The 112,498-nt window shown below is 67.8% G+C and carries 100 protein-coding genes, 3 tRNA genes and 1 riboswitch (2 of these 104 only partly in view); of the genes, 55 read left to right on the forward strand and 48 right to left on the reverse strand.

Annotated elements, in window-relative coordinates:
* Nucleotides 1-440: the 5' portion of a 4-hydroxy-tetrahydrodipicolinate synthase gene (gene dapA / locus B5X82_RS17540; RefSeq protein WP_079649475.1), read on the reverse strand. It extends 436 nt beyond the left edge of the window; 440 of the gene's 876 nt are visible here — the first part of the coding sequence; its start codon is at nucleotides 438-440; its stop codon lies off the left edge, out of view.
* Between the two features lie 46 nt (nucleotides 441-486).
* Between dapA and B5X82_RS17545 the strand changes: the two genes are divergently transcribed.
* From B5X82_RS17545 to B5X82_RS17570, 6 genes are all read left to right on the forward strand, one after another.
* The gene (locus tag B5X82_RS17545) at nucleotides 487-2,535 is read left to right on the forward strand and encodes a lytic transglycosylase domain-containing protein (RefSeq protein WP_079649476.1); all 2,049 of its coding nucleotides are present in this window, start codon (nucleotides 487-489) and stop codon (nucleotides 2,533-2,535) included.
* 218 nt (nucleotides 2,536-2,753) lie between these two features.
* Nucleotides 2,754-4,199, forward strand: coding sequence for a circularly permuted type 2 ATP-grasp protein (locus tag B5X82_RS17550; RefSeq protein ID WP_079649477.1), 1,446 nt, complete (start codon nucleotides 2,754-2,756; stop codon nucleotides 4,197-4,199).
* Nucleotides 4,199-5,134, forward strand: coding sequence for an alpha-E domain-containing protein (locus B5X82_RS17555; protein WP_079649478.1), 936 nt, complete (start codon nucleotides 4,199-4,201; stop codon nucleotides 5,132-5,134). The genes B5X82_RS17550 and B5X82_RS17555 overlap by 1 nt, the downstream gene beginning before the upstream one ends.
* Before the next feature lies 1 nt (nucleotide 5,135).
* On the forward strand, nucleotides 5,136-5,963 hold the full coding sequence (locus B5X82_RS17560; protein ID WP_079649479.1) for a transglutaminase family protein: 828 nt from the start codon (nucleotides 5,136-5,138) through the stop codon (nucleotides 5,961-5,963).
* Nucleotides 5,964-6,037: 74 nt separating this feature from the next.
* A complete protein-coding gene (gene sppA, locus B5X82_RS17565; protein WP_079649480.1) occupies nucleotides 6,038-7,918 on the forward strand; it encodes a signal peptide peptidase SppA in 1,881 nt (626 codons plus the stop codon).
* A complete protein-coding gene (locus B5X82_RS17570; RefSeq protein WP_223811313.1) occupies nucleotides 7,903-8,445 on the forward strand; it encodes a GNAT family N-acetyltransferase in 543 nt (180 codons plus the stop codon). Before sppA ends, B5X82_RS17570 begins: the two co-directional genes overlap by 16 nt.
* An 8-nt stretch (nucleotides 8,446-8,453) precedes the next feature.
* Here B5X82_RS17570 and B5X82_RS17575 read toward each other — a convergent pair whose 3' ends face one another.
* Both B5X82_RS17575 and B5X82_RS17580 read right to left on the reverse strand, forming a co-directional pair.
* The gene (locus tag B5X82_RS17575) at nucleotides 8,454-9,098 is read right to left on the reverse strand and encodes a hypothetical protein (protein WP_235862718.1); all 645 of its coding nucleotides are present in this window, start codon (nucleotides 9,096-9,098) and stop codon (nucleotides 8,454-8,456) included.
* 114 nt (nucleotides 9,099-9,212) lie between these two features.
* The gene (locus B5X82_RS17580) at nucleotides 9,213-9,839 is read right to left on the reverse strand and encodes a trimeric intracellular cation channel family protein (protein ID WP_079649481.1); all 627 of its coding nucleotides are present in this window, start codon (nucleotides 9,837-9,839) and stop codon (nucleotides 9,213-9,215) included.
* 98 nt (nucleotides 9,840-9,937) lie between these two features.
* On the opposite strand from B5X82_RS17580, the gene B5X82_RS17585 reads away from it, so the two are divergent.
* The 5 genes from B5X82_RS17585 to B5X82_RS17605 all read left to right on the forward strand — a co-directional run bounded on the left by B5X82_RS17585 (nucleotide 9,938) and on the right by B5X82_RS17605 (nucleotide 16,002).
* Nucleotides 9,938-10,948 carry an arginine N-succinyltransferase gene (locus B5X82_RS17585; protein ID WP_079649482.1) on the forward strand — a complete coding sequence of 337 codons (1,011 nt, stop codon included), beginning with the start codon at nucleotides 9,938-9,940 and terminating at the stop codon, nucleotides 10,946-10,948.
* Nucleotides 10,945-12,219, forward strand: a complete 1,275-nt coding sequence (locus B5X82_RS17590) for an N-succinylarginine dihydrolase (RefSeq protein WP_079649483.1) — start codon at nucleotides 10,945-10,947, stop codon at nucleotides 12,217-12,219. Before B5X82_RS17585 ends, B5X82_RS17590 begins: the two co-directional genes overlap by 4 nt.
* A 69-nt stretch (nucleotides 12,220-12,288) precedes the next feature.
* On the forward strand, nucleotides 12,289-13,293 hold the full coding sequence (locus tag B5X82_RS17595) for an arginine N-succinyltransferase (protein ID WP_079649484.1): 1,005 nt from the start codon (nucleotides 12,289-12,291) through the stop codon (nucleotides 13,291-13,293).
* Nucleotides 13,290-14,693, forward strand: a complete 1,404-nt coding sequence (gene astD / locus B5X82_RS17600; protein ID WP_079649485.1) for a succinylglutamate-semialdehyde dehydrogenase — start codon at nucleotides 13,290-13,292, stop codon at nucleotides 14,691-14,693. The genes B5X82_RS17595 and astD overlap by 4 nt, the downstream gene beginning before the upstream one ends.
* A gap of 94 nt (nucleotides 14,694-14,787) precedes the next feature.
* The gene (locus B5X82_RS17605) at nucleotides 14,788-16,002 is read left to right on the forward strand and encodes a hydrolase (protein ID WP_079649486.1); all 1,215 of its coding nucleotides are present in this window, start codon (nucleotides 14,788-14,790) and stop codon (nucleotides 16,000-16,002) included.
* A gap of 257 nt (nucleotides 16,003-16,259) precedes the next feature.
* On the opposite strand, the gene B5X82_RS17610 is transcribed toward B5X82_RS17605, so the two are convergent.
* From B5X82_RS17610 to B5X82_RS17620, 3 genes are all read right to left on the reverse strand, one after another.
* The gene (locus B5X82_RS17610; RefSeq protein ID WP_079649487.1) at nucleotides 16,260-17,321 is read right to left on the reverse strand and encodes a phytase; all 1,062 of its coding nucleotides are present in this window, start codon (nucleotides 17,319-17,321) and stop codon (nucleotides 16,260-16,262) included.
* The gene (locus B5X82_RS17615; protein WP_079649488.1) at nucleotides 17,321-20,131 is read right to left on the reverse strand and encodes a TonB-dependent receptor; all 2,811 of its coding nucleotides are present in this window, start codon (nucleotides 20,129-20,131) and stop codon (nucleotides 17,321-17,323) included. The genes B5X82_RS17610 and B5X82_RS17615 overlap by 1 nt, the downstream gene beginning before the upstream one ends.
* Nucleotides 20,132-20,272: 141 nt before the next feature.
* A complete protein-coding gene (locus B5X82_RS17620) occupies nucleotides 20,273-21,607 on the reverse strand; it encodes a Xaa-Pro dipeptidase (RefSeq protein ID WP_079649489.1) in 1,335 nt (444 codons plus the stop codon).
* A gap of 135 nt (nucleotides 21,608-21,742) precedes the next feature.
* On the opposite strand from B5X82_RS17620, the gene B5X82_RS17625 reads away from it, so the two are divergent.
* Genes B5X82_RS17625 through B5X82_RS17635 form a run of 3 tightly spaced genes read left to right on the forward strand, consistent with a single transcriptional unit; the run spans nucleotide 21,743 to nucleotide 27,234 of the window.
* Complete coding sequence (locus B5X82_RS17625; RefSeq protein WP_079649490.1) at nucleotides 21,743-23,464, forward strand: tetratricopeptide repeat-containing sulfotransferase family protein; 1,722 nt, start codon at nucleotides 21,743-21,745, stop codon at nucleotides 23,462-23,464.
* Nucleotides 23,465-23,503: 39 nt separating this feature from the next.
* Nucleotides 23,504-25,918 (forward strand): TonB-dependent receptor, encoded by a 2,415-nt coding sequence (locus B5X82_RS17630; protein WP_079649491.1) that lies wholly within the window; start codon nucleotides 23,504-23,506, stop codon nucleotides 25,916-25,918.
* Nucleotides 25,915-27,234, forward strand: coding sequence for an amino acid permease (locus B5X82_RS17635; protein WP_079649492.1), 1,320 nt, complete (start codon nucleotides 25,915-25,917; stop codon nucleotides 27,232-27,234). Before B5X82_RS17630 ends, B5X82_RS17635 begins: the two co-directional genes overlap by 4 nt.
* Nucleotides 27,235-27,386: 152 nt before the next feature.
* Here B5X82_RS17635 and B5X82_RS17640 read toward each other — a convergent pair whose 3' ends face one another.
* Both B5X82_RS17640 and B5X82_RS17645 read right to left on the reverse strand, forming a co-directional pair.
* A complete protein-coding gene (locus B5X82_RS17640; RefSeq protein ID WP_079649493.1) occupies nucleotides 27,387-28,988 on the reverse strand; it encodes a phytoene desaturase family protein in 1,602 nt (533 codons plus the stop codon).
* Nucleotides 28,985-30,175: an aromatic ring-hydroxylating oxygenase subunit alpha gene (locus B5X82_RS17645; protein ID WP_079649494.1), complete on the reverse strand. Its 1,191-nt coding sequence runs from the start codon at nucleotides 30,173-30,175 to the stop codon at nucleotides 28,985-28,987. Before B5X82_RS17645 ends, B5X82_RS17640 begins: the two co-directional genes overlap by 4 nt.
* Before the next feature lie 190 nt (nucleotides 30,176-30,365).
* Between B5X82_RS17645 and B5X82_RS17650 the strand changes: the two genes are divergently transcribed.
* From B5X82_RS17650 to B5X82_RS17660, 3 genes are all read left to right on the forward strand, one after another.
* Nucleotides 30,366-31,997, forward strand: a complete 1,632-nt coding sequence (locus tag B5X82_RS17650; RefSeq protein ID WP_079649495.1) for an alpha-D-glucose phosphate-specific phosphoglucomutase — start codon at nucleotides 30,366-30,368, stop codon at nucleotides 31,995-31,997.
* Nucleotides 31,998-32,195: 198 nt separating this feature from the next.
* A complete protein-coding gene (locus tag B5X82_RS17655; protein WP_079649496.1) occupies nucleotides 32,196-34,295 on the forward strand; it encodes a TonB-dependent receptor domain-containing protein in 2,100 nt (699 codons plus the stop codon).
* A gap of 66 nt (nucleotides 34,296-34,361) precedes the next feature.
* Nucleotides 34,362-35,909 (forward strand): alkaline phosphatase D family protein, encoded by a 1,548-nt coding sequence (locus tag B5X82_RS17660; protein ID WP_079649594.1) that lies wholly within the window; start codon nucleotides 34,362-34,364, stop codon nucleotides 35,907-35,909.
* Here the strand turns inward: B5X82_RS17660 and B5X82_RS17665 are convergent.
* The 5 genes from B5X82_RS17665 to B5X82_RS17685 form a co-directional block, all read right to left on the reverse strand.
* Nucleotides 35,896-36,066, reverse strand: coding sequence for a DUF1289 domain-containing protein (locus B5X82_RS17665; RefSeq protein WP_079649497.1), 171 nt, complete (start codon nucleotides 36,064-36,066; stop codon nucleotides 35,896-35,898). The genes B5X82_RS17660 and B5X82_RS17665 overlap by 14 nt on opposite strands.
* Nucleotides 36,067-36,085: 19 nt before the next feature.
* On the reverse strand, nucleotides 36,086-38,143 hold the full coding sequence (locus B5X82_RS17670) for a protein-disulfide reductase DsbD family protein (RefSeq protein WP_079649498.1): 2,058 nt from the start codon (nucleotides 38,141-38,143) through the stop codon (nucleotides 36,086-36,088).
* A 41-nt stretch (nucleotides 38,144-38,184) separates the two neighbouring features.
* A complete protein-coding gene (gene gspN / locus B5X82_RS17675) occupies nucleotides 38,185-38,889 on the reverse strand; it encodes a type II secretion system protein N (RefSeq protein ID WP_079649499.1) in 705 nt (234 codons plus the stop codon).
* Between the two features lie 37 nt (nucleotides 38,890-38,926).
* Nucleotides 38,927-39,313: a DUF983 domain-containing protein gene (locus B5X82_RS17680; RefSeq protein ID WP_079649500.1), complete on the reverse strand. Its 387-nt coding sequence runs from the start codon at nucleotides 39,311-39,313 to the stop codon at nucleotides 38,927-38,929.
* 57 nt (nucleotides 39,314-39,370) lie between these two features.
* Nucleotides 39,371-39,444 (reverse strand) — tRNA-Gly (locus B5X82_RS17685).
* A 145-nt stretch (nucleotides 39,445-39,589) separates the two neighbouring features.
* Between B5X82_RS17685 and B5X82_RS17690 the strand changes: the two genes are divergently transcribed.
* Nucleotides 39,590-41,320 (forward strand): hypothetical protein, encoded by a 1,731-nt coding sequence (locus tag B5X82_RS17690; RefSeq protein WP_079649501.1) that lies wholly within the window; start codon nucleotides 39,590-39,592, stop codon nucleotides 41,318-41,320.
* 13 nt (nucleotides 41,321-41,333) lie between these two features.
* Here the strand turns inward: B5X82_RS17690 and B5X82_RS17695 are convergent.
* Together B5X82_RS17695 and B5X82_RS17700 are read right to left on the reverse strand one after the other, a co-directional pair.
* Nucleotides 41,334-41,410: transfer RNA gene (locus B5X82_RS17695), tRNA-Arg, on the reverse strand.
* 87 nt (nucleotides 41,411-41,497) lie between these two features.
* Nucleotides 41,498-42,262 (reverse strand): isocitrate lyase/PEP mutase family protein, encoded by a 765-nt coding sequence (locus B5X82_RS17700; RefSeq protein ID WP_079649502.1) that lies wholly within the window; start codon nucleotides 42,260-42,262, stop codon nucleotides 41,498-41,500.
* A gap of 77 nt (nucleotides 42,263-42,339) precedes the next feature.
* On the opposite strand from B5X82_RS17700, the gene B5X82_RS17705 reads away from it, so the two are divergent.
* On the forward strand, nucleotides 42,340-43,179 hold the full coding sequence (locus B5X82_RS17705) for a helix-turn-helix domain-containing protein (RefSeq protein ID WP_217699584.1): 840 nt from the start codon (nucleotides 42,340-42,342) through the stop codon (nucleotides 43,177-43,179).
* Here B5X82_RS17705 and B5X82_RS17710 read toward each other — a convergent pair.
* Nucleotides 43,151-44,344 (reverse strand): MFS transporter, encoded by a 1,194-nt coding sequence (locus B5X82_RS17710; protein ID WP_079649503.1) that lies wholly within the window; start codon nucleotides 44,342-44,344, stop codon nucleotides 43,151-43,153. The two genes, B5X82_RS17705 and B5X82_RS17710, sit on opposite strands and share 29 nt — an antisense overlap.
* A gap of 108 nt (nucleotides 44,345-44,452) precedes the next feature.
* On the opposite strand from B5X82_RS17710, the gene B5X82_RS17715 reads away from it, so the two are divergent.
* A complete protein-coding gene (locus B5X82_RS17715; protein ID WP_079649504.1) occupies nucleotides 44,453-45,358 on the forward strand; it encodes a LysR family transcriptional regulator in 906 nt (301 codons plus the stop codon).
* A gap of 58 nt (nucleotides 45,359-45,416) precedes the next feature.
* Nucleotides 45,417-45,827 carry a DUF2147 domain-containing protein gene (locus B5X82_RS17720; RefSeq protein ID WP_079649505.1) on the forward strand — a complete coding sequence of 137 codons (411 nt, stop codon included), beginning with the start codon at nucleotides 45,417-45,419 and terminating at the stop codon, nucleotides 45,825-45,827.
* 157 nt (nucleotides 45,828-45,984) lie between these two features.
* Here the strand turns inward: B5X82_RS17720 and B5X82_RS17725 are convergent, their stop codons facing one another.
* Genes B5X82_RS17725 through B5X82_RS17740 form a run of 4 tightly spaced genes read right to left on the reverse strand, consistent with a single transcriptional unit; the run spans nucleotide 45,985 to nucleotide 48,331 of the window.
* Nucleotides 45,985-46,455, reverse strand: a complete 471-nt coding sequence (locus tag B5X82_RS17725) for a DUF1178 family protein (RefSeq protein ID WP_079649506.1) — start codon at nucleotides 46,453-46,455, stop codon at nucleotides 45,985-45,987.
* Complete coding sequence (locus B5X82_RS17730; protein WP_079649507.1) at nucleotides 46,452-47,279, reverse strand: carbon-nitrogen hydrolase family protein; 828 nt, start codon at nucleotides 47,277-47,279, stop codon at nucleotides 46,452-46,454. The genes B5X82_RS17725 and B5X82_RS17730 overlap by 4 nt, the downstream gene beginning before the upstream one ends.
* A gap of 3 nt (nucleotides 47,280-47,282) precedes the next feature.
* Nucleotides 47,283-47,540 carry a glutaredoxin 3 gene (gene grxC, locus B5X82_RS17735; RefSeq protein WP_079649596.1) on the reverse strand — a complete coding sequence of 86 codons (258 nt, stop codon included), beginning with the start codon at nucleotides 47,538-47,540 and terminating at the stop codon, nucleotides 47,283-47,285.
* 50 nt (nucleotides 47,541-47,590) lie between these two features.
* Nucleotides 47,591-48,331, reverse strand: coding sequence for a ComF family protein (locus B5X82_RS17740; RefSeq protein ID WP_079649508.1), 741 nt, complete (start codon nucleotides 48,329-48,331; stop codon nucleotides 47,591-47,593).
* A gap of 68 nt (nucleotides 48,332-48,399) precedes the next feature.
* Between B5X82_RS17740 and B5X82_RS17745 the strand changes: the two genes are divergently transcribed.
* From B5X82_RS17745 to B5X82_RS17755, 3 genes are all read left to right on the forward strand, one after another.
* Complete coding sequence (locus B5X82_RS17745) at nucleotides 48,400-49,260, forward strand: class I SAM-dependent methyltransferase (protein WP_079649509.1); 861 nt, start codon at nucleotides 48,400-48,402, stop codon at nucleotides 49,258-49,260.
* A 331-nt stretch (nucleotides 49,261-49,591) separates the two neighbouring features.
* On the forward strand, nucleotides 49,592-51,133 hold the full coding sequence (locus tag B5X82_RS17750) for a 2-isopropylmalate synthase (protein ID WP_079649510.1): 1,542 nt from the start codon (nucleotides 49,592-49,594) through the stop codon (nucleotides 51,131-51,133).
* A 192-nt stretch (nucleotides 51,134-51,325) separates the two neighbouring features.
* Nucleotides 51,326-52,294, forward strand: a complete 969-nt coding sequence (locus tag B5X82_RS17755) for a DMT family transporter (RefSeq protein WP_079649511.1) — start codon at nucleotides 51,326-51,328, stop codon at nucleotides 52,292-52,294.
* Between the two features lie 102 nt (nucleotides 52,295-52,396).
* On the opposite strand, the gene B5X82_RS17760 is transcribed toward B5X82_RS17755, so the two are convergent.
* Entirely contained in the window at nucleotides 52,397-53,152 is a 756-nt protein-coding gene (locus B5X82_RS17760; RefSeq protein ID WP_079649512.1) for a molybdopterin-binding protein, read from the reverse strand.
* Nucleotides 53,149-53,991 carry a cytochrome b/b6 domain-containing protein gene (locus B5X82_RS17765; RefSeq protein WP_079649597.1) on the reverse strand — a complete coding sequence of 281 codons (843 nt, stop codon included), beginning with the start codon at nucleotides 53,989-53,991 and terminating at the stop codon, nucleotides 53,149-53,151. Before B5X82_RS17765 ends, B5X82_RS17760 begins: the two co-directional genes overlap by 4 nt.
* 131 nt (nucleotides 53,992-54,122) lie before the next feature.
* On the opposite strand from B5X82_RS17765, the gene B5X82_RS17770 reads away from it, so the two are divergent.
* Nucleotides 54,123-54,443, forward strand: a complete 321-nt coding sequence (locus tag B5X82_RS17770) for a PilZ domain-containing protein (protein ID WP_079649598.1) — start codon at nucleotides 54,123-54,125, stop codon at nucleotides 54,441-54,443.
* Between the two features lie 236 nt (nucleotides 54,444-54,679).
* Here the strand turns inward: B5X82_RS17770 and hrcA are convergent, their stop codons facing one another.
* Complete coding sequence (hrcA, locus tag B5X82_RS17775; protein WP_377266419.1) at nucleotides 54,680-55,708, reverse strand: heat-inducible transcriptional repressor HrcA; 1,029 nt, start codon at nucleotides 55,706-55,708, stop codon at nucleotides 54,680-54,682.
* Nucleotides 55,709-55,822: 114 nt separating this feature from the next.
* On the opposite strand from hrcA, the gene rph reads away from it, so the two are divergent.
* From rph to hemW, 3 genes are all read left to right on the forward strand, one after another.
* Nucleotides 55,823-56,539 carry a ribonuclease PH gene (gene rph / locus B5X82_RS17780; protein ID WP_079649513.1) on the forward strand — a complete coding sequence of 239 codons (717 nt, stop codon included), beginning with the start codon at nucleotides 55,823-55,825 and terminating at the stop codon, nucleotides 56,537-56,539.
* Nucleotides 56,536-57,165, forward strand: coding sequence for an RdgB/HAM1 family non-canonical purine NTP pyrophosphatase (rdgB, locus tag B5X82_RS17785; RefSeq protein ID WP_079649514.1), 630 nt, complete (start codon nucleotides 56,536-56,538; stop codon nucleotides 57,163-57,165). Before rph ends, rdgB begins: the two co-directional genes overlap by 4 nt.
* A gap of 91 nt (nucleotides 57,166-57,256) precedes the next feature.
* On the forward strand, nucleotides 57,257-58,531 hold the full coding sequence (gene hemW / locus B5X82_RS17790; RefSeq protein WP_235862720.1) for a radical SAM family heme chaperone HemW: 1,275 nt from the start codon (nucleotides 57,257-57,259) through the stop codon (nucleotides 58,529-58,531).
* 441 nt (nucleotides 58,532-58,972) lie between these two features.
* Here hemW and B5X82_RS17795 read toward each other — a convergent pair whose 3' ends face one another.
* On the reverse strand, nucleotides 58,973-60,157 hold the full coding sequence (locus B5X82_RS17795; protein WP_079649515.1) for a penicillin-binding protein activator: 1,185 nt from the start codon (nucleotides 60,155-60,157) through the stop codon (nucleotides 58,973-58,975).
* 12 nt (nucleotides 60,158-60,169) lie between these two features.
* On the opposite strand from B5X82_RS17795, the gene rsmI reads away from it, so the two are divergent.
* The 4 genes from rsmI (at nucleotide 60,170) to B5X82_RS17815 (ending at nucleotide 63,077) form a co-directional block, all read left to right on the forward strand.
* Nucleotides 60,170-61,051 carry a 16S rRNA (cytidine(1402)-2'-O)-methyltransferase gene (rsmI, locus tag B5X82_RS17800; protein WP_079649516.1) on the forward strand — a complete coding sequence of 294 codons (882 nt, stop codon included), beginning with the start codon at nucleotides 60,170-60,172 and terminating at the stop codon, nucleotides 61,049-61,051.
* Nucleotides 61,048-61,404 (forward strand): YraN family protein, encoded by a 357-nt coding sequence (locus B5X82_RS17805; protein ID WP_079649517.1) that lies wholly within the window; start codon nucleotides 61,048-61,050, stop codon nucleotides 61,402-61,404. Before rsmI ends, B5X82_RS17805 begins: the two co-directional genes overlap by 4 nt.
* A gap of 97 nt (nucleotides 61,405-61,501) precedes the next feature.
* Complete coding sequence (gene gshB / locus B5X82_RS17810) at nucleotides 61,502-62,449, forward strand: glutathione synthase (protein ID WP_079649518.1); 948 nt, start codon at nucleotides 61,502-61,504, stop codon at nucleotides 62,447-62,449.
* Between the two features lie 28 nt (nucleotides 62,450-62,477).
* Entirely contained in the window at nucleotides 62,478-63,077 is a 600-nt protein-coding gene (locus tag B5X82_RS17815; RefSeq protein ID WP_079649519.1) for a DedA family protein, read from the forward strand.
* A 15-nt stretch (nucleotides 63,078-63,092) separates the two neighbouring features.
* Here B5X82_RS17815 and B5X82_RS17820 read toward each other — a convergent pair whose 3' ends face one another.
* The 3 genes from B5X82_RS17820 to hisI all read right to left on the reverse strand — a co-directional run bounded on the left by B5X82_RS17820 (nucleotide 63,093) and on the right by hisI (nucleotide 64,509).
* The gene (locus tag B5X82_RS17820) at nucleotides 63,093-63,557 is read right to left on the reverse strand and encodes a DUF1465 family protein (protein ID WP_079649520.1); all 465 of its coding nucleotides are present in this window, start codon (nucleotides 63,555-63,557) and stop codon (nucleotides 63,093-63,095) included.
* A 64-nt stretch (nucleotides 63,558-63,621) separates the two neighbouring features.
* Nucleotides 63,622-64,032, reverse strand: a complete 411-nt coding sequence (locus B5X82_RS17825; protein ID WP_079649521.1) for a MerR family transcriptional regulator — start codon at nucleotides 64,030-64,032, stop codon at nucleotides 63,622-63,624.
* 108 nt (nucleotides 64,033-64,140) lie between these two features.
* On the reverse strand, nucleotides 64,141-64,509 hold the full coding sequence (hisI, locus tag B5X82_RS17830) for a phosphoribosyl-AMP cyclohydrolase (RefSeq protein WP_079649522.1): 369 nt from the start codon (nucleotides 64,507-64,509) through the stop codon (nucleotides 64,141-64,143).
* A gap of 146 nt (nucleotides 64,510-64,655) precedes the next feature.
* Here hisI and purF point away from each other — a divergent pair, with 146 nt between their 5' ends.
* Nucleotides 64,656-66,116, forward strand: coding sequence for an amidophosphoribosyltransferase (gene purF / locus B5X82_RS17835; protein ID WP_079649601.1), 1,461 nt, complete (start codon nucleotides 64,656-64,658; stop codon nucleotides 66,114-66,116).
* A gap of 22 nt (nucleotides 66,117-66,138) precedes the next feature.
* Nucleotides 66,139-66,849, forward strand: coding sequence for an SDR family NAD(P)-dependent oxidoreductase (locus B5X82_RS17840; protein ID WP_079649523.1), 711 nt, complete (start codon nucleotides 66,139-66,141; stop codon nucleotides 66,847-66,849).
* 248 nt (nucleotides 66,850-67,097) lie between these two features.
* On the opposite strand, the gene B5X82_RS17845 is transcribed toward B5X82_RS17840, so the two are convergent.
* From B5X82_RS17845 to folE, 3 genes are all read right to left on the reverse strand, one after another.
* Nucleotides 67,098-68,378 (reverse strand): SAM-dependent methyltransferase, encoded by a 1,281-nt coding sequence (locus tag B5X82_RS17845; RefSeq protein WP_079649524.1) that lies wholly within the window; start codon nucleotides 68,376-68,378, stop codon nucleotides 67,098-67,100.
* A 134-nt stretch (nucleotides 68,379-68,512) separates the two neighbouring features.
* Nucleotides 68,513-68,956 carry a hypothetical protein gene (locus B5X82_RS17850; protein WP_079649525.1) on the reverse strand — a complete coding sequence of 148 codons (444 nt, stop codon included), beginning with the start codon at nucleotides 68,954-68,956 and terminating at the stop codon, nucleotides 68,513-68,515.
* Nucleotides 68,957-68,979: 23 nt separating this feature from the next.
* The gene (folE, locus tag B5X82_RS17855) at nucleotides 68,980-69,600 is read right to left on the reverse strand and encodes a GTP cyclohydrolase I FolE (protein WP_079649526.1); all 621 of its coding nucleotides are present in this window, start codon (nucleotides 69,598-69,600) and stop codon (nucleotides 68,980-68,982) included.
* Between the two features lie 163 nt (nucleotides 69,601-69,763).
* Between folE and B5X82_RS17860 the strand changes: the two genes are divergently transcribed.
* Nucleotides 69,764-70,069, forward strand: a complete 306-nt coding sequence (locus B5X82_RS17860) for an alkylphosphonate utilization protein (RefSeq protein WP_079649527.1) — start codon at nucleotides 69,764-69,766, stop codon at nucleotides 70,067-70,069.
* A 32-nt stretch (nucleotides 70,070-70,101) separates the two neighbouring features.
* Here the strand turns inward: B5X82_RS17860 and B5X82_RS17865 are convergent, their stop codons facing one another.
* The 5 genes from B5X82_RS17865 to B5X82_RS17885 form a co-directional block, all read right to left on the reverse strand.
* Nucleotides 70,102-71,055, reverse strand: coding sequence for a homoserine O-succinyltransferase (locus B5X82_RS17865; protein ID WP_079649528.1), 954 nt, complete (start codon nucleotides 71,053-71,055; stop codon nucleotides 70,102-70,104).
* 38 nt (nucleotides 71,056-71,093) lie between these two features.
* Nucleotides 71,094-71,201: riboswitch (SAM-I-IV-variant riboswitch) on the reverse strand.
* A 45-nt stretch (nucleotides 71,202-71,246) separates the two neighbouring features.
* Entirely contained in the window at nucleotides 71,247-72,116 is an 870-nt protein-coding gene (locus tag B5X82_RS17870; RefSeq protein WP_079649529.1) for a metallophosphoesterase, read from the reverse strand.
* Nucleotides 72,117-72,245: 129 nt separating this feature from the next.
* Entirely contained in the window at nucleotides 72,246-74,069 is a 1,824-nt protein-coding gene (locus tag B5X82_RS17875; protein ID WP_079649530.1) for a cytochrome c3 family protein, read from the reverse strand.
* 10 nt (nucleotides 74,070-74,079) lie between these two features.
* A complete protein-coding gene (locus B5X82_RS17880; RefSeq protein WP_079649531.1) occupies nucleotides 74,080-74,958 on the reverse strand; it encodes a hypothetical protein in 879 nt (292 codons plus the stop codon).
* Nucleotides 74,958-77,411, reverse strand: coding sequence for a cyclic nucleotide-binding domain-containing protein (locus B5X82_RS17885; RefSeq protein WP_079649532.1), 2,454 nt, complete (start codon nucleotides 77,409-77,411; stop codon nucleotides 74,958-74,960). Before B5X82_RS17885 ends, B5X82_RS17880 begins: the two co-directional genes overlap by 1 nt.
* A gap of 193 nt (nucleotides 77,412-77,604) precedes the next feature.
* On the opposite strand from B5X82_RS17885, the gene B5X82_RS17890 reads away from it, so the two are divergent.
* Nucleotides 77,605-78,582: a tetratricopeptide repeat protein gene (locus B5X82_RS17890; protein WP_079649533.1), complete on the forward strand. Its 978-nt coding sequence runs from the start codon at nucleotides 77,605-77,607 to the stop codon at nucleotides 78,580-78,582.
* Between the two features lie 171 nt (nucleotides 78,583-78,753).
* Here B5X82_RS17890 and clpX read toward each other — a convergent pair whose 3' ends face one another.
* From clpX to gatC, 8 genes are all read right to left on the reverse strand, one after another.
* Nucleotides 78,754-80,025: an ATP-dependent Clp protease ATP-binding subunit ClpX gene (clpX, locus tag B5X82_RS17895; protein WP_047165695.1), complete on the reverse strand. Its 1,272-nt coding sequence runs from the start codon at nucleotides 80,023-80,025 to the stop codon at nucleotides 78,754-78,756.
* Between the two features lie 284 nt (nucleotides 80,026-80,309).
* Nucleotides 80,310-80,966 carry an ATP-dependent Clp protease proteolytic subunit gene (locus tag B5X82_RS17900; RefSeq protein ID WP_079649534.1) on the reverse strand — a complete coding sequence of 219 codons (657 nt, stop codon included), beginning with the start codon at nucleotides 80,964-80,966 and terminating at the stop codon, nucleotides 80,310-80,312.
* Nucleotides 80,967-81,215: 249 nt separating this feature from the next.
* Nucleotides 81,216-82,871, reverse strand: coding sequence for a trigger factor (tig, locus tag B5X82_RS17905; protein ID WP_079649535.1), 1,656 nt, complete (start codon nucleotides 82,869-82,871; stop codon nucleotides 81,216-81,218).
* Nucleotides 82,872-82,940: 69 nt separating this feature from the next.
* Nucleotides 82,941-83,025, reverse strand: a tRNA-Leu gene (locus B5X82_RS17910).
* Nucleotides 83,026-83,093: 68 nt separating this feature from the next.
* Nucleotides 83,094-86,234 (reverse strand): hypothetical protein, encoded by a 3,141-nt coding sequence (locus B5X82_RS17915; protein ID WP_079649536.1) that lies wholly within the window; start codon nucleotides 86,232-86,234, stop codon nucleotides 83,094-83,096.
* A 177-nt stretch (nucleotides 86,235-86,411) separates the two neighbouring features.
* Nucleotides 86,412-87,896: an Asp-tRNA(Asn)/Glu-tRNA(Gln) amidotransferase subunit GatB gene (gatB, locus tag B5X82_RS17920; protein WP_079649537.1), complete on the reverse strand. Its 1,485-nt coding sequence runs from the start codon at nucleotides 87,894-87,896 to the stop codon at nucleotides 86,412-86,414.
* A complete protein-coding gene (gene gatA / locus B5X82_RS17925; RefSeq protein ID WP_079649538.1) occupies nucleotides 87,893-89,380 on the reverse strand; it encodes an Asp-tRNA(Asn)/Glu-tRNA(Gln) amidotransferase subunit GatA in 1,488 nt (495 codons plus the stop codon). The genes gatB and gatA overlap by 4 nt, the downstream gene beginning before the upstream one ends.
* Nucleotides 89,380-89,667 (reverse strand): Asp-tRNA(Asn)/Glu-tRNA(Gln) amidotransferase subunit GatC, encoded by a 288-nt coding sequence (gene gatC, locus B5X82_RS17930; protein WP_029995304.1) that lies wholly within the window; start codon nucleotides 89,665-89,667, stop codon nucleotides 89,380-89,382. Before gatC ends, gatA begins: the two co-directional genes overlap by 1 nt.
* 261 nt (nucleotides 89,668-89,928) lie before the next feature.
* Between gatC and B5X82_RS17935 the strand changes: the two genes are divergently transcribed.
* The 4 genes from B5X82_RS17935 to B5X82_RS17950 are packed head-to-tail and all read left to right on the forward strand — an operon-like array spanning nucleotide 89,929 to nucleotide 93,721.
* Entirely contained in the window at nucleotides 89,929-91,044 is a 1,116-nt protein-coding gene (locus B5X82_RS17935) for a DUF3089 domain-containing protein (protein WP_079649539.1), read from the forward strand.
* Entirely contained in the window at nucleotides 91,041-91,496 is a 456-nt protein-coding gene (gene ruvX / locus B5X82_RS17940; protein WP_079649540.1) for a Holliday junction resolvase RuvX, read from the forward strand. Before B5X82_RS17935 ends, ruvX begins: the two co-directional genes overlap by 4 nt.
* Nucleotides 91,497-91,544: 48 nt before the next feature.
* Nucleotides 91,545-92,495 carry an aspartate carbamoyltransferase catalytic subunit gene (locus B5X82_RS17945; protein WP_079649541.1) on the forward strand — a complete coding sequence of 317 codons (951 nt, stop codon included), beginning with the start codon at nucleotides 91,545-91,547 and terminating at the stop codon, nucleotides 92,493-92,495.
* Nucleotides 92,492-93,721, forward strand: a complete 1,230-nt coding sequence (locus tag B5X82_RS17950; protein WP_079649542.1) for a dihydroorotase — start codon at nucleotides 92,492-92,494, stop codon at nucleotides 93,719-93,721. Before B5X82_RS17945 ends, B5X82_RS17950 begins: the two co-directional genes overlap by 4 nt.
* A gap of 2 nt (nucleotides 93,722-93,723) precedes the next feature.
* Here the strand turns inward: B5X82_RS17950 and B5X82_RS17955 are convergent, their stop codons facing one another.
* The gene (locus tag B5X82_RS17955) at nucleotides 93,724-94,917 is read right to left on the reverse strand and encodes an SPOR domain-containing protein (protein WP_079649543.1); all 1,194 of its coding nucleotides are present in this window, start codon (nucleotides 94,915-94,917) and stop codon (nucleotides 93,724-93,726) included.
* A gap of 173 nt (nucleotides 94,918-95,090) precedes the next feature.
* Here B5X82_RS17955 and B5X82_RS17960 point away from each other — a divergent pair, with 173 nt between their 5' ends.
* Together B5X82_RS17960 and B5X82_RS17965 are read left to right on the forward strand one after the other, a co-directional pair.
* Nucleotides 95,091-96,179, forward strand: a complete 1,089-nt coding sequence (locus tag B5X82_RS17960; RefSeq protein ID WP_079649544.1) for an SPOR domain-containing protein — start codon at nucleotides 95,091-95,093, stop codon at nucleotides 96,177-96,179.
* Nucleotides 96,180-96,254: 75 nt separating this feature from the next.
* The gene (locus tag B5X82_RS17965) at nucleotides 96,255-96,575 is read left to right on the forward strand and encodes a hypothetical protein (protein ID WP_223811310.1); all 321 of its coding nucleotides are present in this window, start codon (nucleotides 96,255-96,257) and stop codon (nucleotides 96,573-96,575) included.
* A 166-nt stretch (nucleotides 96,576-96,741) separates the two neighbouring features.
* Here the strand turns inward: B5X82_RS17965 and serB are convergent, their stop codons facing one another.
* Nucleotides 96,742-97,620, reverse strand: coding sequence for a phosphoserine phosphatase SerB (gene serB, locus B5X82_RS17970; protein ID WP_079649545.1), 879 nt, complete (start codon nucleotides 97,618-97,620; stop codon nucleotides 96,742-96,744).
* Between serB and miaA the strand changes: the two genes are divergently transcribed.
* From miaA to B5X82_RS18000, 6 genes are all read left to right on the forward strand, one after another.
* On the forward strand, nucleotides 97,613-98,557 hold the full coding sequence (gene miaA / locus B5X82_RS17975; protein ID WP_079649546.1) for a tRNA (adenosine(37)-N6)-dimethylallyltransferase MiaA: 945 nt from the start codon (nucleotides 97,613-97,615) through the stop codon (nucleotides 98,555-98,557). The two genes, serB and miaA, sit on opposite strands and share 8 nt — an antisense overlap.
* A 62-nt stretch (nucleotides 98,558-98,619) precedes the next feature.
* The gene (locus B5X82_RS17980; protein ID WP_079649547.1) at nucleotides 98,620-100,374 is read left to right on the forward strand and encodes an acetolactate synthase 3 large subunit; all 1,755 of its coding nucleotides are present in this window, start codon (nucleotides 98,620-98,622) and stop codon (nucleotides 100,372-100,374) included.
* Between the two features lie 40 nt (nucleotides 100,375-100,414).
* Entirely contained in the window at nucleotides 100,415-100,930 is a 516-nt protein-coding gene (ilvN, locus tag B5X82_RS17985; protein ID WP_079649548.1) for an acetolactate synthase small subunit, read from the forward strand.
* A gap of 123 nt (nucleotides 100,931-101,053) precedes the next feature.
* On the forward strand, nucleotides 101,054-102,073 hold the full coding sequence (gene ilvC / locus B5X82_RS17990) for a ketol-acid reductoisomerase (RefSeq protein WP_079649549.1): 1,020 nt from the start codon (nucleotides 101,054-101,056) through the stop codon (nucleotides 102,071-102,073).
* Nucleotides 102,074-102,173: 100 nt separating this feature from the next.
* Nucleotides 102,174-102,791: a YceI family protein gene (locus B5X82_RS17995; RefSeq protein WP_079649550.1), complete on the forward strand. Its 618-nt coding sequence runs from the start codon at nucleotides 102,174-102,176 to the stop codon at nucleotides 102,789-102,791.
* A 66-nt stretch (nucleotides 102,792-102,857) separates the two neighbouring features.
* Complete coding sequence (locus B5X82_RS18000; RefSeq protein ID WP_079649551.1) at nucleotides 102,858-103,880, forward strand: hypothetical protein; 1,023 nt, start codon at nucleotides 102,858-102,860, stop codon at nucleotides 103,878-103,880.
* A 10-nt stretch (nucleotides 103,881-103,890) separates the two neighbouring features.
* Here the strand turns inward: B5X82_RS18000 and B5X82_RS18005 are convergent, their stop codons facing one another.
* Nucleotides 103,891-104,298, reverse strand: a complete 408-nt coding sequence (locus B5X82_RS18005; protein WP_079649552.1) for a (deoxy)nucleoside triphosphate pyrophosphohydrolase — start codon at nucleotides 104,296-104,298, stop codon at nucleotides 103,891-103,893.
* A 102-nt stretch (nucleotides 104,299-104,400) separates the two neighbouring features.
* Here B5X82_RS18005 and B5X82_RS18010 point away from each other — a divergent pair, with 102 nt between their 5' ends.
* Together B5X82_RS18010 and B5X82_RS18015 are read left to right on the forward strand one after the other, a co-directional pair.
* The gene (locus B5X82_RS18010) at nucleotides 104,401-104,586 is read left to right on the forward strand and encodes a Flp family type IVb pilin (protein ID WP_079649553.1); all 186 of its coding nucleotides are present in this window, start codon (nucleotides 104,401-104,403) and stop codon (nucleotides 104,584-104,586) included.
* A 114-nt stretch (nucleotides 104,587-104,700) separates the two neighbouring features.
* A complete protein-coding gene (locus tag B5X82_RS18015) occupies nucleotides 104,701-104,868 on the forward strand; it encodes a Flp family type IVb pilin (protein WP_011951464.1) in 168 nt (55 codons plus the stop codon).
* Between the two features lie 118 nt (nucleotides 104,869-104,986).
* On the opposite strand, the gene B5X82_RS18020 is transcribed toward B5X82_RS18015, so the two are convergent.
* Nucleotides 104,987-106,426 carry a M48 family metalloprotease gene (locus B5X82_RS18020; RefSeq protein ID WP_079649554.1) on the reverse strand — a complete coding sequence of 480 codons (1,440 nt, stop codon included), beginning with the start codon at nucleotides 106,424-106,426 and terminating at the stop codon, nucleotides 104,987-104,989.
* A gap of 148 nt (nucleotides 106,427-106,574) precedes the next feature.
* Nucleotides 106,575-107,516: an acetyl-CoA carboxylase carboxyltransferase subunit alpha gene (locus B5X82_RS18025; protein WP_079649555.1), complete on the reverse strand. Its 942-nt coding sequence runs from the start codon at nucleotides 107,514-107,516 to the stop codon at nucleotides 106,575-106,577.
* Nucleotides 107,517-107,727: 211 nt separating this feature from the next.
* Here B5X82_RS18025 and B5X82_RS18030 point away from each other — a divergent pair, with 211 nt between their 5' ends.
* The 5 genes from B5X82_RS18030 to atpD all read left to right on the forward strand — a co-directional run.
* Nucleotides 107,728-108,195: an Hsp20 family protein gene (locus tag B5X82_RS18030; protein WP_176152615.1), complete on the forward strand. Its 468-nt coding sequence runs from the start codon at nucleotides 107,728-107,730 to the stop codon at nucleotides 108,193-108,195.
* 350 nt (nucleotides 108,196-108,545) lie between these two features.
* Nucleotides 108,546-109,100: a F0F1 ATP synthase subunit delta gene (locus B5X82_RS18035; RefSeq protein WP_079649557.1), complete on the forward strand. Its 555-nt coding sequence runs from the start codon at nucleotides 108,546-108,548 to the stop codon at nucleotides 109,098-109,100.
* A 2-nt stretch (nucleotides 109,101-109,102) separates the two neighbouring features.
* Complete coding sequence (atpA, locus tag B5X82_RS18040) at nucleotides 109,103-110,632, forward strand: F0F1 ATP synthase subunit alpha (RefSeq protein ID WP_079649558.1); 1,530 nt, start codon at nucleotides 109,103-109,105, stop codon at nucleotides 110,630-110,632.
* Nucleotides 110,633-110,719: 87 nt separating this feature from the next.
* Nucleotides 110,720-111,604, forward strand: a complete 885-nt coding sequence (locus B5X82_RS18045; RefSeq protein WP_079649559.1) for a F0F1 ATP synthase subunit gamma — start codon at nucleotides 110,720-110,722, stop codon at nucleotides 111,602-111,604.
* 27 nt (nucleotides 111,605-111,631) lie between these two features.
* A protein-coding gene (atpD, locus tag B5X82_RS18050; RefSeq protein ID WP_079649560.1) for a F0F1 ATP synthase subunit beta crosses the window boundary here: on the forward strand, nucleotides 111,632-112,498 show its 5' portion. The gene runs 585 nt beyond the window's last position; 867 of the gene's 1,452 nt are visible here — the first part of the coding sequence; it begins with the start codon at nucleotides 111,632-111,634; its stop codon lies beyond the right edge, outside the window.

The following is a 112,498-nucleotide window of genomic DNA, read 5'->3' on the forward strand; positions in this document are numbered from 1 at the left end:
AGCGTTTCGGGCAGGATGTCGGTCACGGTGCGCGCCGGCACGTTGTAGACGATGATAGGCAGGCTGCAATTGTCGGCCAGGTGACGAAAATGGGCGATCAGCCCGTCCTGGTTCGGGCGGTTGTAGTAAGGCAACACGACCAGCGCCGCATCGGCCCCCGCCGTCTGCGCCGCCTTCATATGCTCGAGCGCGACCGCAGTGTCGTTCGAGCCGCAGCCGGCGATCACCGGCACTCGGCCCTTCGCCTGCTCGATGCAGACGCGCACGACATGGTTGTGCTCCTCGATCGACATGGTCGCGCTTTCGCCCGTGGTGCCACAGGGCACGAGCGCGCTCGATCCTTCCGCGATTTGCCAGTCGACAAAGCCGCGGAACAGTTTTTCGTCGAACGCCCCGTTGCGAAACGGCGTCACCAGGGCAGGTATCGACCCACTGAACATCACGCTCTCCCTTCACCTCGGGCGTCGGCCGCGCCATAATGGCGCAATGAAGCTCGTCCGAGAAACGAATGCGCCCAATAGGTTCGGCTACCCTTACCTGTCCAGCCGCTCCCGCCGTCTTTTTACCGGTCTCGCCCTTCTCGCCTCGACCGCGGCGATCGCCGCGACCGTCGCGCCCGAGCCCGCCCCGACGCCGGCTGTCCAGTCGCCCGCGCCCGGCGCCCCGGCCTGGCGCAGCGACGTGCTGCAAGGTGTCATCGGCGAATGGCGGCGGCTGCAGCAGAGCGATTCGCTCCCGTTCCAGGACTATGCGGCCTTCCTGATCGCGCATCCCGGCTGGCCGGGCGAGAGCGCCATGCGCCGCGCGGCGGAGCGGCGGATAGATCCCAACAACTATGACCGCGGGCTCGTCGTCACCTTCTTCACCCGATTCCCACCGCTGACCGCCGCCGGCCAGACCCGCTATGCCGAGGCGCTCGCCGCCACCGGCCGCATGGCCGAGGCACGCAGCAACGCCGCCGCCGCCTGGACGACCAAGGGCCTGAGCCAGGACGACGAGGCACGCCTCCTCGCCCGCTTCGGCTCTAGCATGACCCTCGCCGACCACGATCGGCGGATGGAACGGCTGCTGCTCGACCGGTCGACGACCGCGGCCGGTCGCCAGCTCGTCAACGTCTCGCCGGCCAGGCGGGCGCTTTACGCGGCGCGGCTCGCCCTGCTGCGAAACGATTCCGATGTCGACGCGCGGATCGCGGCGGCGGGCGATGCGGTCAACCATGACCCGGGCTATATGATCGAGCGCGCCCGTTATCTACGCGATCGCGGCGACAGCATGGGCGCTCGAATCTGGCTCGGCCAGTCGCGCGACCTCTCCGGCCCGCCATTCGACACCGCGGCCTTCCTCGACGAGCTGCTGAGCTTCGCCCGCGCCGCCAATGCCGACAAGCAATATGATCTGGCGCTGGCGATCGCGAAACATGCGGAGCAGGCCTTTCCGCCCGGAACGCGCATCCGCGACCGCCCGTTCGCCGAGCGCGACGACTATACCAGCCTGATGTGGCTGGCGGGCACCGCCGCCCTCCAGAAGCTGGGCCGTTACGACGACGCGGTGACGATGTTCGACCGCTATTCGCGCGCCGCGCAGACGCCGGGAACGCAGACCAAGGGCTGGTACTGGGCGGGGCGGGCCGCCGAGCGCGGCAACAAGCCCGACTGGGCGAAGAGCTACCTGAACCAGGCGGCCGTCCATATCGACCAGTTCTATGGCCAGCTCGCCGCCGAACGGCTGGGCCGCGATCTCGTCATCCCGCCCGAGCCGCCGCGCAATCTGGTCCCGCCCACCGAACGCGCCTCGTTCGAAGCGAGCGAGGTGGTCCGCGCCGCCCGCCTGCTCGGCCAATCCGGTCAATGGCAAGACCAGACCGCCTTCATCCGTCTGATCGCCGCCAATGCGAAGACCGACAGCGACCACATCCTCGCCGGGGAACTCGCCAAGTCGATGAACCGCCCCGACCTCGGCGTAATGGTCTCGCGGGCCGCGCGAACCAGCGGCACGCCCGATCCGCTGCGGATCGGTTTTCCCGAGGTGCCGGTGCCGCCGGCGATGAACGGCCATTGGACGCTGATCCACGCGATCAGCCGCCAGGAGAGCCAGTTCGACCGCCAGGCGACGAGCCGCACCGGCGCCCGCGGACTGATGCAGCTCATGCCGGCGACGGCGCGCGAGCAGGCGGGCAAGCTCGGTCTCGCCTACGACCCGGCCCGGCTCGCCGATATCGACTACAACGTCATGCTCGGATCGGCCTTCTTCGACCGGATGCTGACCTATTATGGCGGCAACTACGTCCTCGCCGTCGCCAGCTACAATGCCGGCCCCGGCAATGTGAACAAGTTCATCAAGGCCAATGGCGATCCCCGAATGCCGGGTGTCGACGTCGTCGACTGGATCGAGGCGATCCCCTTCGCCGAGACGCGCGGCTATGTGCAGAAGGTGCTCGAGAACGCCGTCGTCTACGACCTGCTCAATCCCTCCCGCGCGCGAAGCGCGACGAAGAACCGCCTGTCCTCCTATCTCGGCAAGGTGAAGCCGGGCTGAAACAATATGTCATGCCGGCGGGACGGCCTCCATCGGCATGACGAATAATTTCGATAAAACAACGACCTGCGTTACGACGGAACGCCGACCGGCCCGCCGCGTTAAGTTCAGCACGGGGAGCCGTCCGGCAGCATATCGCCCTTCCCTTCGCAAAGCCCCTTGTGCAGCGCAGCGAAGCGTTGCACCATCGGCATGTCGATCAGGACAGACGGAGCGCTATGGCAGGGGCAGACGCTTTCGACGAGATCCGAGGCAAGCCGGGCGACCCGGTTGGACGGCCCGAGTTCGCGCAGCTTCTCGACTGGATGGAAACCACCCCGCCCGCCGAGCTCGATCGGCGGCAGAAGGCCGCAGAGGCCGCCTTCCGACAATTGGGCATCACCTTCGCCGTCTATGGCGAGGAGGAGTCGGCCGAGCGGATCATCCCGTTCGACATCGTTCCCCGCATCTTCACCGCGCGCGAATGGGCCAGCCTTTCCGAGGGTCTCGTGCAGCGGGTCGAGGCGATCAACGCCTTCCTCGCCGACATCTACGGCCCGCGCCGCATCCTCGCCGACGGCGTCCTTCCCGAGGAGCTGGTCCTCGCCAATCCGCAGTTCCGACCGGTGCTCGCGGGGGCGAAGCCGCCGCACGGAGTGTTCGCCCATATCTGCGGCATCGACCTGGTGCGCACCGGACCCGACGAATTCTGGGTATTGGAGGACAATGCCCGTACGCCGTCGGGCGTCTCCTACATGCTCGAGAATCGCGAAGCGATGCTGCGGCTGTGCCCTGAGCTGTTCGAGCAGTTCGATGTCGCTCCGATCGATTCCTATCCGGACGCGCTGCTGGAGACGCTCCAGTCGGTGTCACCGCGCGGCCGGGGCGCCGATGCGACCTGCGTTCTGCTCACCCCCGGCCACTTCAACTCGGCCTTCTACGAGCACAGCTTCCTGGCCGATTCGATGGGGATCGAACTGGTCGAGGCCGCCGACCTCGAAGTCGACGACGACAAGGTCTGGATGCGGACGATCGAGGGACGCGTCCAGGTCGACGTGATCTATCGCCGGATCGACGACGACTATCTCGATCCGCTGGTGTTCCGCCCGGATTCGCTGCTCGGCGTTCCCGGCATCGTCGCCGCCTACATGGCCGGCAACGTCGCGCTGGTGAATGCGCCGGGCACCGGTATCGCCGACGACAAGGCGATCTACAGCTACATGCCCGAGATCGTGAAATATTATTCGGGCGGCGACGCGAAGCTCCCCAATGTCGAGACCTATCGCTGCCGCGAGCCGCAGGCGTTGCGCTACACGCTCGACAATCTCGACAAGCTCGTGGTCAAGCTGGTCGACGGATCGGGCGGTTATGGCATGCTCGTCGGCCCGACCGCGACGAGGGCGCAGATCGAGGAGTTCCGTGCCGCCTTGATCGCCGAGCCCCACCGCTACATCGCCCAGCCAACCCTCGCCTTGTCGACGGTGCCCACCCTGACCGAGAAGGGCATAGCACCACGCCACGTCGATTTCCGGCCGTTCGTCCTGTCGGGCGGCAAGGGCGTGACGATCACCCCGGGCGGGCTCACTCGCGTCGCGCTGCGCGAAGGATCGCTCGTGGTCAATTCGAGCCAGGGCGGCGGCACCAAGGACAGCCTGATCCTCACCGGGCAGGAGGAGCGCGCCTGATGCTGTCGCGCACCGCCAACTCGCTCTACTGGATCGGCCGCTATGTCGAACGGGCCGAGTTCACCGCCCGCTTGATCGAGGCGACGATCCGGCTCGACGCGCTCTCCGCCCGCCCCGCCGGCCAGGGCGCATGGGACAGCGCGCTGCTCGTCGCCGCGGCCGACTACGACTTCGGCCTGACCGGCGAGACGCGCTCACCGCTGGCGATCAGCCGCTACCTGACTCTGGCCGCTGCCAACCCCAATTCGATACGCTCGTGCCTCGACGCGGCGCGCAGCAACGCCAAGTCGGTACGCACCGCACTCAGCCGCGACGCCTGGGAGGCGATCAACCGCGCCTGGCTAGGGCTTCGCGGCCGCGCATCGACCGGGGGAAGCCAGACCACGCTTAGCCTGGTGGAGCAGATCCGCGCCGAGACTCGCGGCTTCGAAGGGGCGCTGCACCGGATGCTGCGCAACGAGGCATACAGCTTCCTCGGCCTCGGCGCGGCGATGGAGCGCGCCGACAACACCGCGCGACTGATCGACGTCAAATATCACCTGCTGCTGCCGGAGGGCGAGAAAGTCGGTGGCCTGATCGACCGCGACCAGTGGACGACGATCCTCCATACCGTTTCGGCCAACACCGCCTATCGCTGGCTCTACAGCGAGGGGCTCAAGCCGTGGCTTGTCGCCGAACTGCTGTGCCTGAAGCCCGAACTGCCGCGCTCGCTGATCGCCTCGTCGGAAGAGGTGATCATGCACCTCAATGCGATCGGCAAGCGCACCGGCCTGCAGGGCGAGGCGGACCGATTGTCCCGCCTGCGCCACAACGCGCTCGAGCGGACGACGATCGATGCCATTTTCGCTCAGGGTTTGCACGAATGGCTGACCGGCTTCATCTATGAGAATACTCGTATCCACCAGGCCATAGGCCAGCAATTCCGGTTCGGATGAGATGCGGCTCCTGATCCAGCACGAGACCGAATATCACTATACCGAGCCGCAGGCGCGGGTGGTCCAGCTGCTGCGGATGACGCCGTCGAGCCATATCGGCCAGAACATCGTCGACTGGCGGATCGACGTTGACTGCGATGCGCGGTTGAAGCAGTCGACCGATGGTTTCGGCAACATCGTCTCGATGCTCTACCTGGCCGGGCCGGTCGAGCGGATCGGCCTCAGGGTGACGGGCGAGGTGCTGACCGAGGATCGGGCGGGCGCCGTCTCGGGCGCGATCGATCCCCTGCCCCCCGCCGTCTATAGGCGCGCCACCGAGCTGACCGGCCCGTGCGAAGCGCTGCTCGACCTGCTTCGCGACCATGAAGGGGCGAAGGGCGACGCGCTCAGCCGCATTCATGGCCTCAACAGCGCGGTTTGTCGGCTGTTTCCCTGCAAGGAGCATCGCAGTACCGACGTCCGTTCGGTCGGCGAGGTGTTGGAGGCGCGATCGGGCTGCAGCATGGACATGGCCCATGTGCTGATCGCGGCGGCGCGTGCCGACGGCTTTCCCGCTCGCTTCGTGACCGGCTATATCTATCGTGAGGACCCCGATTGCGGCCATCGCGAGGCGCCGCATTTCTGGGCCGAGATCGATGTGCCCGAATATGGCTGGATCGGCTTCGATCCTGCTAACGACATGTGTCCGAACGACCATTATGTCCGCGTCGCCCAGGGCCTCGATTTCCGCGACGCCGCGCCGATCTCGGGCGCGCGTGTCGGCGGCGGGCACGAGGTGCTGGCGATCGGCGTCGACGTCAGCCTGTCACAGGAACAATATCAGGCCTGATCGTCCGGCCGCCAGTGGACGGCGGGCCGCAGCGCACCTATTTGTGGGCCACACAGGCTGGATGTGATCATTTTATGAAGCTGGTTCGGGGGCTCTGGAAACTGCTCGTCGGGATCAAGGACGGGCTCGTCCTGATCGCGATGCTGATCTTCTTCGGGACGCTGTTCCTGGCCCTGTCGTTCAAGCCCAACAGCGCGCTGCCCACGTCCGGCGCTTTGGTGATCGATCTGGACGGCACGTTGGTCGAGCAGCCGGCCGAGACCGATCCGCTGACGCTTCTGGCCGGCAATGGCGGCATCGCGCGCGAAACGCGGCTGCGCGATCTCGAACGGTCGTTGCAGGCCGCAGCCGCCTCCAACGGCATCAAGGCGATCGTGCTCGATCTCGACGGCTTCGTCGGCGGCGAGCAGGCGACGATCGCCGCGGCCGGCCGCGCGCTCGACAAGGTGCGTGCGGCGGGCAAGCCGATCCTTGCTTATGCGACCGGCTATGGCGACGACGGCTACCAGCTCGCCTCCCACGCCACCGAGGTCTGGCTCAACCCGCTCGGCGGCGTCATCCTCACCGGGCCGGGCGGATCGCGCCTCTATTACAAGGGGCTGATGGACCGCCTCGGCATCACGGCGAAGATCTATCGGGTCGGCGCGTTCAAGTCGGCGGTCGAGCCCTATATGCGGTCCGACCAGTCGCCCGAGGCGCGCGAGGCCAACCAGGCGCTCGCCAATGCGCTGTGGTCGACCTGGACGGCCGAGGTCGGCAAGGCCCGGCCAAAGGCGAAGCTCGCCGCCTATGTCGCCCGGCCGACCGCGATCATCGGCGAGGCGGGAGGCCGGATGTCGCAGGCGGCTCTCGAAGCGGGCCTCGTCGACCGGCTCGGCGACCGCAACGCCTTCGACTCGCGGGTCGCGGCGATCGCCGGTTCAGCCGGCGGCTCCAGCCTCAACGGCTTCAAGGCGATCCCGCTTGATCGCTGGGCGAGCGCGCATCCCGAAAAATCGGGCGGAACGCCGATCGGCGTGCTGACCGTCGCGGGCGATATCGTCGACGGCGACGCCCCGCCGGGAGCGGCCGGCGGCACCACCATATCGGACCTGCTGCTCGACGAGCTGGGCCGCAAGCGGATCAAGGCGCTGGTCGTCCGGATCGACTCCCCCGGCGGATCGGTCACGGGCGCGGAGACGATCCGTTCGGCGATCCTCCAGGCCAAGGGACTCGGCCTGCCCGTCGTCGTCTCGATGGGCGGCCTCGCCGCCAGCGGCGGCTACTGGATCTCGACGCCCGCGGACCGGATCATCGCCGATCCGGCGACGATCACCGGATCGATCGGCGTGTTCGGCATCCTGCCGACCTTCCAGGGATCGCTCGCCAAGCTCGGCCTGTCGGCGGACGGCGTGAAGACGACGCCGCTGTCGGGCGAGCCCGACGTCTTCCGCGGCACGTCGCCGCAGTTCGACGCGATGATGCAGGGCTCGATCGAGGATGTGTACCGGCGCTTCACCGGGCTGGTCGCCCAGTCACGCAAGCTGCCGATCGAGCGCGTCCGCGAGATCGCCGAGGGCCGCGTCTGGGCCGGCGCCACGGCCCGCCAGATCGGGCTGGTCGACGGCTTCGGATCGGTCGACGACGCCATCGCCGAAGCCGCGAAGCTGGCCAAGCTCGACCCCGCCAAGGTCCGCCCGCTCTATATCGAGAAGCCGCTGAATCCGTGGAAGGAGATGATCCGCTCGCTGCTCGATCCCGACGAGGAGAATAGCGAGGTCCATGGCCGCACCTTCTGGGGCGTCGTCGCCAACGGCCCGGACCAGGCGCTGGTCGCCGCGCTCGCCAACGCCCAGCGCGTGCTGGCCGGACCGGCGATCCAGGTCCGCTGCCTCGAATGCGCTACTGCCGCGACACCGCCCCGTCCGGCCGACATCCGCGCCGCGCGCAGCCTGATCGCATGGGCGGTCCGCTGAGGATCCGCGCGGCGCTTCCCGCCGACGCGGAGGCGATCGCCGCGATCTACGCCCATTATGTCCTGACCGGGCCGATCACCTTCGAGATCGATCCACCATCGGTGGTGGAGATGGCGCGGCGCATCGCCGATATCCTGCCGCATCATCCCTATCTCGTCGCGGAGCAGATGGCGGGCATCGTCGGCTATGCCTATGCGACCCGGGTCTATGAGCGCGCCGCCTATCGCTGGGCGGTCGAGGCGACGGTCTATGTCGCCCCCGACAGCCATCGCCGCGGGATCGGCGCCGCGCTCTACGAGGCCCTGATCGCCCGCCTGCGCGAGCAGGGCTTCCGGACGGTGATCGGCAAGATCACCCTCCCCAATCCCGCCAGCGTGCGCCTGCACGAAAGCTTCGGCTTCAAGCGCGCTGGCGTGCTCGCCAGGATCGGGTTCAAGCAGGATAGCTGGCATGATGTCGGCATCTACCAGCTCGACCTGGGCGGGCATCCCGTCCCGCCGCCCGAGCCCCGCCCGTTCCTCGGCTGAGCCGGGGTTCAGGCGAAGCGGCTACTGCACATGCGGACCGTCTCGGCCGGTGCGCCGAGCCTGGTCATCTCGCCAAGCGCAGCCTGCTTCAGCTCCAGCGTCCGTTCATAGTCCGAGGCGCCGCGCGCCTTGAGCTGGCGGCCGACCGTGCTGTCGAGCTCGCGACGCATCCTGGTCAGGTCGGACAGCTGCTCCTGCGCCTTCGGATCGCTGGTGGTCACCGTCTTGACCAGGAAATCGCCGAGCGAATAGCAGCCCAGCTCGGCATCGAACTTGCCTTTGGGCAGCTCGATGCCGGTGGTCTTCTTCACCTCCGGATAGGCTTGATCGCACGGTGTCACCAGCGCCTGCCACTTGCCGTCGGTCACGGCCTTCTCGACCTCGCCCATGCGGCCGACCACCTCGGACGCCTTCTTGGCGGAAAAATGGCCTTCCGCGGACGCGGCGAGCATCGCATAATGGAGGATGCGGGTCTGCGCATCGAATCCGAGATCGCCCTTCACGTCGGGTGCGTCGGCGCGCGCCGATGCCGCGCTGACGACGGCACATGTCGCCGCCTTGTCGATCGGATCGTCCGGCAAGGCGAGCTGCTTCGGACCACAGCCCACCAACAGCAGCGCCACGGCCGAAGCCGCGAAAATCCCTCCACGCATCACAACTCACTCTCCACCTACTGTTCACGAGTCTACGCACCGTGACGGCCACGGTTCCTTACCCGCAGGGAATGAAGATGACGCGAGGGTGAACGGCAGAGGCCGGTACGACGATCAGTCGCGATAGCTCGGCAGGGCGATACCGCGATGGATGGCCAGCGCCCGCAGCGCGAAGCCGGCCAACGCCGCGAGGCCCGCCGCCGCCAGCAGCGGCGTCCCCAGCAAAGTCAGAACGACGAACAGCCCGGCGGACAGCGCCGCCGCGGTGACGTAGAGCTCGGGCCGCAGCAGGATCGAGGGTTCGCCCGCCAGCACATCGCGGATGATCCCGCCCAGGCAGGCGGTGAATACCCCCATGGCAGCGGCGCCGAGCGGCGGCACGCCATAGGCCAGCGCCTTCCACGATCCGAACACCGCATAGGCGGCGAGCCCGACGCCGTCGAACCATTCGAGCGCCTTGACCGGCCAGATCCGGCGCGGCGTCATCCACACCGCGAGCGCCGCGAACAGGCAGACCGCGAGCGCGCGATTGTCGTGAATCCAGAAGACGGGTGCACCAATCAGCAGGTCGCGCACCGTGCCGCCGCCGGTGCCGGTGACCGCGGCGAAGAAGGTGAAGGTGACGATCGTCTGCTCGCGCCGCGCCGCCGCGAGCGCACCGCTGATCGCGAAGATCGCGATCCCGGCGATATCGAGCCAGGGAAGGACGGTTCGAACCATCATGAGGTCGGGCAGCGCCATCCCCTTCCCTTCCTATGCTTTCGGCGCCGGTTCAACCCTCGGCGGCGTACCCGTCCGCCGGCCCTTGAAAGCGGGCAGCGAAGGTGGAACATCGTTGCATGTCCGAACCCGACTCCATCCGGATTCGTCCGGTCCGCCTCGACGATCTCGACGCGTTGCTCGCCCTCGCCCGAGGCGGTGGGCCCGGCTTCACCAATCTGCCCGCCGATCGCGGCGTGCTGCGCGAAAGGATCGAGCGCAGCGATGCGCTGCTGGCGGGCGAAAAGCTGGGCGGTGCGATCATCCTCGGGCTCGAGGTCGACGGTCGGGTGCGCGGCTGCGGCATGGTCTTTCCCCGCATCGGTGTCGACTGGCCTTTCTACAGCTACCGGATCAGCTACACGACGCAGCGGTCGAGCATCGACGGCCGCATGGTGCGCTTCCCGGTCCTGACATTGACCAACGACCTGGAGGATTGCGCCGAGGTCGGCGGCCTGATCATCGATCCGACTCTGCGGCGCGGCGGCTATGGCCGGATGATCGCGCGCAGCCGCTACCTGTTCATCGGCTGCCACCGCGCCGATTTCGGCAAGCGGGTGATCGCCGATCTGCGCGGTTGGCTCGATCGGGGCCGCTCGCCCTTCTGGGACGCGGTCGGCGGGCGCTTCTACGCGATGAGCTTCGCGGAGGCCGATCACATCAACGCGACCACCGGCAACCAGTTCATTGCCGATCTCGGCCCGCGCGCGCCGATCTACGTCAACATGCTGTCGGACGAGGCCCAGCAGGCGATCGGCCGCGTCCATGACGACGGCCGCGGCGCCCTCGCCCTGCTGCTAGAGGAAGGGTTCCGTGACGACGGTTATGTCGACATCTTCGACGCCGGTCCGACGATGATCGCGATGATCGACGACCTCAAGGCGATCCGGAACCTGCACCATGCGACCTATGCGGGCAGCTATGATGGCGATGCACTCCGCGACCACCTGATCGTCCATGGCAAGGGCGCCGATTTCCGCTGCGTTCCCGGGTCGATCGAGGCGGCCGGCGGACAGGCGGTGATCGACCCGGCCAGCGCCGCGCTGCTGGGCCTGTCCGAAGGCGATCCGATCGGCTATCTGGCGATATGACTGCTACCGAAATCAATTTCGACGGCCTGATCGGCCCGATGCACAATTACGCCGGGCTCTCCCCCGGCAACATCGCCAGTGCCACCAATGCCGGCGCGATCTCACAGCCCCGCGCCGCCGCGCTCCAGGGCCTCGCCAAGATGAAGCGGCTGATGGATCGCGGCCTGGTCCAGGGCTTCATCCCGCCGCCGCGCCGGCCCGCCGTCGCTGCGCTGCGCGCGCTCGGTTTCGGCGGCGACGACCGCTCGGTGCTTGCCCTCGCCGCCGCGGAGGACCCGGTTCTCTTCAACAACGCCTGCTCCGCCTCGGCCATGTGGGCGGCCAATGCCGCGACGGTGATCGCGGGTCCCGACAGCGATGACGGCCGCGTTCACCTCATCACCGCCAATCTCGCGACGATGCTGCACCGGAGCTTCGAGGCGCCCGATACTTTCGCGAGGCTGCGCACCATCTTCGCCGACCAGCGCCATTTCGCCGTCCATTCCGCCTTGCCCGGCACGCAGCATTTCAGCGATGAGGGCGCCGCCAACCATATGCGCATCACCCCGCGCCATGGTGAACGCGGTCTCAACGTCTTTGTCCATGGCGCCGCGCGGGGCAGCCGCTTCCCCGAGCGGCAGGCGAAGCGTGCAGGCGAGGCGGTCGCCCGGCTCGCCGGCGCCGAGGGCTTCCACACGCTGCAGTCTCAGGCCGCGATCGAGGCCGGTGCCTTCCACAATGACGTGGTCGCCGTCGCCAACGAGCATGTCCTGCTCGCCCATGCCGCCGCGTTCGAGGATCGCGAAGGCCTGTTCACCGCCGCCGCACGCGCCGTGCCAGACTTCGTCGCCGTCGAGGTCGACAGCATCGGTCTCGATGACGCGATCAGCTCCTATCTGTTCAACTCGCAGCTGCTGACCCTGCCGGAGGGCGGCATGGCGCTCGTCCTGCCGAGCGAGGCGCGCGAGAATCCACGCGTCTGGGCGGCGGTCGAGACCATCCTGGCCGGCAACAACCCGATCAACGAAGCGATCGTCGTCGACGTGCGCGAAAGCATGCGCAACGGCGGCGGCCCTGCCTGCCTGCGGTTGCGCGTGCCGGTCTCCGAGGAAGCGCGGCGGGCGATCGATCCGCGCTTCCTGCTCGACGAGCGGCGGTGGGAGGAATTGTGCGCGCTGGTCGAGCGGCACTGGCCTGAACGGATCGACGCGGCCGAGCTGGCCGATCCCGCGCTGTGGGCGGCGGCGGGCGCTGCGCACGACGCGCTCGACGCGCTGCTCGCACGGGTTTGAACTCGAACCGCTTATGGCGCACAAGATGAAGATGACATCCCGTCTCAAGACCATCGCGCGGACCCGCCGATGCTGATCGTCCGTCCCGCCGGTCCCTCCGATCTCGCTTCGCTGATGGAGCTTGCCGTCCTGTCGGGGCGCGGCTTCACCAGCCTGCCCGAGGACGAGGCGACCCTGCTCAACCGCCTGACCCTGTCCGAAGCGAGCTTCGGCGGCGCCATCGCCCCGCGCGAGGCCTGGTACACGCTGATGCTCGAGGACAGCGAGACCGGACGTATCGAGGGCCTCGGCGGCGTCCGGGCCGCGGTCGGCGTCGCGCGGCCGCATTTCTCGTTTCGGGTGATGACGCTCGCCCAATTCTCCTCGGCGATCAACACACGTTTCGACCATAAGGCGCTGGTGCTGGTCAACGAATGCGCGGGCTGGACCGAGGTGGGATCGCTCTACCTGCGGCCCGAGCGGCGCTCGGGGGGCGCCGGCAGCCTGCTGGCGCGGTCGCGCTACATGTTGATCGGGACGGAGCGCCAGCGCTTCTCCGAAACGGTGATGGCCGAGCTGCGCGGCTATTTCGCGCCGGACGGCACCTGCCCCTTCTGGGACGGCGTCGCGAGCAAATTCTTCCGTCTGCCGTTCGACGAGGCCGACCATATGGTGATGTCGACCGACGGCCAGTTCATCCTCGATCTCGCCCCGCGCCATCCCATCTATGTCGAGCTGATCGACACCGCCGCGCAGGAGGCGATCGGCCGCGTCCATGTCGAGGGCGAGGCAGCGCGCGCGATGCTGGAGCATGAGGGTTTCCGCGGATCGGGGCTGGTGGACATCTTCGACGGCGGCCCCACTTATTCGGTGCCGCGCGACAGCATCCGGACGATCGAGCGGACCGAGGTGCTGGCGGCGATGAAGGGCGATCCGGCCGATGCGCCCGAACGGCTCGTCTCGACCGCCTCGATCGGCGGCTTCCGCGCGATCCGGACGAAGGTGCGGATCGAGGAGGGCATCGCGGTGCTCGATGGCGAGGCGATCGACGCGCTACGGCTCAAATCGGGCGAGATGGTGAGGGTAAGGCAATGATGCGCTCGATCGACCCGGCGACGGGACAGACGGTCTGGGAAGGTGAAGAGATCGCCGTCACGGCGATTCCGGCGATGGTCGAGCGCGCCCGTGCCGCTCTGGCCGGCTGGGCCGATCGCCCCGTCGAGGAGAGGGTGGCGATCGTCGAGCGCTACGCCGCCCTGCTCAAGGAACGGACCGACGACATCGCCCGCGACATGGCGCGCGAAACCGGCAAGCCGCTGTGGGAGACGCGGGCCGAGCTCGGCTCGATGATCAACAAGGTCGCCGTGTCGATCGCGGCGCAGGCCGAGCGCGCGGGATCGCGCCGGGCCGACACCGCCTTCGGCCGTGCGGTGCTGCGCCACAAGCCGCACGGCGTGATGGCGGTGCTGGGCCCCTATAATTTCCCCGGCCATCTGCCCAACGGCCATATCGTCCCGGCGCTGCTCGCCGGCAACACCGTGTTGTTCAAGCCGTCCGAGGAAGCGCCGCTGACCGGCGAGAACATGACGCGGGCGCTGCACGACGCCGGCGTGCCGGAGGCGGTGTTCCAGCTTGTCCAGGGTGGCCGCGACCAGGGCGCGGCGCTGATCGGCGCCGACATCGACGGACTGCTGTTCACCGGGGCGGCCAGCACCGGCGCGCATTTCCGCCGGGCGATGATCGACCGGCCGCACGTCATCCTCGCGCTCGAACTTGGCGGCAACAACCCGCTGATCGCCTGGGGCGATGCCGAGACCTCGGCGGCGGCGATCGTCCAGTCGGCCTTCATCACCACCGGCCAGCGCTGCTCCTGCGCGCGCCGCCTGATCCTGCCCGAGGGCAGCGAGGGCGACGCGACGATCGAGGCGGTCCACACCCTCGCCGCCCGGCTGCGCATCGGCGCCTGGGACGACGCCGAGGAACCCTATATGGGCCCGCTGATCTCGGCCCGCGCCGCGCAGGGCGCGATCGATGCGGTGGCCGGGCTCAAGGCGAAGGGCGCGCGGACGCTGCTGCCCTTCGAGCGGCTCGAACGCAGCGAAGCCTTCGTGACGCCGGGCATGTACGACGTGACCGGGCTCGACGTGCCCGATGCCGAGATCTTCGCGCCGGTGCTGCAGGTGATCCGCGTCTCCGATTTCGACGCCGCGATCGCCGCCGCCAACGACACCAGCTTCGGACTGTCGGCGGGCCTGCTCGCCGACGATCCGGAGCTGTGGCGGCGCTTCCTTGCCCGCGCGCGCGCGGGGGTGGTCAACTGGAACCGGCCGACCACCGGCGCCGCCGCCAACATGCCGTTCGGCGGACTCGGCCAGTCGGGCAACCACCGGCCGAGCGCCTATTATGCCGCCGACTATTGCGCCTATCCGGTCGCCAGCTTCGAAGCCGACACGATCGCCGATCTGACCGGCGAACTGGGCGGACGGCTGTTGTGACGCCCCTCTCCAACCCGTTCGTGTCGAGCGAAGTCGAGGGACGTTGGCAGGAGGGACGTGTCTCGACTTCGCTCGACACGAACGGCGTAAGGAGATGAGCACCTCGATCGACATCCACTATCCCGCCCTCGATGCGGCCGCGGCCGCCCCGATGCTGGCGCAGGTGCGGCAATGGAGCCTGGTCAACAGCGGCTCCCGCAACCTCGACGGGCTGGCGGTGATGGCGGGCCTGCTGGCCGACGCCTTCGCGGCGCTACCCGGCGAGGTGGTGCTGCGCGACGCGGCGCCCGGCGAGGCGGTCGACGCGGCGGGCAACGTCCAGCCGCTCGACTATGGCCGCAACCTCCATGTCCGCGTCCGGCCCGACGCGCCGGTGCAACTGCTGCTCACCGGCCATATGGACACGGTCTACCCGCCAGACCATCCGTTCCAGACGCTGACCGACATCGACGGCGGCGCGGTGCTCAACGGACCCGGCGTGGCCGACATGAAGGGCGGGATCGCGCTGATGCTCGCGGCGCTGGCCGCGCTCGAAGCCTCGCCGCTCGGCGCCCGCATCGGCTATGAGGTGGTGATCAACTCGGACGAGGAGATCGCCTCGCCCGGCTCCGCCGCGCTGATCGCCGAGGCGGCGCGCGGCAAGCTCGCCGCACTCACCTACGAGCCCTCCTCGCTGCCTGACGGCACGCTCGCCGGCGCGCGCCCCGGCAGCGGCAATTTCTCGATCATCGTCACCGGCCGCTCGGCGCATGCCGGCCGCAACCCGGAGGACGGCCGCAACGCGATCGTCGCCGCGTCCGACCTGGCGCTGCGCCTGTCTCGCGCGCGGCGCGCCGGCCTCGCGATCAATCCCGCCCGGATCGACGGTGGCGGCCCGAACAACGTCGTGCCCGACCGCGCGATCCTGCGCGTCAACCTGCGCCCGGCCTTGCCCGAGGACGAAGCCGTCGCGCGAAGGCTGATCGATGATCTGGTGAAGGCGATCGCGGCCGAGCATGACGTCGCGATCCACGTCCATGGCGGGTTCGGTCGTCCGCCCAAGCCGATCGACGAAAAGGCCGCGCGGCTGTTCGCGCTGGTCGAGGAGAGCGCCGCGCTGCTCGGCCGCCCGATCACCCACAAGGCGAGCGGCGGCGTTTGCGACGGCAACAACATCGCCGCCTGCGGCGTGCCCGTCGTCGACACGATGGGCGCGCGCGGCGGCGCGATCCATTCTCCCGACGAGTATCTGATCGTCGAGAGCCTGCCCGAACGGGCCCAGCTCTCGACCCTCGTCATGCTCCGGCTGGCGGAACGAGGAAGCCTTTGACCCTCGCGTCGTTCCGGCGGAGGCTGGAGTCTCAGGAGATGGGCGATACCTGCCTCTCCTGAGAGGCTGACCGGAAAGTGCCTTACCGCTTCATCCTGAGGAGGGACTGAGCTTTGGCGAAGGCCATATCGAAGGATATTTCCAGCCTCGAACGCCCCTTCGAGACAGCATTTCGACTACGCTCAATGCTTCCTCAGGGCGAGCGGGGACTTTTGCATCAGACTCTGAGGTCCCGGCCTCCGCCGGGACGACGATGATTATCGCGGCAACCCCAGCGCCCTGGCGATGTCGTCCCAGGCGACCAGCTTGAAATTCTGGGCGCCCGCGCCGTTATGGCCGTCCTGCGCGACGAACAGGCCGCCGGGAAAGCCGGGACCGAAGTCGCCGGTCATCACCTCGATGCCGTCGGTCTCCTCCGCCCCGCCGACCGTTCCCGCCGCGATGCGAAAGCGGCCGACATAGCCGTCGTCGGCGATCCGGTAGGCGGCATAGGCGTTGTCGCCCTGGCTGGAGACGAGGACATAGCCGTCCTTCTCCCCGACCATGGCGATGGCGACGCCCTCGGCATCGGCGACGATGTTCTTGCCGTCGGCCGCCGCGATCCTGACCGGGCCGACGCTGCCGCTGGCCTTCGCGTCGAACTTCCAGAGGCCGACATCCTCCTCCGCGACATATAGCATGCCGGTGCGATCGTCGGCGGCGCAGCCTTCCGACTGGGTGCCGAGCTTCATCGTACGGACGATCCGGCCGGCCGGCGTCGCCCCGCTCGCGTCGAGCGCGACCTGGTTGATCGTGCCGTCCTTGAGGACGATGAAGGCGTAAAGGCCAGCCGCGTCGCGATAGAGGCAGACGCCATAGGCCTCCCCCGCCCCCGCCGGCACCGTGCCGAGCGCGCTCAGCCTGGCGGTCCCGGTGTCGAGCCGGAACAGCGCCAGCTTCGCCTGGGCGATATCGTTGCGGTCGCTGGCGACGACGAGCACGCCCGTCCCGCCATTGATCGCGACCCCGTCCTTCAGGTCGACATTGTTGACCCGGCCCGCATCGAGGAAGTCGCGCACCTTGCCGTCGAGGCCGTAGACATAGAGCCCCGCCTTCTTGTCGGTGCCGACGATCAGGCTCGCGGCCGGATCAGCGGGGTTGCGCCAGATCGCGGGATCGTCGGCGGCGTCGGAATTGGCGGTGCCGACGGGCGCGGTCTCGCCCCGCGCCGTCACCGTCGCCGCCGGCGAGGCCAGCGCGATCCGCTGCTCGACCGGCATCTCCTTCGCGGCACAGGCGCCAAGGGAGGCACAGGCCGCGATCGCCAGGACCCGCCGCATCAGAAGTTCGCCGTCACGCCGAACTTCGCGGTCCAGCTATACTCCTCATATTGGAGCAGGCGCCGGCGGCCGTCGAGGTTCTGATAGGCGAAATAGGGACGATCGGTCACGTTCACCCATTCGGCGAAGACGCGGATATTGTCGGTGATCCGGTACTTGCCGCTCAGGTCGAGCTGGAAGTGGCTGGAGACGTAGCGGTCCTCGGTCGGGTCGCCGCCCAGTTCGTCCAGATATTTGTCGCGGAAGGTGCCGGCGGCGCGCAGGCTGAGCGGCCCCTTCTCATAGCCGAGCACCAGGTTGAGCGTGTGCTTCGACGAAGCCGGCAGCGGGATGCGGCGCGGATCGGTGACGTCGCCGTCGGTGAACACCCGGCCCTTGGCGTCGGTATAGGTGTAGTTGACCTGGGTCAGCAGACCGTCGAACGGCGCCGGCAGGAAGTCATAGACCTGGCTGTAGCTGAACTCGAAGCCCTTCACCTTGGCCTTGGGGCCGTTGGCGTAGGTCGTCGCCTCGTCGAGGATGACGCCGTTATAGGTGACGTCCTGGTTGGTGACCTCGACGACATAGTTCTTGATGTCCTTGTAGAACAGGCCGGCCGAGATCGCGGCGTTCCGGCCGAAATAATATTCGACGGCCAGGTCGGCGTTCCATGCCTTGTACGGCTTCAGCGCCGGGTTGCCGAACTCGCCCTCATTGTCCTCGATCACCGCGCGCGGCGCGAGGTTCGACAGCTTCGGGCGCACCAGGCTCTTGTAGCCGGCAGCGCGGAGCACGAGGTTGCGGACCGGCTCGTAGCGGACGGTGAAGCTCGGCAGCCAGTCGGTGTAGCTGCGCCTGAAGCTCTGCGGGGTCACGAAGACGGTGTCCTCGTCGACCTCGACGCCGTCATGCTCGTCGCCTTCCTCCACCAGCTCGACCTGGTTGCCGCGGATCTTGTTGCGGGTGTGCTCGACACGGACGCCGCCGATGATGCGTACCTTGTCGCTGTCCCAGCGGCCGAGCAGGTAGCCGGCGCTGATATCCTCATCGACGCGGAAGTCGGACTCGTTCGACGCCTGGTCGGTGTCGAATTGGTCGAGCTCGAAGTCGGCCATGCTGGTCCGGAAGAATGGACGGAACGACTTCTTCGCCAGCACCGGATCGATGGACGCCAGGCCGTAATCCTGCTTGCCGAGGAAATCGGCCAGGGTCAGGTCGCCATCATAGCCCTTATAGATGTCGAACTGCGCATTGTAGGTCTTCTTGCGCCAGCGCTGCTTGGCGCCCGCCTGGACGGTGAAGACGCCGCCATCCATCACGAACTCGCGCGAGATGTCGGCCTTGATCGCGAACTCCTCGTCCCGGGCATCGCTCAGCGTGGTGCGCTCGACCTTGTCGAACTCATATTCGGAGGGGTCTAGGAACAGCGCCTGGCCGGCGGTGACGGCATAGCTGGTGAGCTTCGGACGGCTATAGTCGAAGGTCACGCCGAACTCGCCCGGATCCTCGAACTTGCGCTCGAAATTGACCGGATCGATCGAGCCGTTCTCGCGCTCGGACGACTTGGCCCAGCTCGCCGAATAGGTCGCCTTCCAGGGACCGGTCTCGGTCTCGCCACCGACGACCAGCGAGCGGATCTTTTGAGATTCGAAGCGGTCCTTCAGGTCGCGCTGGACGCTGATCTCACCGTCGTCGGACGCGAAGCTGGCGGTGTTGGCGGTGCTGCTGGTCGGCGCCTCGTCCATCTCGAAGGTCAGGCGGCGGCGATATTCCTGGTCGTCGAACTGGCTGTAGAGGCCGCGCGCGTAGAGCTTGGTGCTCTCGCCCACCTTGAAGTCGAACGACAGCGAGGCGCTGAGCCGCTTGCGGGTCACGTCATAGTCGCGATACTCGACCGTGTCGGCATAGGCGTTGCCGGCGTCGTCGATGTCCCAGCCGTCCATCTCCATATTGTCGGTCGCGAAACGGCGCCGATAATAGGACAGACCGCCCGACACGCCGACCGCATCGGTGAGCTTGGTCGAGAAGTCGAAGCTGCCCTTGGGCGACAGCTTGTCGGTCAGGTCGTTGTAGCTGCCCTCGGCCGAGACCTTGAACAGGTCCTTCTTGCGGTCGAACGCGCTGGTCGTCTTGATGTCGATCGAACCGCCGATCGTGTCGGCGTCCATGTCGGGGGTCAGCGACTTGCGGACCTCGATCGATTCGATGATGTCGCTCGAGATCACGTCGAGCGCGACCGAACGGACGTCGGATTCGGGCGCCGGCAGGCGAACGCCGTTGACGGTCGAGGCGTTGAGCTCGGGATCGAGGCCGCGGATCGAGACGAACCGGCCCTCGCCCTGGTCGTTGAGGATGTTGATGCCCGGCAGGCGGCGGAGCGATTCGGCGACGTTCTGGTCGGGGAACTGGCCGATCGCGTCGCGGGTCAGGACGCTCTCGACGCCGTCGGCGGCGCGCTGGCGCGACAGCGTGCTCGCCTGGTTCGCGACCTGACCGATGACGATGATCGAGCTGCTCTCGCTGCCGCCCATCGCGATGTCGGCATAGCTGTCGCCGCTCTCGGCCACCTTGACGGTGGTCCGTATCGTGTCGGCGCCGATGTAGCGCGCCTCGACCGTGTAGGTCCCGGCGGGCACGTCGGGGAAACGATAGCGGCCGTCGCGCGACGCCTCGACCGTGCGGCCGAGCTCGACGATGCGGACCTCGGCGCTTTCCAGCGCGCGGGTGCCCGACGCGTCGGACACGGTGCCAACGATCGTGCCGGCCATCGCCGACGTGGAGAAAAGGAGCCCAAGCGCGATGGCGGCACGGCTCGCACCGGAAAATGTCATATCTGCCTCCCTGCAGTGTTCGGGGGGCCGACTGACAGCGGCTGATGACAGCAAAGCGACGCATAAGCGTCACTTTCGTTTCATTATCCTCCGTGACGGCCGCGAACCGGCCGTTTCAGGGTGCGCCGCAACAATTATTTTTCACCGAGCCGGATCTGCGCATCCCCACATCGACGGCGCCGCGGCGCATTGCTGCGCATCGGCGCGGTAGACCGCGCCCTGCTTCATGACGAAGGCCGGCTTTTCGAGCGACCGGATATCGGCGAGTGGATCGCCGTCGACCGCGACGATGTCGGCATAGAAGCCCGGCGCCACCTGCCCCAGGTCCTTGGGATGGCGGATCAGGCCGGCGCCGGTGACGGTCGCGGCCTGGATCGCCTGCATCGGCGTCATGCCGTAGCGGACCATGATCGCGAACTGCTTCGCATTGTCACCATTGGGATAGACGCCGCCGTCGGTGCCGAAGCTGAGCTTGATGCCCATCTTCACCGCCTTGCGGAAATTCTCGCGCTGGATGTCGCCGACGTCGCGGTCCTTCTGCAGCGATTCCTCGGGCACCCCGTTCTTCTTGCCCTCCGCCTGGGTATAGTCGGTGTTGTAGATGTCCATCGACAGGACGGTGCCTGCCGCCTTGGCCATGCGCAGCCCCTCCTCGTCGATCAGGCTGGCATGCTCGACCGAATCGGCGCCGGCGCGAATCGCCACCTTGATCCCGTCGGCGCCGTGCGCATGCACCGCGACGGGGCGATCGTGGAGGTGCGCCTCGGCGACGATCGCGTTCGCCTCCTCCTGGGTATATTGCTGCGCGCCGGGCTTGTCCCCGCGCGAGAATACGCCGCCGGTACCGCAATATTTGATGTGGTCGGCGCCATATTTGATGTTGCGGCGGACGGCCGCGCGGACCGCGTCGGTGCCGTTCGCCACACCCTCGCCCTCATGACGATATTCAGGCGCGAGATGGTTGTCGTCGCAATGGCCGCCGGTGATGCCCAGCGCCGGCCCCGAGGCGAAGATGTGCGGCCCGGCGATCTCGCCGGCGTTGATCCCGTCCTTCAACGCCACGTCGGCATAGCCCGACGAGCCGACATCGCGAATCGTGGTGAAACCGGCCAACAGGGTACGGCGCGCATTGGCGACGCCCGTCACCGCCTGGCGCGGCACCGACAAATGGTAGGATTCATAGGGGCTGACGGTCGGGTCGCCGGTGATGTGGGTATGGGTATCGATCAGGCCCGGCAGCACCGTCTTGCCCGACAGGTCGATCAGTGCCGCACCTGCTGGCACCGCCGTGGCGGACGCCGGGCCGACGCTCGCGATCCGGTCGCCGGTGACGATGATGATCTGGTCGGTCAGCACGACCCCGCGCGCCGTGTCGATCAGGCGGCCCGCCTTGATCGCGACGGTCCGCTCCTGCGCCTGCGCCTGCGCCGCGCCGATCAGCAGCATCGCCGCCCCTGCAACCCATGCCCCACGCATCCCACTCTCCTGACTGTGGCTTTTCGACAACGTTACCGTGCCGTGACAAGCCGCCGGGCGCAACTGTTGACATCCCTGTTGACACATATCGGTCCAAGGTTTCTTCTTGCCCGACATCGTGCACCGAGGCGGGTAGTGGGCTCAGGCGGACACGCACCGACGGACATCCTCCACACGGCGATGGGCCATGCCTATGACCTGCTGCCCGGACAGCTTGCCACGGAAGCCGAGACGGCCCGCGCGCTGGCCGACGCTGCCAACGATCCCCGCCTCACCCGCGCCGGCCACGCCCTCGTCACCGGCCGGATATCGGAGGCCGAGGCGCTGCTCCGCCAGGCCTTGCGCGACGACCCGTTCGACATCGCCGCGATCCGCATGCTCGCCGAGGTCGCCGGCAGGATCGGACGCTATCGCGATGCCGAGTCGCTGCTTCGCCGCGCGCTCGAACTGGCACCGGAGTTCGATGGCGCGCGCCACAATCTCGCGCTGGTGCTCGTCCGGCAGACCCGCCACGTCGACGCGCTGGTCGAGATCGAACGGCTGCTCGACCGCAACCCCGCCGACCGGGCCGCGCGCAACCTCAAGGCCGCCGCGCTCGGCCAGATCGGCGAGCATGAGGCGTCGATCGCCCTCTACGAGGAACTGATCGCCGAGCAGGACGGTCATCCCTGGCTGTGGATGAGTTATGGCCACGGCCTCAAGACGATCGGCCGGACCACCGAAGCAATCGCCGCCTACCGCCGCGCGGTCGAGCTGCGGCCCGAGACCGGCGAAGCCTGGTGGAGTCTCGCCAACCTCAAGACCTTCCGCTTCACAGACGCCGATGTCGCGACGATGGAACGGGTGCGCGCCGGCGACCATCTGTCGATCGACGATCGCGCCCAGATCGGCTTCGCACTCGGCAAGGCACGCGAAGATCGTGACGAGGACGACGAGGCGTTCGACCGCTATGCCGAGGCCAATGCGATACGGCGCCGCATGGTCCCCTATCATGCCGCCGACAATGTCGAGCATGTCGACCGGTCGGCGGCCTTCTTTGACGCGGCCTTCTTTGCCGAGCGCGCGGGATGGGGCTGCCCCGATCACGATCCGATCTTCGTGCTCGGCATGCCGCGATCGGGATCGACCCTGATCGAGCAGATATTGTCGAGCCATCCACAGGTCGAGGGCACCGGCGAGCTGCACGACATCGGCCAGATCGCCCGGCGGCTGAGCGGCCATAGCCGGCGCGACCAGCGCTCGCCCTATCCCGAGATCCTGGCCGACCTTTCGGCCGCAGAGGTCCGCGCGCTGGGCGAGGATTATCTCGCGCGCACCCGCGTCCATCGCCACAGCGGCCGGCCGCGCTTCATCGACAAGATGCCCAACAACTGGGCGCATGTCGGGCTGATCCGGCTGATCCTCCCCAACGCGACCATCATCGATGCGCGGCGGCATCCGATCGGTTGCTGCTGGTCAGTGTTCAAACAGAATTTCGCGCGCGGACAGGCCTATAGCTACGACCTCGCCGACCTCGGCGGCTATTATGCCGACTATGTCCGCGCGATGGCCGCGTTCGACGCGGCGCAGCCGGGCATCGTCCACCGCGTCTTCTACGAAGCGATGGTCGACGATCCGGAGGGCGGCATTCGCGCCCTGCTCGCCGCAGCCGGACTCGCCTTCGATCCGGCCTGCCTGGCCTTCCACGCGACCGAGCGGGCGGTGCGGACGCCGAGTTCGGAACAGGTCCGCCGCCCGATCTTCCGCGACGCCGTCGACCATTGGCAACGCTTCGAGCACCGGCTCTCGCCGCTGGTCGACGCGCTCGGCAGCGCGCTTTCCGATTATTCGAGCATGAAGAGCACAGAGGACGCCTGACGACGAACACACATAAGGGGAAGTGACATGCGAACTCGAATGACGAAGCTGAGCGGCGCGGTCGCGCTGATCATGGCGGGCACGGCGATGACGCCGGTACTGGCCCAAGGAGCCACGGACTCGGACGCCAATTATCGGGACGAGATCATCGTCACCGCGCAGAAGCGCGAAGAGAATATGCAGAAGGTGCCGATCCCGATGCAGGCGCTGGGCACCGCCAAGCTCGAACAATATAATGTTAGCAATTTCAATGACTACACCAAGCTTCTTCCCAGTCTCTCCTTCCAATCCGGCCAGCCCGGCAATGCCAAGGTCTATTTCCGCGGCGTGACCAGCGGCGGCGACGGCAACCATTCGGGCTCGCTGCCCTCGGTCGGCATCTATCTCGACGAGCAGCCGATCACGACGATCGACGGCGCGCTCGACATCCACATCTACGACATCGCCCGCATCGAGGCGCTGTCGGGGCCGCAGGGCACGCTCTATGGCGCCTCCTCGCAGGCCGGTACGATCCGCATCATCACCAACAAGCCCGACCCGAGCGGTTTCGCCGCCGGCTTCGACGCCGATATCAACAAGGTCAGCCATGGCGCGGTGGGCGGCAAGCTTGAGGGCTTCGTCAACCAACCGCTGTCCGACTGGGCTGCGCTGCGCGTCGTCGGCTGGTACCAGCGCGACGCCGGCTTCATCGACAATGTCCCGGCGACGCGGACCTTCGGCACCGGCGTCACCATCAACAACGCCGCCGACGTCAAGAAGAACTATAACCGCTCGACCGTGGTCGGCGGCCGCGCCGCGCTCGGCATCGAGCTCGACGACAACTGGACCGTCACGCCGACGATCTTCTACCAGGACCAGGTCAACAACGGCTTCTTCGGCTATGATCCGAGCGTCGGCGACCTCCAGGTCCAGCATTTCGGCCGCGAGCGCTTCCACGACCGCTACTGGCAGGCGGCGCTGACCGTCCAGGGCAAGATCGCCGACTTCGACATCACCTATGCCGGCGCCTATCTCGACCGCCATATCGATGCGGTCAGCGACTATACCGACTATGCCGTCACCTACGACAATCTCTACGCGGGCGGCTTCTCGGGCTACTTCACCGACAATGCGGGCAATTACATCGATCCCAGCCAGCACATCGCCGGCCGCGACCATTTCACCAAGAACAGCCAGGAGCTCCGCATCTCCTCGCCGTCCGACAAGCGCTTTCGCGTGCTCGCCGGCCTGTTCTACCAGCGCCAGACCCACGACATCCTTCAGGACTATCAGATCTTCGGGCTCGCCGATGCCACCTCGGTGAACGGGCGGCCGGGCACGATCTGGCTGACCAAGCAGTTCCGCGTCGACAAGGACTATGCCGCCTTCGGCGAGGCGTCGTTCGACATCATCCCCGACCAGCTGACCCTCACCGGCGGCCTGCGCGCGTTCAAGTACAACAACTCGCTGGTCGGCTTCTTCGGCTTCGGCGACGGCTATTCGAGCCGCACCGGCGTCGCGGCCTGCTTCAAGGACGCGAACGGGAACTATCTCGGCACGCTGCTGCCGGGCGCGCCCTGCAACAATCTCGGCGTCGTGTCCGGCAATGACGTGGTGCCGAAGCGAGTGAAGGGCAACGGCACCACCCATCGCCTCAACCTGACCTGGAAGCCGACCGACGACCTGATGGTCTACGCCACCTGGTCGCGCGGCTTCCGGCCGGGCGGCATCAACCGCCGCGGCACCATCCCGCCCTATCGGCCCGACTATCTGACCAACTATGAACTGGGCTGGAAGACGACCTGGCTCGACGGTAAGCTGCGGATCAACGGCGCTCTGTTCTGGGAGGAATGGAAGAAGTTCCAATTCTCCTTCCTCGGCGCGAACAGCTTTACGGAGATCCACAACGGACCGAACGCACGCAGCAAGGGTATCGAACTGGACTTCACCTTCCGCCCGATCGAGGGGCTGACGCTGATCGGCAGCGGCGCCTATACCGACGCCAAGACGCGGCAGAACCTGTGCGGGATCGACGATCCGACCTATAGCTGCACTGGCGCGGGCAACTTCATCTCCGCGCCGAAGGGCACGCGCCTGCCGATCACCTCGAAATGGCGCTATGGCGGAACGGCGCGCTACGATTTCGACATGGGCGGCAACTACCAGCCCTATGTCCAGGGCACGATGACCTATGCCAGCTCGGCCTCGTCGGACATCCGGACGTTGATCTTCGATCCGAACGGCAACCCGGTCAATCCGGCGGCGCTGACCGGCAAGCTGCGCTCCTACGCGATCTTCGACTTCTCGGCCGGCGCCAAATTCGGCCGCTGGACCTGGGAGGCCTATATCGAGAACGCGTTCGACAAGCGGGCGCAGAAGACCCGGCTCGTCACCTGCGGCCAGTGCTTCGACCGGCCCTATGTCTTCCCCAACACGCCGCAGACGATCGGCATGCGGATCGGCTGGAAATATTGAGCGACGACCCGAAACAGGGCGGCGGCACGACCGCCGCCGCCCGACCGCTCGGGCTGGTCATGGCAACGGCGCTGGTCGTCGGCAACATGATCGGCTCGGGCGTCTACATGCTGCCGGCCAGCCTCGCGCCCTATGGCTGGAACGTCATCCCCGCCTGGGGGATCACGATCGCCGGCAGCCTCGCCATCGCCGCCGTGTTCGCCGGGCTGTGCCGCGCGCACCCGAAGACCGGGGGCCCCTATGTCTATGTGCGCGAGGCGTTCGGCCGCGACCTCGCCTTCTATGTCGCCTGGGCCTATTGGATATCGCTGTTCGTCGGCAACGGCGCGATCGCGGTGGCGGCGGTCAGCTATCTCTCGGCTTTCGTCCCGGTCTTCGCGACCGACGCGCGGCTGTCCACCGCCGCGACGATCGCGCTGGTCTGGACGATGACCGCGATCAACATCAGCGGCACCCGTAACGCCGGCTGGGTCCAGCTGATCGCCACGGTGCTGAAGGTCATCCCGCTCGCCGCGGTGGTGATGATCGCGGCGATGGCGGCGCCGCACGGCGACCTCGCCTTCCCCGATCCGCACAAGCCCGAAATAGGGCTGGCCGCGATCACCACGGCCGGCACCCTCACCCTCTGGGCCTTTCTCGGCCTCGAATCCGCGACGGTCCCGGCCGGCAAGGTCCATCGGCCGGAAAAGACCATCCCCCGCGCCACGCTCGGCGGCACCGCACTGACCGGGCTGATCTACCTGCTCGCCTGCAGCGCCGTCGTGCTGCTGCTCGCCCCCGAGGTCGCCGCCCATTCGGCTGCGCCCTTCGCCGAGGTGATCGGCCGTTACTGGGGGCCCGACGCCGCCCATGTCGTCGCCGCCTTCGCGATGATCAGCGCGATCGGCGCGCTCAACGGCTGGGTGCTGCTCCAGGGCGAGATGCCCGCCGCGATGGCCGCCGGCGGCGTCTTTCCCGCCGTACTGGGCAAGCTCAACGCGAAGGGTGTCCCCGTGCGCGCGCACCTGCTGTCGAGCAGCCTGGTCACCGTGCTGCTGCTGCTCAACGCGAGCCGCACCACCGTCAGCCTGTTCACCTTCGTCGCGGTGCTGGCGACCACCGCCTCGCTGGTCATGTACGTCGCGGTCGCCGCCGCGGCGATCAAGCTCCGCGCCGTCCGGCCCTGGATCGCGGTCGCGGCGGCGATCTACGCGCTCTGGGCGCTCTACGGCGCCGGACCAGAGGCCAATCTGTGGGGCGCGGTGCTGATCCTGGCCGGTGTGCCAGTGTGGTGGATCATGCGCGGCCGGAAGCTGGCGACGGCTCCCTCGACCTGACCTCATCCCGGCCTCCCGCCGGGATGTGGGATTCGGGATCTAGGGCATCGAGCTTTTTATCTGACCCGCTCATCCTGAGGAGCCGGTTCGCCAGGCTCAGTCCCTCCTCAGGATGAGCGGACTCAGGTGCGTCAAATTAAACATATGATGCTCTAACCGAAGAAACGCCCCAGACCGCGATCGGCGAGGATCGCCTGGGCGGCATTGTGGCCGGGGGCGCCGGTGACGCCGCCACCCGGATGGCTGCCCGCGCCACACATGTAGAGTCCCTTCACCGGCGCGCGATAGTCGCCATGGCCGAGGATCGGCCGCGCCGACCAGAGTTGGTCGAGCGACATGTGGCCGTGCATGATGTCGCCGCCGACGAGCCCGAAGGTCCGTTCGAGGTCGAGCGGTGACAATATCTGCCGCCCCAGCACCGATCGGGCGAAGCCGGGCGCATGCGCGTCGACGGTGGCGATGATGTGGTCGGCCGCCGCCTCGCGCTCGTCGTCCCAGCTCCGGCCATCGGGAAGTTCGGGCGCGAATTGCTGGCAGAACAGGCTGGCGACATGCTGGCCCGTGGGAGCGAGACTGTCGTCAACGGTCGAGGGGATCAGCATCTCGACGATCGGCTGCTTCGACCAGCCATGCGTTCGCGCATCGGTGAAGGCGCGGTCCATATAGTCGAGCGTCGGCGCGATGATGATGCCGCTGCGGTGATGCTCGCCCTCCCCCGGCAGCGCCGAGAAGCTGGGCAGTTCGGACAGGGCGACGTTCATCCGGAAGGTGCCCGAGCCGGCCTTGAAGCCCTTCATCCGCCGCTTGAAGTCGGCGTCGAGGTCGGCCTGGTCGACCAGCTTGCGATAGAGCAGTCCCGGCCCGACGTTCGACGCCACCGCGCGGGCCATGTGCTCGACACCGTCCTCGGTGCGGACGCCGACCGCGCGGCCGTTGTCGACCAGCACCTTCTCGACCGCCGTATCGGTTTCGATGACGACGCCATAGTCCTCGCAGGCCGCCTTCATCGCCTGGGTGATCGCGCCCATTCCGCCGATCGCGTGGCCCCAGGCGCCCTTCTTGCCGTTCACCTCGCCGAAGACATGGTGGAGCAGGACATAGGCCGAGCCCGGCGTGTCGGGGCTGGCATAGTTGCCGACGACCGCGTCGAAGCCGAAGGCGGCCTTGATCGCGTCATGCTCGAACCAGCCGTCGAGGAAGGTCCGCGCACTCTTGACGAACAGGTCGAGCATGTCCCGCTGCGCCGGCAGCCCCGCCATCGCGATCTTGCGCCCCTGCGACGCGGCCTTGAACAGCTCGGCAATGCCGCCGCCCGCATTGGGCGGTATCCTGAGCGCCAGGTCACGCAGAACGTCGGCGACGCCGTCGAGCGCATCGTAATAGGCAGGCAGCGTCTCGGCATCGCGGGCCGAGAAGCGCCGGAACTCCGCCTGGGTCCGTTCCAGCCCGCCGCCGAGCTTGAGGTAGCCGCCATCCTGGAGCGGCAGGAAGTTGGAGATCGGCCGCTCGACGATCCTGAGGCCGCGCTCGTGCAGCTTCATGTCGGCGATCACGCGCGGCTGGAGCAGGCTGACCGTGTAGCTCGCCACCGAATTGCGGAAACCGGGGTGGAATTCCTCGGTCACCGCCGCGCCGCCGACGACCTTGCGCCGTTCGAGCACACGGACCTTGAGCCCGCGCACCGCCAGGTAGAAGGCGCAGACGAGGCCGTTATGCCCGCCGCCGATGATGACGGCGTCCTGTCGTGTCGTCATGCGAGGCGCCCCGCGACGCTCTTGGCGCTCCAGCCCGTCGGCGGCCGGGTCGGCAGCCGCGTCTCCGGGATCAGCGTGCGCATCTTGCGGGCGAAGCTCCTGAGGCAGACCTCGCCGGTGCCGAGCGGGCCCTGCGTGTAGCTCCGCGTCGCCATGCCGTCCTGCACCCGCGCGACCAGCTTGGTGTCCTCGGCATTGACCATGCGGTTGATCCGCCAGTTGAGGTAGCGCGCGGCCTTCATCTCGCGCCGCTCGTCGGGCAGGACGTAGGCGATCTCCCGGATCATCGTCTCGGTCGGCGAGACGGGGATGAACTGCATGAAGTCGATCTGGTCCGGGTAGATGTCGAACGCCGTGTTCGGCCACAGCTTGAAATAGATCCACAGCCGCTGCCGATCGGCGGGCAGATGCGCCACGTGCGGCAGATATTTGCGGTACAGCGCCTCGGACGAACTGCCCGGCACGCCTTCGAGCAGCGGCCCCCACATCTTGTCGGCCCAGGCCTCCGCCTCGATTCCGTAGCCGGGACCGAACAGCCGCTTGAGCCCCGGATGCGCGACCGGAATGTGCAGGCCGTCCGAATAATTGTCGGCGATGTTCTTCCAGTTGACGGTGCGCGGACGCATCACGACGCGGCCGAGCGCCTTCATCTCCTCGAAGCGATAGGGCGCGACCTCCTCCTCATAAGGAGCCATCATCTCCGCGACCGAAGGCCCCTCGCCTTCGATGTTGACGAAGATGAAGCCGCGCCACACCTCGACCGGGAAGCCGTGGAGGCCGTAATCGGCCATGTCGAAGGCGGGGTAGTCCCGCTTGCCCGGCACGCCAGACAGCCGGCCGTCCAGCTCATAGGTCCAGGCATGATAAGGACAGATCAGCTTCCTGGCGCAGCCTTCGGCGCCGTCGACCAGCCGCGCGGCGCGGTGGCGACAGACATTCGACAGCGCCCGCACCTGGCCATCCTCACCGCGCACGACGATGATAGCCTCCTGGCCGATCTCCAGCGACTGCCAGTCACCCTTGGCCGGAATGTCGTTGAGATGGCAAACGAGCTGCCACGACCGGCGGAAGATCCGCTCCTGCTCCAGCGCGAACACCTCCGGATCATGGTAGATCCAGCCCGGCAGGCCGAAATTCGCATCGGGATCGATCACCGACCCCACTTCCTTCACGACACGCAAGGTCATCGTCCGGCATTCCTTCACGCGGCCACCGCCGCGAACATCGCTGTCAGCAGACTGCCTCGATCGGGCCCAAAGCGCAAATGAAAGCCGTTTCGCAGCCAGTCGCGCCATATCGCTCCACTGGTCGCCCGCCTCTGGCAGAGCCGGCGACGACAGGGCATGGGAGGGCGGCCATCGCAGGGAGCTCCACCGCATGACGATCCGCGAGGTCGCCACCACACCCTTCCCCGACCAGAAGCCCGGCACTTCGGGGCTTCGCAAGAAGGTCCCCGTCTTCCAGCAACCCGGCTATGCTGAGAATTTCATCCAGTCGATCCTCGACTCGCTCGAAGGATTCGCCGGCCGGGCGCTGGTGATCGGCGGCGACGGCCGCTACCACAACCGCGCGGTGATCCAGACCGCGATCCGCATGGCCGCGGCCAACGGCTTCGGTACGATCCTGGTCGGCCGCGGCGGCATCCTGTCGACCCCGGCCGCCAGCCATCTCATCCGCCTCCATGGTGCGTTCGGCGGCATCATCCTGTCGGCCAGCCACAATCCCGGCGGCCCGACCGAGGATTTCGGGATCAAGTACAATATCGCCAATGGCGGTCCCGCGCCCGAACGGATCACCGACGCGATCTTCGCCCGCAGCAAGACGATCGATCGCTACCGAATTTTCGACGCGCCCGACGTGGACCTCGACCGCGACGGCGAGACGCGGGTCGGCGACGCGGTCGTCCGGGTCATCGATCCGGTGGCCGACTATGCCACGCTGATGGAGCAACTGTTCGACTTCCCCGCGATCCGCGAGCTGATCGGATCGGGCTTCCGCATCGCCTTCGACGCGATGAGCGCGGTGACCGGTCCCTATGCGATCGAAATCCTCGAACATCGGCTCGGCGCGCCGAAAGGGACGGTGCGCAACGGCACGCCCCTGCCCGATTTCGGCGGACATCATCCCGATCCCAACCTGGTCCATGCGCGGGCGCTCTACGACGAGATGATGGGCTCCGATGCCCCCGATTTCGGCGCCGCCTCGGACGGCGACGGCGACCGCAACCTGATCATCGGCAAGGGCATCTTCGTCACGCCGTCGGATTCCCTCGCGATGCTGGCGGCCAACGCCCATCTCGCTCCCGGCTACGCCCGCGGCCTTGCCGGGATCGCGCGGTCGATGCCGACCAGCGCCGCCGCCGACCGCGTTGCGGAGGCGCTGGGCATCCCGCTGTTCGAGACGCCGACCGGCTGGAAATTCTTCGGGAACCTGCTCGATGCCGGCCAGGCGACGATCTGTGGCGAGGAAAGCGCCGGCACCGGATCGGATCATGTCCGCGAGAAGGACGGGCTTTGGGCGGTGCTGCTCTGGCTCAACATCCTCGCGGCCCGGCGCCAGAGCGTCCAGGCGATCGCCACGGAGCATTGGGCACGCTTCGGACGCAACTATTATGCCCGCCACGATTATGAGGGCGTCGACACGGCCGCCGGCGACGCGCTGATCGCCGACCTGCGCGGCCGTCTCGCCGGCCTGCCCGGCACGACGATCGGCGCGCTCAGGATCGAGGCCGCCGACGACTTCGCCTATCATGATCCGATCGACGGCACGCAAAGCCACGGCCAGGGTATCCGCATCCTGTTCGAAGGCGGATCGCGCATCGTCTTCCGCCTGTCGGGAACCGGCACCTCGGGAGCGACGATCCGGGTCTATATCGAGCGCTACGAACCCGTCGGCGGCAATCTCGGCCGCGCGACCGGCGATGCCATCGCCGACCTGATCGTCGCCGCCGAGACGATTGCCGGCATCGCCCGCCACACCGGGCGGACCGCGCCGGATGTGATCACCTGAACTCATTCCTCCCATCGCAGATGGGGAGGGCGGCCGCCGCAGGCGGTGGAGGGGTCTACGCCCCCGCCCCTCCACCACCCTTCGGGCGGTCCCCTCCCCGAGCAAGCTCAGGGAGGATTTGTCATCGCAAAACAACCCTCTTGATATAACATTACATCGCCGCTAATCCCTGCCGCACAAGGTAAGGGATAGTATATCATGTCATTCAAGGGTCGGTTGTCCTTCTCCATCTCCATGCTCGCGCTAGTGGCCTCGCCGGCCTTCGCCGACGAACGGGACACCGACTTCCACCGCCCCGAGTCCACCGACATCATCGTCACAGCGCCGATCCAGCGCGACCGGATGGACGTGCTCGCGGGCACCTCGGTGCTCACCGGCGCGCAACTGACCACCGCGCTGCGCCCGACGATCGGCGAGACGATCGAGCATACGCCGGGCGTGTCGGCCACCTCCTTCGGCCCCAACGCCTCGCGCCCGATCCTGCGCGGCCTGCAGGGCGAGCGGGTCCGGGTGTTGACCGACGGCATCGGCTCGGTCGACGTATCGAACACCAGCGTGGACCATGCCGTCGCAATCAACCCGCTGCTCGCCGAGCGGATCGAGGTGCTGCGCGGGCCGGAGGCGCTGCTCTACGGATCGGCCGCGATCGGCGGCGTCGTCAACGTGATCGACAAGCGCATCCCACGCGCCATTCCCGACGAGCCCATCCATGTCGACGCGATCCTGACCTATGGCAGCGCCGCCAACGAGCGGTCGGGCGGCGCCGCGCTCGACGCGCCGATCGGCGGCGGCTTCGTCGCGCATCTCGACGGCAGCTACCAGAAGACCGGCAACCTGCGGATCGGCGGCTATGCGCTGAGCCCCGCCGCCCGCGCCCGGGCGCTCTCCTCCGCACAGCTTCCCGCCGATCCGGGCGATGAGATCGATTTCGCCGCCAACGCCGCGGTCAAGGGCAAGCTGCCCAACAGCCAGTCGGAGACCTGGGTCGCCGGCGGCGGCCTGTCCTATATCGACGGGGACAGCCATTACGGCATCTCCTACAGCCATTATGACAGCCGCTACGGCGTGCCGATCCGTTTCGCGACCGAGCCGGGCGAGGAGCAGGAGGCGCCCCGCATAGACCTCGTCCAGAACCGGTTCGACGCGCGCGCCGAGATCGCGGCCGGCGGATCGGTGATCCAGACGGTCCGCGCCCGGCTCGCCTACGCCAAATATCGCCACTTCGAGCTGGAGGAGGACGGCTCGGTCGGAACCGCCTTCTACAACAACGGCTTCGAAGGCCGGGTCGAGCTGGTCCAGGCCGACCATGGCGTTTGGCATGGCGCGACCGGCGCGCAATTCTTCATCCGCGACTTCAATGTCGTCGGCGACGAAGCCTTCCTGCCGCGCAACCAGACCCAGCAGATTGGTCTCTTCACCCTGCAGCAGCTCGACTATGGCGTGGTGAAGCTCGAGGGCGGGCTGCGCTACGAGAAGAGCTGGCTGTCGGCCAATCCGTTCGAGGACCAGCCGCAATTCCCCAAGGGCGGCCGCAACTTCGACACGCTGTCAGGCTCGCTCGGCGCCTCCTACCGGGTGACCGATGACTGGCGCCTCGGCATCAACCTGTCGCGCACCGAGCGCGCGCCGGCCGCCGAGGAGCTGTTCGCCAACGGCCCGCACGCGGGCACCGAGGCGTTCGAGATCGGCAATCCCGATTTCAAGACCGAACGGAGCTGGGGCCTCGAAGGCGTGCTGCACGGCAAGGGGCCGGGCTTCACCATCCACGCGTCTATCTATCACAACTGGTTCGACAACTTCATCTACGACAGCCCCGACGGCACGCTGGAGGACGGCCTGCCCGTATTCCGCTACGCCCAGGCCAAGGCGCGCTTCTACGGCGCGGAGCTGGAGGCGACCGCCGATCTCGCCCAGCTTGGCGACTTCGCGATCAAGGCCGACGCGCTGGGCGATTTCGTCCATGCGAAGATCATCGGCTTCGGCCCGGCGCCGCGCATCCCCCCGCTGCGCCTGCTGGGCGGCCTGAGCGCCGAAAGCACCAAGGTCGACGGCCGGGTCGAGGTCGAATGGACCGACAAGGCCCAGCGCCTCGCCAGCTTCGAGACGCCGACCGCCGGCTATACGCTGGTCAACGCCTCGCTGACCTTCCGTCCCTTCGTCGACCGGCCGGAAACCAGCATCGTGCTGGCGGCGCACAATATCTTCGACGTGAACGCACGGCGCCATGCGAGCTATCTCAAGGACTTCGCCCCCCTCGCCGGCCGCGACTTCCGCATCACCGCGCGGGTAGGATTCTGATGACCGGCTTGCGGGAATGCCGCACCGCGTCATAAGCCTGCAACGCTTGGGTTGCAGGGGACGTTCATGTTTTCACGCCGTCAGATTCTCGCGGGGGTCGGCACCGGCCTGATCGCCGCCCCCGCGATCCTCCGTGCCCAGCAGCTCTTCACCGCCTTCCCGTTCCGGCTCGGCATCGCCTCGGGCGATCCGAGCCATGACGGCTTCGTCATCTGGACCCGCCTCTGTCCCGATCCGGTCGAGGAGCATGGCGGCATGCCGATGGGCCCGGTCGAGGTCGACTGGTTCGTCTATGAGGACGAGGCGATGAGGCGCATCGCGCAGAAGGGCAGCGCGACCGCCTGGCCCGAGCTCGGCCATTCGGTCCATGTCGAGCTCGCCGGCCTGCAGCCCGACCGCCCTTATTGGTATCGTTTCGCCATCGGACGCGACAAGACGCAGCTCGGGCGCGGCCACACCCTGCCCGCCCCCGGCGCCCCGCTCGACCGGTTGCGCTTCGGCGTGGCCGGGTGCCAGAATTATGAGGATGGGCTGTTCACCGCCTATGCCCATCTGGCGCGCGAGGACATCGCCTTCGTCTGGCATTTCGGCGACTATATCTACGAAGACCGCCCGCGGCAGGTGAACTACGAACGCGACGGCAGCCCGCGCGCCCATGTCCGCGACCATGTCGGCACCGACTGCTACACGATCGGCGACTATCGGCGCCGCTATGCCCAGTACAAGATGGACCCCGACCTGCAGGCCGCACATCTGGCCGCGCCCTGGTTCACCACTTTCGACGACCATGAGGTGGCCGACAACTGGTCCGCGAACGCAACGCCCTACCAGCATGATCCGGCCCTGTTCGCGTTCCGTCGCGCGGCGGCGATGCAGGCCTATTACGAGCATATGCCGCTGCGCAAAGCCTCGATGCCGAGCGGCGGCGCGATGCAGCTCTACCGTCGCAGCCGGATCGGCGACCTCATGACCGCCCATTTCCTCGACACGCGCCAATATCGCAGCGTGCAGCCGTGCAAGGGTGGGTTCGAACCGCCCTGCCCGACCGTCGCCGATCCGAAGCAGACGGTGCTCGGCAGCGCGCAGGAGCAATGGCTGGATCGCGGCCTGCGCGACGGTGGCAGCCGCTGGAACCTCGTCGCCCAGCAGGTCATGATGATGCCGCTCGACCGGCAGAGCCTGCCCGGTGGCGGCGAGATCCGCAACCTCGACAGTTGGGGAGGTTATGACGCCGCGCGCGAACGCATGGCGGCGAGCTTTGCCGAGCGCGGCGACGTCATCGTGATGACCGGCGACGAGCATCAGAATTTCGCGGGCGAGCTGCGCCGCCAGGGCGGCAAGGGCGAGGTCGCCGCGCCCGAGTTCGTCGTCACCTCGATCACCTCGGGCGGCGACGGATGGGTCAAGCCCGAGGTGCAGGCACAGTTGCGCGCCCACAACCCCGCGCTGCAATATCTGAGCGACAAGCGCGGCTATGCGGTCTGCGAGGTGACGCGCGACCTGTGGCAGACCCGCTTCCGCGGCGTCGACCAAGTGACGGCGCCCGGCGGATCGATCGCGACGCTCGCCACCGCCAGCGTCGAACGCGGCAAGCCGGCGATCAACCTCTCCTGACGGTCCGTTCCTTCAGACGCTCGATCACCGCGCATTTCCACGCATCGTCGGCGGTCGGCCAGGCGACGATCTCCTCGATCGTACGCAGGCACCCTCGGCAATAGCCGCTGGCCGGATCGATCTCGCAGACCTTGTTGCAGGGGGATTCGACCGCCACGGCGCAGGCGCGGGAAAGGTCAGGCCGCGAGCGCGGTGAGCGTCGCCGGGGTGAGGAGCTGGGGCAGCGTCTCCTGCCGCCCATCCCTGTCGTAGAACAGGTAGAGCGGCACGCCCGAACGGCCCTGCGCCTCGAGGAAACGGCCGATCGCGGGATCGCCGTTGGTCCAGTCGCCGACCATCACCACAACGCCGGCCCGTTCGAACGCCTCACGCACCGCGGGACGTTCGATCGCCGCCTTCTCGTTGACCTTGCAGGTCAGGCACCAGTCGGCGGTGAAATAGAGGAATACCGGCTTCTTCTGCGCCTGGAGCGCGGCTAGGCGCGCCTCGCTGAACGGTTCCGCACCTTCGGCACCGGTCGCTGCCGCGGCAGCCGGGCTGCCGCCCGACGGCGTGACGAGCAGCAGCGCCAGCGCGGCAGCCAGCACCGGCGCGACCGGGATCCAGCTATGCCGCTTGCCCTGCGCCTGCCGCGCACCGACCCACCAGAGGGCGAGGCCGAGCAGCAACGCCGCGCCGATCCCCTGCACGAGGCGATCGACCCCGGCCTGCTGTCCCAGCACCCAGGCGAGGCCGAGCGCGGTCAGGAACATCGGCACCGACAGGATGCGGCGCAGCCGGTCCATCCAGGCGCCGGGCTTCGGCAACAGGCGGCGCAGCGCCGGCACGAAACCGACCAGCAGGAAGGGCAACGCCAGGCCGAGGCCGAGGCCGGCGAACACCGCCAGCGCAGCGGCCGGCGGCAGCAGCAGCGCGGCGCCGACCGCGCCGGCCATGAAGGGACCGCTGCACGGCGTCGCCACCAACGCCGCGAGCACGCCGGTCCAAAAGGCCGGGAGCGCGCCGCGTCCCTTGGTCATCGCCTCGCCGATGCCGACGGCGCGCAGCTCGAACAGGCCGGCGAGGTTGAGGCTGATCGCGGTGACGAGCAGCAGCAGGACGAACACCATCCTCGGGTCCTGCAACTGGAAACCCCAGCCCGCCGCCGCCCCGCCCGCCCGCAGACCGAGCAGCAGCAGCCCAAGAGCGACGCAGCTCAGCACGATCCCGCCGGTATAGGCGAGTGCCTCTACCCGCGCATGGCGATCGGTCTCACCGCTGCGTGCAAGGCTCAGCGCCTTGAGGCTGAGGATCGGGAATACGCAGGGCATGGCGTTGAGCAGCACCCCGCCGAACAGCGCGCCACCGAGCGCGAGCAGGAAGGTGCGCCAGCCGTCCGCTCCGGCCTCGTCGCCCGCACCGGCGATCGGCACGCCGGCCGCGGGCACCGGGCCGGGCCGGGCGGTCACGGTCAAGCCTCGATCGGGCCCGATCGCGATCAGCCCCTCGATCGCCTGCACCGGCTGCGGGTTCCGCGCTGCCTTGATCTCGACGATCAGGCGGTCGCCGCGACGGCTTATCATCTGCGGTGCGGCATAGTCCGCAACCCCATCGGTGGCGGGGTAGAAATAGGGCGCCGTGACCGGGCGGCCCTTGGGAAAGGGAATGGCGAGGCGCAACTTGCCGGCCTTCGCCTCGAAGCTCGCCGCCTGTCCCAGGGGCATCGGCAGCTTCGCCCGCCATGTGTCGAAGCGCGCGCGCGACGCCGCCGTTACCGCGCCGTCGCCGACCGTCAGGTCGATCGCGACCGGCCCCTGCTCGGGCACGCAGATCGTCGGCGAACAGGCAAGCCAGCGGGCCTTGCCGGCAATGCGCAGCGGCGTGCCGGGCGCCAGCCCCTTCGGCACGTTCAGCGTCATCAGCAGCGCATAGGGCCGCTCATAGACATAGTTCATCAAGCCCTGGACGATCAGCCGCTGCGGCACCGGATAGCGCAGCGGGCCGACCGTCACCCCGCGCGGCAGGGTCCAGGCGATATCGGCGGGCGCTCCCGCGTCGCCGGGGTTCAGCCAATAGCCGTGCCAGTCGCGCTCGGGCGTCATGCTGAGCGCCAGGGTGATCCGGCTGCCCGCCGCCGGGCGCAGCGTCTCCGCCTCCAGCACCGCCTTGATGTGCGCTGCCGTGGCGGCGCCGGCCCCCGCCACGGCCAGCAGCAGGGCGAGGAACAGGGGAATCAGGCGGCCGATCGATGTCATGCCGGGCTTATGGCCCGATCCGCGGCGCGCGGGAAGCGCCGTCAGATCGAGCGTTCCTCCTCATAGGCATAGCCGTCGTCGGCGCGCTGGAAGCCGTGCGACTGCAATATCTGCTCGACCCGCGATGCGGTCGGCTTGATGAACAGGCGGACCTTGAACTTGGTCGGCGACAGGACCGTCACCTGTTCCTGCTCGCGCCCGCTCGGGCTCGCCATGTCGAAGGTGAGCTTGCCGTCGCGGCACAGCGCCGGGCCGCTCATCTCGCCCGGCAGGCCGACCATCGGCAGCGCGCCGGACAGATAGGCGCGGACCTGGCCGCTGCCGCCCTCGCAGTCGCCGCCGGGGAAGCGCGCCTTCAGCGCGTCGACGATCAGGGTGACGTTGCCGATCGGCTGCGGACCCGCGACCACCGGCATGCCGACGGTGAAATCGTCGATCCCCGCGCCGCCGAGGCCGTAGCTGAACACGCCCTTGAGCCGGGAAACCTCGTCCGTGCCTTCGATGTTGAGGCGGATGCGGCCCTTGGCGGCGTCCTCCAGCGACATCCGACTCGTCACGTCGCCGAGCTCGATCTTGGCGAGGCGGGCATCGTAGAGCTGCCCCTCCCACAGATTGCCCTCGACCTGCGCGGCCTCGAAACCCACGCGGTCGAGCTGCATCAGGTCGATCGCGGTCTTGAGCGGAATGAACGGTATCGCGACGACGGCCGCCACGATCACCAGCAGAAACAGCAGGATCGTCCTCATGATGCTCCCCCCTATGCCCTTCGCCCCTTATGCCCGGTCAGCGCCCTCCTGCGAAGCCGTGCATGCGTCTGGCCCATTGGAAACCGATCACCATACCCTTGGCTGGCTGGATCATCAGCAGCGCCAGGATCAGCGCCAGCCCGGGCCACAGCGCCATGTCGAGCCACATCGGCAGGTCGAAGCGCATGTTGACCGCAACCAGGATCGGTACGAGCACATGGCCGAGGATCAGCACCACCAGATAAGCAGGCATGTCGTCGGCGCTGTGCACCGTCCAGTCCTGCCCGCAGGACGGGCAATGCGGGACGGGCTTGAGGAAGCGGCCGAACAGCTTGGCGTCGCCGCAGGCCGGACATTCGCCGCGCAGGCCGCGCAGCAGCGCCGAACGCAGATCACGCTCGCCGAACGATGGGGGCTGGTTCATGGCGCCCCATTAGCAGATTGAGGCCACGCGCGAAGCAAGAAGTGATCCAAGGGGCGATGGAGCGGGTGAAGGGAATCGAACCCTCGTCGTAAGCTTGGGAAGCTTCTGCTCTACCATTGAGCTACACCCGCAAGGCTGCGAGCCATCGCGAGATCAAGAGACTTGTGAATAAACACCCCCTTGATCTGCGGGCCGGATGCCACAGTCACCGCGCCCGGGTCAACGGCATTAGTCGATCTTCTTCCTAGAACGACAAACCCATGGCTATGAAGGGCCATGGCGTTGAGCATCATCGGGCGGGCGTTCGGCTGGCTGGGGCGGCGGTTGCTGCTCTATGTCCTGCTGGTCTGCGCGATCGGTTTCGCGACTTTCGCGCTGCCCTGGATCAAGCGCGAGATCGAAGGCGACCGGCAGGCGCAGCAGCGCTACGAGGCGCTCGACCTTTCGCGCCGCCAGCTCGATCGCGAGATCGCGTCGGCGCGGGACGCGATCGGGACATCGGTGGCCGAAACGCGGCGACAGGGCGTGGCGGCGATCGACGCCCGCATCGCGACGGCCGAACGCGAGAAGGCCTCGCTGGAACAGGCGCGACGCGGCACGCCGTCGACCTTCGTCCTCGCCCTACAGGGCCGCGACGCCCTGCTTGCGGCGAAGCGGCGCGAGTTGCGCGTGCTGATGCTCGATCGCGAGATCGGCGCGTTGCGGGCGGCGCGTTCGCTCGCCATCGCCAACCGGGCGAGCATCGCCGCCGCCACCGACCTTCAGGCCCAGCGCGCCGTGGCAGAGGCGGCGATCCGCGGCTGCGACGGTGCGCGCGGTGAACTCACCGCCTTCGAGCGGCGCTGGCGGTGGCGGGTGCGATCCTGGCTCGACAATGACGAGCATCGCGCTCTCGCCGCGCGGATGACGACCGCCTGTGCCGAAGCCCGTCGGCAGGTCGGCCGGCACAACCTGCTCGCTGCGACGAGCCGCGAAGCCGCCCTCGGCCGCACCCGCGCAGCAACCCTGCTGGCGGAGTCCGAGGCGGAGGCCGGCGCCCGTCTCGACGCCTGGCAACAGCGGCTCGCGGCAGACGTCGACCGCGCGCGGACCGAATGGGCGGGGAACTGGTCGGAGCGCGCGCGGCTCTGGGCCGATCGCCTGGGGCTGCGGCCGATCCTGGTCGCCGCGGCCTGGGCGCTGCTGGCGATCCTGCTGACGCCCTATGCGATCCGGCTCGCCTTCTTCTTCCTGCTCGCGCCGATGGCGATGCGCCGCGCCGCGATCCGGCTTCGCGTGCCGGGCGGTGGAGGAACGGCAATCCCCCTGCCCGGCCCGTCGACCACCTCGGTCGCGGTCCGCCTCGACCAGGGCGAGGAATTGCTGGTACGGCAGGACTATCTGCAATCGACGTCGCATGGCGGCGCCAAGGCGACCCGCTGGCTGCTCGACTATCGCCACCCGCTGTCGAGCCTGGTCAGCGGCCTCGCCTTCCTGACCCGGATCCGAGGCGACGGCGAGACGACGACGATATCGGCGGTGCGCGATCCCTTCGCCGAGACGGTGATCCTGTCGCTGCCCGAGGGCGCCGCCTGCGTGCTCCAGCCCCGTGCGCTGGCGGCGGTGGTACAACCGATCGGCCGTCCCTTGCGGATCAGCAGCCATTGGCGGCTCTTCTCGCTCAACGCCTGGCTGACGCTGCAGCTTCGCTATCTCGTCTTTCACGGCCCGGCGCGGCTGGCGATCAAGGGCGGGCGCGGCGTCCGGGTCGAGCGCGCCGAGCATGGGCGCGTCTTCGGACAGGCCCAGCTCGTCGGCTTCTCGGCCGACCTCGCTTATTCGGTGACGCGGACCGAGACATTCTGGCCTTATTTTCTCGGCCGCGAGCAGCTTTTCAAGGACCGGGTCGAAGCCGGCGACGGCCTGCTGATCGTCGAGGAGGCGCCAATGGCCGGACGAGGACGGGGCGAAGCCCGCCACGGACTCGAAGGCACCGCCGACGCGATGCTCAAGCTCATAGGGCTGTAAGGGAATTCGGCGATGGTGCCCCGGGAGAGACTCGAACTCCCGACCTGCGGTTTAGGAAACCGTTGCTCTGTCCTGCTGAGCTACCGGGGCACGTCGGCGGACGGCGCATCTCTTATCGTGCCGCGCGCCGATGTCCAGAGAGGCGGCGGCGATCGCGCGATAAGCCCGCCGACGGCCCTAGCTGCCCAATAGCTGCCCGGCCAGCGCGGTGAGCGACTGCATCGCCGCGACATAGGGCGCCGGGCCGAAGCTGATCCGCGCGACGCCGAGCCTGGCGAGCGCGGCGAGATCGGCGGTCGGGTCGAGCACCATCACGTTGACCGGCAGAGGGCTCGCTTCGCAGATGCGCGCAATCAATGCCGGATCGCCGAGGCCGGGGACGAAGAAGCTCCCCGCCCCCGCCGCGGCATAGGCCTCCGCCCGGACCAGCGCCTCGTCGACCCGGCCTTCATGGGTGGCCGGATCGGTGCCGAGGAACAGGTCGGTGCGGGCGTTGATAAAGACCGGACGGTCGAGTCCCGCCGCCGCCGCGACGATCGCGCGCAGCCGCACAGCCTGATCCTCGACGCCGTGGAGTCCCTCGCCCCGGACCTTGCGGTCCTCGAAATTGCAGCCGACCACGCCGAGCTCGAGCAGCGTCCGCGCATGGCCCTGAACATCGTCGGGCGCATCGGCATAGCCGCCTTCGAAGTCGACGCTGACCGGCAGGTCGGTCACCCCCAGGATGGCGGTGGCGGTGGCGAGCAGCGCATCGAACGGCAGTTCCTCGCCGTCGGGATAGCCGGCGGCCGCGGCGACCGCCCAGCTGCTTGTCGCCAGCGCCGGCGCGCCGGCATCGGCAACGGCACGCGCGCTGCCGGCGTCCCAGACGTTGACGAGGCGGAGCGGATCGCCCGCGACGTGCAGCTTCGAAAATCGGGCGAATCGATCGGCGATGGTCATGTGCGGCTCCCGGCCTCGATGGTGCGATGGAAAGGCAATATGGCCACCCTCGACCGAAGGCTACTACCTCGGAGGTCATGGCCGCCATGCAGCGGTCCTGCTACCAGCTCTTCATGACCGTTCATCGTCGTTCGCTGTTCACCGCCCCGCTCGGCGACGTGCTGCGCGAACTGCGCGGCGCGCGCGGCGTCAGCCAGCTCGAGCTGGCGTTGCGATGCGAGATATCGCCACGCCATCTCAGCTTCGTCGAGACCGGCAAGTCGCAGCCGAGCCGCGAGATCATCGAGCGGATCGGCGAGGAGCTCGAGCTGTCCCTGCGCGAGCGCAACGGGCTCCACCTCGCCGCCGGCTACGCCCCGCGCTACCGCGAGACGCCGCTCGACGCGCCCGAACTCACGATCATCCGCGAGGCGATCGAGGCGACGCTGGGTCAGCAGCTTCCCTATCCCGCCTTCGTCGCCGACCGGCACTGGAACATCGTCATGGCCAATGCCGGCATGGCGACGCTGATGCAGGCGCTCCGCCCCGAAGGCCTGGCCCACGACAATGTCCTGCGCCAGCTCTTCGATCCGACGGACCTTCGCCCCTTCGTGGTCAACTGGGAGGAGGTGGCCGGCGACCTGCTGCGCCACTTCCGCTACGACGTGATGCGCTCCCCCTTCGATGCCGAAGGCCGGGCACTGCTCGACGAGGTCCTCGCCTATCCCGACATACCGACCCACTGGCGGCGGCTGGACCTGAGCGACGCGCCGCTGCCGATGCTGCGGACGGTGTTCGCGCTGCCGGAAGGCCAGCTCAGCTTCCTGTCGACCATCGCCCAGTTCGGCACCGCCTGGGACCTGACGGTTCAGGAGGTCCGGGTCGAAGCGATGCACCCGACCGACGATTTCACGCGCGACTGGTTCCAGGCGCGCTAGCCCCGGCCAGCGCCGGGACGCCCTCGCCCGACGACCGCCCCAGCAGGATCGCGAGCAGGCCCAGCGCCGAGGTCGCCGCCCCCGCCAGCGCCACCACCGGATAGCCGAATCCGCCCGCGATCACCGCGCCGCCCAGCGCCGCGCCGATCGCGTTGCCCAGATTGAAGGCGCCGATGTTGACCGAGGAAGCGAGGTTCGGCGCCTCGGCGGCGGCCGACATCACCCGCACCTGCAGCGGCGGCACCAGCGCGAAGCTCGCCACGCCCCACAGGAAGACGAGGATCGCGGTCGGCGCGGCGAAGGGCATCAGCAGCGCCAGCGCGACCAGCACGGCGGCGAGCGAAGCCAGGGTGACGATCAGCGTCCGGTCGACCGAACGGTCGGCGAAGCGGCCGCCCAGCCAGTTGCCGACGGTCATCCCCAGCCCGTAGGTGACGAGCATCGCTGTGACGAAGCCGAGCGAGGCGTGGGTCTGCTCGCGCAGTATCGGGGCGATATAGGTGAAGACGGTGAACATCGCGCTCGATCCGATCACGGTCAGCCCGAGCGCCGCGAGCACCTGGCTCCGCCGCAGCACGCGCAGCTCGGCGAGCGCGTCGCCGCCGCTTGGCGCGGGCAGCGCTGGCAGGGTCAGCCGCAGCGCCGCCATGGTCAGCAGGCCGAGCCCGGCGATCCCCCAGAAGGAGGCGCGCCAGCCGAGTTGGTCGCCCGCCCAGGTCGCCAGCGGCACGCCGACGACATTGGCGATCGTCAGCCCCATGAACATCGCCGCGACCGCCCCGGCCCTCCGCGCGGGCGGCACCAGGCCGGCGGCGACGATCGATCCGACGCCGAAGAAGGCGCCATGGTTGAGCGAGGTGATCAGCCGCGCAACGAGCAGCATGCCATAGCCGCCCGACACCGCCGCCAGCAGGTTGCCGACGGTGAAGATGCCCGCCAGCAGGATCAGCAGCGTCCGGCGCGGCACCCGGCCGGTGGTGAGCGTCATCAGCGGCGCGCCGAGCATCACCCCCAGCGCATAGGCGCTGATCAGCAGGCCGGCGGCGGGGATCGACACGTGCAGGTCGCGGGCGATGACCGGCAGCAGCCCCATCGGCGCGAATTCGGTCACGCCGATGCCGAAGGCACCCGCCGCCAGGGCGAGCAAGGGCGGATTGAACTTCATCGGGCAAGCTCCTCAATCGGACCGGCGACATCCGGTTGCTATGCGACGGCACAGATGGACGACGGAAACCCGCGCGGGTAGATCGTCCGAAAGCGAAGGATTTTTGATATGGATGCAAAGATAACCGCCGACACCGATCGCGCCCGCGCTCTCGAACTGTTCGCGGCGGTAGCGGCTGAAGGCAGTTTCTCGGCGGCCGGGCGAAAGCTGGGCCTGACTCCGTCGGCGGTCAGCCGGGCGATCGACCGGATCGAGGCGCGGCTGGGCGTCCGCCTGCTGCTCCGAAGCACCCGCGCGTTGACGCTTACCCTGGAAGGGCAGGCCTATCTCGGCGCCGCCCGCCGCATCCTCGCCGACCTCGACGATGCCGAGCAGGCGATCGCCGACCAGGGCGCACCGCGCGGACGGCTAAGAGTCAGCGCGTCACTGGCCCATGGGCGGCAATGCGTCGTTCCGCTACTCGGCGACTTCGTCCGCCTTCACCCGCATATTCTGGTCGACATCAGCCTGACCGACACGGTCGTTGACGTCGCCGGCGGGCAAGCCGATGTCGCGATCCGCTTCGGCCCGCTCGCCGACAGCGCGCTGACCGCGCGCAAGCTGGGCGAGACCCGGCGGGTGATCGTCGCCTCGCCCGACTATCTGGCCCGCCACGGCACGCCGTCGGCTCCCGAGGACCTGCACGACCATATCTGCCTGAACTTCAACTTCCGCCGGGTCGAGCCGGTCTGGCCGTTCCGCAAGGACGAACGCGACTATGCCCTGGCCGTCCGGGGCAGCATCGAGGCGAACAACGGCGAGACGCTCGCACAGCTCGCTACGGCCGGCGTCGGCATCACCCGGGTCGGCGCCTTCAGCGTGGTCGAGCGGATCGCCGCCGGGCAATTGGTGCCGATCCTGGAGGATTATAATCCGGGCGACGTCGAGGCGATCCACGCGGTGTTCGTCGGCGGCGCCAACACCCCGGCGCGGGTGCGGGTCTTCGTCGATTTCCTGGCGGAACGGCTGCGATAGCCGAACGGCTTGCGTGAGCGCCGCCGACTCCATAGCCTTGCCGCGAGGAGATGGTCGGATGAAGATGATCTCGGGCCTTGCCGTCCTTGCCTTTGCCCTCGTCCCGGTCGCCGCTGGCGCTGCCCGTGCGGATCAGTCGTTCGGTGTCTGGCGCAATCCTCAGAACAGCGTCCATGTCCGCGCCGAACCCTGCGGCCAACGCATGTGCGGCGTCGTGGTCTGGGCGAACGACAAGGCCCGGGCCGATGCCGCGCGCGGCGGGACGCCGAACCTGGTCGGCGCAACGTTGTTCAAGGATTTCCGGCTGCAGAAACCCGGCCTGTGGCGCGGCAAGGTGTTCGTCCCCGATATCGGCAAGACCTTCTCGGGGACAATCGAGGTCATCGACCCCACCCACCTGAAGGGCAGCGGCTGCCTGGTCGGACGGATCGGCTGCAAGTCGCAGAGCTGGACGCGGATCGCCGAATAAGCTCTTTGAAGCATCGAGCGCTTTATCCGACCCGCACATCCTGCGGAGGGACTGAGCATCGGCGAAGGCCCGTCTCGAAGGAGCACGCCTTCGAGACGCCATTTCGCCTTCGCTCAACGGCTCCTCAGGATGTGCGGAACCAGTTGCGTCAGTTAATCTAGTTCTCGCTTTTCGGCGGACGCACCGGCAGCAGCAGCGGCGCGACGGGCACGCCCTCGTCGATCAGCGCCTTGGCCTCCTGGGGGCTGGTCTGGCCATGGATCGGGCGGCTCTCCTGCTCACCCAGATGCATCGAGCGCGCCTCGTCGGCAAAGCGGTTGCCGACATAGTCGGAACCTTCGAGCATCTTCGCCTGGACCTCGGCGAGCTTGCTCACCATCGCCTTGAACTCCTCGGGCGACGGAATGTTGGCGGCGGCCGGGATCGGCGCGCCGGCGGACGGCTCGCTGCGTTGGTTGCCCTTGGGCGCGACGTTCGGGGCCATCACCGCCTTGTCGACGTCGGTCGATCCGCAATAGGGGCACATGACCAGCCCGCGCGCCTTCTGATCCTCATAGTCTGCGGACGATCCAAACCAGGTTTCAAAGACATGGCCGGCATTGTTGCAAGCGAGATCGAAGACGATCATGCGCTGACCTCGACCGCACCGATCGTGCGGCGGTTCTTGAGCGCGGGCACCCGCAGGCGGATGTCGGCGAGCCGAGCCATGTCGAGATCGGCGAAGCCGACGCCCTGCCCCTCGCCCATGTCGAGCAGCACCTCGCCCCAGGGATCGACCACCAGCGAATGGCCATAGGTGGCGCGGCCGTCCTCATGCTCGCCGCATTGCGCCGCGGCGACGACGAACGCCCCCGCCTCGATCGCGCGGGCACGCAGCAGCACATGCCAATGCGCCCGGCCGGTCGGCACGGTGAAGGCGGCGGGCACCGACAATATCTCGGCCCCCGCATTGCTGAGCGCGCGATAGAGATCGGGGAAGCGCATGTCGTAGCAGATCGACAGGCCGATCCTGGCCCAGGGCGTCGTCGCGATCACGCTGCGCTCGCCGGGCGCATAAGCCTTGGATTCGCGCCAGCTCTCGCCGGTCGGGAGATCGACGTCGAACAGGTGGATCTTGTCGTAGCGGGCGCGGATCGCGCCCTTGTCGTCGATGACGAAGCCACGGTTGACGAGCCGTCCGTCGTCGCCGCCGGTCAGCGCCAGCGAGCCGAGATCGACCCAGACGCCCCGCTCCGCCGCCGCGGCGCGCACCGCCGCCAGCACCGGGTCGCCGGCCTCGTCGCACAGGTGCGCCGCGGCTCGGGCACGGTCCTGGTCGAGCAAGCCCGACATTTCCGGCGTGAACAGCATGTCGGCCCCGCCGGCCTTCGCCTGCGCGACCGCGTCGGTCAGAATCGCGGCATTGGCGGCGGGATCGATCCCGGTCCGGCTCTGGAGGAGGGCGACGCGCATCGCTCAGGCCGCCAGCAGCGGGTCGAGCTTGCCCTGGCGATCGAGCGCGAACATGTCGTCGCAGCCACCGATGTGGCGGTCGTCGATGAATATCTGTGGCACAGTCGATCCGCCCTGGGCGCGCTCGATCATCTCGGCGCGCTTCGGGCCGCCCATGCTGATGTCATATTCCTCGAAGTCGATGCCCTTCGTCTCGAGCAACGCCTTGGCGCGCGAACAATAGGGACAGAAAGCCTTGGTGTAGATTTCGACCTTGGGCATGCGATCCATTTCCTTGTTCCAGCCCGAAATGTTGTCGGCGGGCGCGAAAGTCAACGCGCGACATCCTCGTCTCGCACCACGCGCGCCCAACAGATAAGGTCGACCCGGCTCGCGCCGGCCCGCCGGAGCATTCGCGCGCAAGCATCTGCGGTCGCGCCCGTCGTATAGACGTCGTCGACCAGCAGCACCGCCCGCCCCTTGACCGCCGCCCGGTCGCGTACCGCGAAGGCGCCGCGCACCGCCTTCGCTCGCTGGTCGGGGCCCAGGCCGCGCAAGGACGGCGTCGCCTTGGTGCGGACCAGCGCGTCAAGTGCGAGGACATGGCCGGTATCGCGCGCGACCGCCCGTGCCATCAGTGCCGACTGGTTATAGCCTCGCACCCAGATCCGCCAGCGGTGAAGCGGGACCGGCACGACCAGCGCCTCCCCCTCGGGCAGGTGCCGGCGCAACTGCGCAGCCATGGTGCGGGCGATGCCGGGCCGGCGGCCATATTTGAGCTTGAGCGCGAGCGCGCGGGCGATCGGCCCATAAGCGACGGCGGCGCGCATCGAATCGAACGCGGGTGGATCGGCATGACACGCGCCGCACAAAGCACCGGGCCCTGGATCGACCTCGAACGGCGCGCCGCAGCGCGCGCATTGCGGATCGCCCAGGAAATCGAGAGCCGACCAGCAATCGAGGCAGAACTGATGCATGTCCGGCGTGATCACACCGCAGCCAGGACAGCGTGGCGGCAGGGCGAAGCGCAGCCCCGCGCCGGCGATTCCCCGCAATCCCCCGATCAGCCCCATGACGCCCCCCCATGACGCTCCCAATGCCGTCTTGTCATGCAAGCACGGCGGCGGCACAAGCGCGCGCGATGGACCAGCCCGCGATTTTCGACCGTTCGCTCCGCCGCCTCCGCCGCGACCGGGCCGCCGCGCGTTTCGCCGATCACGCCTTCCTGGTCGATCATATGGCCGACGAACTCGCCGAGCGGCTTGCGATGGTGACGCGCGACTTCGGCCGGGTGCTGGTGCTCGGCTGCCATGACGGACGGATCGCCCGGCGCTTCGCCGCGCTGGGGCGACGCATCGTCAATGCCGATCCCGGCTTCGCCTTCGCGCGCGCCGCGGGCGGGGTGCAGTGCGACGAGGATCGCCTGCCCTTCGCCGACGCCAGCTTCGATCTCGTCGTCGCGGTCGGCACGCTCGACACGGTCAACGACCTGCCGGGCGCGCTGACGCTGATCCGCCGGGTGCTGCGCCCCGACGGGCTGTTCCTCGGCGCCTTCGCCGGCGCGGGCAGCCTCGCCTGGCTCAAGCGCGCCACGCTGGCCGCCGACAGCGCGACGCATGGCGGCGCGGCGGCGCGCATCCATCCGCAGGTCGACGTGCGCGCGGCGGGCGACCTGTTGTCGCGCGCGGGCTTCGCCTTGCAGGTGGCGGACGGCGAGCGGCTCGACGTCGGCTATGGCGATCCGATCCGGCTGATCCACGACCTGCGCGGCATGGCGGCGACCAACATCCTCGCCCAGCGCGCCCGCACCGCACCCGGCCGCGCCTGGCTGGCCGAGTTGTTCGGTCGCTTCCAGGCGGAGGCCGGGCCCGACGGCCGGCTGCGCGAGAGCTTCGACCTCGTCTATCTGTCGGGCTGGTCGCCCAGCCCCGACCAGCCCAAGCCCGCGAAGCGCGGCAGCGCGACGGCGTCGATGATCGAGGCGCTGCGGCCGAAAGGGTGATTCTCCCGAGCCCCACCGTCATTCCAGCAAAAGCTGGAATCTCCCTGCCTTCTCGACGTTGGAGCGGGAGCGACGCTGGAAGAAAAGGGAGATCCCGGCTTTCGCCGGGATGACGTGATTGTCGAAAAGGCGATTGCGCTATGGACTTACCCGACCGCTTATGTGTAAGGACCGCCTCGTAATGACGCGGCCGTTCGCCCTTCTCCTGCTTCGACTTACGCGCCCTTAGGCGCGCGATTTCGCTTGGGGTCGAAACAGGCCCGGCAAGCCACGGCGTCTAAGGGTCCCGACAGAAACCCCGAATGACCACCCTGCAGCAGGAGCAGGCCCCGTGACCAAGACCATCAGGATTTTCGACACCACCTTGCGCGACGGCGAGCAATCGCCGGGCTGCTCGATGAACCTCGAGGAGAAGCTGCAGGTGGCGGCCCAGCTCGAGGCGTTGGGCGTCGACATCATCGAGGCGGGTTTCGCCATCGCCTCCCCGGGCGATTTCGAAGCGGTGTCCGAGGTCGCCCGCCAGTGCAAGAAGGCGACCGTAGCCAGCCTGGCGCGCGCCGCCGCCGCCGACATCGACCGCGCGTGGGAGGCCGTCCAGCACGCTGTCGCGCCGCGCATCCACACCTTCATCGCAACGTCGCCGCTGCATATGCGGGTGAAGCTCAACAAGAGCCCCGACGAGGTGCTGGAGGCGATCGACCGCACGGTGCGCCACGCCCGCAACATCTGCCCCGACGTCGAATGGTCGGCCGAGGACGCGACCCGGACCGAGCCGGACTTCCTGGCGCGAGCGATCGAAACCGCGATCGCGGCGGGCGCGCGGACGATCAACCTGCCCGACACGGTCGGCTATGCGACCCCGCAGACCTATGGCGCGATGTTCCGCGACATGATCGAGCGGGTGCCCAACGCCGACCTCGCGGTCTTCTCGACCCATTGCCACAACGACCTGGGCCTAGCCGTCGCCAACACGCTGGCAGCGATCATGAACGGCGCGGGCCAGGTCGAGTCGACCATCAACGGTATCGGCGAGCGCGCCGGCAACGCCGCGGTCGAGGAGATCGCGATGGCGCTGAAGGTCCGCCAGGACGTGATGCCCTATGCGACCAACATCGTCTCGACCGAGATCACCCGCGCCTCGCGCCTGATCTCGGGAATCACCGGCTTCCAGGTGCAGCCCAACAAGGCGATCGTCGGCGCCAACGCCTTCGCGCATGAGAGCGGCATCCATCAGGACGGCATGATCAAGGACAGCTCGACCTACGAGATCATGACCCCGGACAGCGTCGGCCTGACCCATAGCAGCCTGGTGATGGGCAAGCATTCGGGCCGCGCCGCCTTCCGCCAGAAGCTGGAGGAGCTTGGCTACACGCTGGGCGACAACGCCTTCCAGGACGCGTTCGGCCGCTTCAAGGCGCTCGCCGACGCCAAGAAGGCCGTCTATGACGAAGATATCGTCGCGCTGGTCGACGACGAGGTGCTGCGTGGCCACGATGCGATCCAGGTCAAGGAGGTCGAGGTCTATTGCGGTTCGAACGGGCCGCAGCGCGCGATCCTGACGCTCGAGGTCGACGGCGAGGAGAAGACCGTCACCGCGCGCGGCAATGGTCCGGTCGACGCGCTGTTCAACGCGATCCGCATGATCGTGCCGCACGACAGCTCGGTGCTCGAACGCTACGAGGTCCATGCCGTCACCGGCGGCACCGACGCGCAGGCCGAGGTGTCGGTGCTCCTCTCGGAGAATGGTCGCACCACGCGGGGCCGCGGCGCGCACCAGGACACGATGGTCGCTTCGGTCCGCGCCTATGTGAACGCACTCAACAAGATGATGGTCAAGCGCGGCCGCGCACCGGTCGACGCCCAGGCGAGCTGACGACGCCCCTTCCCTTCTCTTCGGGAGGGAAAGCTGAAACCATTCCGTTCGTGTCGAGCGAAGTCGAGACAGGCTCCGGGAGCCAGCGTCCCTCGACTTCAGCCTGTGACTGAAGTTCCTCCCGAGCGCCTGCCTTGCAGGCAGTCGAGGGGCTCGGGACGAACGGACCTGCCTGACGATCGGGTCGCCTCAATGTCGCAAGCCACCGCTCACACCGCCCGCTGGCGGCTGATCGGCTTCCTCCTGTCCGCGGTCGGCTCGATGCTGTTCGCGATCAAGGGCGTGCTGATCAAGCTGATCTACGTCTATCAGATCGACTCCACCGCGCTGCTCGCGGTGCGGATGCTGCTGTCGCTGCCGGTCTTCTTCGGCGTCGGCCTGCTCGAATGGCGGCGACGGCCGGCGGCGCAGCGCCCCGACGCGCGCAGCGTCGGCTTTGCCGCGCTGGTCGGCATATTGGGCTATCATGTCTCGTCATGGCTCGACTTCGCCGGGCTGCAATCGGTCGAGGCGCAGGCCGAGCGGCTGATCCTGTTCACCTATCCCTTCCTCGTCATCCTGTTCGGGCGGCTGATCTTCGGCCACCGGCTGCGCTTCCACGCGCTCGCCGGGGCGGGGCTCAGCTATGCCGGGCTGCTCGTCATGTTCGGATCGGACCCGGCGCGGCTGACCCCGTCGATGATCGGCGGCGCGGGCATGATCCTCGCCGCCGCCGGCACCTTCGCGCTCTACCAGCTCTTCGCGCGCGAGCTGATCCTGCGCTGCGGCCCTGCCCTGTTCACAGCGATCGCGATGAGCGCGGCCAGCCTGTCGGTGATCGCCCATTTCGCGCTGACCCATGGCATCGCCCTGCCCCCTGGGCCACCGCGCGCCTGGGCGCTGATGATCGGGCTGGCAGTCTTCTCGACGATCGTGCCGACCTTCATGATGTCGGCCGGCACCGCCCGGATCGGTGCCCAGGGCACAGCGATCATCTCGACGATCAGCCCGGTGGTGACGATCGCCCTAGCCATCGTCGTGCTGGGCGAGCCGTTCGGCATAGGCGAAGCGGCGGGCACGCTGCTGGTGGTCGGCGGAGTCGGGTTGTTCACCTGGATCGAGAGCCGGCCGGCCAGACAGCGCGCCAGACGGGACGCGGTTGCGGCGAAGGTAGAAGCCTGAACCTCTCGTCATCCTGACGAAAGTCAGGATCTCACTGCCTTCGTTCCGGCAGCACGACGAAGAGAAGGGATATCCCGGCTTTGGCCGGGATGACGCCGGATATCAAATCCCCGCATACCAGGCGTAGTCATAATAGTCCTCCCAATAGCCGCCCTTGCCGCGGCCATGGGCGGAGAGGCTTTCGACCGCCTCGATCCGCTGGACATATTTGGCATGCTTGTAGCCGAGCTGCCGTTCGACCCGCAGCCGCAGCGGGGCGCCGTTGCCGACCGGCAGCGGCTGGCCGTTGAGCCCCCAGGCGAGGATCGTCTGGGGATGGAAGGCGTCGATCAGGTCGATGCTCTCATAATAGTCGCCCTGCGCGTAGCGATCGGCGCAATGGAAGATCAGGTAGCGCGCCGAGGAGCGCAGTCCGGCCATGTCGAGCAGCAGCTTGAGCGGCGCCCCGGTCCACTGGCCGATCGCGCTCCAGCCCTCCACGCAGTCGTGGCGCGTGATCTGGGTGCGGCGGGGCAGCGATCGGATCTGCCCCAGCGACAGCGACAGCGGCCGTGCGACCAACCCGTCGACGACGAGCCGCCAGTCGGCGAACCCCGCGCGCAGGTGGGTCTCATAAGCGGTGCCGGCGGGCTTGCGGGTGCCGTTGGAACGGAACAGCGGCGACAGGTCGGCCGCGTCGAACTCACGCGCCAGCGCGGTGCGATCGGTGATCAGCCGCTGCGCGCGCATCGTCAGCCCCTCGGCACTCTGCAGCATCGAACGGACCCGCGGATCGGCGTTGATCCGGTTGCAGCCGGACAGGATCAGCCCACCCGCCCCGGCCGCCAGCGAACCGATCAGCTTGCGGCGCGAGATCATCGTTCCTTCTCCCTCGGCAACCGATAGGCGCCGGTGATCATGGCGCGGAGCTGGTTGAGCGGCCCGGACAGCAGCACCATCAGCAGATGGACGAGGATGAACAGCAGCATCGCCGCGGCGCAGAGGAAATGGATCGACCGCGCCGACTGCCGCCCCCCGAACAGGTCGACCAGCCAGGGCCAGGCCGCGTTGACGCCCGGCGACATAGTCAGCCCGGTCAGGATCAGCAGCGGGATCAGCCCCAGGATCACCCCGACATAGGCGAGCTTCTGGAGGATGCCGTAGCGCGCCGCCGCCGCGCCGCGCGGGAAGCGCAGCCTCAGATGATCGCGGATGTCGTGCCAGACATGGCTGGGGTGCAGTTCCGCCGCGCGGGGCAGCAGGTCGCGTTGCAGGTGGCGGTTGACCAGGCTGGCGACCAGATAGGTCGCCGCCGACAGCACCAGCACCCAGGCGAAGAAGAAGTGCCAGATGCGGGCATCGGCGAGGCTGTAGTTCGACGGGATCGTCGCCCACCAGGGGAAGGCGCGCCGCCGCTCGATCCCGTCGCGGTCCTCCCAGACGCCCAGCACCCCGGTCGTGTCATAGGCTTCGCCGCCGACGATCAGCACGCCGCGCCCGCCCGCCGATCCGATCTGCAGCCAGGCGCGGTCGGTGTTGGCGCCATATTGGCCCCAATAGAGGCGCGGATGTGCGTTGAAGATCATCAGCCCGCTCATCAGCATCGTGAAGATCGTGAAGGCGTTGATCCAGTGCCACAGCCGGGTCGACGTCCGGTGACGGCGAACGAGGTCCCCGCCGCGCGGCGCCGCGCCGTCCTGCTGTCCCTGTTCGGTCATGGCGCGCACGCTAGCACGATCAGGGCGAAGAGCGGTAATCTCCCGTCAACGAGCCCCTTTAGGAAATCATTAGGGACGATCGGCGATGATGCGGATTGCCGATCGAAAGGAAGCAGGGGAATCGGAACGCGATGGCGGTTGCCAGTGAACAGGAGGAAAGCGACGCGCGCCGCCACGGGCGCCATCGCATCATGCTCGCCGCGACGCTCTATTCGGTCCATGGCGAATGCAACGGCGTGCTGCTCGACCTGTCGCAGGGCGGCGCGATGGTCAGCGCCTCGCCGCCGCTCCCGGTCGGCTGCCGGCTGCTGCTCGAGCGCCAGAATTTCGAGGTACCCGGCGTCGTCCGCTGGGTCGAGGGCAACCGCTTCGGCATCCAGTTCGAGGAAGCCCTGCCCGAATCCGTGATCATGGGCCTGGTATCACGCAGCACGCATCAGAACGACCGCTGAGCTAGATGCGTTTGGAAATGCGCGAAAAGCGCGTTTCCGAGGCGGCACCAGCCCGCTCCCCCAAAATACCTCAGAGGCTGACCGGAAAGTGCCTTACCGCTCATCCTGAGGAGGGACTGAACGAAGGTGAAGGCCCATATCGAAGGATATTTCCAGTCTCGAACGCCCCTTCGAGACAGCATTTCGACTACGCTCAATGCTTCCTCAGGGCGAGCGGGGACTTTTGAGTCAGACTCTCAGGCCATCATCCGGGTCAGCGCCTGCGCGGTGAAATCGACCATCGGCACGATCCGCGCATAGTTGAGCCGGGTCGGCCCGATCACCCCGACCACCCCGACGACGCGGCCGTCGCCGCCGCGATAGGGCGCCGCGATCACCGACGATCCGGACAGCGAGAACAGCTTGTTCTCCGATCCGATGAAGATCTTCATCCCCTGCCCGCTGCGCGCGCTGTCGAGCAGGCGGGCGATCTCCTCCTTACCCTCGATCTCATCGAGGAGCTGGCGTACCCGCTCCAGGTCCGCCGCCGCCGAAGGATCGATCAGGTTGGCCTGGCCGCGCACGATCAGCACTGGCCGGGCGCTGCCGTCCTCCGACCAGACCGCCAGCCCTTGCTGGACCAGCGACGCCGCAGCCGCGTCGAGCGCCGCGCGCTCGCGCCCCAGTTCCGCCTCGATCCGCGCGCGCGCCTCGGCCAAGGTCAGCCCGCCGAGCCGATCGCTGATGAAATTGCCCGCCTCGACCAGCGCCGATGGCGGCAGGCCTGGCGGCAGGTCGACGACCCGGTTCTCGACGCTGCCGTCATGGCCGACCAGCACCGCCACCGCCTGCTGGCGCGACAGCGGCACGAAGCTGAACTGGCGCAGCACCATCTCGTGCGGCGGGACCAGGACGATGCCCGCGCAGGCCGACAGGCCCGACAGCACCGCGCTGGTCTGGGCGAGCGCTTCCTCTACCGGGCTGCCGCGCGCCGCGCGCGCCTCGATCGCGGCACGCTCCTCGATCGACGGCTCGGCGGTCTGCATCATGCCGTCGACGAACAGGCGCAGCCCCGACTGGGTCGGCATCCGCCCGGCCGAGGTGTGCGGCGCCTCGAGCAGCCCCAGTTCCTCCAGATCCTGCATGACGTTGCGGATCGAGGCCGGCGACAGGTTCAGGCCCGCCAGCTTGGAAATGGTCCGCGATCCGACCGGCTGACCCGATCCGAGATAGCTTTCGACGACGACGCGAAACACCTCGCGGGCTCGGGTCGACATTTCGGACATGGGCTGGCTGTTCACGCCCATAGAGATAGTGAAGCCGATCGCCCCGCTCAACAGGCTTCCAACTTCCTTCGCCCACGCCTAAGGAGCCCGGCGTACAGCAAAGAAGGAACGTTCATGCGCCCATCCGGCCGCGCCCCCGATCAGATGCGGGCGATCAGCATCGAAACCGGTTTCACCGTCCACGCCGAAGGCTCCGTGCTGATCAGCTTCGGCGACACCCGCGTCCTCGTCACCGCCTCGATCGAGGAGAAGGTTCCCCCCTTCCTGCGCGGCAAGGGCCAGGGTTGGGTCACCGCCGAATATGGCATGCTGCCCCGCGCCACCCATACGCGCGGCAGCCGTGAGGCGGCCAAGGGCAAGCAGTCGGGCCGCACCCAGGAGATCCAGCGCCTGATCGGCCGATCGCTGCGCGCGGTGGTCGACATGGCGAAGCTCGGCGAACGCCAGATCGTGATCGACTGCGACGTGCTCCAGGCCGATGGCGGCACCCGCACCGCGTCGATCTCGGGTGGCTGGGTGGCGTTGCGCCTCGCCGTCGACAAGCTGCTCGCCTCGGGCGCGATCGCCGAAGACCCGATCACCGCGCAGGTCGCGGCGGTCTCCTGCGGCATCCATGAGGGAACCCCTGTGCTCGACCTCGATTATATCGAGGATTCAAACGCCCATGCCGACGCCAATTTCGTGCTGCTCGACAATGGCAACATCGCCGAGGCGCAGGCGACCGCGGAAGGAGCGACCTATGACGAGGAAGCCCTGTTGAGACTGCTCCGCCTCGCCCGCATCGGCTGCGGCGAGATTTTCGCCGCGCAACGCAAGGCGACCGGGCGGTGAGCGACGACGGCCTCCTCCACCGCAAGCTCGCTCCCGGCAAGCTGGTCATCGCCAGCCACAACAAGGGCAAGCTGCGCGAGATCGCCGAGCTGCTCGCTCCCTATGGGATCGAGACGGTGTCGGCCGGAGCGCTCGGCGTTCCCGAACCGGAGGAGACCGGCACTAGCTTCGTAGCCAATGCCGAGCTGAAGGCGCGCTTCTCCGCCGACCTGACCGGCCTGCCCGCGCTTGCCGACGACAGTGGCCTGTGTGTCGAGGCGCTGGGCGGCGAGCCGGGCATCTTCTCGGCGCGCTGGGCCGAGCTCGACGACGGCAGTCGCGACTTCGCCGAGGGGATGCGCCGCGTCCATGCCCGGATGCAGGAGGCCGGCGACGAGGCAGGCCACGACGCGCATTTCATCTGTGCGCTGTCGCTCGCCTGGCCCGATGGTCATGTCGAAACCTTCGAGGGCCGGGTCGACGGGCTGATCACCTGGCCGCCGCGCGGCGACAGGGGTTTCGGCTACGACCCGATCTTTCAGCCGCTCGGCCATGCCATCAGCTTCGGCGAGATGGAGCCCGAGGCCAAGCACGCGATGAGCCACCGCGCCGACGCCTTCGCCAAGCTCGTCGCGGCGCTGTTCTAGGCTGGAAGATACCCCTCCCTGCAAGGGAGGGGTTAGGGGTGGGTAACGGAGCCGAGGGGCTCGACGCCCCTTGGCGGAGTTCGACGGAACGATGGAAGGCTCGCTACCGCTCGCCACCCACCCCAGTGATCCAGCAACCGGGGTTAGCCATGCCCCCGGCATGGCTAAGGAATTGCCGGGGGCAATTCCGGCCCCGGCTGCCGGATCACTCCCCTCCCTTGAAAGGGAGGGGGAGCTTGCCCTCTACGTCCATTGGCCCTTCTGCGTGTCGAAGTGCCCCTATTGCGACTTCAACAGCCATGTCAGGGATAGCGTCGATCAGCAGGCGTGGCGCGACGCGCTGCTGCGCGATCTGGCGCATGAGGCCGCCGTGCTGCCTGGCCGCCGGCTCGGTTCGATCTTCTTCGGCGGCGGCACCCCGTCGCTGATGCCGCCCGCGACGGTCGCCGCGCTGATCGACGCCGCGACCCGCCACTGGCCCGCCGCCGACGACATCGAGATCACGCTGGAGGCCAATCCCTCCTCGGTCGAGGCCGCGCGCTTCGCCGATCTTGCCCATGCCGGGATCAACCGTGTCTCGCTAGGGCTCCAGGCGCTCGACGACCAGGTGCTCGGCTGGCTCGGCCGCGCCCATGGCGTGGCGGAGGGGCTGGCCGCGCTCGACACCGCCCAGAACCATTTCGGGCGCGTCAGCTTCGACCTGATCTACGCCCGGCCCGGCCAGACGCCTGAGGCATGGGACGCCGAGCTCCGCCGCGCGCTGTCGTTCGGTACCGAGCATCTCTCGCTCTACCAGCTCACCATCGAGCCCGGCACCCAGTTCGCGACCCGCGTCGCCAAGGGCGAGTTCGTCCCGCTCGATCCCGACGCCGGGGCCGAGTTGTTCGAGCAGACCCGCGCGGCCACCGCGGCAGCGGGGTTGCCTGCCTATGAAATCTCGAACCACGCCCGGCCCGGCGCGGAGAGCCGCCACAACCTGACCTATTGGCGCTACGGCAACTATGCCGGGATCGGCCCCGGTGCGCATGGCCGCCGCGACGGTCGCGCCACGGTGCGCCGCCGCAAGCCCGAGAACTGGATCGCGCGGGTCGAGGCCAACGGCCATGGCATCGAGCGCGAGGACGACCTTCCGCCCGAAGCCCGGGCGCAGGAAGCGTTGCTGATGGGGTTGCGGCTGGCCGAAGGCGTCGATCTTGCCCGGATCGCCGCGATGAGCGGCCTGTCGGTCGGACAACTCGTCGATGCGGCCGCCGTCGATCGGCTGGCGCGGCAGGGACTGCTTGCCCGGGACGGCGAGCGGCTGACCGTCACCGACGCCGGCATGCTGCTGCTCGATGCGATCCTTGCCGAGATCGTGGCAGCCTAACTTACCCATTCCGTTAAACGCAACGCAACGATTGCAGTTTATGCAATCGTTGCGTCAGCTTTGGAAATTGCCATCTCGGCTCGTCGTACCTAGATCACGCTGCATCGCACAATCGCAGATGCGATATAAAAGCAAAGCAGGAAGACAGACATGCGGTACTTCGAAAGCGCGGCCTCGGCGATCATCGCGATTGCGGCTCAGGCGCTGGCCATTGGGGTCGTGGTCGCCCTCTGACCCAATTCGCGGCGGTGTCCGTCCCTTAGACCTTGATCGTTTCAGGCTGAATCAGCCTGAAACGTGAATCAAGGTCTCAACTATTTAAATAGAGCCTGATTCACGCCATCGGCGGAAGCGCGGAGCGCTTCCACCTCAGACGATCAGGCTCTAGGGCCGGCACCGCCACGATTTACCCTTCCGCATTTCCTTCGCAGTTGCAGCAAATCATTCCTTGAAGCTGGTCGGCGCGGGCGAGACGGTCTTGACGCCGCTCGGCGTGGCCTCCCCGACTTCCAGCGCGCGCTGCGCCACCCCGGTCGGGCCGAAGCGGAACGCACCATCGACGCCGACGAAGCCATCTTCGTCGCGCAGCCGGTCGGCGGGGAAACGCTCGCCCACCTTCCAGTCACGCGCGATCTTCACCACCAGCAGCATCGAATCATAGCCGAGGCTGGCGAGCCGGAACGGCGCCTTGCCGAACTGCCGCCGATAGGAGGCGGCGAGCTGGCGATAGCGGCTGTCGGACACGCTGGCATACCAGGCGCCGTTGAGCGCCGGGGCGGTCAGCGCCGAGGGCTCGGCCGCCCATAGCTCGGTGCCCAGCACGCGCGCCTGCTGGCTGGAGATCTTGCGGATCAGCGGCACCGCGCTGATCGCGAGGCGGGCATTGTCGGCGATCAGCACGCCTTCATAGGCCTGGCTGCGGCCGAGATCGGCTATCGCCTTCTGGAGCGACTTGCTGTTGCGCTCATAGCTCTTCATCGCGACGAGATTGGCGTCGGCGCTCTCGACCGATCGGATCACGGCGGTCGATGCGTTGCGGCCGTAGACGCCGACCGGCACCAGCGCCGCGAAGCGCTTGATGCCCTTGCTCCTGGCGAAATGCACGACGCGGTCGATCGACTGGGTCGGCGAGAAGCCCATCACGAACACGCCGTTGCCGGCCACTGCCGCGTCGTTCGAATAGGAAACCACCGGGATTCCCGCCTTGCGCGCGGCAGGCGCCACGGCCGCCGCATCTTCCGACAGCAGCGGCCCCAGGAACAGCCGGTTGCCATCCGCGACCGCGCGGCTGGCCGCACCGGCGGCTCCGGCGGCGGTGTCGTAGGTGGTCATCCGGACCGATTTGTTGCCGGTGTCGATCAGCGCCATCGCCGCGGCGTTGGCGATCGACTGGCCGACGGCGGCATTGGGGCCCGACAGCGGGACCAGCAGCGCAATCCGATGCCGCGCCTTGTCGCCGAGCAGACCGTCCTGGACGGGCGCCTCGGCCGGCGGAGGGGGCGTCGCGGGTTTCGGGCGCCCCTTCGGCACCATACCCGCACAGCTCGCCAGCAGGGCGGTGAAGCCGAGCAACGACCAACGGAGCATCGAAGGAAGCGGTTGCCTGTACGTGGGGGCCTCTGCCATCTGTTCTGCCTTATGAACCAAATTACCGAACCGGGGCCGACCGATGCGCAGGCATCGGAAGCACCCCTCCCCCCCGGCCTGTATATCGTGGCCACGCCGATCGGCAACTTGGGTGATTTGTCCCCGCGCGCCGCATCGGTCCTGACGCGGGCCGAAACGATCGCGGTCGAGGACAGCCGCGTCACCGCCAAGCTGCTCCAGCGACTGGGGGTGAAGCGGCCGATGACACCCTATCATGACCATAATGCGGACAAGGTACGGCCCGGCCTGATCGCCCGGATGGCGACCCAGGCCGTGGCGCTGGTCTCCGATGCGGGGACGCCGCTGATCTCCGATCCCGGCTACAAGCTGGTGCGTGACGCGCGCGCCGCCGGTATCGCCGTCACCACCCTGCCCGGCCCCTGCGCGGCGATCGCGGCGCTGACGCTGGCGGGGCTGCCCACCGACCGCTTCTTCTTCCTCGGCTTCCTCCCCGCCAAGGACAAGGCACGCGCCGAGGCGATCGCCGAGGTGGCGGAGGTCCGCGCGACCCTGATCCTCTACGAAGCCGGTCCGCGTCTCGGCGCGACGCTTCGCGCGCTTGCCGACGGCCTCGGCGATCGTGAGGCAGCGGTGGTGCGCGAGATCAGCAAGACCTTCGAGGAAAGCGTGCTCGGTCCGCTTTCCGACCTTGCCGAACGCTATCGCGAGGGCGGCCCCAAGGGGGAGATCGTCGTCGTCGTCGGCCCGCCCGGCCCGCGCGCCACCGCCTCGCCCGAGGATGCCGACGCGCTGCTCCGCGCCGCGCTCGCCCAGCTTCCCGCCGCCAAGGCGGCCGGCGAGGTCGCCCGCGCCACCGGCCTCAACCGCCGCGAGCTCTATGCGCGGGCAATGGCGATCAAGGACGGCGATTGAACCGGCGAGCCGTCGCCGAGCAGCAGGGCCGCACCGGCGAACATATCGCCGCCTGGTGGCTGCGCCTGCACGGCTGGCGGATCGTCGGCCAACGCGTGAAGACCGGGCGCGGCGAGGTCGACCTGATCGCCCGACGCGGAAGGACGCTCGCCTTCGTCGAGGTCAAGACGCGCGGCGATGCCGCGGCGCTCGCCACCGCGATCGACGAATATCGGCTGCGCCGCGTCGTCGCCGCGGCCGAGGCGCTGCTGCCGCGCTATGGCGCGGGCGTCGAGAATGTCCGGATCGACGTGATCCTGGTCCGTCCGTGGCGGCGGCCGGTGCACCTGTCGAATGTGTGGCACGCCCAATGACTTCCCTCCCCTTCAAGGGAAGGGCTTATTCCCCACGGCCATTGCAGCACCGGCCGCCGCACCCTAGTTAGGCCCCCGAAACCATCGGAGCCTGCCCATGTCCTTGAGAGTCGCCGTCCAGATGGACCCGCTGGAGACGATCAACATCGCGGGCGATTCGACCTTCGCGATCATGCTGAGCGCGCTCCGGCGCGGGCATAGCCTTTGGCACTATCAGGCCGGCGACCTCTGCTATCGCAATGGGCGGGTGACCGCGCCGGCGCGGCCGATCCGGAAGCTGCAACGCGTGGCGGGCGATCATTTCGCGGTGGGTGATCCGGTCGCGCTCGACCTCGCCGACGATGTCGACGTCGTGCTGATGCGGCAGGACCCGCCCTTCGACCTCGCCTATATCACCGCGACCCACCTGCTCGAGCGCGTCCAGCACGCGACGCTGGTGGTCAACGACCCGGCCTCCGTCCGCAACGCGCCCGAGAAGCTGTTCGTGCTCGACTATGCCGAGTTCATGCCGCCGACGATGATCACCCGGCGGCTCGACGACGCCCGCGCCTTCCATGCCGAGCATGGCGAGGTTGTGGTGAAGCCGCTCTATGGCAATGCCGGGTCGGCGGTTTTCCACGTCGGCCGCAACGACGCCAATCTCGCCGCCCTCACCGAGCTGTTCGGCCAGGTCTGGCGCGAGCCCTTCATGGTCCAGGCCTTCCTTCCCGATGTGTCGAAGGGCGACAAGCGGATCGTGCTGATCGACGGGAAAGTCGCGGGTGCTATCAATCGCTTGCCGAAGGAAGGTGAGATTCGATCGAACCTTGCGGCGGGCGGCCGTGCCGACGCGACCGAGCTGTCGCCGCGCGAGGTGGAGATCTGTGACAAGCTGGGCCCGGACCTCGCCGCGCGCGGGCTGCTGTTCGTCGGCATCGACGTCATTGCCGGGCACCTCACCGAAATCAACGTCACTTCGCCGACCGGCATCGTCGCGATCGACAATTTCAACGGAACCGACACGCCCGCGATGATTTGGGACGCCATCGAGGCCAAGGCCCGCTGACGGCCCGGCCGCGGCAGCGGGATCGCATATGACGGACTGGGTACAGCAACTGATCGCCGATGGCGGCTATCTGGGCCTGTTCCTGCTGATGTTCGGCGAGACGATATTTCCGCCGATCCCGTCCGAGGTGATCATGTCGATGGCCGGGCTGCAGGCGGCCAAGGGTAGCATGCTGCTGCCGGTGGCGATCGCGGCGGGATCGGCGGGTGCGATGCTCGGCAACATCGCCTGGTATCTCGCTGCCCGCCGGCTGGGGCTCGATCGCCTCCGGCCGCTGGTCGAGCGCCATGGCCGCTGGCTGACGATGGATTGGGCCGAGGTCGACCGCGGCGAGCGCTGGTTCATGCGTCACGGCTATCTGTTCGTCTGCCTCGGCCGGATGCTACCGACCGCGCGTTCGCTGATCTCGGTGCCGGCGGGGTTGATGCGGATGCGCTTCGTGCCGTTCGTGCTGTGGTCGTCGGTCGGCACGTTCGGCTGGTCGACGATGCTGGCGGTCGGCGGCTGGATCCTCGGTACCCGCTTCGCCGCGATGGAAGCCTGGCTCGGCATCGCCTCGACCCTGCTGCTCGTCGTGCTCGCCGCCTTCTACCTCTGGCGGGTGCTGACCTGGAAGCCGTCGCGCTGAGACGCCGGCCGGCGATCAGAAGGCCTTTTCGAGCCGATCGAGCAGGCTGAGCGCCGGGCTGGCGGCCGGCGAGATGTCGGCGGGCGGCTCGACCTCGAGCCGCCGGACGCGGGCGTAGAGGTCCTGGCTGGCGTCAATCAGCGCGATCGCGGCGGGCGGCAGGCCGGCGATCGAAGCCGCGTCGCTGGGCGTCGCATCGCCGAGGCGTCGGGCGGCCGCCGCGGCCTCCTCGTCGCTCATCTGGCCCAGCTCGATCGCCCGCTCGGTCAGCAGCCAGGCAAGGACGTGCATCAGCCGGCTCGTGACCTTGAGCGATTCGCAGCTCAGCGTGACGCGGGCGAGCGGATCGAGCGCATCGCGGTCGTCGCGCCCCTGATGCTCGAAATAGCCGCGCGCCTCGTCGGCGAGCAGCATCGCTTCGGTATAGAGGCCGTTGACCAGGCGCCCGCGCAGGCGAATCTCTTTCGGTCCTTCACCCATGCGTAGGTGATGACACAGCCGCCCGCCGCCACGAAATCAAAAGTGGGTTAACCCGTCGTCCGCCTCACGCCTCGCCGGCTTCGAGCCGGTCGGCGAAGTGGCCGAGATGGTCGATCATCGTCTCCAGCTCGGCCATCCGCCGCCGCAGATGGTCGGCCTTGGCGCGGCAACGCAGCGCGGTGACGGTGCGCTGGGTCGCCCCACCGTCGCCGACGTCGTAGAGATTGAGGAGCTCGGCGATCTCGTCGAGACCGAAGCCCATCGCCTTGCCTTGCAATATCCACGCGACGCGAAACCGGTCCCGCCGCGAATAGATCCGCGTCGCGCCGTCGCGTGCCGGGGCGATCAGCCCTTCCTCCTCGTAGAAGCGCAGGGCGCGGGGCGTGATCCCGAATTCCCTTGAAAGCTCGGCGATGCCGAAGCTCTGGGCATCGGTCGGTGCTATGTCGATGATGGGAGCGCAATCACTGGCCACGGAACCACCCCTGAAAGGACTGTCCCTGCCCCTACGGCAAGCGTGACCGGCACATCAATTGAGCAATTTCAGATGCTTACCACTTTAGTCTAAGAATTAGACCTTAGTCTAGGCGGTGCGCACCAGGCGGGTACCGTCACGATCGATGCGGCGATAGAAGCAGCTCCGTTCGCCAGTATGGCACGCGGGCCCCGCCGGTTCGCAGCGCAGCCAGACTGCGTCCTGGTCACAATCGATCCGCGCCTCGACGACCCGCATGACGTTGCCGCTGCTCTCTCCCTTCTTCCACAACCGCCCGCGCGAGCGCGAGAAGAAGGTCGCCTCCCCGCTATCCAGGGTCGCGGCCAGCGCCTCGGCGTTCATATGCGCGAGCATCAGCACCTCGCCCGAACGATGGTCGGTCACCACCGCGGTGACGAGGCCGGCGGCGTCGTAGCGCGGGTTCAGCGCGCTGCCCTGTTCACGATCCTGATCCATGGGCGGGAGCGATGCGCCAAAGCCGCGCCGCAGGCAAGACCGAGGCGAAAAACCGTCCGCCCACAGATTTATTGTGACAGTGGGGCGACAAACGCCGACACCGTCACTATATGCGGCCCATATCGACCACCGCGATGGGATTCGCGATGCTCACCACGCATCCGTTTGATGACGACAAGCTGCGCGAAGAGTGCGGCGTTTTCGGGATTTGGGGCGCTGAAACCGCCGCCGCCATGGTAGCCCTGGGCCTGCACGCGCTGCAGCATCGGGGCCAGGAGGCGGCCGGGATCACGAGCTGGGATGGCCATGCCTTCCACACCCACAGGGCGATGGGCCATGTCGCCGGCAATTTCGATAAGGACGAGGTGATCCGCGGCCTGCCGGGCACGGTCGCCTGCGGTCATGTCCGCTACTCGACAACGGGCGAGACTGCGCTGCGCAACGTGCAGCCGCTGTTCGCCGAGCTGTCGTCGGGTGGCTTCGCTATCGCGCACAACGGCAATATCTCGAACGCGATGAAGCTCCGTCGGGAACTGGTCCGGGGCGGATCGATCTTCCAGTCGACCAGCGACACCGAGACGATCATCCATCTCGTCGCCATGTCGAAATACCGGACGCTGCTCGATCGCTTCATCGACGCGCTCAAGCAGGTCGAGGGCGCCTATTCGCTGATCTGCATGACGCCGGAGGGCATGATCGCCTGCCGCGATCCGCTCGGCATCCGTCCGCTGGTGCTCGGCCGGGTCGGCGACGCCTATATCTTCGCGTCGGAGACGGTCGCGCTCGACGTGGTCGGCGCCACCTTCATCCGCCAGGTCGAGCCGGGCGAGCTGGTAATCGTGTCGGAAGGCGGACTCCGCTCGATCCGGCCGTTCGCCGAGGTTCGCGCGCGGCCCTGCATCTTCGAGCATGTCTATTTCTCGCGCCCCGATTCGATCGTCGATGGCTCGTCGGTCTATTCGGTGCGCAAGCGGATCGGCGCCCAGCTCGCGATCGAGAATGGGGTCGAGGCCGATCTGGTGATTCCCGTCCCCGACTCGGGCACGCCCGCCGCGATCGGCTATGCCCAGCAATCGGGCATTCCGTTCGAGCTCGGCATCATCCGTTCGCACTATGTCGGCCGCACCTTCATCCAGCCCGGCGACCAGGTCCGCCACCTGGGCGTCAAGCTCAAGCACAACGCCAACCGCGCGCTGATCGACGGTCAGCGGCTCGTGCTGATCGACGACTCGATCGTTCGCGGCACCACCAGCGTGAAGATCCTCCAGATGCTCCGCGACGCCGGCGCGCGCGAGGTGCACCTTCGCATCGCCAGCCCGCCGACCCGGCACAGCTGCTTCTACGGCGTCGACACGCCCGAACGCGCCAAGCTGCTCGCCGCGCAGATGAACGTCGCCGAGATGGCCGCCTATATTGGCGCGGACAGCCTCGCCTTCCTGTCGATCGACGGCCTGTACAAGGCGCTCGGTGACGAAGGCCGGGTCGATCGCGCGCCGACCTTCTGTGACGCCTGCTTCACCGGCGACTATCCGACCCACCTCACCGACCATGAGGAACTGACCCCGACCGACCAGCTCGCCCTGCACGGCGAGCGCGTCGTCGCCTGATCCTCTCCACCGGGACCGAACCATGGACAAGCCATTTTCCGGCAAGCTCGCGCTCGTCACCGGCGCATCGCGCGGCATCGGCGCCGCGACCGCCGAGGCGCTGGGCGCCGCCGGCGCGCACGTCATCCTGACCGCGCGCACGGCCGGCGGGCTGGAGGAGGTCGAGGAGCGGATCCACGCGGCCGGCGGCAGCGCCACTATCGCCCCGCTCGACCTGGCCGAGAACGACAGCATCGCCCGACTGGCCGAGGCGATTGGCGGGCGCTGGCAGGCACTGGACATCCTCGTCCTCAACGCGGCGATGCTCGGCACGCTGGCGCCGGTGCCGGCGATCGACGCCAAGGAATTCGCCCGGCTGCTGACGCTCAACATCATGGCGCAGCAGCAGCTGATCGCCGCCTTCGATCCGCTGCTGCGGGCGAGCACGGCGGGCCGGGTGATCGGGCTGACCAGCACCGTCGCCCAGGCGCCGCGCGCTTATTGGGGCGCCTATGGCGCGTCCAAGGCCGCGCTCGAGACGCTGCTGCTCGCCTATGCCGAGGAAGTGGGCAAGATCAGCGCGATCCGGGTCGCCGTGGTCAATCCAGGCGCCACCGCGACCGCGATGCGGCAGAAGGCCTATCCAGGCGAGGATCAGGCGACGCTCAAGAGCCCGGCCGTCGTCGGCGCAGCACTCGCCAAGCTGATAGAGCAGGGCTTCGAGACCGGCCTGCGGACGACGATCGAGGGCTGAGGTTCGCTGCCATCATCCCGCGGAGGATGACGGTTGGATCCTGAACGAGTCCAGGATGACGCCGGCTCGGCTTCGACCATCGCGCGGTTTATCTGACCCGCTCACCCTGAGGAAGCATTGAGCGCAGTCGAAATGCCGTCTCGAAGGGGTGTTCAAGGCTCGAATATCCTTCGATACGGGCCTTCGCCAAGGCTCAGTCCCTACTCAGGATGAGCGGACGTGGTGCGCCAAATTAAACGCACGACGCTCTAGGCCTTCACCAGCGTCACCTGCGCCACGTCGATGCCGCCGCCGGCAAAGCCGCCCTCGCAATACATCAGGTAGAAGCGCCAGAGCTTGACGAAGGCCTCGTCGAAACCGGCAGGGAGCCGTCCCTCCGCGATCGCGCGGTCGAAATTCTCGCGCCAGCGCCGCAGCGTCTCCGAATAATGCAGCCCGAAGCGATGGCGGCTCGATGCCTCCCAGCGCAGCCCGGCCCTCTCAGCCGCCGCGCGGAAGCGGCTCTCGGAGATCAGCATGCCGCCGGGGAAGATATAGGTCTGGATGAAGTCGGCGTCGGTCCGATAGCTCTCGAAGATGTCGTCGTCGATCTCGATATACTGGATCGCCGCGCGGCCGCCCGGCTTCAGCGCGCGGGCGATCGCCTCCATATAGGTCGGCCAATATTTCTCGCCGACCGCCTCGACCATCTCGACGCTGGCGACCGCATCATATTGCTCGGGAACGTCGCGATAGTCGCGAATCTCGAAGCGGGCGCGCCCGGACAGTCCGGCGGCTGCGAGCCGCGCATCGGCATAGGCCTTCTGCTCGACCGACAGGGTGATGCCGGTGACGTCGGCGCCATAATCGGCGGCGGCGACCTCGGCGAGCCCACCCCATCCGCAGCCGATCTCGAGCAGCTTCGCGCCGGGCTTGAGGTCGAGCCGGTCGAGCAACGCGGTGATCTTGCGATGCTGCGCCCGTTCGAGCGGCTCGGCGGCGTCGATCGGTTCAGCGAACAAAGCCGACGAATAGCTCATCGTCCGGTCGAGCCATAGCTCGTAGAAGTCGTTGCCGAGGTCATAATGGAAGGCGATGTTGCGCCGGGCGTTGGTGCGGCTGTTCCGGCGGAAGGCGTGCCAGATCAGGTTGAAGAAGCGCAGCGGCCCCTGCGCGCGGCCGAGCTCGCCGAGCGGATGGCGATTGCGCATGAACAGGTCGAAGATCGGGACCGGATCGGGGCTGGTCCATTCACCCTCGGCCCAGCTGCGATACCAACCAACAGAACCGGCGGTGACGAGCCTGATCAGCGGGTTCCAGTTGCGCAGCTCAACGATAGCGACAGGCCCTGGCCCACGCCCGCCCAGCACCCGGAAGCTGCCGTCGGGCAGCGTCGCCTCGATCGCCCCTTCCTCAAGGCCCAGATCGATCCGATCGAGTAGCCGCTGGAAGCCCGGCGCGAGCAATCGCGCGATCCAGCTCGATCCCGTAGCGAAACGACGATCGGCAAGAAGGAGGTGCTGTCCCCGCACGGGCGGCTGCGCGTTCATCTGGTCTTGTCCGTCCTGTTCCCCAACCGGCCGATATAATGCCGCTTATATGGAGGCTTACGGCAGCGGAAGAAGCATTGTTGCAGGGGCGTCGACAAATTCCTGGCGGCGCCGGACGGCCTGCGGTGCTGCGATCAGCGGTCGGGCGTCGCCGGTGCCGCGCCCTTCGCTCCGTCCAGTCGCGGCGGATAGGCGGCGCGGTGGAGAACCGCGATGCGATCGGCATCGGGCAAGGCGCGGAGCAGCGCCAGCAGCCGATCGTTCTGCCGGGTCCGCAACTCGCTCATCAACGCCTCCTCGCGCCGCAGCAGCGGCTCGAGCGTTTCGACGTCGACCGTGGTCCCGGCGATGATCTGCGCCTTCTGCTGACGGATCGTCATGATCTCGGCCTGGATTTCCTTCAGGCGCGGATCGGGCGACAGCACCCGTGCGGCGATCGCGCGCCCTTCGGGCGACAGGCCGCCGGCCGCGGCAGCGGCAGCGGCAGCGGCGGGTGCCGGCTTGGCCGGGGTCGGCGCGGCCATCGCGGCGGCCGGCGCGGCAAGGAACAAAGCGACCAACATCGTGCCACGCATCATCGGACCACCCTTCCCCTGCTCTCTCAGCCGAGCCCCATCAGGCTCAGTACTTCCTTACGGCTTCGATCGTCGTCGCGGAAGACGCCCATCATGCGGCTGGTCGTCATCCCGACACCGGGGGTGCGGACGCCGCGCGCCGTCATGCAGGCATGGGTCGCGTGGATGACCACGGCAACGCCCAGCGGCTCCAGGTTCGTCCAGATGCAATCGGCGATTTCGGCGGTCAGCCGCTCCTGGATCTGCAGCCGGCGGGCGAAGCCGTGCAGCACCCGTGCGAGCTTGGATATGCCGACCACGCGGCTGTGCGGCAGATAGGCGATGTGCGCATGGCCGATGATCGGCGCCATATGATGCTCGCAATGCGACTGGAACGGGATGTCGCGCAGCAGGACGATCTCGTCATAGCCGCCGACCTCCTCGAAGGTCCGGCTGAGATGGACCGAGGGGTCCTCGTCATAACCCTGGCAATATTCCTTCCAGGCGCGGCCGACGCGCGACGGCGTGTCGAGCAGGCCTTCCCGATCGGGATTGTCGCCCGACCAGCGGATCAGGGTACGGATCGCCTCCTGAACGTCTTCCGGCACCACGATCTTCCCCTTGGGCGTCCCGTGCAGCGCTTCGTCATCGTCACCGAGTATCGACATTCCGCATCCCGTCCTTCCTGTTTCGCGTCCGCCTAACGCATGCCGCGTTGGAATGTAAACGTCGGCGCGGCCTCTTGCGGCTGATTTCCGGCTCCCTGCGCATGCTGGATAAAGGCGGCCGAACCCTGTAGCGAGCGGGCTTGCTGCAACCGAGGACGGGCTGATGGGCGACGACGATTATATCTATGATGAATCCACCGGCGAATGGATCAGCGCCGCCGAAGCCGGGGCCGCCGCGGGCGCCGCGACCCACGCGGTCGAGGTCCGCGACTCGGTCGGCAACCTCCTCGCCGATGGCGACAGCGTGACGCTGATCAAGGACCTGAAGGTCAAGGGCACCAGCCAAACCCTCAAGCGTGGCACCGTGATCAAGTCGATCCGCCTGACCGGCGACGAACAGGAGATCGATTGCCGTTTCGAAGGCATAAAGGGCTTGGTGCTGCGCGCGGAGTTCGTCCGGAAGAGGTGAGCCTTCTTTCACCGAGGTGACGATCGAAGCCTTCACCCCGCGACAGCCTCGGCCGGCCCCGAATCGTTCGCGGCGGGCCGGCCGCCGCCGATCGCGGCGATGTCGAACGGAGTCGTCCGGTAGATCTCGTTGATCCAGTTGCCGAACAGCAGATGGGCATGGCCGCGCCAGCGATTCTCGGGCGGCCGGGCCGGATCGTCGCCGGGGAAATAGCCCACCGGCAGCGGTCCCTTCCCGTCGCGGAGAAATTCGTCGGCAAGGGTCCGCGTGTCATATTCGATATGGTTGAACATGTGGAGCGACCGGTGCGCCGGATCGTCGAGCAGGCACGGCCCTGTCTCGGCACTGTCGAGCAGCGTCTTAAGGCCGCTGTCGTCCGGGATGTCCGACTGCCGGACCTCGGCCCAGCGCGAGACCGGGATACAAGGATCGTCGGAGAAGCCGCGCAAATAGGGCGACGCCGGCGCCAAGTTGCGATGACGGAACAGACCGAACGCCTTGCCGGGCAGCAGATGCTTGGGCACGCCGTGGAAATGATAGAGCGCCGCCTGCGCCGCCCAGCAGATGGTGAAGCTGCTGTGGACATGGGTCTGGGTCCAGTCGAGCACACGGCACAGCTCCGGCCAATAGCCGACCTCCTCGAACGGCAGATGCTCGACCGGGGCGCCGGTGATGACGAAGCCGTCGAACCGTTCGTCGTGCACTTCGGCCCAGGGGCGGTAGAAGGCCGCCATATGGTCGGCGGAGGTATGGCGCGCGACATGGTCGGTCATCCGCACCAGCGTGAGTTCGACCTGCAACGGCGTCGCGCCGAGCAGCCGGGCGATCTGCGTTTCGGTGCTGATCTTGTTCGGCATCAGGTTGAGCAGGCCGATCCGCAGCGGCCTGATATCCTGCCGCACGGCATCGGTACGGCGCATCACGACGACGCCCTCCTGTTCGAGGATGGGCCGGGCAGGAAGGTCGTCGGGAATCTTGATCGGCACGTCACGTCGTTCCTTGTCGGACGGGTCGACGCGATGGGCTTGGTCCGCTTGGTTGCCGGATCGGCCACATCCTCCCTGGCGGGAGCGCCACCTTGCCCGGATCGGCAGGTTGGCGTTGGGCGCCGGCCCAACTCTTGATGCTGTATTCTCCCTAGGCGCGGGAATGCCGCTTGGCAATCCCCGGCCCGCGTTCAGGCGGCGGCGGCGCCCGGCCGGACCGTGTCATGCTCCTCGGCCAGCGCCTGGACCAGCGGCTGGAGCCGGCGGTCATAGCGCGCAAGCACGTCGGGCGCGCCGACCTGGGCATGGTGGGTGACGAAGCCCTCGCCGGTCCACAGGTGGAGCGCGACGCCGGGCTGTTCGGCGACGATCATCGGCCGCTCGTCGGGACGCTGGGGGTCGATCGGCGCCATCTCCAGCGCGACCTGCGGCGCGGTCGACGGCGCTACCGCCAGCATACGACCATGCCAGCGGGTGGTGATCGAGCGGTGGATGTGGCCCGAGATCATCGTCACGTCGGGCCGGTCGCCGATCGCCTTGTCGAGCATCACCACCCAGGGTTCGGTCTGGTGCGCGGTCATCCAGGGGATACCGGTCTCGATCGGCGGATGATGGAGAACGATCAGCACCGGCTTGCCCGGCACCTCCGCAAGGCGTGCCTTGAGCCAGCCCGCGCGGCGATGGCCGAAAGCACCGCCATGATGGCCGGGGTCGAGCGTGTCGAGGACGATGATCCGCACCTCGGGCTCGTCGATCACATATTGGACGAAGCCGTCCTCGACCGGCAGGTCGGGAAAGACCTGCTTCATCGCGGCGCGGTCGTCATGGTTGCCGACGCACAGGTGGACCGGAAAACCGCAGCCGTCGACCAGGCCCTTGAGCCGTTCGTAGCTTGCCACGTCGCCATGGTCGGTGAGGTCGCCGGTCAGGAACAGCCGGTCGGGTACGACCGACAGGCCCTTCACATAGTCGATCGCCGCCGCGACCCGATGAAAGTTGAGCTCGTCGGGATTCTCGAGATCGAAGCCGATATGCAGGTCGGTCAGTTGCGCGATCAGCATGACTTGGTCCCTTGCGCTCCGCCGGTAAGAACACCCCCGGCCCCCCAACGGTCCATCATCAGACCACCTGCTGGCACCGACTGCTGTGATTTCCTACACAACGGATCGTAAAAAGCGGTAAACCGGGGCTTAAATACCGGTACCTGCCTGCTTCAGCGCCTTCTCCCGGATATGTTCGACCGCCTTGCCGCGAGCGCGGTTGTCGCGGACCATCAGCGGAGCGAAGTCGTTCCGGTGATAATCGTGGCACATCGCGCAGGCCGACGGCACTTCCTTGTGCGCGTCCTGGCCGCCATGACATTCCTGACATTTGGCCAGCTTCGGCAGGTTCACGTCCGACGCCAGCTTGGAGCCCTTCACCGCATGGCAGCTCGCGCAGCTCTCGGTGTCGTGGGCGGCATGGTCGAACCAGCCCTTCATCATGTAGCGTCGGCTGAGTGCAACCGGGGTGACCGCGAAAGGCGTCGTCGGATTTCCGGTCGCACGCACGGTATGGCAATCGAAACAGGCCCCGCCCTTCGAGAAGACCGCGCGGATCGCCTGGTCGGCATTGCCGATGTGCATCGCGCTCGTCTGTGCGAAGCTGGCGCGCTGCGCGGCGCTGGCGAAGTCGCCCGGACGGCGGCGATCCATGCCTTGCAGCGCGGGATTGCGCGGGGCACCGGCGCGATAGAAGGCACGGATGTCGGCGACGACCTGAGCCGGATCGCCATGCCGCAGGGTGCGGATCGTGCCGCCGACCTGATCGAAGGCGAGCGAATGGCAGGCGCCGCAGGCCGGCTCCATCTTCACCGCGACGAAGCTCGATCCGGTCGCGTCACGGGTGTGGCAGTTGGCGCAGTCGAGCGGCGCGCCATAGCCTTCGGCCTTGCCCAGCGTCTTCGCCATCTGAGCCACGCCGTTGGTGGTCGACAGGTGAAGATCGTGCGGGAATTTCAGGCCGTTGTCCTCCTTCGGGTTCGCATCGAGCGAGACGCGGCGGAAGGACGGCACGCCGTTCGGCCCGGCAAAGCGGATCGTCGGCTCGAACTGCGGATGATGCTCGCCGAAATCGGCGGCGTCCTTGAGCGCGGTATCGATCCGCTTGCTCATGTCCTCATGGCAATTGGTGCAGAAACGCTCGTCGGTCACCGGCATCGCCGTCTGGCCCTGATGCTCGGTATGGCACTCGACGCAGCGGCCGGGCTGGATGCCGAATATACCGCCGACGAACTGCTTGGTGCCGTCGACGATGCCGGGCGAGCCCTTGGCCTCGAGCAGCTTGGCCTTGTCGGCATGGTCGTGGACCTTGGTGTGACAGGCGACGCAGGCCGTGTCGCGCACCGATTCGCCGGCCTTCACATGGCAGGCCTGGCAATTATTCTCGAGGCTGCGATGGACCTGCGACAGCTTGCCCGACGTCCACAGCTCATCGGCATGGAACGCGACCTTGCGGCTATTGTCGGTCGGCTGGGTGTGGATCGACACCAGCGGCCAGGCAAGGAAGATCGCGAGCACCAGCAGCACCCCGGCCCAGGCCATGATGCGCCGGCTCGGCAGCACCGAGGCCAGCGAGAAGACCCGCGCCTCTTCCTTCTCCTCGGACGCGTTGGAGATGGCGCCGACGCGCTCGACGGTGATGACGACTGCGCCCTTCTCGTCGCCCTCGCCCGGCTCGACCGAAAGCGAGTGGCTGCCGATGCGGATATTGGCGCCCGGCGAAGCAGAGAAGCGCTCATGCTCGGTCGACTTGCCGTCGACGAGGAAGGGCATGCCGGCGGTCGCGACGATCTCGACGGCGCCGCCCGCGGCGGTGCGGATCACCGCATGGTTCAGCGCCACCGCCAGGTCGGGCAGGTGGATGTCGCTCGACGGGCTGCGGCCGATGCTCAGCTCGGCCTTGTCGAAGCTCTTGGGGCGAACGATGTCCCGCCCGTCGGCGGTGCGCGCTACCGTGCGAACGATGAAGCTCATCTGCGCGTTCTCACCAATAATAGAAGACGGAGACGATGTGGACGAACAGCGCCGCGATCAGCGCGAAGGTCAGCGGGATATGGAGATAGAGCCATACCTCCAGCAGCGCCTTCAGCCGCAGATGCTTGCGGATGCGCGACAGCGACGATCGCTTGCGTTCCAGCAGCACCTCGACATGGTCGTAGGGATCGGCCGCGGCCTCCTTGCGCCCCGGATGCGCGCGCACCGCGGCCAGCGCCGCGCGCGTCCCGCACTTGCGGTAGTGGCCGGTCAGCCGTGCGATCAGGCCGCCGCCGAACGGATCGTCGTCGAGCGCCATCCGGACGATCGCCGCCCCCTCGGCGTCGAGCGGCTGCGCCGCCTCGTTGAGCTGGCGGTCGATCATCCGCAGATTGTCGAGCATCTGGACCTGGGTCGTCTCGCCCCGGTTGGCCGACAGCGCCTGGGGCAGCATCGCGTAGGTGGCGATACCGAACACGCCCGAGGCGATGACGATCATCATCAGCGCATAGGCGAGCGTATGGACATTCCACCCGAAGTCGAAGCCGGTGTGCAGCGTCGCGATGACGATCAGCGACAGGCCCAGATAGACATGGGCCGAGGTCCAGCTCTTCAGCGACCAGCGCCCCGGCGTGATCGCGCGCTTGCGGACGCCGAGCATCGTCAGCCACAGGATCAGGAGGACACCGATCGTACCGGTGGTATAGCCGTAGATGCTCCCGCCATTGGGCTTCGGCTGGACGTCGTTGAAGGCGTAGATCAGCAGCGCCACCGCGCTGATCCCCAGCGCGATCTTGAGCCATTTATAGCTCTGGTAGCGCAGGAACCCCTCATGCTCGGAGGCGCGCTCGCGACCCGTGGTCGCCTGCCGTAGCGATTTGCTGGCCATCAGGCGTCGTCCCGTTGCAGCCGGGCGACCGTCAGGAATTCCTCGGGCGCGACGCGGATCGCCGCCCCCGTCGGACAGGCGCGGACGCAGCTCGGGCCGCCCTCGATACCCGAGCACATGTCGCACTTGACCGCGCGTTTCGCCTTTTCGACACCGGGCGTCGCATTGGCATAAGCCCAGTCATGGCTGGGCTCCCCCGGTCCCGGTCCCTGCCCGAACAGGAACCATTTCCACAGGGAAGGCTTCCGCGGCGGCTCCTTCTCCATGCGGATCACGCCATAGGGGCAGTTCCGCTGGCAGTTGCCACAGCCGATGCAGGTGTCATCGATGTAGACCTCGCCGTCCTGGCCGCGGTGGATCGCGGTCGGCGGGCAGTCGGCCATGCAGTGCGGATGCTCGCAATGCCGGCAGCTCGTCGGCACGTGGAGATGCGCGAAGGTGCGGCCCGCCTCGCGGTCGAGCCGTGAAATGCCTTCATGGCTGTCGGCGCAGGCCTTCTCGCAATTGTCGCAACCGACGCAGAGATTCTCGTCGATCAGCAGCACGTCGGTCGCCTCGCCGACACCGTTGTCGACGAGGAAATTGGCGACCGAACTGTACATGTCGACGACGGTGGCGAAGCTGTCCTTCTTCGCCTCGATGAACGAGGCGAGGTCCTCGCGCTCGCCGATCGCCACCTTCGCCCTGGCAAAAAATTCGGGCTTGGCCTCGAGCAGCCGTCGAAACGCCTCGCCGCCGAGCTTGATCACTTCCGACTTGACCGCGGCGCGGACGGTCTGCTTGCGGATGCCGTTGTCGAACAGCTCGAGCTCGCCGACATAATTGCCGGCGGGGACATAGGAGAGGAACACCGGCTTGCCGCCGATCGACTTCTCGACGACCACCGACCCCGAACGGATCACATAGACGTCATTGCCTTCCTCGCCCTCGCGGAAGATCGCCTCGCCGGCGCGGACGCCCTTGATCTCGGCGGTTTCCAGTACCTCGGCGAGGTCGGCGGGCTGAAGGCCCGACTGCCACATCTGAAGGAGCTGGCGTTCGGTCGAGATGCGGGTGACGGCGCGCTTCACGCCCGGCACCGACGCCATCAGCTTGAGGATCGCGTTGCGGGGAATCTCGACCACGATCGTTTCGGCTATCGAGCGGATCGTCGAGCCGCGGCGGCGGCCCGAAACGAGGCCAACCTCGCCGAAGATCGAACCTTCGGGGATGACGATCCCTGTCGACCGCCCATCGGGCAGCGGAATATCCACCGACCCCTGGGCGATGCAGAACAGCGACGATCCCGGCGCATTCTTCTCGAAGATGATGTCGTTCTTGCCGTAGTAGCGGACCTCGGAGTCGAGCATGAACTCGCGCATCTGCAGCGGCGACAGATCGTTGAGGATCTGGACGTTGGTGCGGATGAACTCCAGCCACTCGTCGACTGACTTCTTCACCGGCAGGTTGACGAACTTGCCTTCGAGGATCGGCTCGTCGGCCGGCTTCAGGGCGGTGTTGCCGTTGATGAACTCGACGACGTCATAGCCCTGGTTCATGCAATGCTTGATCAGCGGATAGCCGGCCAGAGCGCCGATCACGTAGATGCCCGCGTTGGTGGTCTCGAACTGCGGCGACAGCGTCGGGAAGGCCTCGCGGTCCGGGCTGGTGAATTCGATCCCGCATTCCTCGATGAACTTGCGCGGCGCGGCCGAGCCCATGCGCGCGATCACGCGGTCGCAGCGGATGCGCGCTTCACCGTCGCGGGTATCGAGGACCAGATGCCCTGCCTCGAGCCGATTCGGCGAGGTGTCGGTCATCACGTTGATCCGCCCCTCGTCGCGCGCCTGCATCAGCAGCTTGACGTTGGCGCCCTTGGCACGGCTGAAATCGGCGCCGCGGTTGAGGATGGTGACGATGTTCCCCTGCGCGACGTCCTGCGCCAGGCCCAGCGCATTCTCGATGCCGGCGTCGCCCGAGCCGACCACGGTGATATGCTCGTCGACATATTCGCCGGGATCGTCGAGCTGATACTGGACGTGGATGCCGCTGGTCTCGATGCCCGGCGCGCGCAGCAGGTTCGGGTTGCCCTGCGTACCGATCGCCAGGATGATCGTCTCGGCCCGGATCTCGGTCTTGTCGGTCAGGGTAAGGACGAAGGCGCCCTTCTGCCCCGTGATCGCCTTCACCTCGCTGTTGAAGCGAACGTTCACCTTGTGGGCGGCGGTCTGCTCGTCCCAGATGCCGAGGATCTTCTCGCGCTTCCCCGCATCGAAATCGACGTCCGAGCGCAGCACGAGCTGGCTCGGCGTCGCCATGACGTGCTTGCCCTTCTGATATTTGAAGATCGTATCGGAAAGATGGTCGGTCTTTTCGAGCAGGACGTGCGAAATGCCGAGCTTGGCCGCGTGAGCCGCAGCGCTCATCCCCGCCGGCCCCGAGCCAACGATGGCAATACGGTAGGTATCCGCCACTGATTCCCCCTGCCCCGTTTCACCGCCGCCGAGCAAGCGGCCGTCATTAGACCCCAAATTTCGCGCATGCCCCTGCGACGACGCGTGAATTTAGTGTCTGCCCCGTCCCTACTCTATCAGCTTCGACGCGTTCCGCTAGACTTTCGTTACATTTGGTTATCAAAGGCCACTACGCTCAATTGCGGAGAGAAATGTGACGAAGGACACCACCGCGAACAAAGGTCTCTCGCTGCCCTTCGCGCGGATCGCGCTGATCCTCGCCGCGCTGATCGCCCTGGCGGCGGTCGTCCTGGCGGTCACGCGGTCGCGGTCGGGAATCGAGGAAACAGCCGCGTCCGGCGGCGAGGGTGCCGGCCCGGTCGGAGATGTCGGATCGATGGTCGCCGGGCTCGAAAAGCGGCTCCAAGACAATCCGGACGACTTCAAGGGCTGGGCGACGCTCGGCTGGTCCTATTACAATCTCGGCCGCTATGCCGACGCCACCCAGGCCTATGCCAAGGCGACCAAGCTCGATCCGTCCAACGCGGAGATGTGGTCGGCGCTCGGCGAAGTCCAGCTCCTCTCGGGCCCCGGCGGGGTCACCCCGGCGGCGGAGGCCTCGTTCCGCAAGGCGCTGTCGATCGACCCGACCGATCATCGCGCCCGTTATTTCCTGGCGGTGAAGAAGGATCAGGACGGCGATCACAAGGGCGCGATCGACGACTGGATCGCCATTCTGAAGGACAGCCCCGCCGGCGCGCCCTGGGAAGGCCCGGTCCGCGACCTGATCGCCAAGGTCTCTGCCGAGCACAAGATCGACGTGGCCGGCCGCGTGCCGCCGCCTTCCGCGCCCCAGCAGGCGGCCTCGGCCGCGCCGACGACCGGCGGCGACAGCGTCGCGACCGCCGGCATCCCCGGCCCGAGCGCCGCCGACCTGAAGGCTGCGACCGCCATGACGCCGTCGCAGCAGGACGAGCTCGCGCGTTCGATGGTTGCCCGTCTCGCCGCCCGGCTGGAACAGAACCCGCGCGACGCCGATCGCTGGATCATGCTGATGCGCTCGCGGATGATGCTCAACGATCCCACCGGCGCCAGGGAAGCGCTCGCCAGGGCGAAGGCGGTGTTCAAGGACGATGCGGGCCAGATCGCCCGCTTCGACGAGGCCGCGAAGACGCTGGGCGTGGAGCGCTGAGCATCCCCCTGCCGCCCTATCCTTCTTCCGTCAGCCCGGCGGAGGCCGGGATTTCGGGAGAGGTTTGCCCGCTCACCTCCTGAGACTCCGGCCTCAGCCGGGATGACGTCAAGACAAAAGGGCCGCCGGATCGCTCCGGCGGCCCTTCTTCATTCGGGATATCCTATCGGATCAGGCGGCGTCGCCGGCCTTTTCCTTGTTCTTCTTGGTGAAGACGCGGACCGGGTCCTTGCGGCCCTCGACCACGTCCTTGTCGACCATGATCTCGTCTACGCCGTCCATGGACGGCAGGTCGAACATCGTGTCGAGCAGCAGCCCTTCGAGGATCGACCGCAGGCCGCGTGCGCCGGTCTTGCGGGTGATCGCCTTGCGGGCGATCGCGACCAGCGCATCGTCGGTGAAGCCGAGCTTGACGCCCTCCATGTCGAACAGCTTCTGATACTGCTTGACCAGCGCGTTCTTCGGCGCGGTCAGGATCTCGACCAGTGCGGCCTCGTCGAGGTCCATCAGCGTCGCGATCACCGGCAGGCGGCCAACGAATTCGGGGATCAGGCCGAACTTGAGCAGATCCTCCGGCTCGCACTGCTGAAGGGTTTCGCCGGTGCGGCGTTCCTCGGGCGCGGCGACATAGGCGCCGAAGCCGATCGACTTGCCCTGGAGACGATCGCCGATGATCTTCTCCAAGCCTGCGAAGGCGCCGCCGCAGATGAACAGGATGTTGGTCGTGTCGACCTGCAGAAACTCCTGCTGCGGATGCTTGCGGCCGCCCTGCGGGGGCACGCTCGCGGTGGTGCCCTCCATCAGCTTGAGCAGCGCCTGCTGGACGCCCTCGCCCGATACGTCGCGGGTGATCGAGGGATTGTCGGCCTTGCGGCTGATCTTGTCGATCTCGTCGATGTAGACGATGCCGCGCTGCGCCCGCTCGACATTATAGTCGGAGGCCTGGAGCAGCTTGAGGATGATGTTCTCGACATCCTCGCCGACATAGCCTGCCTCGGTCAGCGTGGTGGCGTCGGCCATGGTGAACGGCACGTCGAGCAGCCGCGCCATCGTCTGGGCGAGCAGCGTCTTGCCCGATCCGGTCGGGCCGACAAGCAGGATGTTGGACTTCGCCAGCTCGACGTCGGCACCCTTGGCACCGTGGTTGAGCCGCTTGTAATGGTTGTGCACCGCGACCGAAAGGACGCGCTTGGCCTTCGCCTGGCCGATCACATATTGGTCGAGATGCTCGCAGATTTCGTGGGGGGTCGGGACCCCGCCGTCCTTCTTGCTGACGAGCGCGCCCTTCGTCTCCTCACGGATGATATCGTTGCAGAGCTCGACGCACTCGTCGCAGATGAACACGGTCGGGCCAGCGATCAGCTTGCGGACCTCGTGCTGCGACTTGCCGCAGAAGGAGCAGTAAAGCGTGCTCTTCGAGTCGCCGCCGGTCAACTTCGTCATAAACTAGATCCTGACTCCACTAGGGATCGAACGCATCCTAAACATGTCCTCCCCCTTCTCACAACCATCTTGAGAAGCGATGAAGAAGGAGGTGGTTCCCACGGATATGGGAAGCCGTTTTCCGGGTGCAACCTGACCGCATCCACGCGCCATGGCCGGATCGGCGGCCGTGCGCCCATGCTGCGGAAACCTGAACGACTCGGCGGGCCGCGACGCGCAGGACGCGCCCCTCCCCGTCGGGGAAGAGCGCGTCCCGGTCATGCGCATGATCCGATGCCGGCCGATCAGGCGGCGATCGCCTCGTCGGCGGGGGTCGGACGCTTGTCGAACACCTCGTCGATCAGGCCGAAAGCCTTGGCCTCGTCGGCCTCGAGGAACTTGTCGCGGTCCATCGCCGCCTCGATCGCCTCTATCGGCTGCTTGGTGTACTTCGCATAGAGCGCGTTGAGCCGATGACGCATGCGCAGGATCTCGCGTGCCTGTATCTCGATATCAGCCGCCATGCCCTGGGCGCCGCCCGACGGCTGATGGACCATGATCCGGCTGTTGGTGAGCGCTACGCGCATGCCCGGTTCGCCGGCCGCGAGCAGGAAGCTGCCCATCGAGGCCGCCTGGCCGATACAGACCGTACCGACGCGCGGGCGGATGTACTGCATCGTATCGTGGATCGCGAGGCCGGCCGTCACCACGCCGCCCGGCGAGTTGATGTACATGAAGATGTCCTTCTTCGGATTCTCCGATTCGAGGAACAGCAACTGGGCGGTGATGAGCGACGCCATATGGTCCTCGACCTGGCCGGTCACGAAGATGATCCGCTCGCGCAGGAGGCGCGAATAAATGTCGAAGCTGCGCTCGCCGCGGTTCGACTGCTCGATCACGACGGGGACCAGGGCGCCGGTTTCCGGGTTCAGGAACTCACCGGTTTCGAAGGGATTCTGCATGGGAAGGTCTGGTCCTTTGCTTTGCCTTGCCCAGCCTACATCGGCCTTTGCCGCGGGGGTTTCAAGAGGGTGTGCGCTGGCATTCCCTGTCAGGCGGAGGCCGGCATGACGTGGGGACGGGGAGATGCGGTAGAGGCAGGAGCCGCCTGAGATGCCGGCCTCCGCCGGCATGACGAAGGAGAGCGGCGGAAACCGAAGGGCCGCCGGATCGCTCCGACGGCCCTTCCGAATGGATCGAAGATCGCCCGATTACTCGGCAGCGGCCTTCTTCTTGGCCGGAGCCTTCTTAGGCGCGGCGGCCGGGGCGTCCTCGGCCTTGGCGGCGGCAGCCTTCTTGGCCGGAGCCTTCTTCGGCGCCGGAGCAGCCTCGGCGGCCTCCTCGGTCTTCACCGCGGCCTTCTTCTTGGCAGCAGGCTTCTCCTCGGCGGCGGGAGCCTCCTCGGCGGCCGGCTTCGCGGCGGCCTTCTTCGCCGCCGGCTTCTTGGCCGGGGCGGCATGATCATGGTCGTGGTCGTGATCATGGTGGTCATGGCCGCAGCCCGGACCATGGACATGGCCCTTGCCGATCGTGTCGTCGTCGGCCTCGATCGCGGCTTCCAGCTCGTCGCGGGTCACGGTGCGGTCGCTGATCTCCGCCTTCTCGAACAGGAAGTCGACGACCTTGTCCTCATAGAGCGGCGCGCGGAGCTGCGCGGCGGCCATCGGATCCTGCTGGAGGTACTGGACGAAGCGGTCGCGGTCGGCGGGCTGATACTGCATCGCTGCCTGCTGGACGAGGCGCTGCATCTCCTGCGCGGTCACCTCGACGCCGTTCTGCTGGCCAATCTCGGACAGCAGCAGGCCGAGGCGGACGCGGCGCTCGGCGATCGCGCGATAATCGTCGCGGTCCTTCTCCATCTCGGCGCGGGCGGCCTCGGGGTCCTCCTCGTGGCTCGCCTCATGCTCGAGCTGCGCCCAGATCTGGCCGAACTCGGCCTCGACCATCGACGGCGGGACCGGGAAGTCATGGCCGGCGGCGAGCTGGTCGAGCAGCTTGCGCTTCATATGGGTGCGGGTCAGACCGTTCAGCTCCTGCTCGACCTGGCCCTTGATCAGCTCGCGGAGCTGGTCGAGGCCCTGCAGGCCCAGCGACTGCGCGAATTCATCGTCGACCTTGGTCTCGCCCGGTACGCGGACGTCGGTGGCGGTGACCTCGAAGACAGCGGCCTTACCGGCCAGCGACTTCTCGCCATAATCCTTGGGGAAGGTGACGTTGAGGGTGCGCGATTCGCCCTTCTTGATGCCTTCAAGCTGATCCTCGAAGCCGGGGATCAGGCGGCCCGAGCCGAGCTCGACCGACATGCCGGTGCCGGTGCCGCCCTCGAAGGCGACGCCGTCGACGCTGCCGGCGAAATCGAGCACGACGAGGTCGCCCTCGACGGCCGGATGGCCGTCCTTGGCATCGTCATAGCGCTTCTGCTGATCGGCGATGCGCTTGATCTGCGCGTCGATCTCGTCGGTCGGGGCCTCGACCGTCAGGCGCTCCAGCTTGAGGCCGTCGATCGCGGGCGGCGGCACGTCGGGGAGCACTTCGAGTTCGACCTTGAGCGCAACGTCCTTGCCGGGCTCATAGTCGCCGCCGACCAGCTCGACCGAGGGCTGCATCGCCGGGCGCAGCTTCTGCTCGGCGAGGAGCTGCTGGACGCCGTCCTGCACGGTCTTGTTGAGCACGTCCTGCTCGATCGCCGGACCGTGCATCTTCTTGATCAGGTTGGCGGGCACCTTGCCGGGGCGGAAGCCGGGCATGCGGACCTGCGGCGCGATCGACTTGATCTCGGCCTCGACGCGCTGGGCGACGTCATTGGCGGGGATCGTCACCGTGTAGGCGCGCTTGAGGCCCTCATTGAGCGTTTCGACAGTCTGCATGGGTCGCATCCAACCTCTATCTCGAGAAAATCTGTGTCGGTCCCGCTTCGCGCTGCTGGATGGCGAAGCTGGTGCGGGCGAAGGGACTCGAACCCCCACATCTTGCGATACTGGAACCTAAATCCAGCGCGTCTACCAGTTCCGCCACGCCCGCAAATAAGGACCGCCGGTCGGCGCGCTCTATAGCAACATGGCGGGCCAGTACAACCCGCGCGTTTCGACCTAGCTCTGGACCGGCCGCGCCGGATTGTTCGATGCCTGGAGATAGACGAACCAGCCCTCCCCGGCGCGCTCGCCCTTTGCCAGCTCCTCGCCCTTCTTCTGCTCGCGCCAGCGATTGGCGATCGCCTGCGCGGCGACGAGATCCTCGCCGGACTGGCCGAGCAGGTAGCGGAGCAGCGAAGGCCCGGCAATGAGCTGGTCCATCGCCTGGCCGTCACGGCTCACCGAACGGCCATGGTCGTCGAACCGATCCCAGCCCGGCGCTTGTCCCCACCATCGTTCGAGCTCGGCATAGCCGTGCGGCAGGCGAGCGACCTCGCCGCCGGCCGCGGCAATATGATCGGGCGCCCAGATGCCCTGCATATAGGGAACATGGTCGAGCGGCGGCAGGTTCGCGCCCTCGACGATCCGGCCGACGATCCGCTTGCGATGCATCGCGATCAGCCAGTCGAGCACCGCTCCCGCCTTGGCCGATGCGGAGCGCAGGGCCGCATTGAAACCGAGCTTTTCTCCGGTGGCGAGCGCGCTCAGCCAATAGCCGATGCTGAATTCGTGCTGATAAACCCCCTGCCCGCCCTTGGCGACCACCCCGAAATGGCGCGCGGCCGCATAGACGGCGCGGGTGAGGTCGAGCCGGCCGTCTGGCATCAGGTTGTCGGGCGGGTCCAGGAAGCCGGGCGTCGCGGCATAGTGCCGGTCGTGGAACAGCTCGAAGTCGAAGACGGCGAAGTCGAGCACCTCGCGCCGGCTGTAGAGCCGCTGCGACGTCGCGCTCGCCGTCTTCCAGGCGAGCGCCGCGTGGAGGAAGGCCCAGGCTCCGTCGCGCGCGGCCCAGAGGTCGAGCGCGGCGTCGCCGATGATGTCGTTCGAATAGAGCCGGTTCTGGTCCCAGAAGCGATGGCCCAGAAAGGCGAATTCGGGCGTGCGGAACAGCAGGCTGCCCCAGCCCGGAAACTGGTGCCCGTGGAGCTTGTCGATCTGGAAGGTGCCGAAATAGGGCCGCTCCGGCGCATCGCCGGCATAGGGCACCGCGACCCGCAGCGGATTGGTGCCGCGCACCCAGGCATAGACCCGCCCGCCCTGCTGGTACCAGGCCTGCGCCGGTGGCAGCGCCATGTTGCCGGGGCCGTAATAATGGTTGCGCGCCGCGACCGGCCGGTGCGGCGCGCCCTTGAAGACCGGCCGGTTGCGCCCCTTCTCGAAGGCGTGGACCGGATCGGAGACATAGCCGGTCAGATAATCGAGCGCGATCGCGCGCCAGGGCGTGCCGTCGTGCGGCCGCGCGCCGTCGGGCAGGTTCATGTGCCAGACGACCGGTTCGGGGATGATCTGCCGGTCGTCGCGCATGCCGCCCGATCCGGTGATCGGCGACCGTCCCTGGACGTTGAACGGCGTATATTCGAGCCACAGCGCCGCATTGGCCGCCATCGCATTGGCCGAATAGAGCAGCGCGCCATAGGGATCGCGGGTGCGCCCCGCCCGGTCGACCATCGTTCGATAGTCGCTTTGCTTCCACGGCATGACGCGGACATTGCCGAAGCCGTTGGCCTGCCCCTCATTGCCCGCGCCGCCGCCGAAAACGCGCAGGTCGTAGCCGTTGACCGAATAGTCGAGATGGCAACCGAACGGCACGCTAAGGTCGAACAGCGGCACCGCGCGGCGGATGCCGGCCTGATCGTGGCTGCCGGGGTCGCGATTGCGCCAGATGATCCCTGAGCGGACCGTTCCGTGCGGATACCAGCGATGCTCGCGGCTTGTGACCGCGCAGCCGCGCCCGTCGAAAGGGCCCTGGAAATGGGCCGGGACGTCGGCGCCGTTGAGCGGGCCGCCGTCGGGCCGCTCGACGGTCGCGAGCAGCCGATCCTCGCGGTCGTAGATGAGCCATTTGTGCGGGACCATATAAGCGTTCCGGCCGCTCGGATCGCCGAACGGGTTGTCCGGCATCACGCTCGCGTCCCAGTCATAGCCGAACTGGAACTGGACATAGTCGCCCGCGCGGATCGCCTCGCAGCGATAGGCGATGCCGTCGATCACCGGCACCGGCCCGCGCGGCAGGCATTCGATCCAGGCGGGCTGCGCGGCGCCCAGCCAGGCATCCTCGAAACGGCAATTCTGCACCGCCGGCCGGGTCATCACCAGTTCGTTCGGGTGCGGTACGCCCACCCCGCTCGACCAGTCGACCAGCACCGCCTTCCACGGCTGGCCCGGCGGCGCGTCGAGCGGGCCGATGGCGACGTCGAGCGTACCGACCGATCCGTCCGGGCCGCGCCAGGCCAGCGTCCGCGCCGGCTGCGACACCGTTACCTCGCGCGCATCGACGACGAGGCGGGGCAGGTCCGCGCCCGCGACCACGGCGTCCGCGATCGGCGGATAGGTCTCCTTCACCACCGGCCGGTCGAAGCCGATCGCGACCTCGCGGACGAGCAGGCCGTCGATCGCCTGGCGCAGATTGCCGAGCGCGGCGTTGACCGAGAAGCCCATCTCAGCCGTGATCCGGGGCTTGAACGGCGTCCGCAACGGCCCGCCCGCCGGCTTGCCGTCGATCAGGAAGGCGAGCGAGCCCCCTGCCCCGGCCGGATCGTCGCGCCATTCGACCTCCAGCAGTTGCTCCACGCCGGGGGTGCGGTCGACCGTGCTGACGAACCCGGCCTGGGTGCGGTCGCCCCGGCCGATCACGCATTCGAGCCGGTTGCTGCCATAGCGGGTCATCAGCGCGATCGTGCCGACCGTCCAGCCGGTAAGGTAGAAGAGCAGCGCCCCGTCCGCACGCGGCGGCACGATCCCCCGGAACGAGCAGCGCAGCCGCCGGGGCGCCTGGGTGCGCAGCGGATCGGCGCTGGTGCCGAAATCGATGCCGAGCGCCTGGGACTGGAGGTAGCTGCTCCTGTCGAGCAGCATGCCCTTCGCGGTCGGCTTGCCGGGCCCGGTGACGGCGAGGCTGATCCGGCCGGCCAGCCCGTCGCCCTCGCTCATCGCGACGCTTGCTCCCGACGGGAAGCGCCAGACCGCGCCGGCCGGCTGATACTCGACCGTCTCCACCCGCCGCGCGAGCGTCAGGCCCGGCGGGATCGAGAAACGGTAATCGCCATCGCCCGCCGGCAGGTTGAGCGGAACGATGCTGCCGGGATCGCCGTAGATCATGGCCCGCTCCCCCTCGTTGGCGTCACCCCTGCGAAGGCAGGGGGCCATGTCTCTCATCAGCCAGATGGCATCCGAGAAGGCAACAGACATGGATGCCAGCCTTCAGCCTCTGGCTGAAGTTTATCCCGAGCGCCTGTCTTGCAGCCAGTCGAGGGGCTGGCCTGACGATCAGGAGGATCAGCCCAGCGCCTTCTTGAGCAGTTCGTTGACGACGCCGGGGTTGGCCTTGCCGCCCATCGCCTTCATCGTCTGGCCGACGAAGAAGCCGAACAGCTTGTCCTTGCCGCCGCGATATTCGGCAACCTTGTCGGCGTTGGCGGCCATCACCTCGGCGATCACCGCCTCGATCGCACCGGTGTCGCTGGTCTGCTTGAGGCCGCGTTCCTCGACGATCTTCGCAGGATCGTCGCCGGTCTCCAGCATGATCTCAAACACCTGCTTGGCGAGCGTGCCCGACAGCGTGCCGTCGGCGACCAGTGCGAGCAGCTCGGCGCCCTGCTTCGGGCTGACCGGGCTCTCGTCGATCGCCTTGCCGAGCCGGTTGAGCGCGCCGAACAGGTCGGAGATCAGCCAGTTGGATGCGGCGCGCGCCACCTCGGCACCGGGCTTGCCGGTCGCGTCGAGCAGCGCCTCGAACCAGCGCGCCGTTTCGACATCGGAGGTCAGCACCGCGGCATTATAGGCGGGAAGCCCCAGCTCGCCTTCGTAGCGGGCGCGCTTGGCATCCGGCAGCTCGGGCAGCTCGGCCCGGCACTGCGCGACGAATTCCTCACTCAGCTCGAGCGGCAGCAGGTCGGGATCGGGGAAGTAGCGATAGTCGTGCGCGTCCTCCTTGGAACGCATCGACCGCGTCTCGTTCCGGTCCGGATCGTAGAGCCGCGTCTCCTGGACGATCGTGCCGCCGCCCTCGATTACGTCGACCTGACGGTTCGCCTCGCTCTCGATCGCGGCCATCACGAAACGGATCGAATTGACGTTCTTGGTCTCGGTGCGGGTGCCGAACGGATCGCCGGGCTTGCGCACCGAGACGTTGACGTCGGCGCGCATCGAGCCCTCCTCCATATTGCCATCGCAGGAGCCGACATAGCGGAGGATCGATCGCAGCTTCCGGAGATAAGCTCCTGCTTCGGAAGGAGAACGCATATCGGGCTTCGAAACGATCTCCATCAGCGCGACGCCCGATCGATTAAGGTCTACATAGGAGCGGGTCGGATGCTGGTCGTGCATCAGCTTGCCCGCGTCCTGCTCGACATGGAGCCGCTCGACGCCGATCGTCCTAGCCTCGGCGATACCGGCCTTCTCGTCGGCGTCGATCGTGATCGTGCCCTCGCCCACCAGCGGGTGGTAGAGCTGCGAGATCTGATAGCCCTGCGGCAGATCGGCGTAGAAGTAGTTCTTCCGGTCGAACCGCGACCAGCGGTTGATCTCCGCGCCCAGCGCCATTCCGGTCTTGACCGCCTGGCGGATGCACTCCTCGTTCGGCACCGGCAGCATGCCCGGCATCGCCGCGTCGACCAGCGACACGCTCTGGTTCGGCTGGGCCCCGAACGCCGCCGAGGCGCCCGAGAAGAGCTTGGCGTTGGAAACAACCTGCGCATGGACTTCGAGGCCGATCACGACCTCCCATTCGCCGGTGGCGCCCTGGATACGATAGCTGCTCATTTCGCCCACCAGTTCTGCGGCTTGGCGGTGAAGCCGGCACGCTGCTCGATCGCGAGGCCGGCATTGAGGACACCCTGCTCGTCGAGCGGGCGGCCGATGATCTGGAGGCCCAGCGGCAGGCCCTGCCCGTCGAGGCCGGCGGGCACCGACATGGCGGGGACGCCCGCGAGGCTGGCCGGGACGGTGAAAACGTCGTTGAGGTACATCTCCAGCGGGTCGGCGCTCTTCTCGCCTAGCGCGAAGGCGGCGGACGGCGCGGTCGGCGTCAGCAGCACGTCGACCTGCCGGAACGCCTCCTCGAAGTCGCGGGCGATCAGCGCGCGGACCTTCTGCGCCTTGGTGTAATAGGCGTCGTAGAAGCCCGCCGACAGCACATAGGTGCCGATCAGGATGCGGCGCTTGACCTCGGGCCCGAAGCCGGCGGCGCGGGTCGCGGCGTACATCTCCTGAAGGTTGGCGCCCTCGGGCAGGTCGCGCAGGCCGTAGCGCACGCCGTCATAACGGGCGAGGTTCGACGAGGCTTCGGCGGGGGCGATGATATAGTAGGTCGGCAGCGCATATCGGGTATGCGGCAGCGACACGTCCACGATCTCGGCGCCCGCGTCGCGCAGCCACTCGATGCCCTGCTTCCACAGCGCGTCGATCTCCGGGGGCATGTTGTCGACTCGATATTCCTTGGGAATACCGACCTTCTTGCCTTTGAGATCGCTCGATAAATTCGCTTCCCACTGCGGCACCGCAACGTCGAGCGAGGTCGAGTCCTTCGGGTCGAAGCCCGACATCGCCTCGAGCAGGATCGCACTGTCGCGGACGTCCTGCGCCATCGCGCCGGCCTGATCCAGCGACGAGGCGAACGCCACGATGCCGAAACGCGAACAGCGGCCATAGGTGGGCTTGATCCCGGCGATGCCGGTGAACGCCGCCGGCTGGCGGATCGAGCCGCCGGTGTCCGTCCCCGTCGCCGCCGGCACGATCCGCGCCGCGATCGCCGACGAGGAGCCGCCCGACGAGCCGCCTGGCGCCAGTGCAGCATTGCCGCCGTCGTTGCGGCGCCAGGGCGAGACGACATTGCCGAAGGCGCTGGTCTCGTTCGAGGAGCCCATCGCGAACTGGTCGAGGTTGAGCTTGCCGAGCATGCCTGCGCCCGCCGCGAACAGCTTGGCGGTCACAGTCGACTCATAGGTCGGCGTGAAGCCGCCCAGCATGCGGCTCGCCGCCGTGGTCTGGTAGCCGGCGGTACAGAACAGGTCCTTGATGCCGAGCGGGACGCCCGACAGCGGCAGCAGCTCGCCCGCCGCGCGCGCGCGGTCGGCCGCCTCGGCCGCCGCGATCGCATGATCGGGGGTCTCGATGATGAAGGCGTTGAGTGCCTTGGCACCGGCGACGGCGCCGTTGAAGGCATCGGCGATCTCCCGCGCCGAGAAGTCGCCCGCGCGGAAGCCGTCGCGGAGGCCCGCAATGCCCAGGTCGGTGATGGCCGTCATTATTCGATCACCTTCGGCACCGCGAAGAAGCCGTGCTCGGCCTGCGGCGCATTGGCCAGCACCTTGTCGCGGATATTGCCGTCGGTGACGACGTCCTCGCGCAGGCGCTGGTGGTTCGGGATCACGGCGGCGAGCGGCGCGACACCATCGGTATCGACCTCGCCGAGCTGCTCGATCCAGCCCAGGATGTTGTTGAGTTCGGGGACCATCGCCTCGACATCGCCGTCGGTGACGGCAATGCGCGCGAGGCTCGCGATCTTGCGGACGGTTGCGGCATCGACTGACATGGCCGCGCCGCTACCATCGGGGCGACGCGGCGGCAAGGGCGGGTTGGGCTTATGTGAAGCCTTTCAGCGTCACCCCAGCGAAGGCTGGGGTCCATGTCTGTCATCAGCCAGATGGCATCTGAGAAGGAGACAGACATGGATGCCAGCCTTCGCTGGCATGACGGATGGGAAGCACTTGTCCATTGGACGCAAGCACGATTGCCCGCTACGCACTTGCGCGACCGCATCGTTCATGTTGCACTGCACCATCGGAGCCCGCCGTTGCTCGCTCGCCGTTTCCTCTACATCATCGCGGGGTTGATCGTGCTGACCTTGGCTGCCGGGATCGGCTGGACCCTGTTCCAGGACCAGCTCATGCGCTTCGCCTTCGTGCCGGGCGTCCGCTTCGACGCCGATGCGGCGGGACCGGCGCCCGATTATGCGCGGCCGGCGACATGGCTGGCGCGGCCCGACCTGCCCGACGATCCGTCGCGCTGGCTGCCCAAGGGCGTGGCGCGCACCGGCGGCAAGCCCGAGGTCGCGGTCTTCTACGTCGCGCCGACCACCTATTATGGCAAGGCGAGCTGGAACGGCGCGCTCGACGATCGCGAATCGCGCAAATGGCTGACCGTGTTCGGCTGGAGCGAGGCGAGCGCGTTCAGCCAGGCCGGCGCCGTCTGGGCGCCGCGCTACCGCTCCGCCGCGCTCGGGGCCTTCCTCAGTAGCGCGCCGGATTCGGCCAAGGCGCTCGACCTCGCCTATGGCGACGTGGCGCGCGCCTTCGACGCCTTCCTGGCGCAGATCCCGACGTCGCGGCCGATCATCCTGGCCGGGCACAGCCAGGGCACCGTCCACCTGATGCGGCTGATGCGCGAGCGGGTGGCGGGCAAGCCCGTCGCCAAACGGATCGTCGCCGCCTATCTGGTCGGCTGGCCGATCTCGACCACGGTGGACGTGCCCGCCCTCGGCCTGCCCGCCTGCGCGACGCCGGGCCAGGCCAATTGCCTTCTGTCGTGGCAGAGCTTCGCCGAGCCCGCCGATCCGCACATGATCCGCGAGATCTACGAGGCGACGCCCGGTTTCACCGGCGCGCCGCGCAAGGGCACGCCGATGCTTTGCATCAACCCGCTGACCGGCGCGCCCGGCACCGCCGCGCTCCCCGCCGCCAATCTCGGATCGCTGGCGCCCGGCGCCGACTTCATGGATGCCGAACTGAAGCCGGGCGTGATCTCGGCGCGCTGCGATCCGTCGGGCCTGCTGCTGATCGGGGGGCCGCCCAAGGGGTTCGACCGCTTCGTGATGCCGGGCAACAACTACCATGTGTTCGACTATGCGCTGTTCTGGGCCAATATCCGCGCCGATGCGGCGGCGCGCGCCGGGACTTTCCTGAAGCGGTGATCTGCACCTCCACCCTCGACTTCCGTGACGCGCTGCCCGGTCGCGGCCGACTGGCAGGCCTCGACGTCGGCACCCGGACGATCGGGGTGGCGCTGTGCGACGCCGGCTGGACGATCGCCAGCCCGGCCGAGACGATCATGCGCGCCAAGTTCAGCGTCGACGCCGCCAAGCTGCGCGCGCTGGTCGCGGCGCAACTGGTGAAGGGGCTGGTGATCGGCCTGCCGCTCAACCTCGACGGCAGCGATTCGCCCCGCACCCAGTCGGTCCGTGCCTTCGCCCGCAACGTCGAGCCGTTCGGCCTGCCGATCCTGCTGTGGGACGAGCGCTGGTCGACCCAGGCGGTGACCCGCACCCTGCTCGACGCCGACGCGAGCCGCGCCCGCCGCGCCGAGCTGGTCGACAAGCTTGCCGCCGCCTACATCCTGCAAGGCGCGATCGACGCGATGATCTGACGAACCCCGCTTGAGCTTCGCCCCGCGCTGGCCTATGGCGCGGCTTTAATGTCCGCATCCTTCCCGCACCGCCATCTCACCGGCATCTACGGGCTTCAGCCGCACGAGATCCTGTTCCTGCTCGACGAAGCCGAGCAGTGGATCGCGCTCAACCGCGCGACCAGCAAGCATGACGATCGCCTGGCCGGCCTGACGCTGATCAACGCCTTCTTCGAAAACTCGACCCGGACGCTCCTGTCGTTCGAGATCGCCGGCAAGCGCCTCGGCGCCGACGTGGTCAACATGCAGGTCGGCGCGTCGAGCGTGAAGAAGGGCGAGACGCTGATCGACACGGCGATGACGCTCAACGCGATGCGCGCCGACATGATCGTGATCCGCCACCAGTCGTCGGGCGCGGTGCAGCTGATCGCCGACAAGGTCGACTGCCCGGTGCTCAACGCCGGCGACGGACGGCACGAGCACCCAACCCAGGCGCTGCTCGACGCGCTGACGATCCGCCGCCGCAAGGGCCGGATCGCCGGGCTGGTCGTCGCGATCTGCGGCGACATCCTGCACAGCCGGGTGGCACGGTCGAACATCCTGGCGCTGACCACGCTCGGCGCAGAGGTCCGCGTCGTCGCGCCGCCGACCTTGATGCCCGCCGCGATCGAGCGGATGGGCGCGGTCCCCTTCCATGATTTCGATGCGGGGCTCGACGGTGCCGACGTGGTGATGATGCTCCGGCTCCAGAACGAACGGATGGACGGGGCCTATCTCCCCTCCCCGCGCGAGTTCCACGCGCTCTATGGCCTCACCCCCGAACGGCTCGAACGCGCCGCGCCCGACGCGCTGGTCATGCATCCCGGGCCGATGAACCGGGGGGTAGAGATCACCAGCAGCGTCGCCGACCATCCGAGCCGATCGGCAATCACCGAACAGGTCGAGATGGGCGTCGCGGTGCGCATGGCCTGCCTCGACGTGCTGACGCGCGGACGGCGCGGCGTGGAGGGCTGGGCATGACCGGCACCCTCGCCATCCTCGACGCGCGGCTGGTCGATCCCGCCGCCGGAACGATCACGCGCGGCAACCTTTTGGTCCGCGACCGGCGGATCGCCGCGACCGGATCGTTCGACCTGCCGGCGGACGCCGAGACGATCGACGCGGGCGGTACTCACGTGGCCCCCGGCCTGGTGGATCTCGGCATCTTCGCGATAGACATGCCGGCTTTCACCGCCGGCGGCATCACCCGCGCGGTGCTGATGCCCGACCAGTCGCCGCCGCTCGACCATGCCGCGCTCGTCCAGCGCGCCGCGGCCGCCGGCAAGCCCGACGTCTGGGTCCACCCACTCGCGGCCGCGACCAAGGGCCTCGAGGGCAAGGAGCTTGCCGAGATCGGCCTGATGAAGGCGGGCGGCGCCTGCGCGGTCGCGACCGGACGTGGCTGGATCGCCGATTCGGGCGTGATGCTGCGCGTGCTGTCCTATGCCCGCTCACTCGGCCTGACCGTCGTCAGCCATGCCGAGGACGGCGGCATCACGGCGGGCGCGGTCGCGACCGAGGGCGAATATGCGACCCGCATGGGCCTGCCCGCAGCTCCGGCGATCGCCGAGGCCATGGCGGTCGCGCGCGACCTGATGCTGGCCGAGCAGACCGGCGCCCGCCTCCATTTCCGCCAGCTCTCGACTGCGCGCGCCTTCGACCTGGTTCGCGACGCCAAGCGGCGCGGCCTGCCGATCAGCTGCGGCATCAGTCCGGCACACCTGTTGCTGTCCGACATCGCGGTCGGCGGCTTCCGCACTTTCGCCCGCCTCTCTCCGCCGCTTCGCAGCGAGGACGATCGGCAGGCGGCGCTCGCGGCGCTGGCCGACGGCACGATCGACCTGATCTGCTCCAGCCATGATCCGCAGGGGCCCGAGGCCAAGCGCCTGCCCTTCGCCGATGCCGAGCCCGGCATGGCCGGTGCCGAGACGCTGCTGACGCTGTCGCTGGCGCTGGTCCGTGACGGGGTGGTCACCCTGCCCCGGCTGATCGAGCTGCTGTCGACAGCACCCGCCAGGCTGCTCGGCCTGCCCGGCGGATCGCTGGCGACCGGGGCGGAGGCAGACCTGGTGCTGTTCGATCCGGATATGCCCTGGCGGATCGATTCGGATCACATGGCGTCGCGCGCAGGTAACACGCCGTTCGACGGCCTGCCCGTCCAGGGCAAGGTGATCCAGACGATCAAGGGCGGCGTACTGCTCCGCTGAGTTCAGGCCGGTTCGGCCGCCTTTGCACGCAACGCCCACTGCATCGGCCGGTCGCCACCGTCCAAACGGACGAAGCATTGCGCACCGGTCGACCGTATCCGCCGGCAGAGAGTCGATGCATCCGCCCGGCTCGCCAGCCCTCCGATCGACAGGCGATGAAGCAGGACGCCGCGCCTGCGGAAAGCCGAACCGGTCGGCATGTGATCAGCGAGGAAGGTCGCCCGCCGCCCGAGCGCGGCCCAGGCGATCTCGGTGCGCTCCACGGTCGAATAGGCGCCGACCTGGACCGCCCATGCGAGCGCGGGCCGCACCGGCACGACATGCGCCGCCAGCAGGACCGGCCGGGTCGCGCGCATCCGCGGCGGACCGGCGAAGGCGGTCACGACCGGCTCGCTCGGCTCGACAGGTGGCGGCGTGATCAAGGGCGGTGGCGGCGCGGGCGGCGTCGGAACATGGGAGAGCAGCACCGGCGCGGAGGCTGGGACCGGTTCGACGACCAGGGCGAGCGCCTCGGGCTGGCCGGCGTCCGGCGACGGCAGGACGCCGAGCATCGCGCCGACCTGCATTGCCGGATTGGCACGCAGCTGCCCGACCATCGCCCAGCGGCGGAGCCGTTCGGCGACGAGATCGGCCGGGACGTCCTGCGCGGCGATCGCCGCGGCATCGTTCCAGCGCCCTTCGAGGGCGTAAGCGAAAGCGAGATTTTGACGGACCCTGGCATCGGCGCCGGGCGCACGTGCCGCCGCGATCAGCAGCGGTCGGGCCTCGTCGGACCGGCCGAGCAGCGCCAGCGCCAGTCCGACGTCGCTGTCGTTGCCGCCGCCACGCAAGCTGTCGAGCAGGGCCATGGCCTCATCCGCCCGGCCCATCGCGATCTGCGCGAGTGCGCGGTTGATCGCGACCCGCGCCTGGTTGGGATCGAGCGCCAATGCATCGCCGAACGCCGTCTCGGCCGAACGGAAGCGCCCGACGGCAAGATAGGCCCGGCCCAGCGTGGCCCGCGCCTGCGGATCGCGCGGGGCTTCGCGCACGGCGGCCTCGGCCTGGCGGACGGCGGCGGCGGGAACGCCGCGCGCCATCGCTTCGCGCGCGCCGGCGATCAGCCGGTCGGTCCGCTTGTGCGTCGCGGCACTTGCCTCGGAAAACAGCGCGAGGCCGAGTGCGGCGGCCGTGAGGCCGGTCCAGTTCATCCTCATCGCGGGCTCCCCGTCCTCGCTCCGATCGGGATCATCGCCGCCAGGGTGCACCTCCCGATGCTAAGCTTCGGTTAACGATGATCGGCGAGGAGCGCGTTGGGGCTATCGCCAGTCGCGTCGAACGCGCTATCACCCCGCGCGAAACCATGCCGAAACATCGGGGGCGGTCGAGTATGAGAAGCTTTGTCCTGGGCTGTGCGCTGGCGGCGACGGCTCTTGCCGTACCGGCGATCGCGGGCGTCAAGGAGGGCGTCGAGGCTTGGGCGAAGGGCGATTACTCCACGGCGATCGCCGAATGGCGCGGCCCCGCCGCGGCCGGCGATCCCGACGCCCAGTTCAACCTCGGACAGGCCTACAAGCTCGGCCGGGGCGTGCCGATGGAGCCGGCGACGGCGCTCGACTGGTATCGCAAGGCGGCCGCCTCGGGTCATGAGCAGGCACAGGCGACCCTCGGCCTGCTGCTGTTTCAGAACGGGCAGCGCCCCGAGGCGATGACCTGGCTGAAAAAGGCCGCCGACCAGGGCGAGGCGCGCGCGCAATATGTCGTCGGCACCGCCTATTTCAACGGCGACCTGCTGCCCCGCGACTGGCCTCGCGCCTATGCGCTGATGACCCGCGCCAAGGCGGCGAACATCGGCGCGGCGACCACCAGTCTGCAGCAGATGGACCAGATCATTCCGCAGGAGCAGCGCGAAGCCGGCCTCGCGCTCGCCCGCGAGATGGAGCGGACCGCGCAGCTTCGCAGCAACGATGTCGCCACGCCGGGCATGCCGCTGACCATGCGCAATTCGGTGACGCCGCCGGTCGGCCAGACAAGCGTGCCACCCTCGACGACGTCGACGCCGGCGATGGCCCCCGCCCCGGCGCCGACGGCAGCGCCCACGATCGTGGCCCAGGCCGGCGGCACCCCGTGGCGGGCGCCGACCACCACGCCGGCCGCATCGCCGTCGCCCGCGCCCAAGCCAGCCGCGCCAAGAAGCGCGGCGCCTGTCTCCGCCCCTGCCCCGGCGCCCGCGATCGTCGCGTCGCCGAGCGGCGGCTGGAAGATCCAGCTCGGCGCCTTCTCGAGCGCCGACGCCGCGCGCAACGCCTGGACCAGCCTGTCGGCGCGCGCCGGCCTCAAGGCGCTGACGCCGAGCTTCTCGGCGGTCGGCGCGCTGACCCGTCTCCAGGCCGGCCCGCTCGCCTCGCGCGCGGCGGCGAACCAGGCCTGTGCGGCGGTCAAGGCGACCGGGACCACCTGCTTCGCGGTCGCGCCCTGATCCGGCGATCGTCGTTAACGCTATCTTGATGGATTCGGGCGACAAACGCCGGACGTGAAGGTAGCGGAAGCGTGCATGCGGCACTGGCGTGATTTCGATCGGGTTGCGGCGATGGCAAGCCCCTGGCGGCGCCGTCGCGTCTGCCAGCTGATCATCGACGGCATCCCCCTGCCGGTGGCGCTGCGCCAGATCGACGCCGGCGGGGCGCGCCTCGACATCGGAACATCGCTCCCCCTCGGATCGACGGTCGAGCTGCGCCATCCCGAGGCGGGATCGATCCGCGCCCGGATCAGCGAGATCGGCGAAGGCAGCCTGCGGATCGCCTTCGACCGCAGCGAAGCCGCCGTCGCCTATGCGCTGGCGGCGATCACCGCCGACATGACCAGCGGCGGCTAGAGAGCATCGAGCTTTTTATCTGACCCGCTCATCCTGAGGAGGGACTGAGCTTTGGCGAAGGCCCGTCTCGAAGGATCCTTCGAGACACCATTTCGCCTTCGCTCAATGATTCCTCAGGATGTGCGGGAGAGAAGGTGCGTCAAATGAGAAGCACGATACTCTAGCCTCAGATCACCCAATCCTTGCGCGCATAGCCCTGCGCATAGAGCAGCGCGGTCAGGTCGCCATGATCGATCCGTGCACCCGCCGCAGCGGCGGTCTTGGGCTTCGCGTGATAGGCGACGCCGAGCCCGGCCGCCTGGATCATCGGAATGTCGTTGGCGCCGTCGCCGACCGCGAGGCACTGGTCGGGCAACAGGCCGTGCGCGGCCGCCTCGTCGAGCAGGGTCCGGCGCTTGGTCTCGGCGCCGACGATCGGCCGGGCGACGGTGCCCGACAGCTTGCCGTCGGCGAACTCCAGCACGTTCGACAGCGCGCGGGTGAAGCCGATCTCGGCGGCGACCCGGTCGGCGAACAGCGTGAAGCCGCCCGAGACGAGGTAGCAGTCGGCGCCGTTCGCGCGCATCGTCCGCACCAGTTCGCGCGCGCCGGCCATGATCACCACCCGCTCGGCATGGCAGCGGTCGATCACCGCGGCGTCGAGCCCCGCGAGCAGCGCCACCCGCGCGTCGAGCGCCCCCTCGAAGTCGAGCTCGCCGCGCATGGCCCGTTCGGTGATGTCGGCGATCTGGGGCTTGATGCCGGCATAGTCGGCGAGTTCATCGATGCATTCGATCGTGATCATCGTCGAGTCCATGTCGGCGACGAGCATCCGCCGCCGCCGCCCGGTCGCCGCCTGGACGACGACGTCGACACCCGCAAAGGCGCCCTCCAGCGCCGCGCGCGCCGCCGCCGGATCACCGTCGAAGCCGAGGTCGCAGGCGATCCCCGGCTCGATCCACGCCGGATCCCCGGCGCGCAGGCCGGCGGCGGCGAGGCGATCGGCCGCGGTCGAAATATCCCCCGCTTCGATCCGGTCCGATGCTATCAGCGTGGCGATGAACAAGAGCGTCTCCCCGAAGAATCCGGTCGCGCTTATTGCGGGGCCGACCGCCAGCGGCAAGTCCGCATTGGCGATCCGTCTCGCGGAAATCACCGACGGGGTCGTGATCAACGCCGACGCGAGCCAGGTCTATGCCGACCTGCGGGTGTTGAGCGCCCGCCCCGATCCGGCCGAGGAGGCGCGCGCGCCGCACCGGCTGTTCGGCTATCGCGACGCCGCCGAGCCCTGCAGCGCCGCCGACTGGGCCGCCGACGCAAAGGGAGCGATCGCCGCGGCGCGCGAGGAGGGCAAGCTGCCGATCCTGGTGGGCGGCACCGGCCTCTATCTGCGCACCCTGATCTTCGGCATCGCGCCGGTGCCCGAGATCGATCCGGCGGTCCGCGCCGAGGTGCGGGCGCTGCCGGTCGAGGCGGCCCATGCCGCACTCGCCGCCGAGGACCCGGCGATGGGGCATCTTCGCCCGCAGGACGCCACCCGTATCGCCCGCGCGCTGGAGGTGATCCGCTCGACCGGTCGCTCGCTGTCGCAATGGCAGGCGGAACTCAGCGGCGGGATCGGCGGCCAGATCGCCGTGGCCGCCGCGATATTGCTGCCGCCGCGCGATTGGCTGCGGGCGCGCTGCGATGCCCGGTTCGAGGCTATGCTTGGTCAGGGCGCGGTCGAGGAGGTAACGAAGTTGCGCGCGCGCGGGCTTGATCCGATGCTTCCGGCCATGCAGGCTATCGGCGTGCGCGAGATCGGTGCCTGGCAGGACGGGCTGATCGACCGTGCGACGATGGTGGCAAAGGCCCAGGCCGCGACGCGGCAATATGCCAAGCGGCAATATACCTGGTTCCGCCATCAGCCGCCCGCCGCGTGGCAGCGCATCGATGCGCAACTGAATGACAATGAAATCGATAAGATTGCAATTAAATTACGCGATGATGCGTTGACAGAGTAGTTTATTACCGATAGGTCCCGCGGCTCGTTTCAATGCGCTGCGGCGCACAAGAGGAAGAGACCATGACTGCCGAGATGACGGGGGCCGACATACTGATCCAGGCGCTGAACGACCTCGGCGTCGAGGTCGTCTTCGGCTACCCTGGCGGTGCGGTGCTTCCGATCTATGACGCGCTGTTCAAGCAGAACCGCATCCGCCATATCCTGGTGCGGCACGAGGCCGGCGCCGTGCATGCGGCGGAGGGCTATGCCCGCTCGACCGGCAAGCCCGGCGTGGTGCTGGTGACATCAGGCCCCGGCGCGACCAACGCAGTGACCGGCATCGCCGACGCGCTGCTGGATTCGATCCCCCTGGTGGTGCTGACCGGCCAGGTCGGCACCCCGCTGATCGGCAGCGATGCCTTCCAGGAATGCGATACGGTCGGAATTACCCGCCACTGCACCAAGCATAATTATCTGGTGAAGGACCCTGCCCAGCTCGGCGACGTGATCCATGAGGCGTTCCACATCGCTACCTCGGGCCGGCCGGGACCGGTGGTGGTCGACCTGCCCAAGGATGTGCAGGTGGCGAGCGCCCTCTATCGCAAGCCCAGCGTGCAGGCGCTGCCGCACAAGGGCTATCGTCCGCAAGTGAAGGCCGATCCCGCCCTGATCGAGGAGGCGGTGGCGATGATCGCCGCGGCCGAGCGGCCGATCCTCTACACCGGCGGCGGCGTCATCAATTCGGGCCCGCTCGCCAGCCAGGTGCTGCGCGAGCTGGCGCGCGTCACCGGCGCGCCGGTGACATCGACCCTGATGGGCCTGGGCGCCTTCCCCGCCTCGAGCGGCCAGTGGCTCGGCATGCTGGGCATGCACGGCACCTACGAAGCCAATATGGCGATGAACAAGGCCGACCTGATCGTCTGCCTCGGAGCGCGTTTCGACGATCGGGTGACCGGCCGGCTCGACGCCTTCGCGCCGCATTCCAAGAAGATCCACGTCGATATCGACCGCTCGTCGATCAACAAGATCGTGCGCGCCGACATCGGCATCGTCGGCGATGTCGGCCGGGCGATGGAGGACATGGTCAAGATCTGGAAGGCAGGCCAGCACCAGGCCCGTAACCTGGCCCCGTGGTTCGAGCAGATCGATGGCTGGCGCGCGCGCAAGAGCCTGAAATTCCCGGCCTCGACCAAGGAGATCATGCCGCAGCTCGCAATCCGCAAGCTGTGGGAGGCGACCCATGCGCTCAAGCCGATCATCACCACCGAGGTCGGCCAGCACCAGATGTGGGCGGCCCAGCATTTCGACTTTGAGGGGCCGAACAAATGGCTCACCTCGGGCGGGCTCGGCACGATGGGCTACGGTCTGCCGGCGGCGATCGGCGCGCAGTTGGGCAATCCCAACGCGCTGGTGATCGACATCGCGGGCGAAGCCTCGATCCAGATGAACATCCAGGAACTGGGCACGGCGACGCAATATCGGCTGCCGGTCAAGGTGTTCATCCTCAACAACGAATATATGGGCATGGTCCGCCAGTGGCAGGACCTGACCTATGCGGGCCGCTATTCGCAGAGCTACAGCGACGCGCTGCCCGATTTCGTGAAGCTCGCCGAGGCCTATGGCTGGAAGGGCGTGCTGATCGAGAAGCCCGAAGAGCTGGAGGCCGGCATCGCCGCGATGCTCGAACATGACGGGCCGGTGATCGTCGACTGCCGGGTGGCGAAGCTGGCCAACTGCTTCCCGATGATCCCGAGCGGTGCCGCGCACACCGACATGATCCTCGAAGCCGACGAGGTGGTCGGCGAGATGGACGACGAGGCCAAGGCGCTCGTCTGATCCCCCTCCCCACCCCCTTCGACCGACAGAGAAAGACATCATGCACATCAAGCAGGAAGCCACCGAGCGGCACACGCTGTCCGTGACCGTGGACAATGAATCGGGCATCCTCGCCCGCATCGCGGGACTGTTCTCCGCGCGCGGCTACAACATCGACAGCCTGACGGTGGCCGACGTCACCGAGGACGAGAAGATCAGCCGGATCACCATCGTCACCACCGGCACACCCCAGGTGATCGAGCAGGTGGTGGCGCAGCTCGACCGGATGGTGCCTGTCCACAAGGTGACCGACCTCACCGCGCTGGCGCCGCACGTCGAGCGCGAGCTGGCGCTCGTGAAGGTCGTCGGTACCGGTGATCATCGCATCGAGGCGCTGCGTCTGGCCGAGGTCTATCGCGCCCGCGTGGTCGACGCCACCATCTCCAGCTTCATCTTCGAGGTGACCGGAGGCACCGAGAAGATCGACAAGTTCCTCGAGCTGATGCGCGAGGTCGGGCTCATCGAAGTGGCCCGCACCGGCGTCGCCGCGATCGGCCGGGGCAAAGAGGCGCTTTAGGGGCGAGGCGATAAACCAGGCTCGACGGACGGGCCTCCGCCCGTTACGGGGCCACCATTCCATTTCAACCAGGCGGCGGTCTCCGCAACCGGATGTCCGGCCGCGCCAGAGGGAAGCAACAATATGCGCGTCTATTATGATCGTGATGCCGATATCGGCCTCATCAAGACCAAGAAGGTGGCGATCGTCGGCTATGGCAGCCAGGGACATGCCCATGCCCAGAACCTGCGGGACTCGGGCGTCGCCGAGGTCGCGATCGCGCTGCGTCCCGGTTCGGCCACCGCGAAGAAGGCCGAAGGCGCCGGCTTCAAGGTGCTGTCGAACGCCGATGCCGCCAAATGGGCCGACATCGTCATGATCCTGGCGCCCGACGAGCACCAGGCCGCGATCTACAATGACGATCTGCGCGACAATCTGAAGCCCGGCGCGGCGCTCGCCTTCGCCCACGGCCTCAACGTCCATTTCGGCCTGATCGAGCCGCGCGCCGACATCGACGTGTTCATGATCGCGCCGAAGGGCCCCGGCCACACCGTCCGTTCCGAATATCAGCGCGGCGGCGGCGTGCCGTGCCTGATCGCGATCGCGCAGGACGCCAGCGGCAACGCGCACGACGTCGCGCTGTCCTATGCCTCGGCGATCGGCGGCGGCCGTTCGGGCGTGATCGAGACGACCTTCAAGGAAGAGTGCGAGACCGACCTGTTCGGCGAGCAGGCGGTGCTGTGCGGCGGCCTCAGCCACCTGATCATGGCCGGCTTCGAGACGCTGGTCGAGGCGGGCTACGCCCCCGAGATGGCCTATTTCGAGTGCCTCCACGAGGTGAAGCTGATCGTCGACCTGATGTATGAGGGCGGCATCGCCAACATGCGCTACTCGATCTCGAATACCGCCGAATATGGCGACATCCACACCGGCCCGCGCGTCATCACGGCGGAGACCAAGGCCGAGATGAAGCGCGTGCTCGACGACATCCAGAAGGGCAAGTTCGTCAAGCGCTTCGTCCTCGACAACCGCGCCGGCCAGCCCGAGCTGAAGGCAAGCCGCAAGCTCGTCGCCGAGCATCCGATCGAGAAGGTCGGCGCCGAGCTGCGCGCGATGATGCCCTGGATCAGCAAGAACCAGCTGGTCGACAAGGCCAAGAACTGATCCGATCGCGTCCGAACCCGAACGCAGGGTTTCGGAATAGATGGTTGTCGAAAGGGCGGCAGGCGGTAGTCTGCCGCCCTTTCTCATATGGGAGACGATCATGTACCGTTCCGCCGCCGCCCTGCTGCTGGGCCTTTCGCTGGTCGCGCTGCCCGTCGTCGCCCAGGTGCCGAAGACGCCGCCGGGCGCGTCCGACGTCCGCCGCGTGACCGCCGGGACCTATGCGGTCGATCCGGGCCACAGCCAGGTGACCTTCACCGTCAACCATCTGGGCTTCAGCACCTATCGTGGCTTCTTCGGATCACCGACCGGATCGATGACGATCGATCCCAAGGCGCCGGCCAAGGCGAAGGTGTCGATCGATATCCCGATGAGCGGCATCACCACCACCGTCGAGAAGCTGGACGAGCATCTGAAAGCCGCCGACTTCTTCGATGCCGCCAAATATCCGACCGCCCATTTCGAATCGACGTCGGTTCGCGTCACCGGCCCCAAGACCGCGAAGATCACCGGCAACCTGACGATCAAGGGCGTGACCAAGCCGGTCGTGCTCGACACCGTCTTCATCGGCGCCGGGACGATGATGGGCAAGCGCACCATCGGCTTCGACGCGACCACCACCGTCAAGCGCAGCGACTTCGGCGTCAGCTATGGCATCCCGCTGGTACCCGACGCGGTTCCGCTGCAGATCTCGGTCGCCTTCGAGAAGCCCGAATAACGACCGGCCGTCGGCCGATCGATCGAGGCTGGACAGCCAACCGGGGGCTCCGCCATTGTCCGCGCAATGGCGGAGCCCCTGACATCCCGCAAAATCCTGTTCGGCGCGGCTGCGCTGTGCCTGGCGTCGCCCTTCGCCAGCGCGGCGGAGGAGGCGCCGACCGTGACGGACGCTCCGTTCGACGCCGCGTCGCGGCTGGATCGCGAGATCGCGATGATCCGCAAGGGACGCCTCGACGAGGCCGAGCGCCTGCTGTCGCGCGATATGGCGGCCGAGCGCAGCCCGCGCGTCCGCGCCGACCTGCTCGCCGCCTTCGCCACGCAGCTATTCCTCAACGCGCCGAAGCTCGACGACCCGACCTCGGCGCTGGTGCTCGACTATCTGGACCGCGTGGTGAACGCCTATCGGCTGGTGCTGGGCGCCGGCGACCCCGAGGTCGCGACCGCGCTGATCCGCCGCGCCGAGGTCGAGCGGTTGCTCCATCCCGACGATCCGGCCCCGTGGACCGACAGTGCCTATCAACAAGCCTATCGTATCCGTTTCGAACGGCTCGGCGCGACATCGCCGGTGACGCTGGGCACGCTGATCCCGATGGCCGAGCTCGCCGCCCTGCCCTCGCGCAGCCAGGGCGACCCGGCGAAGATCGAAGCCGCCGCCGCAATGCTCCGGCAGGCGGTCGAGGGCACCGCGGCGGTGCAGGACGACAGCGCCCGCGTCGTACATGCCGAGGCGCTCGCCACGCTGCAACGGCTCGAGGCGGTCTATGGCGCGGGACGGCCCGACGGCCCCCGCCCGCAGATCATGACGGCGGGCGCCGCCCGGCAATGCGCCGGGGTGGACCTCAACGACGCAATCATATTTTCGGGCGAGCCGGCTCCGCTCGACATGCTGCGCGACCGTTTCGGCAAGGCCGGGCTCATCCTGCTTCCCTGCGGATCGATGCTGGCCTTCCCGCTCGGCCCCGGCGTCGACCCGACCCCGGTGCTCGACCTGCTGACCGACATCTCGGCCGGTCGGATCAAGGGCCTCTACATGGGCCTGCGCAATCCCGGCGAAACGCCCGCTTCGCTCCCGGACGGGGCTCGATAGCCTTTTCTGGTCAGACCAGCGCGTCGAGCAGCCCGATCAGCGGCTTGTCGGCGGGCGGCATCGGCAGGTTGTGCAGTTCGATCGGGCGGACCCAGCGGAGCGCCGGTGCCTCGATCGCCTGCGGAATGCCGCGCCATTTGCGACAGATATAGACCAGCAGGATCATGTGCCGCTCACCCAGGGGCTCGCTCGCGAAACAGGCGGGGGCCAGACAGGCCTTCTCGACGTCGATGCCAAGCTCCTCGCGCAGCTCGCGGATCAACGCCCCCTCGGGGGTCTCGCCTGCTTCGACCTTGCCGCCAGGGAATTCCCATAGCCCCGCCATCGCCTTGTCCGCAGGCCGTTGCTGGACGAGCAGCCGTCCGGCGCCGTCGATCAGCGCCGCCGCGACGACGATTAGGGGCTTTCCCTTATCCATTGGTATGAGACCTTTAGGGGTTTCTTAATCGGGGACGCCTACGAAATAAGCGTCTGCAGATCAAAGCGATTTGGCACGCCGGTCGCTCGAGGGAAATTCCGCATGGAGAAGGATCGCCGCCGCGTGCCGTTCCGCGCCCTTGCCGGCGATTGCCGTGGCGCCACCGCTGTCGAATATGGCCTGATCCTCTCGCTGATCTTCATGGCGATCATGGGCGCGGTCGCGAGCCTGGGCAGTTCGGTCCAGGGCCGCTGGAACAACATCGCCGAACGGGTCACCTCGATCTGAGCCCCCATTAACGAAATAAAAGGAACTCCCTCGCTAGGGTGCCAGCGTTGGCCAATGGTTGGAGGCCAGCCGGGCCGGACACACCACCCGAATCGGGAAGCGGGAGTTAGAGACATGAAGTTCGTTGCTAAGCTGCTGAAGAACAACAAGGGCGCCACCGCGATCGAATATGGTCTGATCGCCGCCCTCATCGCCGTCGCCGCGATCACCGCGATGACGAGCCTCGGCAACCAGCTCCAGAAGACGTTCAATAACGTCTCCAACAACATGAAGGCGAGCTGAGGCCGCTAGCCTTACGGCTTAGGCTGGCTTCGAGAGGGCGGCGGGACAACCCGCCGCCCTTTCTGTATGTGTTTGATGCCCCCAAACGCCAGGCGGCGGGCATCCGCCCGGCCGCAGCTCAATTCCGCACGATCACCTTGACCCGCTCGCCCACGCGCAACGTGTCGCCGCGTTCCAGGCCGTTGAGCACCAGGAAGCGGTCGAGCGGCGCGTCCGGGAAGGCCATCATCCGCGCGAAGGTGTCGGGGGTCTCGCCCGCCTTGACCTTCAGCACCTTGACCCGCAGCGGGCGCACGCCCTGCGCCTCGGCCGCCGACATGCGGCGCATGCTCTCGACCAGCGATTCGAACGGGCCGATCCCCTGTCCGGACCGGGTGAGCGTCACGAAATGATAGGCGGTCGCGCCATTGTCCGGACGATAGGCGAACACGCCGACGTCGAGCGGCCCGGCATTGCTGTTTCCCTGGCCGAAGGCATAGCGGAAGTCGATGCCGCTGCCCCGGCCACCCTGGATCTGGCCGTAGCGGATGCTGCTGCTGAGCTTTGAAAAGACCTGGCCGATATAGCCGTCGAGCCCGCCCGAGCCGACACCGCCGCCCGAGAAGCTCGCCTGGCCGCCATTGCCGCTGATCGTCACGGCGGCGTCGGTATTGTTGACCGCATAGCCGCGCGGCACGGTGAAGGCGAGCCGCTGGGTCGGCAGCTTGAACTCCTGCCCGTCGAGGAAGCCCTTGGCCGGATCGTCGCCCCACAGCAGTCCGTCGACTGCGTTGAGCAGCGCATCGTTGTTGCGGATTCCCCGCCCTGCCTTGCCGGTCTCCTGGGCCTTGCCGCGTGCGCGCTTCACCCGGTCGGCCGAGTTGGGATGGGTGCTGGCCCAGGTCGGCAGCGAATTCGCCTTCCCGCTGATCCGCGCCTCCAGATCCTGCTGTGCGCCCAGCACGCCGAGCATGTCCGACGAGGCGAGCGGATCATAGCCGGCATTGGCCAGGTAACGGACGCCGAGATCGTCAGCCTGATATTCCTGGGTGCGTGAGAAGCCCTTGGTGATCAGGTCGGCGCCAACGCCGGCCCCGCGGCCGATCAGGCTGCCCACCCCCGAATCGCCGGCCACCGCGCCGACGATACCGGCGAGCACCGAGGTGATCGTCGCGGTCTGCTGGCGCTTGGCCGAATGGCGCGCGGCGACGTGGCCGACCTCATGCCCCAGCACCGAGGCGAGTTCCGCCTCGTCGTTCATGATCGCGAGCAGACCGCGGGTCACATAGACATAACCGCCGGGGATCGCGAAGGCGTTGTTCACCGGCGAATCGAGCAGCGTGACGGTGAAGTCGCGTTCGGAGTTGGACAGGCCCGACTGGACCGCGATCTTGCGGCCGACCCGCGTGACATAGTCGGCGGCCGGCCCCTTCATCGCCCCGCCGAACTGCTGGACGAGCTGCGGATGCGCCTCCGCGCCGGTGCGCTTGTCGCTGGCCGAAATCGACTGGACCTGCGCCAGAGCAATGCCGGGAACGGCGACGAGCGACAGACTGGTCCAGAGCAGAAAAGTCTTCATGCGATCCTCCCACGCAACCAACGCAGAAAGCAGATAACCGCTGAACGGTTCCGTTACGACTTTTCCGTCCTGGCTTTTTTCCTCTCCGTCATGCCGGCTTAGGCCGGCCCGAGATACGGCTCTGCCGGCACGACGGCTACGAGCCCGGTCAACCGATGGCGAGGAACTTGTCGCGGCGCGCGGCGCGCAGGGTCGTCGGCTTCTTGGCGGCGAGCTTGTCGAGTTCCTCCCCGATCGCGGCGCCCAGCGCGGCGATCGCCGCGGCGGGATCGCGATGTGCGCCGCCGACCGGCTCCGCCACGACGCGGTCGACCACGCCGAGCTTCTGGAGATCGGCGGCGGTGACCTTCATCGCCTCGGCCGCCTCGGCCGCCTTGTCACCGGTGCGCCACAGGATCGAGGCGCAGCCCTCGGGCGAGATCACCGAATAGACGGCATGTTCGAACATCAGCACGCTGTTCGCCGCAGCAACCGCGATCGCTCCACCCGAACCGCCCTCGCCGACGACCGCCGCAACCATCGGAACACCGAGCGCGAGGCACGCTTCGGTCGAGCGCGCGATCGCCTCGGCCTGGCCGCGTTCCTCGGCCTGGATGCCGGGGAAGGCGCCGGAGGTGTCGACGAGGCTGACCACCGGCAGGCCGAAGCGGTCGGCCAGTTCCATCAGCCGGATCGCCTTGCGGTAGCCCTCGGGCTTGGCCATGCCGAAATTGTGGCGGATGCGCGAAGCGGTGTCGTCGCCCTTCTCATGGCCGATCACCATCACCTTGCGATCGCCCAGGCGGCCGAGGCCGCCGATGATCGCCTGGTCGTCCGCGAAGGCGCGATCCCCCGCCAGCGGCATGAAATCGCTGATGAAACCGGCGACGTAATCCTTGAAGTGCGGACGCTCGGGATGCCGCGCGACCTGCGTCTTCTGCCACGGCGTCAGCTTCGCATAGGTATCGCGCAGCAGCTTGTCGGACTTGGCTTCGAGCTTGGAGACTTCGCTCTCGATGTCGAGCGAACCGGCGTCGGCGGTCGAACGGAGTTCGGCGATGCGCGCCTGCAGCTCGGCAATGGGCTTTTCGAATTCGAGATAGGCAACCATCGGCCCCGGTTAGGCGGGCTCGACGCTCCAGTCAACGAAGCCCGCGCCGCGAAGGCGCATGAGGCCGATCAAAAAACCGCGCCCTTGAAGCCGGGAACGCCCTACCTATCTCGATCCCGCCGGCCGTCGCCTGAAGGGGCGGTGCGGCATGGTCCGGCGGATGATCCGCGGACCACTATGGTCAACATCGCTTGATGAGGAAACAGACCCTATGCGTAGTCTTGATTTCGCCCCCCTCCTCCGGTCCTCGATCGGCTTCGAGAATCTCAACCGTCTCGTCGACTTCGCCCGCGGCGACGGCGACACCTACCCGCCATACAACATCGAGAAGACGGGCGACGGCGCCTATCGCATCCAGATGGCGCTCGCCGGCTTCACCCGCGATGAGATCGACGTCACCGTGCAGGACAATGTGCTGATCATCATCGGCCGCGCCGCCGAGGCCGCCGATACCGAGAAGCGCGAATATCTGCACCGCGGCATCGCCAAGCGGGCGTTCGAGCGCCGCTTCCAGCTCGCCGACACCATCAAGGTGACGAGCGCGGGCTATGAGAACGGCCTGCTCAACGTCGAGCTGGTGCGTGAGATCCCCGAGCACAAGAAGCCCCGCCGCATCGCCATCGACGGGGTCGAACCGAAAGCGGTGATCGACGCGGAACCCAGCAAGGCCGCCGCGTAAACCGCGACTGGTAGAGGAAAGCCGGGCCGACAAGGTCCGGCTTTCTGATTCTTGGGACCCGCCCCCGATTCCCGAAAGCGGTCACCCCTGCGCAGGCAGGGGTCCATGTCTCTCACCAGCCAGATGGCCAGCGAGGAGTAAACAGACATGGATGCCTGCCTTCACAGGCATGACGAACGGGGCTGGAACCGAACTTCGACACCCCCGACCGAACTTCACCGTAACTTGTACCTCAGGTGCCTTGCATAAGGGGGGCACCCCTGCTAACCGGCCCGCGAACCATGCAGGGACGCCTTCCCGGCGGCCCTTTTTTGCGCATGGCCCAACCTTTTTTGGGGGAATGAAAGCGCGTGGAGAATTCCGGCGGTATTCAGGCTAGCCTCAGCGGACGTTATGCGACCGCGCTATTCGGTCTCGCACGGGACGAAAAGGCGATCGACGCGGTCTCCGCGAGCCTTCAGTCGCTCAAGGCCGCGCTGACCGAATCGGACGACTTCCGTCGCCTGACGACGAGCCCACTCGTTTCGCGCGACGAGGCGATGAAGGCGGTGGCCGCGACGGCAGCAAGCCTCGGCGTCGATCCCCTCACCACCAAGTTCCTCGGCGTCCTCGCGCAGAATCGCCGGCTCGGCCAGCTCGGCGCGGTGATCCGCTCCTTTGGGCTGCTCGCGGCCCGGCATCGCGGCGAGACCACCGCCGAAGTCACCTCGGCTCATCCGCTGACCGCCACCCAGGTCAAGGCGCTGAAAGCCAAGCTCAAGACCCAGCTCGCCCGCGACGTCGCGGTCGACCTCACTGTCGATCCGTCCATTCTCGGCGGCCTGATCGTCAAGATCGGCTCGCGCCAGATCGACGGCTCGATCCGCTCCAAACTGAACTCCCTCGCGATTGCGATGAAAGGCTGAACATGGATATCCGCGCCGCAGAAATCTCCAAGGTCATCCGCGACCAGATCGCCAGCTTCGGCAGCGAAGCGCAGGTCTCCGAAGTCGGCCAGGTGCTGTCGGTCGGTGACGGCATCGCCCGCATCCACGGCCTCGACAACGTCCAGGCCGGCGAGATGGTCGAGTTCGCCAACGGCATCAAGGGCATGGCCCTCAACCTGGAGGCCGACAATGTCGGCGTCGTGATCTTCGGCACCGACAGCCAGATCAAGGAAGGCGACACCGTCAAGCGTACCGGCACCATCGTCGACGTGCCGGTCGGCAAGGGCCTGCTCGGCCGCGTCGTCGACGCGCTCGGCAACCCGATCGACGGCAAGGGCCCGATCGACGCCGCGCAGCGCAGCCGCGTCGAGGTCAAGGCCCCCGGCATCATCCCGAGGAAGTCGGTGCACGAGCCGGTGCAGACCGGCCTCAAGGCGCTCGACGCGCTCGTTCCCGTCGGCCGCGGCCAGCGCGAGCTGATCATCGGCGACCGCCAGACCGGCAAGTCGGCCGTCGCGATCGACACCTTCATCAACCAGAAGTCGATCAACGCCGGCAGCGACGAGTCGAAGAAGCTCTACTGCGTCTATGTCGCGGTCGGCCAGAAGCGCTCGACCGTCGCGCAGCTCGTCCGCACCCTCGAAGAAAATGGTGCGATGGAATATTCGATCGTGGTCGCCGCGACCGCGTCGGACCCCGCTCCGCTCCAGTTCCTCGCGCCCTACACCGGCTGCGCGATGGGCGAATATTTCCGCGACAACGGCATGCATGCCGTGATCGTCTATGACGATCTTTCGAAGCAGGCCGTCGCCTATCGCCAAATGTCGCTGCTGCTGCGCCGTCCGCCGGGCCGCGAAGCCTATCCGGGCGACGTCTTCTATCTCCACAGCCGCCTGCTCGAGCGCGCCGCGAAGATGAACGACGCCAACGGCAACGGCTCGCTCACCGCGCTGCCGATCATCGAGACCCAGGCGGGCGACGTGTCGGCCTACATTCCGACCAACGTGATCTCGATCACCGACGGCCAGATCTTCCTCGAGACCGACCTGTTCTACCAGGGCATCCGTCCGGCCATCAACGTCGGCCTGTCGGTGTCGCGCGTCGGCTCGGCCGCGCAGACCAAGGCGATGAAGAAGGTCGCCGGCTCGATCAAGCTGGAGCTCGCCCAGTATCGCGAAATGGCCGCCTTCGCGCAGTTCGGCTCGGACCTCGACGCCTCGACCCAGAAGCTGCTCAACCGCGGCGCGCGCCTGACCGAGCTGCTCAAGCAGCCGCAGTTCAACCCGCTGCCTTTCGAGGAGCAGGTTGCGTCGATCTTCGCCGGCGTGAACGGCTATCTCGACGGCATCCCGGTTGCCTCGGTCGTCCGCTTCGAAGCCGCCCTGCTGTCGGAGCTTCGTTCGAAGCATGCCGACATCCTGGGCGACATCCGCGACACCAAGGACCTGTCGGACGACACCAAGGGCAAGCTCAAGGCCGCGCTCGACGGTTTTGTGAAGACCTTCGCGTAACTATCCGTCATTCCAGCGAAAGCTGGAATCTCACTGAGATCCCGGCTTTCGCCGGGATGACGTAAAGGGAAGAAAGACGGACAGTAGATGCCCAGTCTGAAGAGCCTGAAGGTCCGCATCACCTCGGTGAAGTCGACCCAGAAGATCACCAAGGCGATGAAGATGGTCGCCGCCGCCAAGCTGCGCCGCGCGCAGCAGGCGGCGGAAGCCGGGCGCCCCTATGCCGAGCGGCTCAATGCCGTGATGGCCAGCCTCGCGTCGAAGGTGACGATCGGCCCGCAGAGCCCGAAGCTGCTCGCCGGCACCGGCAGCGATCAGGTCCACCTGCTCGTCGTCGCTACCTCGGAACGCGGCCTGGCGGGCGCGTTCAACACCAACATCGTCCGCGCCGCGCGCAAGACCGCCGACGCCCTCATCGCCGAGGGCAAGACGGTGAAGTTCTACCTGATCGGCAAGAAGGGCCGCGCCGTCATCGCCCGTCTCTATCCGGGCAAGATCGTCCATCAGGTCGACCAGAGCCACATCAAGAACGTCGCCTTCAGCGACGCGCACGAAGTGGCTGAGGACCTGATCGGCCGCTATGCCGCCGGCGAGTTCGACGTCGCCCACCTGTTCTTCGCCAAGTTCCAGTCGGCGCTGGTGCAGGAGCCGACCGAGCTGCAGATCATCCCGGTCCCGCTGACCGCCGGCGACGACGCCGCCGCCTCGGGTGCATCGGCCGCCGTGGAATATGAACCGGACGAGGAAGCGATCCTGACCGAGCTGCTGCCGCGCAACGTCGCGATCCAGCTGTTCCGGGCGATGCTGGAGAATGCCGCCTCCGAGCAGGGCAGCCGCATGACCGCGATGGACAATGCGACCCGCAATGCCGGCGACATGATCAACCGCCTGACCATCCAGTACAACCGGACCCGTCAGGCCGCGATCACCACCGAACTCGTCGAAATCATCTCGGGCGCCGAAGCGCTCTAACGAACCAGGCCAGCAAGGAAGCAGACCATGGCTAAGACCACCACCAACAATGTCGGGCGCATCAGCCAGGTCATCGGCGCCGTCGTCGACGTGACCTTCGAGAACGCCTTGCCCGCGATCCTGAACGCGCTCGAGACCAAGAACGGCGACAACCGCCTGGTCCTCGAAGTCGCCCAGCACCTCGGCGAGAACACCGTCCGCACGATCGCGATGGACGCGACCGACGGCCTGACCCGCGGCCAGGAAGTCGTCGACACCGGCTCGCAGATCCGCGTTCCGGTCGGCCCGCGCACGCTCGGCCGCATCCTCAACGTCGTCGGCGAGCCGATCGACGAGCGCGGCCCGGTCGACACCGACCTGAGCGCCCCGATCCATGCCGAGGCCCCGCTGTTCGTCGACCAGTCGACCGAGACCTCGATCCTGGTCACCGGCATCAAGGTCATCGACCTCCTCGCCCCCTACGCCAAGGGCGGCAAGATCGGCCTGTTCGGCGGCGCCGGCGTGGGCAAGACCGTGCTCATCCAGGAGCTGATCAACAACATCGCGAAGGGCCATGGCGGCACCTCGGTGTTCGCGGGCGTCGGCGAGCGCACCCGTGAGGGCAACGACCTCTACCACGAGTTCCTCGATGCGGGCGTCATCGCCAAGGACGCCGACGGCAACCCGACGCCGGACGGCTCGAAGGTGGCGCTGGTGTTCGGCCAGATGAACGAGCCGCCGGGGGCCCGCGCCCGCGTCGCGCTCTCGGGCCTGACGATCGCCGAATATTTCCGCGATCAGGAGGGCCAGGACGTGCTCTTCTTCGTCGACAACATCTTCCGCTTCACCCAGGCGGGTTCGGAAGTGTCGGCGCTGCTCGGCCGCATCCCCTCGGCGGTGGGCTATCAGCCGACC

The sequence above is a fragment of the Rhizorhabdus histidinilytica genome, from assembly GCF_900167915.1.
In the GTDB taxonomy this organism is placed as follows: domain Bacteria; phylum Pseudomonadota; class Alphaproteobacteria; order Sphingomonadales; family Sphingomonadaceae; genus Rhizorhabdus; species Rhizorhabdus histidinilytica.

Excerpts from the sequence above, each read along its gene's own strand:
- B5X82_RS17545 (WP_079649476.1), top strand. The coding sequence starts at position 487 with ATGAAGCTCGTCCGAGAAACGAATGCGCCCAATAGGTTCGGCTACCCT.
- B5X82_RS17550 (WP_079649477.1), top strand. The coding sequence starts at position 2,754 with ATGGCAGGGGCAGACGCTTTCGACGAGATCCGAGGCAAGCCGGGCGAC.
- B5X82_RS17555 (WP_079649478.1), top strand. The coding sequence starts at position 4,199 with ATGCTGTCGCGCACCGCCAACTCGCTCTACTGGATCGGCCGCTATGTC.
- B5X82_RS17560 (WP_079649479.1), top strand. The coding sequence starts at position 5,136 with ATGCGGCTCCTGATCCAGCACGAGACCGAATATCACTATACCGAGCCG.
- sppA (WP_079649480.1), top strand. The coding sequence starts at position 6,038 with ATGAAGCTGGTTCGGGGGCTCTGGAAACTGCTCGTCGGGATCAAGGAC.
- B5X82_RS17570 (WP_223811313.1), top strand. The coding sequence starts at position 7,903 with ATGGGCGGTCCGCTGAGGATCCGCGCGGCGCTTCCCGCCGACGCGGAG.
- B5X82_RS17575 (WP_235862718.1), bottom strand. The coding sequence starts at position 9,098 with ATGCGTGGAGGGATTTTCGCGGCTTCGGCCGTGGCGCTGCTGTTGGTG.
- B5X82_RS17580 (WP_079649481.1), bottom strand. The coding sequence starts at position 9,839 with ATGGCGCTGCCCGACCTCATGATGGTTCGAACCGTCCTTCCCTGGCTC.
- B5X82_RS17585 (WP_079649482.1), top strand. The coding sequence starts at position 9,938 with ATGTCCGAACCCGACTCCATCCGGATTCGTCCGGTCCGCCTCGACGAT.
- B5X82_RS17590 (WP_079649483.1), top strand. The coding sequence starts at position 10,945 with ATGACTGCTACCGAAATCAATTTCGACGGCCTGATCGGCCCGATGCAC.
- B5X82_RS17595 (WP_079649484.1), top strand. The coding sequence starts at position 12,289 with ATGCTGATCGTCCGTCCCGCCGGTCCCTCCGATCTCGCTTCGCTGATG.
- astD (WP_079649485.1), top strand. The coding sequence starts at position 13,290 with ATGATGCGCTCGATCGACCCGGCGACGGGACAGACGGTCTGGGAAGGT.
- B5X82_RS17605 (WP_079649486.1), top strand. The coding sequence starts at position 14,788 with ATGAGCACCTCGATCGACATCCACTATCCCGCCCTCGATGCGGCCGCG.
- B5X82_RS17610 (WP_079649487.1), bottom strand. The coding sequence starts at position 17,321 with ATGCGGCGGGTCCTGGCGATCGCGGCCTGTGCCTCCCTTGGCGCCTGT.
- B5X82_RS17615 (WP_079649488.1), bottom strand. The coding sequence starts at position 20,131 with ATGACATTTTCCGGTGCGAGCCGTGCCGCCATCGCGCTTGGGCTCCTT.
- B5X82_RS17620 (WP_079649489.1), bottom strand. The coding sequence starts at position 21,607 with ATGCGTGGGGCATGGGTTGCAGGGGCGGCGATGCTGCTGATCGGCGCG.
- B5X82_RS17630 (WP_079649491.1), top strand. The coding sequence starts at position 23,504 with ATGACGAAGCTGAGCGGCGCGGTCGCGCTGATCATGGCGGGCACGGCG.
- B5X82_RS17640 (WP_079649493.1), bottom strand. The coding sequence starts at position 28,988 with ATGACGACACGACAGGACGCCGTCATCATCGGCGGCGGGCATAACGGC.
- B5X82_RS17645 (WP_079649494.1), bottom strand. The coding sequence starts at position 30,175 with ATGACCTTGCGTGTCGTGAAGGAAGTGGGGTCGGTGATCGATCCCGAT.
- B5X82_RS17650 (WP_079649495.1), top strand. The coding sequence starts at position 30,366 with ATGACGATCCGCGAGGTCGCCACCACACCCTTCCCCGACCAGAAGCCC.
- B5X82_RS17655 (WP_079649496.1), top strand. The coding sequence starts at position 32,196 with ATGTCATTCAAGGGTCGGTTGTCCTTCTCCATCTCCATGCTCGCGCTA.
- B5X82_RS17660 (WP_079649594.1), top strand. The coding sequence starts at position 34,362 with ATGTTTTCACGCCGTCAGATTCTCGCGGGGGTCGGCACCGGCCTGATC.
- B5X82_RS17670 (WP_079649498.1), bottom strand. The coding sequence starts at position 38,143 with ATGACATCGATCGGCCGCCTGATTCCCCTGTTCCTCGCCCTGCTGCTG.
- gspN (WP_079649499.1), bottom strand. The coding sequence starts at position 38,889 with ATGAGGACGATCCTGCTGTTTCTGCTGGTGATCGTGGCGGCCGTCGTC.
- B5X82_RS17680 (WP_079649500.1), bottom strand. The coding sequence starts at position 39,313 with ATGAACCAGCCCCCATCGTTCGGCGAGCGTGATCTGCGTTCGGCGCTG.
- B5X82_RS17690 (WP_079649501.1), top strand. The coding sequence starts at position 39,590 with ATGGCGTTGAGCATCATCGGGCGGGCGTTCGGCTGGCTGGGGCGGCGG.
- B5X82_RS17700 (WP_079649502.1), bottom strand. The coding sequence starts at position 42,262 with ATGACCATCGCCGATCGATTCGCCCGATTTTCGAAGCTGCACGTCGCG.
- B5X82_RS17705 (WP_217699584.1), top strand. The coding sequence starts at position 42,340 with ATGGCCGCCATGCAGCGGTCCTGCTACCAGCTCTTCATGACCGTTCAT.
- B5X82_RS17710 (WP_079649503.1), bottom strand. The coding sequence starts at position 44,344 with ATGAAGTTCAATCCGCCCTTGCTCGCCCTGGCGGCGGGTGCCTTCGGC.
- B5X82_RS17715 (WP_079649504.1), top strand. The coding sequence starts at position 44,453 with ATGGATGCAAAGATAACCGCCGACACCGATCGCGCCCGCGCTCTCGAA.
- B5X82_RS17720 (WP_079649505.1), top strand. The coding sequence starts at position 45,417 with ATGAAGATGATCTCGGGCCTTGCCGTCCTTGCCTTTGCCCTCGTCCCG.
- B5X82_RS17725 (WP_079649506.1), bottom strand. The coding sequence starts at position 46,455 with ATGATCGTCTTCGATCTCGCTTGCAACAATGCCGGCCATGTCTTTGAA.
- B5X82_RS17730 (WP_079649507.1), bottom strand. The coding sequence starts at position 47,279 with ATGCGCGTCGCCCTCCTCCAGAGCCGGACCGGGATCGATCCCGCCGCC.
- grxC (WP_079649596.1), bottom strand. The coding sequence starts at position 47,540 with ATGCCCAAGGTCGAAATCTACACCAAGGCTTTCTGTCCCTATTGTTCG.
- B5X82_RS17740 (WP_079649508.1), bottom strand. The coding sequence starts at position 48,331 with ATGGGGCTGATCGGGGGATTGCGGGGAATCGCCGGCGCGGGGCTGCGC.
- B5X82_RS17745 (WP_079649509.1), top strand. The coding sequence starts at position 48,400 with ATGGACCAGCCCGCGATTTTCGACCGTTCGCTCCGCCGCCTCCGCCGC.
- B5X82_RS17755 (WP_079649511.1), top strand. The coding sequence starts at position 51,326 with ATGTCGCAAGCCACCGCTCACACCGCCCGCTGGCGGCTGATCGGCTTC.
- B5X82_RS17760 (WP_079649512.1), bottom strand. The coding sequence starts at position 53,152 with ATGATCTCGCGCCGCAAGCTGATCGGTTCGCTGGCGGCCGGGGCGGGT.
- B5X82_RS17765 (WP_079649597.1), bottom strand. The coding sequence starts at position 53,991 with ATGACCGAACAGGGACAGCAGGACGGCGCGGCGCCGCGCGGCGGGGAC.
- B5X82_RS17770 (WP_079649598.1), top strand. The coding sequence starts at position 54,123 with ATGGCGGTTGCCAGTGAACAGGAGGAAAGCGACGCGCGCCGCCACGGG.
- hrcA (WP_377266419.1), bottom strand. The coding sequence starts at position 55,708 with ATGTCCGAAATGTCGACCCGAGCCCGCGAGGTGTTTCGCGTCGTCGTC.
- rph (WP_079649513.1), top strand. The coding sequence starts at position 55,823 with ATGCGCCCATCCGGCCGCGCCCCCGATCAGATGCGGGCGATCAGCATC.
- hemW (WP_235862720.1), top strand. The coding sequence starts at position 57,257 with ATGGAAGGCTCGCTACCGCTCGCCACCCACCCCAGTGATCCAGCAACC.
- B5X82_RS17795 (WP_079649515.1), bottom strand. The coding sequence starts at position 60,157 with ATGGCAGAGGCCCCCACGTACAGGCAACCGCTTCCTTCGATGCTCCGT.
- rsmI (WP_079649516.1), top strand. The coding sequence starts at position 60,170 with ATGAACCAAATTACCGAACCGGGGCCGACCGATGCGCAGGCATCGGAA.
- gshB (WP_079649518.1), top strand. The coding sequence starts at position 61,502 with ATGTCCTTGAGAGTCGCCGTCCAGATGGACCCGCTGGAGACGATCAAC.
- B5X82_RS17815 (WP_079649519.1), top strand. The coding sequence starts at position 62,478 with ATGACGGACTGGGTACAGCAACTGATCGCCGATGGCGGCTATCTGGGC.
- B5X82_RS17820 (WP_079649520.1), bottom strand. The coding sequence starts at position 63,557 with ATGGGTGAAGGACCGAAAGAGATTCGCCTGCGCGGGCGCCTGGTCAAC.
- hisI (WP_079649522.1), bottom strand. The coding sequence starts at position 64,509 with ATGGATCAGGATCGTGAACAGGGCAGCGCGCTGAACCCGCGCTACGAC.
- purF (WP_079649601.1), top strand. The coding sequence starts at position 64,656 with ATGCTCACCACGCATCCGTTTGATGACGACAAGCTGCGCGAAGAGTGC.
- B5X82_RS17840 (WP_079649523.1), top strand. The coding sequence starts at position 66,139 with ATGGACAAGCCATTTTCCGGCAAGCTCGCGCTCGTCACCGGCGCATCG.
- B5X82_RS17845 (WP_079649524.1), bottom strand. The coding sequence starts at position 68,378 with ATGAACGCGCAGCCGCCCGTGCGGGGACAGCACCTCCTTCTTGCCGAT.
- B5X82_RS17850 (WP_079649525.1), bottom strand. The coding sequence starts at position 68,956 with ATGATGCGTGGCACGATGTTGGTCGCTTTGTTCCTTGCCGCGCCGGCC.
- folE (WP_079649526.1), bottom strand. The coding sequence starts at position 69,600 with ATGTCGATACTCGGTGACGATGACGAAGCGCTGCACGGGACGCCCAAG.
- B5X82_RS17860 (WP_079649527.1), top strand. The coding sequence starts at position 69,764 with ATGGGCGACGACGATTATATCTATGATGAATCCACCGGCGAATGGATC.
- B5X82_RS17870 (WP_079649529.1), bottom strand. The coding sequence starts at position 72,116 with ATGCTGATCGCGCAACTGACCGACCTGCATATCGGCTTCGATCTCGAG.
- B5X82_RS17875 (WP_079649530.1), bottom strand. The coding sequence starts at position 74,069 with ATGAGCTTCATCGTTCGCACGGTAGCGCGCACCGCCGACGGGCGGGAC.
- B5X82_RS17880 (WP_079649531.1), bottom strand. The coding sequence starts at position 74,958 with ATGGCCAGCAAATCGCTACGGCAGGCGACCACGGGTCGCGAGCGCGCC.
- clpX (WP_047165695.1), bottom strand. The coding sequence starts at position 80,025 with ATGACGAAGTTGACCGGCGGCGACTCGAAGAGCACGCTTTACTGCTCC.
- B5X82_RS17900 (WP_079649534.1), bottom strand. The coding sequence starts at position 80,966 with ATGCAGAATCCCTTCGAAACCGGTGAGTTCCTGAACCCGGAAACCGGC.
- tig (WP_079649535.1), bottom strand. The coding sequence starts at position 82,871 with ATGCAGACTGTCGAAACGCTCAATGAGGGCCTCAAGCGCGCCTACACG.
- B5X82_RS17915 (WP_079649536.1), bottom strand. The coding sequence starts at position 86,234 with ATGATCTACGGCGATCCCGGCAGCATCGTTCCGCTCAACCTGCCGGCG.
- gatB (WP_079649537.1), bottom strand. The coding sequence starts at position 87,896 with ATGAGCAGCTATCGTATCCAGGGCGCCACCGGCGAATGGGAGGTCGTG.
- gatA (WP_079649538.1), bottom strand. The coding sequence starts at position 89,380 with ATGACGGCCATCACCGACCTGGGCATTGCGGGCCTCCGCGACGGCTTC.
- gatC (WP_029995304.1), bottom strand. The coding sequence starts at position 89,667 with ATGTCAGTCGATGCCGCAACCGTCCGCAAGATCGCGAGCCTCGCGCGC.
- B5X82_RS17945 (WP_079649541.1), top strand. The coding sequence starts at position 91,545 with ATGTCCGCATCCTTCCCGCACCGCCATCTCACCGGCATCTACGGGCTT.
- B5X82_RS17950 (WP_079649542.1), top strand. The coding sequence starts at position 92,492 with ATGACCGGCACCCTCGCCATCCTCGACGCGCGGCTGGTCGATCCCGCC.
- B5X82_RS17955 (WP_079649543.1), bottom strand. The coding sequence starts at position 94,917 with ATGAGGATGAACTGGACCGGCCTCACGGCCGCCGCACTCGGCCTCGCG.
- B5X82_RS17960 (WP_079649544.1), top strand. The coding sequence starts at position 95,091 with ATGAGAAGCTTTGTCCTGGGCTGTGCGCTGGCGGCGACGGCTCTTGCC.
- B5X82_RS17965 (WP_223811310.1), top strand. The coding sequence starts at position 96,255 with ATGCGGCACTGGCGTGATTTCGATCGGGTTGCGGCGATGGCAAGCCCC.
- miaA (WP_079649546.1), top strand. The coding sequence starts at position 97,613 with ATGAACAAGAGCGTCTCCCCGAAGAATCCGGTCGCGCTTATTGCGGGG.
- B5X82_RS17980 (WP_079649547.1), top strand. The coding sequence starts at position 98,620 with ATGACTGCCGAGATGACGGGGGCCGACATACTGATCCAGGCGCTGAAC.
- ilvN (WP_079649548.1), top strand. The coding sequence starts at position 100,415 with ATGCACATCAAGCAGGAAGCCACCGAGCGGCACACGCTGTCCGTGACC.
- ilvC (WP_079649549.1), top strand. The coding sequence starts at position 101,054 with ATGCGCGTCTATTATGATCGTGATGCCGATATCGGCCTCATCAAGACC.
- B5X82_RS17995 (WP_079649550.1), top strand. The coding sequence starts at position 102,174 with ATGTACCGTTCCGCCGCCGCCCTGCTGCTGGGCCTTTCGCTGGTCGCG.
- B5X82_RS18000 (WP_079649551.1), top strand. The coding sequence starts at position 102,858 with ATGGCGGAGCCCCTGACATCCCGCAAAATCCTGTTCGGCGCGGCTGCG.
- B5X82_RS18005 (WP_079649552.1), bottom strand. The coding sequence starts at position 104,298 with ATGGATAAGGGAAAGCCCCTAATCGTCGTCGCGGCGGCGCTGATCGAC.
- B5X82_RS18010 (WP_079649553.1), top strand. The coding sequence starts at position 104,401 with ATGGAGAAGGATCGCCGCCGCGTGCCGTTCCGCGCCCTTGCCGGCGAT.
- B5X82_RS18015 (WP_011951464.1), top strand. The coding sequence starts at position 104,701 with ATGAAGTTCGTTGCTAAGCTGCTGAAGAACAACAAGGGCGCCACCGCG.
- B5X82_RS18020 (WP_079649554.1), bottom strand. The coding sequence starts at position 106,426 with ATGAAGACTTTTCTGCTCTGGACCAGTCTGTCGCTCGTCGCCGTTCCC.
- B5X82_RS18025 (WP_079649555.1), bottom strand. The coding sequence starts at position 107,516 with ATGGTTGCCTATCTCGAATTCGAAAAGCCCATTGCCGAGCTGCAGGCG.
- B5X82_RS18030 (WP_176152615.1), top strand. The coding sequence starts at position 107,728 with ATGCGTAGTCTTGATTTCGCCCCCCTCCTCCGGTCCTCGATCGGCTTC.
- atpA (WP_079649558.1), top strand. The coding sequence starts at position 109,103 with ATGGATATCCGCGCCGCAGAAATCTCCAAGGTCATCCGCGACCAGATC.
- B5X82_RS18045 (WP_079649559.1), top strand. The coding sequence starts at position 110,720 with ATGCCCAGTCTGAAGAGCCTGAAGGTCCGCATCACCTCGGTGAAGTCG.